The organism is Blastopirellula marina DSM 3645 (assembly GCF_000153105.1).
Lineage (GTDB): Bacteria > Planctomycetota > Planctomycetia > Pirellulales > Pirellulaceae > Blastopirellula > Blastopirellula marina.
In genome coordinates, this window is record NZ_CH672377.1 from 1,387,747 (window position 1) to 1,503,089 (window position 115,343).

The 115,343-nt window shown below is 56.9% G+C and carries 94 protein-coding genes and 1 pseudogene (2 of these 95 only partly in view); 58 read left to right on the plus strand and 37 right to left on the minus strand.

Annotated elements, in window-relative coordinates:
• Positions 1 to 1,167: the 5' portion of a hypothetical protein gene (locus DSM3645_RS31045; RefSeq protein ID WP_002655354.1), read on the minus strand. The gene continues 378 nt to the left of window position 1, outside the view; the window shows 1,167 of its 1,545 coding nt (coding positions 1-1,167); its start codon is at positions 1,165 to 1,167; its stop codon lies beyond the left edge, outside the window.
• 3 nt (positions 1,168 to 1,170) lie between these two features.
• A complete protein-coding gene (locus tag DSM3645_RS24680; protein WP_002655355.1) occupies positions 1,171 to 3,471 on the minus strand; it encodes a fimbrial assembly protein PilM in 2,301 nt (766 codons plus the stop codon).
• A gap of 483 nt (positions 3,472 to 3,954) precedes the next feature.
• On the opposite strand from DSM3645_RS24680, the gene DSM3645_RS24685 reads away from it, so the two are divergent.
• From DSM3645_RS24685 to DSM3645_RS28980, 3 genes are read left to right on the plus strand one after another with little or no spacing between them, the layout of a single operon-like run.
• Positions 3,955 to 6,765: a glycoside hydrolase family 38 N-terminal domain-containing protein gene (locus DSM3645_RS24685; protein WP_002655356.1), complete on the plus strand. Its 2,811-nt coding sequence runs from the start codon at positions 3,955 to 3,957 to the stop codon at positions 6,763 to 6,765.
• A 5-nt stretch (positions 6,766 to 6,770) separates the two neighbouring features.
• Positions 6,771 to 7,427 (plus strand): (d)CMP kinase, encoded by a 657-nt coding sequence (gene cmk, locus DSM3645_RS24690; protein WP_002655357.1) that lies wholly within the window; start codon positions 6,771 to 6,773, stop codon positions 7,425 to 7,427.
• 1 nt (position 7,428) lies between these two features.
• Positions 7,429 to 8,088 (plus strand): lysophospholipid acyltransferase family protein, encoded by a 660-nt coding sequence (locus tag DSM3645_RS28980; protein ID WP_002655358.1) that lies wholly within the window; start codon positions 7,429 to 7,431, stop codon positions 8,086 to 8,088.
• 32 nt (positions 8,089 to 8,120) lie between these two features.
• Here DSM3645_RS28980 and DSM3645_RS24700 read toward each other — a convergent pair whose 3' ends face one another.
• The 4 genes from DSM3645_RS24700 to DSM3645_RS24715 all read right to left on the minus strand — a co-directional run bounded on the left by DSM3645_RS24700 (position 8,121) and on the right by DSM3645_RS24715 (position 12,870).
• Entirely contained in the window at positions 8,121 to 9,182 is a 1,062-nt protein-coding gene (locus tag DSM3645_RS24700) for a suppressor of fused domain protein (RefSeq protein WP_002655359.1), read from the minus strand.
• A gap of 22 nt (positions 9,183 to 9,204) precedes the next feature.
• Positions 9,205 to 9,726 (minus strand): adenine phosphoribosyltransferase, encoded by a 522-nt coding sequence (locus tag DSM3645_RS24705; RefSeq protein WP_002655360.1) that lies wholly within the window; start codon positions 9,724 to 9,726, stop codon positions 9,205 to 9,207.
• A gap of 110 nt (positions 9,727 to 9,836) precedes the next feature.
• Positions 9,837 to 10,727 (minus strand): sigma-70 family RNA polymerase sigma factor, encoded by an 891-nt coding sequence (locus DSM3645_RS24710; RefSeq protein ID WP_002655361.1) that lies wholly within the window; start codon positions 10,725 to 10,727, stop codon positions 9,837 to 9,839.
• 232 nt (positions 10,728 to 10,959) lie between these two features.
• On the minus strand, positions 10,960 to 12,870 hold the full coding sequence (locus DSM3645_RS24715; protein WP_002655362.1) for a 30S ribosomal protein S1: 1,911 nt from the start codon (positions 12,868 to 12,870) through the stop codon (positions 10,960 to 10,962).
• Between the two features lie 360 nt (positions 12,871 to 13,230).
• Between DSM3645_RS24715 and DSM3645_RS24720 the strand changes: the two genes are divergently transcribed.
• The gene (locus DSM3645_RS24720; protein WP_002655363.1) at positions 13,231 to 14,346 is read left to right on the plus strand and encodes a hypothetical protein; all 1,116 of its coding nucleotides are present in this window, start codon (positions 13,231 to 13,233) and stop codon (positions 14,344 to 14,346) included.
• Between the two features lie 106 nt (positions 14,347 to 14,452).
• Here DSM3645_RS24720 and DSM3645_RS24725 read toward each other — a convergent pair whose 3' ends face one another.
• The 5 genes from DSM3645_RS24725 to DSM3645_RS24745 form a co-directional block, all read right to left on the minus strand.
• Positions 14,453 to 14,866, minus strand: coding sequence for a carboxypeptidase regulatory-like domain-containing protein (locus tag DSM3645_RS24725; protein WP_040352990.1), 414 nt, complete (start codon positions 14,864 to 14,866; stop codon positions 14,453 to 14,455).
• Positions 14,867 to 14,878: 12 nt separating this feature from the next.
• Positions 14,879 to 15,889, minus strand: coding sequence for a DUF1559 domain-containing protein (locus DSM3645_RS24730; RefSeq protein ID WP_040352991.1), 1,011 nt, complete (start codon positions 15,887 to 15,889; stop codon positions 14,879 to 14,881).
• Positions 15,890 to 16,473: 584 nt separating this feature from the next.
• A complete protein-coding gene (locus DSM3645_RS28985; RefSeq protein ID WP_237564929.1) occupies positions 16,474 to 16,875 on the minus strand; it encodes an Ig-like domain-containing protein in 402 nt (133 codons plus the stop codon).
• A gap of 46 nt (positions 16,876 to 16,921) precedes the next feature.
• The gene (locus tag DSM3645_RS24740; RefSeq protein WP_002655367.1) at positions 16,922 to 17,926 is read right to left on the minus strand and encodes a DUF1559 family PulG-like putative transporter; all 1,005 of its coding nucleotides are present in this window, start codon (positions 17,924 to 17,926) and stop codon (positions 16,922 to 16,924) included.
• Between the two features lie 352 nt (positions 17,927 to 18,278).
• A complete protein-coding gene (locus DSM3645_RS24745; RefSeq protein WP_040352992.1) occupies positions 18,279 to 19,019 on the minus strand; it encodes a DUF2071 domain-containing protein in 741 nt (246 codons plus the stop codon).
• Between the two features lie 464 nt (positions 19,020 to 19,483).
• On the opposite strand from DSM3645_RS24745, the gene DSM3645_RS24750 reads away from it, so the two are divergent.
• A complete protein-coding gene (locus DSM3645_RS24750; RefSeq protein ID WP_002655369.1) occupies positions 19,484 to 20,440 on the plus strand; it encodes a DUF1559 family PulG-like putative transporter in 957 nt (318 codons plus the stop codon).
• A gap of 59 nt (positions 20,441 to 20,499) precedes the next feature.
• Positions 20,500 to 20,964, plus strand: coding sequence for a hypothetical protein (locus DSM3645_RS24755; protein ID WP_002655370.1), 465 nt, complete (start codon positions 20,500 to 20,502; stop codon positions 20,962 to 20,964).
• A gap of 11 nt (positions 20,965 to 20,975) precedes the next feature.
• Here DSM3645_RS24755 and DSM3645_RS24760 read toward each other — a convergent pair whose 3' ends face one another.
• The 4 genes from DSM3645_RS24760 to DSM3645_RS24775 form a co-directional block, all read right to left on the minus strand.
• Entirely contained in the window at positions 20,976 to 21,746 is a 771-nt protein-coding gene (locus DSM3645_RS24760) for an alpha/beta fold hydrolase (protein WP_002655371.1), read from the minus strand.
• A 17-nt stretch (positions 21,747 to 21,763) separates the two neighbouring features.
• Positions 21,764 to 22,906, minus strand: a complete 1,143-nt coding sequence (locus DSM3645_RS24765; protein WP_002655372.1) for an LLM class flavin-dependent oxidoreductase — start codon at positions 22,904 to 22,906, stop codon at positions 21,764 to 21,766.
• 190 nt (positions 22,907 to 23,096) lie between these two features.
• Positions 23,097 to 23,531, minus strand: coding sequence for a carboxypeptidase-like regulatory domain-containing protein (locus DSM3645_RS24770; protein ID WP_002655373.1), 435 nt, complete (start codon positions 23,529 to 23,531; stop codon positions 23,097 to 23,099).
• Positions 23,532 to 23,643: 112 nt separating this feature from the next.
• Positions 23,644 to 24,579 (minus strand): DUF1559 domain-containing protein, encoded by a 936-nt coding sequence (locus DSM3645_RS24775; RefSeq protein ID WP_002655374.1) that lies wholly within the window; start codon positions 24,577 to 24,579, stop codon positions 23,644 to 23,646.
• A 289-nt stretch (positions 24,580 to 24,868) separates the two neighbouring features.
• Here DSM3645_RS24775 and DSM3645_RS24780 point away from each other — a divergent pair, with 289 nt between their 5' ends.
• Complete coding sequence (locus DSM3645_RS24780) at positions 24,869 to 25,675, plus strand: hypothetical protein (RefSeq protein WP_002655375.1); 807 nt, start codon at positions 24,869 to 24,871, stop codon at positions 25,673 to 25,675.
• Positions 25,676 to 25,681: 6 nt separating this feature from the next.
• On the opposite strand, the gene DSM3645_RS24785 is transcribed toward DSM3645_RS24780, so the two are convergent.
• Both DSM3645_RS24785 and DSM3645_RS24790 read right to left on the minus strand, forming a co-directional pair.
• A complete protein-coding gene (locus tag DSM3645_RS24785) occupies positions 25,682 to 26,866 on the minus strand; it encodes a glycosyltransferase family 4 protein (protein ID WP_002655376.1) in 1,185 nt (394 codons plus the stop codon).
• The gene (locus DSM3645_RS24790) at positions 26,863 to 27,396 is read right to left on the minus strand and encodes a phosphoribosyltransferase (RefSeq protein ID WP_040352993.1); all 534 of its coding nucleotides are present in this window, start codon (positions 27,394 to 27,396) and stop codon (positions 26,863 to 26,865) included. The genes DSM3645_RS24785 and DSM3645_RS24790 overlap by 4 nt, the downstream gene beginning before the upstream one ends.
• A gap of 129 nt (positions 27,397 to 27,525) precedes the next feature.
• Between DSM3645_RS24790 and DSM3645_RS24795 the strand changes: the two genes are divergently transcribed.
• The 3 genes from DSM3645_RS24795 to DSM3645_RS24805 all read left to right on the plus strand — a co-directional run bounded on the left by DSM3645_RS24795 (position 27,526) and on the right by DSM3645_RS24805 (position 30,690).
• Positions 27,526 to 28,281, plus strand: a complete 756-nt coding sequence (locus tag DSM3645_RS24795) for an alpha/beta hydrolase-fold protein (protein WP_002655378.1) — start codon at positions 27,526 to 27,528, stop codon at positions 28,279 to 28,281.
• A gap of 93 nt (positions 28,282 to 28,374) precedes the next feature.
• Entirely contained in the window at positions 28,375 to 29,478 is a 1,104-nt protein-coding gene (locus DSM3645_RS24800; RefSeq protein ID WP_002655379.1) for a glycosyltransferase, read from the plus strand.
• 258 nt (positions 29,479 to 29,736) lie between these two features.
• Positions 29,737 to 30,690 (plus strand): hypothetical protein, encoded by a 954-nt coding sequence (locus tag DSM3645_RS24805; protein WP_002655381.1) that lies wholly within the window; start codon positions 29,737 to 29,739, stop codon positions 30,688 to 30,690.
• A gap of 17 nt (positions 30,691 to 30,707) precedes the next feature.
• Here the strand turns inward: DSM3645_RS24805 and ggt are convergent, their stop codons facing one another.
• On the minus strand, positions 30,708 to 32,402 hold the full coding sequence (gene ggt / locus DSM3645_RS24810; RefSeq protein WP_002655382.1) for a gamma-glutamyltransferase: 1,695 nt from the start codon (positions 32,400 to 32,402) through the stop codon (positions 30,708 to 30,710).
• 258 nt (positions 32,403 to 32,660) lie between these two features.
• On the opposite strand from ggt, the gene DSM3645_RS24815 reads away from it, so the two are divergent.
• From DSM3645_RS24815 to DSM3645_RS24830, 4 genes are all read left to right on the plus strand, one after another.
• Positions 32,661 to 33,209, plus strand: a complete 549-nt coding sequence (locus tag DSM3645_RS24815; protein ID WP_131282825.1) for a hypothetical protein — start codon at positions 32,661 to 32,663, stop codon at positions 33,207 to 33,209.
• Between the two features lie 152 nt (positions 33,210 to 33,361).
• Complete coding sequence (gene thiS, locus DSM3645_RS24820; protein ID WP_002655384.1) at positions 33,362 to 33,562, plus strand: sulfur carrier protein ThiS; 201 nt, start codon at positions 33,362 to 33,364, stop codon at positions 33,560 to 33,562.
• On the plus strand, positions 33,562 to 34,428 hold the full coding sequence (locus DSM3645_RS24825; RefSeq protein ID WP_002655385.1) for a thiazole synthase: 867 nt from the start codon (positions 33,562 to 33,564) through the stop codon (positions 34,426 to 34,428). The genes thiS and DSM3645_RS24825 overlap by 1 nt, the downstream gene beginning before the upstream one ends.
• 127 nt (positions 34,429 to 34,555) lie before the next feature.
• Entirely contained in the window at positions 34,556 to 35,743 is a 1,188-nt protein-coding gene (locus DSM3645_RS24830) for an FIST signal transduction protein (RefSeq protein WP_002655386.1), read from the plus strand.
• On the opposite strand, the gene DSM3645_RS24835 is transcribed toward DSM3645_RS24830, so the two are convergent.
• From DSM3645_RS24835 to DSM3645_RS24845, 3 genes are all read right to left on the minus strand, one after another.
• On the minus strand, positions 35,700 to 36,533 hold the full coding sequence (locus tag DSM3645_RS24835) for a hypothetical protein (RefSeq protein WP_002655387.1): 834 nt from the start codon (positions 36,531 to 36,533) through the stop codon (positions 35,700 to 35,702). The genes DSM3645_RS24830 and DSM3645_RS24835 overlap by 44 nt on opposite strands.
• Positions 36,534 to 36,622: 89 nt before the next feature.
• Positions 36,623 to 37,183 (minus strand): hypothetical protein, encoded by a 561-nt coding sequence (locus DSM3645_RS31535; protein WP_237564931.1) that lies wholly within the window; start codon positions 37,181 to 37,183, stop codon positions 36,623 to 36,625.
• A 392-nt stretch (positions 37,184 to 37,575) separates the two neighbouring features.
• The gene (locus tag DSM3645_RS24845; protein ID WP_002655389.1) at positions 37,576 to 38,472 is read right to left on the minus strand and encodes a hypothetical protein; all 897 of its coding nucleotides are present in this window, start codon (positions 38,470 to 38,472) and stop codon (positions 37,576 to 37,578) included.
• Between the two features lie 157 nt (positions 38,473 to 38,629).
• On the opposite strand from DSM3645_RS24845, the pseudogene DSM3645_RS24850 reads away from it, so the two are divergent.
• Positions 38,630 to 41,593, plus strand: a pseudogene (locus tag DSM3645_RS24850) (vitamin B12-dependent ribonucleotide reductase); the annotation flags it as partial.
• A gap of 265 nt (positions 41,594 to 41,858) precedes the next feature.
• Here DSM3645_RS24850 and ahr read toward each other — a convergent pair.
• The 4 genes from ahr to DSM3645_RS24870 form a co-directional block, all read right to left on the minus strand.
• Positions 41,859 to 42,881, minus strand: coding sequence for an NADPH-dependent aldehyde reductase Ahr (gene ahr, locus DSM3645_RS24855; RefSeq protein WP_002655391.1), 1,023 nt, complete (start codon positions 42,879 to 42,881; stop codon positions 41,859 to 41,861).
• 138 nt (positions 42,882 to 43,019) lie between these two features.
• Positions 43,020 to 44,357: a DUF1552 domain-containing protein gene (locus DSM3645_RS24860; RefSeq protein WP_002655392.1), complete on the minus strand. Its 1,338-nt coding sequence runs from the start codon at positions 44,355 to 44,357 to the stop codon at positions 43,020 to 43,022.
• Positions 44,354 to 46,282 carry a DUF1588 domain-containing protein gene (locus DSM3645_RS24865; RefSeq protein ID WP_002655393.1) on the minus strand — a complete coding sequence of 643 codons (1,929 nt, stop codon included), beginning with the start codon at positions 46,280 to 46,282 and terminating at the stop codon, positions 44,354 to 44,356. The genes DSM3645_RS24860 and DSM3645_RS24865 overlap by 4 nt, the downstream gene beginning before the upstream one ends.
• A gap of 288 nt (positions 46,283 to 46,570) precedes the next feature.
• On the minus strand, positions 46,571 to 48,211 hold the full coding sequence (locus tag DSM3645_RS24870; RefSeq protein WP_040352996.1) for a serine/threonine-protein kinase: 1,641 nt from the start codon (positions 48,209 to 48,211) through the stop codon (positions 46,571 to 46,573).
• 415 nt (positions 48,212 to 48,626) lie between these two features.
• On the opposite strand from DSM3645_RS24870, the gene DSM3645_RS24875 reads away from it, so the two are divergent.
• The 9 genes from DSM3645_RS24875 to DSM3645_RS24915 all read left to right on the plus strand — a co-directional run bounded on the left by DSM3645_RS24875 (position 48,627) and on the right by DSM3645_RS24915 (position 61,243).
• The gene (locus DSM3645_RS24875) at positions 48,627 to 49,718 is read left to right on the plus strand and encodes a KpsF/GutQ family sugar-phosphate isomerase (RefSeq protein WP_002655395.1); all 1,092 of its coding nucleotides are present in this window, start codon (positions 48,627 to 48,629) and stop codon (positions 49,716 to 49,718) included.
• Positions 49,719 to 50,234, plus strand: coding sequence for a KdsC family phosphatase (locus DSM3645_RS24880; RefSeq protein ID WP_002655396.1), 516 nt, complete (start codon positions 49,719 to 49,721; stop codon positions 50,232 to 50,234).
• An 87-nt stretch (positions 50,235 to 50,321) separates the two neighbouring features.
• Entirely contained in the window at positions 50,322 to 53,330 is a 3,009-nt protein-coding gene (locus DSM3645_RS24885; protein WP_002655398.1) for a hypothetical protein, read from the plus strand.
• Positions 53,331 to 53,516: 186 nt separating this feature from the next.
• Positions 53,517 to 53,930, plus strand: coding sequence for a hypothetical protein (locus DSM3645_RS24890; protein ID WP_002655400.1), 414 nt, complete (start codon positions 53,517 to 53,519; stop codon positions 53,928 to 53,930).
• A gap of 263 nt (positions 53,931 to 54,193) precedes the next feature.
• Positions 54,194 to 54,931 (plus strand): GntR family transcriptional regulator, encoded by a 738-nt coding sequence (locus DSM3645_RS24895; protein WP_116344568.1) that lies wholly within the window; start codon positions 54,194 to 54,196, stop codon positions 54,929 to 54,931.
• 14 nt (positions 54,932 to 54,945) lie between these two features.
• On the plus strand, positions 54,946 to 57,822 hold the full coding sequence (locus DSM3645_RS24900; protein ID WP_002655402.1) for a DUF1553 domain-containing protein: 2,877 nt from the start codon (positions 54,946 to 54,948) through the stop codon (positions 57,820 to 57,822).
• 22 nt (positions 57,823 to 57,844) lie between these two features.
• Positions 57,845 to 59,275, plus strand: a complete 1,431-nt coding sequence (locus DSM3645_RS24905; protein ID WP_002655403.1) for a DUF1501 domain-containing protein — start codon at positions 57,845 to 57,847, stop codon at positions 59,273 to 59,275.
• A gap of 462 nt (positions 59,276 to 59,737) precedes the next feature.
• Entirely contained in the window at positions 59,738 to 60,739 is a 1,002-nt protein-coding gene (locus DSM3645_RS24910; protein ID WP_002655404.1) for a DUF1559 family PulG-like putative transporter, read from the plus strand.
• Positions 60,740 to 60,796: 57 nt separating this feature from the next.
• Positions 60,797 to 61,243 carry a hypothetical protein gene (locus tag DSM3645_RS24915; RefSeq protein ID WP_040352997.1) on the plus strand — a complete coding sequence of 149 codons (447 nt, stop codon included), beginning with the start codon at positions 60,797 to 60,799 and terminating at the stop codon, positions 61,241 to 61,243.
• Positions 61,244 to 61,359: 116 nt separating this feature from the next.
• Here the strand turns inward: DSM3645_RS24915 and DSM3645_RS24920 are convergent, their stop codons facing one another.
• Entirely contained in the window at positions 61,360 to 62,055 is a 696-nt protein-coding gene (locus DSM3645_RS24920) for a sugar phosphate isomerase/epimerase family protein (protein WP_002655406.1), read from the minus strand.
• 437 nt (positions 62,056 to 62,492) lie between these two features.
• Between DSM3645_RS24920 and sppA the strand changes: the two genes are divergently transcribed.
• The gene (gene sppA, locus DSM3645_RS24925) at positions 62,493 to 63,542 is read left to right on the plus strand and encodes a signal peptide peptidase SppA (protein WP_002655407.1); all 1,050 of its coding nucleotides are present in this window, start codon (positions 62,493 to 62,495) and stop codon (positions 63,540 to 63,542) included.
• A gap of 161 nt (positions 63,543 to 63,703) precedes the next feature.
• Here the strand turns inward: sppA and DSM3645_RS24930 are convergent, their stop codons facing one another.
• Entirely contained in the window at positions 63,704 to 65,011 is a 1,308-nt protein-coding gene (locus tag DSM3645_RS24930) for a BBP7 family outer membrane beta-barrel protein (RefSeq protein WP_161603416.1), read from the minus strand.
• Positions 65,012 to 65,512: 501 nt separating this feature from the next.
• Here DSM3645_RS24930 and DSM3645_RS24935 point away from each other — a divergent pair.
• From DSM3645_RS24935 to DSM3645_RS24975, 9 genes are all read left to right on the plus strand, one after another.
• The gene (locus DSM3645_RS24935; protein WP_002655409.1) at positions 65,513 to 67,711 is read left to right on the plus strand and encodes a hypothetical protein; all 2,199 of its coding nucleotides are present in this window, start codon (positions 65,513 to 65,515) and stop codon (positions 67,709 to 67,711) included.
• A gap of 278 nt (positions 67,712 to 67,989) precedes the next feature.
• Positions 67,990 to 68,337: a ribosome hibernation-promoting factor, HPF/YfiA family gene (gene hpf, locus DSM3645_RS30735; RefSeq protein WP_040353000.1), complete on the plus strand. Its 348-nt coding sequence runs from the start codon at positions 67,990 to 67,992 to the stop codon at positions 68,335 to 68,337.
• Positions 68,338 to 68,408: 71 nt separating this feature from the next.
• Positions 68,409 to 68,885, plus strand: a complete 477-nt coding sequence (locus DSM3645_RS24945; protein ID WP_002655411.1) for a PTS sugar transporter subunit IIA — start codon at positions 68,409 to 68,411, stop codon at positions 68,883 to 68,885.
• Positions 68,886 to 69,006: 121 nt separating this feature from the next.
• The gene (locus DSM3645_RS24950) at positions 69,007 to 69,309 is read left to right on the plus strand and encodes an HPr family phosphocarrier protein (protein ID WP_040353356.1); all 303 of its coding nucleotides are present in this window, start codon (positions 69,007 to 69,009) and stop codon (positions 69,307 to 69,309) included.
• 14 nt (positions 69,310 to 69,323) lie between these two features.
• Positions 69,324 to 71,072 (plus strand): phosphoenolpyruvate--protein phosphotransferase, encoded by a 1,749-nt coding sequence (gene ptsP / locus DSM3645_RS24955; protein WP_002655413.1) that lies wholly within the window; start codon positions 69,324 to 69,326, stop codon positions 71,070 to 71,072.
• A gap of 514 nt (positions 71,073 to 71,586) precedes the next feature.
• Positions 71,587 to 73,353, plus strand: a complete 1,767-nt coding sequence (locus tag DSM3645_RS24960; RefSeq protein WP_002655414.1) for an Rne/Rng family ribonuclease — start codon at positions 71,587 to 71,589, stop codon at positions 73,351 to 73,353.
• Between the two features lie 191 nt (positions 73,354 to 73,544).
• A complete protein-coding gene (gene rplU / locus DSM3645_RS24965) occupies positions 73,545 to 73,859 on the plus strand; it encodes a 50S ribosomal protein L21 (protein WP_002655415.1) in 315 nt (104 codons plus the stop codon).
• Positions 73,860 to 74,326: 467 nt separating this feature from the next.
• Positions 74,327 to 74,887, plus strand: a complete 561-nt coding sequence (locus tag DSM3645_RS24970) for a flavodoxin family protein (protein ID WP_002655416.1) — start codon at positions 74,327 to 74,329, stop codon at positions 74,885 to 74,887.
• A gap of 10 nt (positions 74,888 to 74,897) precedes the next feature.
• On the plus strand, positions 74,898 to 76,055 hold the full coding sequence (locus tag DSM3645_RS24975) for a YcxB family protein (RefSeq protein WP_002655417.1): 1,158 nt from the start codon (positions 74,898 to 74,900) through the stop codon (positions 76,053 to 76,055).
• Positions 76,056 to 76,354: 299 nt separating this feature from the next.
• Here the strand turns inward: DSM3645_RS24975 and DSM3645_RS24980 are convergent, their stop codons facing one another.
• On the minus strand, positions 76,355 to 78,469 hold the full coding sequence (locus tag DSM3645_RS24980; RefSeq protein WP_390073115.1) for a glutamine synthetase III family protein: 2,115 nt from the start codon (positions 78,467 to 78,469) through the stop codon (positions 76,355 to 76,357).
• Between the two features lie 391 nt (positions 78,470 to 78,860).
• Complete coding sequence (locus DSM3645_RS24985; protein WP_040353001.1) at positions 78,861 to 79,715, minus strand: porin family protein; 855 nt, start codon at positions 79,713 to 79,715, stop codon at positions 78,861 to 78,863.
• 257 nt (positions 79,716 to 79,972) lie between these two features.
• Between DSM3645_RS24985 and DSM3645_RS24990 the strand changes: the two genes are divergently transcribed.
• The 8 genes from DSM3645_RS24990 to DSM3645_RS25025 all read left to right on the plus strand — a co-directional run bounded on the left by DSM3645_RS24990 (position 79,973) and on the right by DSM3645_RS25025 (position 87,500).
• Positions 79,973 to 80,608, plus strand: a complete 636-nt coding sequence (locus DSM3645_RS24990; protein ID WP_040353002.1) for a ClpP family protease — start codon at positions 79,973 to 79,975, stop codon at positions 80,606 to 80,608.
• Between the two features lie 51 nt (positions 80,609 to 80,659).
• Entirely contained in the window at positions 80,660 to 81,250 is a 591-nt protein-coding gene (gene clpP / locus DSM3645_RS24995; RefSeq protein ID WP_002655422.1) for an ATP-dependent Clp endopeptidase proteolytic subunit ClpP, read from the plus strand.
• Between the two features lie 50 nt (positions 81,251 to 81,300).
• Positions 81,301 to 82,467, plus strand: a complete 1,167-nt coding sequence (locus DSM3645_RS25000; protein WP_002655423.1) for a tetratricopeptide repeat protein — start codon at positions 81,301 to 81,303, stop codon at positions 82,465 to 82,467.
• Between the two features lie 135 nt (positions 82,468 to 82,602).
• The gene (locus DSM3645_RS25005; RefSeq protein WP_002655424.1) at positions 82,603 to 83,481 is read left to right on the plus strand and encodes a serine/threonine-protein kinase; all 879 of its coding nucleotides are present in this window, start codon (positions 82,603 to 82,605) and stop codon (positions 83,479 to 83,481) included.
• A 132-nt stretch (positions 83,482 to 83,613) separates the two neighbouring features.
• On the plus strand, positions 83,614 to 83,811 hold the full coding sequence (locus DSM3645_RS25010; RefSeq protein WP_002655425.1) for a small basic protein: 198 nt from the start codon (positions 83,614 to 83,616) through the stop codon (positions 83,809 to 83,811).
• 133 nt (positions 83,812 to 83,944) lie between these two features.
• Positions 83,945 to 85,216 carry a nickel-dependent lactate racemase gene (larA, locus tag DSM3645_RS25015; RefSeq protein ID WP_002655426.1) on the plus strand — a complete coding sequence of 424 codons (1,272 nt, stop codon included), beginning with the start codon at positions 83,945 to 83,947 and terminating at the stop codon, positions 85,214 to 85,216.
• Positions 85,217 to 85,402: 186 nt separating this feature from the next.
• Positions 85,403 to 86,398 carry an EF-P lysine aminoacylase EpmA gene (gene epmA, locus DSM3645_RS25020; RefSeq protein ID WP_002655427.1) on the plus strand — a complete coding sequence of 332 codons (996 nt, stop codon included), beginning with the start codon at positions 85,403 to 85,405 and terminating at the stop codon, positions 86,396 to 86,398.
• 250 nt (positions 86,399 to 86,648) lie between these two features.
• A complete protein-coding gene (locus tag DSM3645_RS25025; RefSeq protein ID WP_002655428.1) occupies positions 86,649 to 87,500 on the plus strand; it encodes a hypothetical protein in 852 nt (283 codons plus the stop codon).
• Here DSM3645_RS25025 and DSM3645_RS31540 read toward each other — a convergent pair.
• A complete protein-coding gene (locus DSM3645_RS31540; protein WP_154657819.1) occupies positions 87,479 to 87,655 on the minus strand; it encodes a hypothetical protein in 177 nt (58 codons plus the stop codon). The genes DSM3645_RS25025 and DSM3645_RS31540 overlap by 22 nt on opposite strands.
• Between DSM3645_RS31540 and DSM3645_RS25030 the strand changes: the two genes are divergently transcribed.
• Complete coding sequence (locus DSM3645_RS25030) at positions 87,639 to 89,063, plus strand: class II fumarate hydratase (RefSeq protein ID WP_002655430.1); 1,425 nt, start codon at positions 87,639 to 87,641, stop codon at positions 89,061 to 89,063. The two genes, DSM3645_RS31540 and DSM3645_RS25030, sit on opposite strands and share 17 nt — an antisense overlap.
• 85 nt (positions 89,064 to 89,148) lie before the next feature.
• Positions 89,149 to 89,895 (plus strand): hypothetical protein, encoded by a 747-nt coding sequence (locus DSM3645_RS25035; protein WP_002655431.1) that lies wholly within the window; start codon positions 89,149 to 89,151, stop codon positions 89,893 to 89,895.
• Here the strand turns inward: DSM3645_RS25035 and DSM3645_RS25040 are convergent.
• From DSM3645_RS25040 to DSM3645_RS28990, 3 genes are all read right to left on the minus strand, one after another.
• Positions 89,892 to 90,341, minus strand: a complete 450-nt coding sequence (locus DSM3645_RS25040) for a hypothetical protein (protein WP_237564932.1) — start codon at positions 90,339 to 90,341, stop codon at positions 89,892 to 89,894. The two genes, DSM3645_RS25035 and DSM3645_RS25040, sit on opposite strands and share 4 nt — an antisense overlap.
• 10 nt (positions 90,342 to 90,351) lie before the next feature.
• Positions 90,352 to 90,771: a DUF423 domain-containing protein gene (locus DSM3645_RS25045; protein ID WP_040353003.1), complete on the minus strand. Its 420-nt coding sequence runs from the start codon at positions 90,769 to 90,771 to the stop codon at positions 90,352 to 90,354.
• Between the two features lie 140 nt (positions 90,772 to 90,911).
• Positions 90,912 to 94,919 carry a type II secretion system protein GspD gene (locus tag DSM3645_RS28990; RefSeq protein ID WP_161603417.1) on the minus strand — a complete coding sequence of 1,336 codons (4,008 nt, stop codon included), beginning with the start codon at positions 94,917 to 94,919 and terminating at the stop codon, positions 90,912 to 90,914.
• Positions 94,920 to 95,447: 528 nt separating this feature from the next.
• Here DSM3645_RS28990 and DSM3645_RS25055 point away from each other — a divergent pair.
• The 10 genes from DSM3645_RS25055 (at position 95,448) to cysN (ending at position 108,594) form a co-directional block, all read left to right on the plus strand.
• Entirely contained in the window at positions 95,448 to 96,608 is a 1,161-nt protein-coding gene (locus tag DSM3645_RS25055; protein WP_116344611.1) for a transglutaminase-like domain-containing protein, read from the plus strand.
• A gap of 81 nt (positions 96,609 to 96,689) precedes the next feature.
• Entirely contained in the window at positions 96,690 to 98,453 is a 1,764-nt protein-coding gene (locus DSM3645_RS25060) for an arylsulfatase (protein ID WP_002655437.1), read from the plus strand.
• A gap of 210 nt (positions 98,454 to 98,663) precedes the next feature.
• Positions 98,664 to 99,602 (plus strand): response regulator, encoded by a 939-nt coding sequence (locus DSM3645_RS28995; RefSeq protein WP_002655438.1) that lies wholly within the window; start codon positions 98,664 to 98,666, stop codon positions 99,600 to 99,602.
• 28 nt (positions 99,603 to 99,630) lie between these two features.
• Entirely contained in the window at positions 99,631 to 102,315 is a 2,685-nt protein-coding gene (locus tag DSM3645_RS25070) for a hybrid sensor histidine kinase/response regulator (protein ID WP_050769505.1), read from the plus strand.
• Positions 102,316 to 102,317: 2 nt separating this feature from the next.
• Positions 102,318 to 102,794, plus strand: a complete 477-nt coding sequence (locus DSM3645_RS25075; RefSeq protein WP_237564933.1) for a chemotaxis protein CheW — start codon at positions 102,318 to 102,320, stop codon at positions 102,792 to 102,794.
• 78 nt (positions 102,795 to 102,872) lie between these two features.
• Positions 102,873 to 104,003: a protein-glutamate methylesterase/protein-glutamine glutaminase gene (locus DSM3645_RS25080; protein ID WP_002655441.1), complete on the plus strand. Its 1,131-nt coding sequence runs from the start codon at positions 102,873 to 102,875 to the stop codon at positions 104,001 to 104,003.
• Positions 104,004 to 104,007: 4 nt separating this feature from the next.
• Positions 104,008 to 104,898: a CheR family methyltransferase gene (locus tag DSM3645_RS25085; protein ID WP_002655442.1), complete on the plus strand. Its 891-nt coding sequence runs from the start codon at positions 104,008 to 104,010 to the stop codon at positions 104,896 to 104,898.
• Positions 104,899 to 105,034: 136 nt separating this feature from the next.
• Positions 105,035 to 105,511 carry a hypothetical protein gene (locus tag DSM3645_RS25090; protein ID WP_002655443.1) on the plus strand — a complete coding sequence of 159 codons (477 nt, stop codon included), beginning with the start codon at positions 105,035 to 105,037 and terminating at the stop codon, positions 105,509 to 105,511.
• Positions 105,512 to 105,657: 146 nt separating this feature from the next.
• Positions 105,658 to 106,566: a sulfate adenylyltransferase subunit CysD gene (cysD, locus tag DSM3645_RS25095; RefSeq protein ID WP_002655444.1), complete on the plus strand. Its 909-nt coding sequence runs from the start codon at positions 105,658 to 105,660 to the stop codon at positions 106,564 to 106,566.
• Between the two features lie 99 nt (positions 106,567 to 106,665).
• Complete coding sequence (gene cysN, locus DSM3645_RS25100) at positions 106,666 to 108,594, plus strand: sulfate adenylyltransferase subunit CysN (protein ID WP_002655445.1); 1,929 nt, start codon at positions 106,666 to 106,668, stop codon at positions 108,592 to 108,594.
• Between the two features lie 961 nt (positions 108,595 to 109,555).
• Here the strand turns inward: cysN and DSM3645_RS29765 are convergent.
• Positions 109,556 to 110,020, minus strand: a complete 465-nt coding sequence (locus tag DSM3645_RS29765) for a YbaN family protein (protein WP_161603418.1) — start codon at positions 110,018 to 110,020, stop codon at positions 109,556 to 109,558.
• A 246-nt stretch (positions 110,021 to 110,266) separates the two neighbouring features.
• Between DSM3645_RS29765 and DSM3645_RS25110 the strand changes: the two genes are divergently transcribed.
• The 4 genes from DSM3645_RS25110 (at position 110,267) to DSM3645_RS25125 (ending at position 113,066) form a co-directional block, all read left to right on the plus strand.
• Positions 110,267 to 110,470 (plus strand): hypothetical protein, encoded by a 204-nt coding sequence (locus DSM3645_RS25110; RefSeq protein WP_002655448.1) that lies wholly within the window; start codon positions 110,267 to 110,269, stop codon positions 110,468 to 110,470.
• 132 nt (positions 110,471 to 110,602) lie between these two features.
• Positions 110,603 to 110,830 carry a hypothetical protein gene (locus tag DSM3645_RS25115; protein WP_002655449.1) on the plus strand — a complete coding sequence of 76 codons (228 nt, stop codon included), beginning with the start codon at positions 110,603 to 110,605 and terminating at the stop codon, positions 110,828 to 110,830.
• Between the two features lie 218 nt (positions 110,831 to 111,048).
• Complete coding sequence (locus tag DSM3645_RS25120; RefSeq protein WP_002655450.1) at positions 111,049 to 112,245, plus strand: DUF3419 family protein; 1,197 nt, start codon at positions 111,049 to 111,051, stop codon at positions 112,243 to 112,245.
• An 83-nt stretch (positions 112,246 to 112,328) separates the two neighbouring features.
• Positions 112,329 to 113,066 (plus strand): class I SAM-dependent methyltransferase, encoded by a 738-nt coding sequence (locus tag DSM3645_RS25125; RefSeq protein WP_002655451.1) that lies wholly within the window; start codon positions 112,329 to 112,331, stop codon positions 113,064 to 113,066.
• Positions 113,067 to 113,111: 45 nt separating this feature from the next.
• On the opposite strand, the gene map is transcribed toward DSM3645_RS25125, so the two are convergent.
• The 3 genes from map to secY all read right to left on the minus strand — a co-directional run.
• Positions 113,112 to 113,891 (minus strand): type I methionyl aminopeptidase, encoded by a 780-nt coding sequence (gene map / locus DSM3645_RS25130; protein ID WP_040353007.1) that lies wholly within the window; start codon positions 113,889 to 113,891, stop codon positions 113,112 to 113,114.
• A 12-nt stretch (positions 113,892 to 113,903) separates the two neighbouring features.
• On the minus strand, positions 113,904 to 114,491 hold the full coding sequence (locus tag DSM3645_RS25135; protein ID WP_202595008.1) for an adenylate kinase: 588 nt from the start codon (positions 114,489 to 114,491) through the stop codon (positions 113,904 to 113,906).
• Positions 114,492 to 114,593: 102 nt separating this feature from the next.
• Positions 114,594 to 115,343, minus strand: the 3' portion of a protein-coding gene (gene secY / locus DSM3645_RS25140) for a preprotein translocase subunit SecY (RefSeq protein WP_002655454.1). 621 nt of this gene lie beyond the right edge of the window; the window shows 750 of its 1,371 coding nt (coding positions 622-1,371); the start codon falls outside the window, past its right edge; its stop codon occupies positions 114,594 to 114,596.

Consider the following 115,343-nt stretch of genomic DNA (forward strand, 5'->3'; position numbering starts at 1 on the left):
CGGCAGACGTTTGGCCACCGCCAAATAATAGTCTTCGGAGGTGGGTGCGGTCATCGCGGTTTTCAGCGTTTCGGCATCGATCTTTTTGTAGTCTTTATCCACATAGCGAAATTGGGCTGGATCGATCGGGGCCATCGCGCCTCCCATCATTCCTCCTTCGCCATAGGGGCTATCCATTCCATCCATCCCCTCTTCCATCATCATGTCGGGATCCATGCCGTCCATGCCGCCCATCATGCCGTCCATTCCCATCATGCCGTCTTCACCAGCGGCGGCGATCATGGGAGGCTTTTCGAGCTGGATCCGGAGCGTAGCCACTCCTTTACCGAGCTCGATCGCTTCGATTCTTTTAATCGCTGCGAGATGGTGCTCGGTCGTATCGCCGTTGACCGCTTTAATGATTCGCATCAGGTTTTCGAGCACCCAGAGGTCTTCCTGGGCGTACAAAACTTCGCGCGGCGTAGGACGATTATTCGGACGTTTCGACCAGTCGAAATTTTCGGACTGAATCTTCTGTTGGTTCGCCGAATCCCATTCGACCACTGGACGCTTCACTAACCCAACTCCGCCGATGCCGCCGGCGCCCATGGGACCTCCGCCTTCAAAGGCGTAATCCGTGGCGCTATAGGTTTCCATGCCGCGGCCCCCGCCTTCTTGGGCAGTCCACTTGGCGTCAATGATTTCGGCCAACTTGGGCAACTCTTCCTTGATATAGTCGCGATAAAGTTCGCATAACGAGGTCGTCAGGCCGGTCCGCCCCTTGACCAGTTCTTCGTCCAGCGCCGCTTCGATGGGACGATTTTGCAACACGGAATTAACGGTCGCGGCAAAATCGATTCGTCCGGCGTTCAGTTCTTTCGGCCAGACCAATTCTTTTTGCTGCGACTCCCATTGGTACTGCCAGCTTTTGGCGATGTCTTGGCGATAGCGCTGCAGCCATTCTTCCATCCCGGCAGCGAACTTCTCGTTCGGATGCTCGGCAGTTGTCGCGATCATTTGCGCCGAACTTTTCTTCGCTTCGATCGCCGATTTTTGCTTCGCCAGATCGGCGTCGATTGACATCGACGCGTACATCCAGACGCCCAATGACACGCAAAGCACCGTTCCGGTCAGGACCCAGAATCCGTACTTCTTCATCATCATGAGAAAGACGCGAACTTTATCCATGGCTTAATAGCCCTCCTCGGCTAACGCGGCGGCCGCAGCTTCGGCCTCGGCTTCGGCTTGTATTTTTCTGTTTTCAATCCGTTTGCTCATCGGCGTCTCTTGCCAACAAAACTGGACGGTGAACTCGTAAACCTTGGCCGGAATTTTCGCCGGCACAATTTCGACTGTGCTTCCCATCGGCCCCATTGGCCCGCCTGGCGGCATTCCAGTCGCCATTAAGTCGCCGTTTTGGCTCATCGTCGCCGGATCGTAATCAGGGTTGTCGAGCATGACCGGTTTCGGCACGCTATCCAACACAATCACCGGATGCGAAATCCCCAATTCTTTCATGGTGATTTCGACCATTTGACCACTGCCGTCGTCCAGCATGATCGTGCCGGTATCCAACTGATGAATCAGCGTATTGCGAACATACTGGGGCCCCGAGTTTTGCCGCGCATTGGTGCTATTGTGATAGTGCTTCCCCTTGAGCTGGATCACCCAACCGCTTTCGGTCGGCCCCGCTAATTCGTCGACGACCTCTCCATTTTCATCCACTTCGGCCATCGCCTCTTCGCCTTCGGCCTCACTGATTTCGGCGTTAGCCTCCGGCATTGCGGCATTGGCCGGCGCCGCTGCTCCGCTGGCGGCAGGTTGGCCTTCCTCGCCCATTGGCGCGGCCCCTTGCTCGTCAAGATCTTCCGGGGTCAAGCCTTCTTCGGCCGCAACTTCCAAACGCTTGCTATTTTCGACCGTTTGCCGGTATCTTTCGCGGACCCCTTCGGAGTACCAAAAACTGACGTCGGGGTAATACTTCGATTCGACGCTATCGATGTACAGAAACGGTCGCTCCTCGATCGGCGTTTTCCAGATGTCTTCCGGCTTTCCTTCAAACACCGGCAGCGACGCGGTCACGGCTCGCAACAGTTCAGGCCAGAGCCGGCGGTTTTCTTCGTTGCCGACAACGTAGTTGCCGATCGTCCTCAGATTCTCGGCATCGGTCATAAACTGATCGTCAGCTGACTTGTGCCCGTTGCTTTTCCGTTCGACCTGCTCGACGGCGCTGATCGCGCTGGCGAATTTCTCTGGATCGGCCGTGTACCAAGCCTTCCAGTGGAAGAAGAAGTTGACCGTACAGGCCAACAGCAGTGCGGCGACCGCGGCGACCGCCCACGGCTTCTTCTCGCGAATCAAACGATCGACCAGAATCTCTTGCGGCAGCAGATTTGTTTGCAGACACGACTTGCGCAGCCCCTGCAAACACATGCCGTAGCAAGCGGCGAACGACATAATATTGTCGCGGAACGCCGCCGAAGAGGTGACTTCGGAACCTGACAGCTTTTGGAAACCGTCAATCTCCACCGCTTCGTATCCCAAGTTTTTGGCGAGATACGAGACCAGCCCCGGCAGCTTCATCGCATTGCCAACCGGCACGATTCGCGAGATTTTCGCTTTGCGGTCAAGCGTCTGGAAAAAGCCGATCGAACGCTGAATGTCGGTGACCAGCTCGTTGAACTTCGGCCGCATCGATTGGAAGATCAGCTTGGCGTCATCCGCTTCGCGAGCATGACGCTTCAGATGCTCCGCTTTGGCGAAGGTGAGCTTGAGGTCTTTGGTCAGCTGTTTCGTAAAGTGGTTACCGCCGATCGGCAAACTTCGTTGCCAAACGCGAAAGCCGTTGGTGATCACCAGGTCGGTCGTTTCGGTTCCCATCGAGAGGATCACGTACGACTCTGGTTGATTGGCCGGATCGTACTCTTCCTTCGTCGGATTGGCCGTCAGCAAGTCGTGCGAGACGAAGTTATAGAGGGCCACCGGTGAGAGCTGGACATAATCGACATCGATACCGGCGTCCAAGAACGGCTGCAGCGAACGGAAGACTTGGTCCCGTTTCATCGCGAAAATGCCGATCTCGGTCTCCAGCGAAATTCCTTCGTCGACATGCGCGCCGGGCATTGCCTGAAAATCCCAGACGACCTCGTCCAGCGGGAACGGGATCTGCTGCTTCGCTTCGTATTTGACGATGTCGGGAATACGTTTCGCTTCGACCGGCGGCGCTTTGAAGAACCGCGCAAGTCCCGCTTGTCCCGGAACCGAAATCGCGACCTTGTCGTTTTTCAGCTCATTGCGTGACAAAAATTCCTTCAGCGCATCCCGAATCATCTGCTCCGGATTCGCGTCAGGCAGTGTCAACAGCTTCGGGTATTCGATGTAATCGAAGGCGTCGGCAACTAGCCAGAAACCATCATCATGCACCGTGCAGCGGAGCGCCTTGATCGCGGCGTGTCCGATGTCGATGCTCCAAACGCCTTTCCCAGCAGCCATGTTGGGTCCTCAATTAACTCTAAATTTGCGCAGAGACTTAGCGGTAATATAGCGAAGTTGTACGGAGATTGCCCCCGTGCCAGAAATGCCAGCCGCCACGTGCCGTTCGCGAAAAGGAATAATTAGATCGAAAGATGAGAACTGTCACCGCAGCAATACTGGGCGGCAGCGTAATTCATTCTAATGTGGCCGCTCGGGAAGTGTCAATGAATTTGCGAGCGGCTAAAAACTCCGTAAGATATTACTACATCTAGGGATACGAAGCCATTTCGTCGACCCGCATCGCGAATTTTAAAGATTTCGAGTGGGGGGGACCCCATCCAAAAGGGAGGTCCCGTTCGTGATGTAACATGTTTAACGACAATAACTTCCGACCGAGATCCCCGAAGCGGCGGATGTCAACGACCACCCATCGTCGGCTATAATGCCCACTTCGTCCGCCCCCGCGAATTGCCACGTTATCTCTCAAGAGCCGCCTCGCTGATGTACCAAGAAGTATTCATCCTGGTTCCCTGCCACAGTTTCGAGGACTTTCCTACGCATCACCGCGGAGACGAAGCAGCGAGCCTGCTCGCTTGCTGGTCGGCGATGTGGCGGCCAGAATTGATCGCTGCGACCGGCAAAATGCCTGCTTGGGCGCGGATTGACTCGCCGCCAGACGAATTAGAAGGTCGTTTGCTGCTGATTCCGCTGGTCAGCGAGCAAGAGATGCAGGCCGGCTTCGCCCGCCGCGCGAAAGAATCAGGCGCCAAAGTCATTCGAAAAATGGTCGATCGCGACGAAACGATCGCCGCCGCGCTCGAAGGGCTTGAGAAGCCTGCCAATCTAGACGAAGAACTGGCCGCTGACTTTGTGGCGCTCGGTTACTGTTATTTGCAGACCGAGTTGTTAACGCGGCAGATGCGTTATTCTAGCAACCTTGACGAAGTCTATTTTGGTGAAAAACTAGTCGCCGCGGCGCAATCGGCCGTGATCGGCGAAGCCGAAGCAAGCCGCGTACTGCTGCAAACCTGCTTTGATGTGCTCGCCGAAGAACGCAATAGTTTCTATCCGGTCGATTCGTACTTTCTCGATCTGACGCTGTGCGCCTCAACCACGCTCGGCGCATTGGCGAGTGAACTGCAAAACGCGCAGCCATGCAATTTGGTCGCCAGCGGCGAAGTCATTTCGCTATTGGCCCAGTCGCACCCCGAGACGGCGTCGCAACTGCGAGACTTGCTGAAAGCGAAGAAATGCGGACTGGTCGGCGGAGAATTCCGCGAAGGCCCGCTGCCGCTGTACGACCCCGAAACGCTGCTGGCGAACTTTCACGACGGACTCGCGGCCTACGAAAAACATTTGGGACATCGCCCGATCGTGTATGGCCGGCGACGATTCGGACTCTCCTCATTTTTGCCGCAGGTACTGAAGAGCCTTGGCTTTCACGGGGCGATCCACGCGACGATGGATGACGGCAAGTTCACGCATTCCAGCCAGACAAAGGTCTCATGGCAGGGAAATGATGGTTGCAAGATTGACGCGATCGCGCGTCCGCCGCTCGACGCCAGCACGGCCGATAGCTTTATCGCACTCTTCCAACGCTTGAGCGAAGCGATGGACTCGGACCATGTCGCGACGGTCTGCTTCGCCCATTGGCCTGGTCGCGTGTCGCCGTGGTACGAAGATCTACGACGCATTGCGCGGTATTCGAAAGGGCTCGGCAGCTTCCTGACGATCGAACGCTACTTTTCGGAAACCGAGCTTCCTCCGTATCACGACGCCTTCAAAGACGCTCGATACAACTCTCCCTATCACAAACAAGCGATTATCCGCCGCCAAAATGGGCCGATCTCGACGCATCGCGATCGTGCAGTCGAGAACGCCAAATATGACGCAGCGAGCAACGTGGAAGCGTTGACCGCGCTGATCACCGGTCACGCCGGGCCCAAACATGATCCGCATCGCAGTTGGACCGAACCAGCCGAAGGGAAGAGCGAAGCGAACAGCGCGGATGCGATCGTCGCAGGAGCAATGAACGACTTCGCCGCGAAGTTGCCGCGCCGCAGCGATCCGCCCACTCCCAGCCTGCTAGTCGCGAACCCGTTCAGCTATACGACGACCACGGGAGACGATACCGCTCAACTTTCGTCGCTGCCTGGCGGTAAAGCCGTTTTAATCGCGGCCGAAGACAAGAGTGGTCGTCATGCCGTCTGGGAAACGCCTTCCTGCGGATACGCTTGGCTTCCGGACGGCGGTTCGGCGCCCAGCGGCAAAACGCAGACGATGATCAAGGATGGCGTCCTGCGGAACGAGTATATGGAGGTCCATTTCGATCCGATCACCGGGGCGCTGCAGTCGATTTACGACTACAAAAGCCGCGGCAATCGCTTGTCGCAACAGCTCGCGCTGCGATTGCCAGGCGAACGCCCGCCCACCGGAGGCCAGTATGTCGATCCCGACGAAACGGCGATCTATTCGATGATGGCCGCCGATTCGATCGACGTCATCTCGAACACCGCCGCCAAAGGACAAATCAAAATTGTCGGACGACTGCTGAACACGGCCGGACACACGCTCGCCCAATATGAGCAAGTTTATACGCTCTGGCGATCAAGCCGCGTCTTGCAAGTCGATATCGACCTGACGCCGCACGAAGAGCCGAAGGCCGAACCGTGGAACTCGTATTTTTGCGCCCGCTTCGCTTGGAGCGACGGCTCGGCTTTCCTTTATCGCGATCAACATTGGCAGCGCCGCCGGGTCGACTCGAAGCGGATTGAAGCTCCCAACTATGTCGAAATTGAAAACGGCAAGACGCACACGCAAGTCCTGACCGGCGGCGTTCCGTTCCATCAGCATGTTCGCGGCCGAATGCTCGATACGATCTTGATCCCGCGCGGCGAGACGGCTCGGACGTTCCGATTGGGGATCGGCATCGACTTGCCGTATCCGCTGCAAGAGGCGCGCCGCCTGACCTACAATCCGCCGCCCAGAGTCGAAAACGCTCCGTCGCCAACCCCCGGCGACACGTCCTGGGCGCTGCATATCGACGCCAAGAACGTCGTCATCACCGCGCTAATACCGTTGACCAAAGGCGAACAGGTTGTTGGTTTCTCGGTACGCCTATTAGAAACGGAAGGACGCGCCGCGAAGGGCAACCTGCGCTGCTTCCGCAATGTTGGCCGCGCGATCTTAACGGAGTTCAACGGAGAATCGACCGGCGCCGCCAAGACGAGCGAGGACCGCGTGCAATTTGATCTGCACCCGGAAGAATGGCGTCAAATCGACGTCTATTGGGAAGAAGAGGCGAAAGGCTAGCAGCGATGATCGTCACCATTGATGGGCCCGCCGGAGCCGGAAAAAGCTCGATCTCGCGTCAAGTCGCCGAGCAACTTGGATTCGAGTTTCTCGATACCGGCGCGATGTATCGCGCCGTCGCATGGGCTGTCATCCGGCAAGGTCGCGACCTGACCGACGACTCGTCCGTCGCCGATGTCGCCCAAAATATCTGCATCGATCTGGCCGGCGGACGCGTGCTGGTCGATGGCTCGGACGCAACAGACGACATTCGTTCGCCCGAAGTCACCCAAGCGACGCGCTACGCCGCGGCGAACACCGCCGTCCGGATGCATCTGGTCCAGCTACAACAGCAGTTCGGCCGCGAGAAAGACCTGGTCACCGAAGGCCGGGACCAAGGAACCGTCGTTTTTCCGCATGCCGAGTGCAAGGTCTACCTGACCGCATCGCCGGAAGAACGTGCACGGCGCCGCGTCGCTGATCTGGCGTCGCGCGGAGTCACGGCCGATTTTGACGACATTCTAACGCAACAAAATCGCCGCGACAAAGAAGACTCCAGTCGAACTGTCGGCCCGCTGCGCAAAGCGAGCGATGCCATTGAATTGTCTACCGACGGGATGACGCCGGAAGAAGTGATCCAGCGTTTGATCGGCATCATCGAGCAACGGCGAGCTTCACGCTAACATGAGCAAAGAAGCATCGAAGGCCGGGCGCTCGCTCGCGAAACGACTCTGGTATGACGCACTACGCGTGTTTGCGCGGATGAGCGGCATCTGCCTGTTCCGCATCCGTGTCTATGGCCGCGAGAACTGGCCCACCGACGGCGGCGGCTTGGTCTGCCCGAACCATCAAAGCTATCTCGATCCGCTCTTGATCGGGCTCACCTGCGATCGACGACTCAATTTTCTGGCGCGACAGTCCCTCTTCAAGTTTCCCTTGAGTTGGATCATCCAATCCCTCGATTCGATCCCCGTCGATCGTGACGGGTCGGGACTTGCTGGCTTGAAAGAAACGTTGAAGCGACTGAAGCGTGGCGAGCTAGTCCTGATCTTTCCCGAAGGAACACGCACTCCCGACGGAAAAATCGGCCCGCTGAAGTCGGGCTTTATTCCGCTTGCGCGACGCGGCGGCGTGCCGATCATCCCGATTGCCGTCGACGGCGCGTTTGACGCTTGGCCCAAACAGGCCAAGCTCCCGCAACGCAGCGTCATCCATATCCGGATCGCGCCGCCGATTTCGCATGAGACGCTGCAAACCATGTCGGATGAAGAGCTGTTGGCAGAATTGAATCGCCGCTTGGACGAGGCGTTTACGGCGATTCAAGCGTCGCGTGAGCGAGCCTAACTGCGGCTCGAAAAATAATGACAGGGCAATAACTACGCCACCGCGTCGCGCTGCAAAGAGAGCGGGGCAGGGGAGGCCTCTAGCAATTCCAACAGGCGCGTGGTCCCTCGATTCTCGGCCATTTTCTGTTCGGCGGCGGTGATCGGGATCAGATAGAGGAACCGAGGTTGCTCGTCGGCCAGTTGCGGCAACTCGATCGACGGCAGGAAGCTCGCCTTCTCGGCGATCGCCATGTGCGTGAAGCGGGGCGCGATTTGCTGGAAAACTTCGGTCGAGATGGTATGCCCATGATCGAAATGCGTTGCATATCGCCATGGATAGCGGGCCCAGCTCGACAGCTGTCCGCAGACCGTTTGGTCGGCTTCGGTCGTCTCGATAAGAAGCCCCAGTTCGATGCGCCGCGAGGGCGACTCTTCACTGGCGTTCTCAGGGCCAGGCATCGGTAAGATCGCCATCCCCGCAGTCGCGATAAAACTGCGTCCGGCGCTGCTGGAGAGGGTGATCGCCAGAGGGGGCCACTTTCCTTGATCGGCGGCGAAGTAACGAATTTCGCTGACGTGCTGCGACGTGTAACTGTGGAGCGTCGCTTGCTGGATCGATTTCCAAGAGGATGCGTTCCAGTTGCGCAAGAACGTGTCTTCCGCCGCGAATTGCGTGAGCAGCATGTTCTCGTCGGTCAACGGCCACGCAACCGCCGTTTCGGCCGTACAGCCGCGAGCAAAACCGGCGAAGCGATTGCCGGGGCCCCAAGATGGCATGATCGCGACGATTTTATCTAAGTGCCATACTGCGACGCTTTGCTGATCAAGACTCCAGCGGACGTCCCAGTTATCGGGCTCTAGATCGGTGATCACCGCAGCCGCATTGATTTGCGCATGCGGCAGTCGCGGGGGAAGCGCGGCGCTCATCTGCTCTTCGACCTGCGCCGCGTCACGGTTAGTGCTGTTGGCGACCCACAACGCATGAATTTCGCGCGGCGTTTGCGGCGGAAAGACGTACAGATAAATGCTGTCGTTGTCCCCATCCACTTCGAGGATCGCGACTTTCGTCTCGAACAAGTTTGGCTGCTCGCGGAGGATCACAGACTCTTTCATCCGTCGCTCTCCAATTGGCAGACTAATATTCGATTAAGCTGAAGCATTCGTGCGGAGCCACTTTGGCCGCACCGTCCAGAAACTTCAGTTCGATCAAAAAGCAGCAACCGGCCACGGTCGCGCCGATTCGCTCGACCAGGTTCGCACAGGCTTTGATCGTGCCGCCGGTCGCCAACAGATCGTCCACCAACAGAACGTTCTGACCTTCGGAAACGCCGTCGATATGAATCTCAAGCGTGTCAGTGCCGTACTCTAGCTCGTACTGAAACGAATGCGTGCTAAACGGCAGCTTGCCAGGCTTGCGAACCGGGACGAAGCCGACGCCCAGCTTGAGGGGCAACGGCGCGGCGAAGATAAAGCCGCGGGCTTCGGCCGCGACGATTACATCGATCTTCTTCCCTTGGTAGTGAGCCGCCATCTTGTCGATCGCCGCTTCAAACGCCGTCGGGTCGGCCAACAGCGGCGTGATATCTTTAAACAGGATGCCCGGCTTGGGAAAGTCGGTGATATCACGGATGTAATCTTCGAGCTGGATTGGTTTCATCGATACTCACTGCGCGCAAAAAAAGACCACCTGAATGACGAGCGCTCAGGTGGTGAATATACGCGGTTTGGCCAGAGGGCGAAAGTCAGGGCCCCTGGCCGCCGTAGGGACTAGCGGCGAGCCAGGCGGCGACGAAACGGGCCTTCCAGCTCTCGTTCGCGCGGATCTTGCAAGCCTTCGGCCAATTTGCCGAGCGCCTCGGTCTCGATTTGGCGAACGCGTTCACGCGTCAGACCGAGCTTCTCGCCGATCTCTTTTAGCGTGTGCGGGTCCATTCCTTCCAGACCAAAACGCATCCGCAGCACGGTCGCCTCGCGGCCGTCCATCGTTTTCAGCATCTGCATAACGTTCTTCAGGTCGTCATGCTCGACCATCTCGTCTTCGGGGTTCTTCAGACGATCGTCCATCACCATCTCGCCCAGCGACCAGCCGCTATCGGCTTGATCGGTCTGGGGAGTCGAGTTGTAGATCTTGATCGCTTTTTTGATGATCGGCAGCTTCTTCTTCGGCAGCCCTAACACGCGGGCAATCTCTTCCGGAGTCGGCGTGCGCCCGAGTTCTTCGGTCAAGCGATTGGTCGCACGACGCCATTTGGACAGCAGTTCGACCATGTAGGCCGGAATGCGAATCGTTTTGGCGCAGTTGATCAAAGCTCGTTTGATCGACTGCTTGATCCAGTAGCTAGCGTACGTGCTAAAACGCGTACCCATCGCCGGGTCAAAGCCTTCGACCGCTCGCAGTAGTCCAAGATTGCCTTCTTCGATCAAGTCTTGCAGACCCAGTCCTTTGCCGGTGTATCCACGAGCGATGTTCACCACCAATCGCAAATTCGCCCGAACCATACGGTCCCGCGCATTGACGTCGCCTTCACCAATCAACTTCGCGAGGTCTTTCTCGTCTTTGGCGGACAAGAGGGCCGTTTCGTTGATTTCGCGCAGGTACGTCTCCAGCGGGCTCTGAACTGATTCTTCCTTGATCTCTTTTTTCTGTTGAGTCGCCATATCGTCCGATAGCTCACGGTGCGGGGGAGGGCGTTGCTGGCACTTAGGATGCTATCGTCGAATTTGTCTCCAAATCTCAACCCTCCGGCAAAACGGCGCAGGTGAACCGGATGTGCGGGAGGTTCGGAGAGGCGCAAAAAAAACGACCCCAACGATTGACTCGTTGGGGTCGTGATAGTTTTACCGATTGCCGCCCCAAATCGGGGCGATAAGCGAGCCGGAAGGTTCGGTTTTAGCCTTCTTCGTTCTTGGTTTCCGCTTCCGCTTCAGCGGGCTTCGCTTCCGCATCGGCTTCTTCGGTCGTTGCTTCGGCTTCGGCGGGTTCTGCTTCCGCTTCGGCCGCTTCGGGCTTCGCTTCGGCTTCTTCTGTCGGAGCGCTGGCGCTGAACAGCGGCCCCGAGGAACCAAGGCCCCCCTTCAGCTCTTGCTGATCCTTCTCGGCAGTCGCTTCGGCAGCCGCAGCGGCCGCTTCGTCTTCGGCAGCCCATTGAACGCGTTTGCGCGATAGTCCGATCTTGCGTTCGTCGGTGTCGACTCGCAGGATCTTCACTTCGATGTCGTCGCCAACCTTGACCACGTCTTCGGGATTCTCGACCTTTTCGTCGGCCAATTCCGAAATGTGGAGCAAGCCTTCCAAGCCATCTTCCAGTCCGACGAAAACGCCGAAGTTGGTGATCTTGGTGACTTTGCCTTTGACCAACTGGTTGGGTTGGTATTTATCCGGAATGCTGCTGGCCCACGGATCAAGATCCATTTGCTTCAGCCCAAGCGCGATGCGACGACGGTCTTCTTCGATGTTGAGGACTTTGCATTCCACTTCTTGGCCCTTTTCCAGCATTTCGCTGGGGTGACCGATCTTGCGGGTCCACGACATGTCCGAAACGTGCAACAGGCCGTCGATCCCCTCTTCCAGCTCGACGAAGGCGCCGTAATTGGTAAGGTTGCGAACTTTGCCTTTGACGATCGATTCGACCGGATAACGCTCTTTGATGTTTTCCCAGGGATTCGACTGGGTCTGCTTCATGCCGAGCGAGATCTCTTGCTTCTCTTTGTTAATGCCCAACACGACGACGTCGATTTCGTCGCCGATGTTGACCACTTCGCTCGGGTGACTGATCCGCTTGGTCCACGACATTTCGCTGATGTGAACCAGGCCTTCGATCCCCTCTTCCAGCTTCACAAAGGCGCCGTAGCTCATCACGTTGACGACCTGACCGCGAACCTTCGATCCAACCGGGTACTTCCCTTCGACGCCGTCCCATGGGCTCGGCTGCATCTGCTTCATGCCGAGGGCGATTTTCTGACGTTCGTGATCGATGTTCAAAATCTGAACTTCGACTTCGTCGTCGATCTTCACCACTTCGGTCGGGTGACCAATCCGGCCCCAGCTCATGTCGGTGATGTGCAACAGACCGTCGATGCCGCCCAGGTCGACGAACGCACCGAAGTCGGCGATGTTCTTGACCACGCCTTTGCGGCGCTGACCAATTTCCAACTCTTGCAACAGCGAATCGCGGTCTTTCTGACGCTTCTTCTCAATCAGCGAACGACGGCTCACCACAATATTGCGGCGTTCTTCGTCGATCTTGAGGACTTCGCACTCGACCTTCTTGCCGATGTAGTCGGCGATGTCGGACGGACGGCGGATATCGACCTGGCTGGCGGGCAGGAAGACGTTCACGCCGATATCGACCAACAAACCGCCCTTGATTTTGCGGACGACGGTACCTTCGACAACATTGCCTTCTTCGATCGAAGACATGGTCGTGTCCCACTCGATGATCTTCTGAGCTTTGCGCTTGCTCAGCGTGATCATGCCGTGAGGATCGTCGGTGCGGCCAAACTCGTCTTCGATATCTTCAACGAGGACCTTGATTTTGTCGCCGATTTTCGGCGGATCTTCGTCTTCTTCGTCCCACTCGTCGCGGGGAATGCTGCCTTCGCTCTTGCCGCCGACATCGATCAGCACGAATTCGTCGTCGACCCGTAGAATGGTCCCATCGACGATTTTATTCAGCTCTACAGACTCTTCGTGCTCAAACTCATCGAAAACGTTCGCTTCCGCGTCTTGAACCCAGTTATCGATCAGCGACGTCAGAGTATCGTCGCTTTCCAAGTTACGAATGAGATTACGATTTACCATACGAAAAAGGGAAACACCTAGCCTAAAACTTGCGGGCAACCCGGCCTGCCGCTCGTTCGGCTCCAAAAGTTAATGAACTACGTACCCGATCGGGGCGGCGCCACACGGCGCCTTATCAACCGTCAACAATCGGGCGAGAACAGGAAAAAATAGCAAATTTGTCAAGTCCAATCAACCGCGCTACCCCCACGCAGGCTGCGAAATCGCTGCAATGAGCAATAAACTGGGACAACTACGACGGACTTGGCGTACGACCGAACTTCCAACGTCGCTGCAGCTCCCCCATTTCCTCGCAATTCCGAGGGGCGAACTTTAAAATAAGCCGGAAATCGATCGCCGCCGTCACCCGGAAAACCAGCCATGAACGCGATCCGCCGATTCTCAAGACTTGTCGAAGTCGCCCGGCAGCTGCCAGAGATCGAACCGCCGATCGACGATCCGACCGACGAAGAAGTCGACAACTACCTTGCCGCCCAGCGAACTTCGATGATCACGATTCGCGAACTTCTGCTGCAGCCATGCCGAAATCGGACGCCCGAAAATGGCCCAAGCTGGCGAGCCGCTTTCGAAAATCTCCAAGTAATTCGCAATCTGGCCCGCGTCCTCCTACGCTCTTCAGAAGCACACGAACGCCGCGACGACCTGGCTGGCGCCGTCGACGAGGCCAAATATTGCTTTCGCCTTGGGTTGGCTGTGCGAAACGGCGGACTGATGACTGACTATCTCGTCTCGGTTGCGGTCGAAGGCTGCGGCATGCACCGCTTGCGACGCCTGCGCCATATAATCCCCCGCGAATTACGGCGAGAGATCATTCGATATGTGGAAATGCACGAAGCCGCGCGAGAACCCTACGGTGCGATTGCGGACCGCGACGCGGTGTGGGATGCGAACTTCGGCGCCAAAATCCCGAAAACCACCGAAGAATCAAAGGACATTCTCTACGCCACCGAATTAGATGCGGAAGAGCGGCGCATCGCCGAGCACGCATTTCGCGAATTTCACAGCGGCACGCCTGGAGAAGCCCTGTCCCGCCGCAAGCAGCAATTCGAAGAGCCGGACCTGCGAATTTTATCGCTGCAGCGACTGTTGCGAATTGAGCTGGCGCTCATGATCCGATGGCGCGAAAGCGGCGGATACTATCCACCACTGCTCGAGGATTTGGCGCCTGAATACTTGTCGGCAGTTCCGCTGGATCCCCATAGCCGAGAGCCGTATCGTTATCGCCTAACAGGCGAAGACCGAATTCTCTACGGACTCAACGCTCAGCAGATTGATCACGGCGGACTGCCCGGCGACGTGATCAGCGTAAGCTGCGGCGCAGCCGACCTGTTTCTCGACATGGACGACTACGACGATCAGGAACTGAATGAACCATGGCGGCCGGGCTTCGTCGTTCGAATGGCCGAGCTATTCTCGCTGCAATGGCTAACGCGGACTTGGATCTTGAATTCGATCAAAAGGATATTCCGCGTGTAGCGCCGCTCTTACTGTGCGGAGGAATGGGGCAAGAAACCAAACAAGTCGTCAGCACGATTGCAGACGACTTGCTTTGCTGCGGTTCTGAATGCTGAAAGCCGCGCGGTTATTTTCCCTTCAGATCAAACGTAAACTCGTTTGGACCTTCCTGGGTAACTTCGGCATTCATGCTGGAAGTTTGATCAGCGTATTTGCGCGGCAGTACGTCCGCTGGCCCATCAGCGTCGCCGTAGATAAATGTCACTTTATGCGGCCCCAACTCGGCGCCGTGGGTACTGCCGGTGTATTTCAAACGAAATTTCCCAGCGGCGTCGGTCAAGCCATGTGAAGCATGCCCCCCAGATTCTGGATCGAACATTATCGACACATTCTCAACCGGCTTGCCGTTGACGGTGACCGCGCCGGTTACCTCGGCAAGTTCTGGATAATTGGAGTTCCGTCCAGCACATCCGGCGCCAAGCCCGACAATGACCGCCGCGCACAGCAGCAAACGAGAAAGCTTTGAAATTGATGTCTGCATGAGTGCGATTCCTTAGTATTCCCCTAAGACGTTGCCATCGGAGATGCTTGTGAGATTGTTGAGGGTAGTCGCATTCGTCGTGTCGCTTAAAAAATGAACCGAAGCATCCGTGAAGAGCATATTTAACCCACCGGGATGATTGCTGCCCGGAGTCCATGCGTACGGCTTTTTCGTGTCGACCCCTGACTCAATCCGAGTTGTATTGACGCCCATCGACAAATAGAGCCAGTACGTGTTCGTCCAGGTTCCCCAAAAGGGTCCGAAGTAATCTCCCGACTTGAGCATGCGACTTTCACACAACAGGAATGAATTGCTCGTACCATCCGTGATGTCGCGAATTTTGCTGGAGCCGTTCACGCCGAAAGCAGGTCGTTCTGACGAAGTATTGAGCGAAGCGCCCCAGACCATGTTTTTGATTTGGCTATTGTCCTGCCATCGGCGAGTCAGAGTCCCGTAGCTCGTACGGCGATAGTCCTTTTGTTGATAGTGGCTATTTGTGTTCTTGCCCGGTACATCGCCCGGGTCCGAGGGACAAACGAAGGCGTCGATTTGCACATTTTTGATCGCGTTCATGTTGCTGGTCACCTGCGCGGTCTCAACCGGAGCTGCTACACCAGTCGTGTCGGTGGACGCAGAGAGCCCGACCGCGTACCGGAAGTCGATCTTGTCGTAGAGATTTCCTTGTTCAAGGAACGGCAAGATCATCAACTGAAACGTCGTGTTACGAACGTTACCGTCCCAATTTCCGGTCGGGATTTCATCAATGTTGCAATGATTACAACCTGGATTGATGACCGCCGGAGGAAACGCCCCGTGCGTGTCATGGTAGTTGTGCAGCGCCAAACCAATCTGCTTCAGATTGCTGGTGCACTGCATTCGGCGAGCCGCTTCGCGGGCCTGTTGCACGGCAGGCAACAACAGCGCGATCAAGACGCCGATAATCGCAATCACCACCAGCAACTCGACCAGCGTAAAACCGATTGAGTTTGTACGAACATTGCGAAGCCGATTCGCGTTTTTCATTTTCGCTCCTTGTCCGCCTCGAAGGACCAAACGGACGTCAAGACTATAAAAAAATAAGAATAGAATGCCTTGGATTACACCCAGGACTACGGCTTCGTACAGTAGCCATATTGGGATTGTGGAGCTACGAGCCCCCAGAAAAGAGTTAATGCGGCCTGAACAGGCCCTATAAATGAAAAAAAACTCAATTCTTTTGTGCAGCAAAATCAACCCTATAGGGGGATTTTACCCACCGACAGACCTAGGTCAACAAATACCCAGAAAAAAACACAGGACAACCAGTTTATTTTTTGGGGCCTCGCCAGGATGATCAACGCCGCGCGCCTCTAATTATTAATTCGCTGCGATTAAGGGGGACAGATTCCGACACTCTTTGAAGCACTGGTCGCTCTTGCCATTGTTGGAGCGAGATATTTCGCGTCAGCGTGTCATGCCCCAGTTCGATCGAACCTCACGATAAAATCGCTGGATTGCCAACGAAGTTTGGCTCAAAAGACGAGCACCTCTCGACACAAAAAAAGTCGTCAGAGGATTTCCCTGACGACTTCGCGGTCATGCTATAGATGGTTCTTGCAACGGCGAATCTACCTCCCCTTCAAGTCAAACGTAAACTCGTTGGGGCCTTCTTGAGTGACTTCGGCATTCATACTGGCCGTTTGATCAGCGTACTTGCGAGGCAGCACATTCGCTGGGCCGTCGGCGTCGTTGTAAATGAACAGGACGTCATGTCGTCCCAAGGTTGCCCCAGCTGCGCTGCCGGAATATTTCAGTTGAAACTTCCCTTCAGCGTCGGTTGTTCCACGAGACGCATGGCCTCCGGCCTCGGGGTTGAACACAACGGCAACATTTTGAACCGGCTTGCCGTTAACGGTGACAACACCGGTCACTTCGGCAAGATCGGGGTGCGACGCGTCGCGGCCCAAACAGCCTGCTCCAAGTGATATCGTGAGTATTGCGAACAGCATCACGCGAGTGAGCATGGGCATTGTCTTCTGGATCGAGGTTTCCTTCATCGGACGACAATTTCCTTTCTTAGTATTCGCCCAAGACGTTGCCGTCGGCGATTTTGGCAAGGTTGTACAACGTATTTGAATCTGCGGTTTCACTTAAAAAGTGAACCGACGCGTCGGCAAATAACGAATTGCAGCCGCCTGGATGATGGCTTCCCGGGGTCCATGCATAGGGCTTTTTCGAGTCAATTCCCGTGGTGGTGTCGACATAGGTTGAATTGATTCCGCTGGTCATTTTAAGCCAGTAGGTATTCGTCCAAGTTCCCCAGTAGGGACCGTAATTCGTCGACGATTTCGTCATTCGCGTTTCACAAAGCAGCAATGAGTTGCTCGTGCCGTCGATGATGTCGCGAATTTTACTTGAACCATTGGTCCCGAATGCAGGACGGAGATTCGACGTGTTCGCGCTCGATCCCCAGAGCAAGTTTGGGTTGTGGGAATTGTCATCCCAACCTTGAGTAATCACGCCGTAACTTGTGCGGGAATACTTGGTGGTGTAGTAGTGATCGGAAGAAGACGTATTCGTTCCGGGCAGATCTCCGGGATCAGAAGGACATGCAAAAACATCCAGATGGACATCTTTGATCGCATTCATATTGTTCGTCGCATCAGCAGCGACTGGATCGGTCATGTCTGCATGCGCCGAAAGACCAACCGGGTATCGGAAGTCAATTTTGTCGTACAGATTCCCTTGTTCCAGAAACGGCAAGATCATCAGCTGAAACGTCGTGTTGCGAACATTTCCGTCCCAGTTTCCGGTTGTGATATCGTCGCAATCTCGACACCCCGGATTGATCGTTGCCGGTGGAAACGCTTTGTGAGTGTCATGGTAGTTGTGTAGGGCCAAACCGTGTTGCTTCAGATTGTTGGTGCACTGCATCCGGCGAGCCGCTTCGCGGGCCTGCTGCACGGCAGGCAACAACAGCGCGATCAAGACGCCGATAATCGCAATCACCACCAGCAACTCGACCAGCGTAAAGCCGAATGAGTTTGTACGAACATTGCGAAGCCGATTCGCGTTTTTCATTTTCGCTCCTTGTCCAGCTCGCAGGATCAAGCGGACGCCTTGGGGGAAGAACAGACTGATAATTCAAAAACCTCGCCGACCGGCGGAATCACAACTTCAAACAGAAGCTTGGTAGACATTGTGACATATCAAACCCCAGATGCGGCCTAATGTGTTCCGATCGGGCGATATAAATGAGAAAAAAACTCAAAGATTTTGCGAGATGACCATACCGGCGCCGTACAGGATTCTAACAACCGGCGAACCTAGGTCAACGAACGTCCTGAAAACATCGATTGAACACCCACAATTTGTGCCGGCTATTTCCCCTAGCGACCTTTCGTGCACGCCATTAATCGCCAGATGATCCTATTTAAGCGCATGATTCCGACAATCCTTGAATCGCCGCTCGCCCCTGCCATTGGTGCGGAATATTTCGCATCAACAAGGCATGATCCAAAGTGATTGAGTCAGTGGGGAAAATCGCCGCGTCGTCAAAGAAGCTCGATTCCATCCGTTCGAGCGATAGCGGCGCCACGTTCCAAGCGAACGTGCGTAGTTCGAGCCCGTCATATTGGTCCGGCGTTGATGTGGGCGAATAGCCGAGCGATCCGGCCTGAAAGAACGCCGACGCAGCTTGCAGCGATCCAAAGATCGAATTCGACGGCAAACCGTCGGTCAAACGCCCCGCCACGGCGACATGAGCGGCGCCATCATCGCTGGTCATGGCGACTCGATAGTCGTTCCCCTGCTCTTCTACTTCAAACCGCGCATGGTGATGTTCACCCGGAAATAGTCGCCCACCAACCCAAGCGTTCAAGCGCGAGGAAGTGTCGCGACGCGGGATATAAACTCCTTGCCTTGTTCGTCCCGACTCACCCCACTCGACCGCGATTCGATGCGCTCCGTTTTCCGAGGCAAGGCCCAAGAATTTCGACATCCCCAGCGGGCGAATCTGCTTCAATCGGATCAGACAAATTCCGGCGACCCCCATTTCCCCGACCCGTTGGGGACGAAAAGGGCTGGGCAATTGCCGAGCAAGGACATCGGCATCGACTCGAAAGTTGACAAGGATTCGACGATCGATGACGCCTTGCATGGTGGGAATTTTCATCACGGCAGCTCCTTTCGAGAGCAACCGCGATTCCCGGGCGACAATAACTGCATCACGCTTTTCCGGCACGTCTCTCACGGATCATGGGGAGACAATTATGGACCAAAAGCTACGCGTCTACCATTCCTTACTGCCACTATCCTCAGCAACAAATTATAAGATTTCCCCATGCGGAGTATGTGAAATATCGAAGGCCTGCAGCGCAATTGTTCATGGACTTCACTGCTTTTGCGCTGATAGTCTAAAGAAATAGCTTGGCGCACGAAGCGACGAAAGCTGCCTTCACCAAACCTGGCGACCATTAAGCACGACTTAACGGACGACAAACCGGCCGCTGACAGGAGCCTCGATTTCGACCCCTTTCGCTCTTTTCCGAATTACGACTCAATCTCTCTCATGAAATCATTTGTCGATTTCTAGGAGGATGTTGCGCGGTTCATTCTCTTCTTTTATATCGGTGACTTATGCAACCTAATACGACTCTCCCAATTTTACGATCAGTTCGACGCGGTTTTACGCTCGTCGAACTTCTGGTGGTCATCGCAATCATCGGCGTCTTGATCGCACTGCTGCTTCCCGCGGTTCAGCAGGCGCGGGAAGCGGCTCGCCGCATGCAGTGCACTAATCAGATGCGGCAGATCGCTCTGGCTCAGCACAACTTTCATGATACGTTCCGCGAGCTTCCCCCCGGCAGTCAGGGGAATGACCCGTGGGGACGCGATTCATGGTCGTACTACGGTTTCATCCTGCCGTTCATCGAACAGACGGCCATGTATGAACAACTCGACTTCACGAACAAAATCAACGGCAATATCGGCTGGGGTGGAGATGCTCGCATCAATCTGCTGGAGACGATGATCTGTCCGTCGGACGACACGAACATTCAGGAAGAAGCGGTTCCCGAGTGGAGAAACGCGCTGCACAACTATGTCGTTTGCTATGGCGACTCGAATTACAACTCCGGTACTCCTTGGAATGTGGTCGACGGCTACACCGGCACCGCCGGCATGTTTGTGCCGGAGAAACGAGCCAAGTTGCGTGACGCCACCGACGGCCTGTCCAACACGCTGCTCGTCTCTGAGATCATCACCCCGACGCAGCAAGACGTTTGGAGTTCGATGGGACGCACGCAGGTAGCGATGGGCGCCGGCTTCACGACTTACTTGACGCCCAATGCGGACGCCAACGATCGGACCAATCGCTGCCATACCAATTTGGGCGGCGCGATGGGGGCAAAGTGCACGCAGCACGCCGATTGGGATTGGGGCGCCAATGTGGTCGCCGCGCGCAGTTGGCACACCGGCGGCGTGAACGCGGCGCTGGCGGATGGCTCGGTGCGGTTTGTTTCCGAAACGATCAACGTCACCACTTGGCGAAACCTGGGGGGGCGCAGCGACGGCCAGGTCGTCGGCGACTACTAAGCCCTGCTCTTTTCTCACGAAACGTACTCCGCTTATTCTCTTCTTCGAGGAGCCACCCGATGGCGATCCCCTCTGCGCGGTTTACCACTTGCGTCTCGATCCTATTGCTCGCTGCATCGCTTGGATGCAGCGGCGACGGAAAGAACCAAGTAGAAGGAGTCGCCACTTGGAATGGTCAACCCATTGAAAACGGCTATGTCGAACTAGCGCCGGTCGGCGGCGTTGGACAGTTCGCCAGCGCCGAGATCAAACAGGGAAAGTTCACTCTGCGAACTCTTCCCGGCCTGCGCCAAGTAAAAGTCACCGCCCACAAAAAGATTGGTGAAACGGCGCCAACCGACCGGATTCCGAACCCGGAGCCGATCCTCTTTCAGTTCATCCCTGCGGAGTACAACAGCCAATCCGAACTTCAGATCGACGTGAAAGGCAACACGCTCAAGCTCGAACTGCACGGGGACGAACTGACGCCCCACAAACTTTCTGCGGCCGATCAGCAACGGAAAAAAGTGCAAGGCGGCCAGTAGCGTCCACCACGCTACACAAGCAATGCCGCCGCTTCCTCGCACTTTTCCCACGGCACGCCGTGGCCGCATGCTTCTAAGATCTGCAGCGTTGCGCAGGGCAAATGTTCGGCGTAGTACTCGCCGTGGGCTAGAGGGATCATTTTATCGTGCCGGCCCCAAACAAGCGTCGTCGGCTGCGTAACGCGGTGCAGATGTCGCGGAAGTTTGGGATCGTGCAAATACGGATTCCAACCGACGCGGGCCGTCGCTTCCCGCGCTCGCAGCCACATCAACATCCGCGAATCGTCAGGCGAACTGGGGGTCGTCTCCAGCGCCGCGGCACTATTCGGATCGAAGAAGATCAACTCGCGAAGTTTGTCAAAGTCGTCAATAAACAGCTCTCCCATCGGCGCTCCTTCGACATGCAACCCGGCCGCGGAGATTAGTCCTAGTCGGCTGACCAATTGCGGTCTTAGAATCGCCAACTCCACCGCTAGCCAAGCGCCCAGCGAATAACCGACCACCGGAACGTTCTCTAGCTCCAATGCCGCAAACAAATCTACGCAGTGCCAAGCCAGATCGTGAATGTCGAGGATGTCATTCAGCCCTTCGCTGAGAGCGAAACCAGGGTGCGCCGGCGCGTAAACGGTGTAGTGCTCAGCTAACTTGTGGTGAAAGGGGATCGCTTCGGTTTCGCCGCCGGCCGAGTGCAAATAGACCAGCGGAGGACCTGCTCCCAAGGTCATCAATTGCGTTTTCTTTCCGCCGACGTGAAGAAAGCGATGCTGGACGTTGGGCGTCATAATAAATCTCTCGATCGTTAGCGCTGGCTTTCAGCGCGAAGTTTTGGCATTACCTGCTCGGCAAACAGCGTCATATTCTTACAAGCCAACTCGTGCGGCAAGGTTCCTATTTGGAACAATCCCAACAAGTTGCCAACGCCGAGACGCTGCGAGTAAGTTTTCAGTTTTTCGCGCACAGTGTCCGGGCTGCCAACAATCGCGTAGCCGCCGCGCTCGATATCGTCGCGGGTTTGACAAGAAGTCATAAACTGTTGCAGTCCACGCTGAATGCCGGCGATCGAACGAACGCTGGTGTAGCCCGGCGGAAAGATGACAAGTCCCTTCAACAGGTTCCTCACAAAGTACCAGAGGTGCTCTTCGTATTCGGCCCAGGCCTGCTCGTCGCTTTCGGCGACGTAGATCGGCAGCAGCCAGCCCAGTTGCTCGGGATCGGCCGTGTAGCCGTTCTTCTCGCACGCGTCGCGAAACAGATCAAAGTTGCGCTGAAAGAAGTCGAGATGAAAGTAAGGAATCCCCATGTAGGCGAACCGCCGCTGGGCGACAAACTGGATCGTCTCTTTGCTGCCGGCCCCGGGAATCCAAATCGGCGGATGAGGCTGCTGAATCGGCCGCGGCCAAGGATTCACATAGCGGAGCTTCCAATGTTGGCCGTAATGCTCAAACGGGCCTGTCTCGGTCCAGCAGCGGAGCACCAGATCAAACGCTTCGCGATACATGCTGCGCGCATGCGTCGGATTGAGCGAGAAGCTGTAATACTCAGGACCGCCGCCAACCACGAGCCCCGCGATCAGCCGGCCGCCGCTGATGCAGTCGATCATCGCAAACTCTTCGGCTACGCGGGTCGGCGGGTTGTAGAGCGGCAACGCATTGCCGACCACCGCGATCTTGACGTTATTGGTCTGACGAGCCAGGATCGAGGCCATCAGATTCGGGCTGGGCATCGTGCCGTAGGCGTTCTGATGATGCTCGTTAACGCAGACTCCGTCAAAGCCCAACTTGTCAGCCAAGACCAGTTGATCCAGATAGTCGTTGTATAACTGACCGCCGTGCTGCGAATCATACAGAGAATTGGGAACGGTGGTCCAAGCACTGTCGTATCGCTCCGCAAAATCGGCAGGCAACCGATCCCACGGCATGAGATGAAACGCAAAGAACTTCATAGCGGCGGTCCTGCGACTCGACAATTTCGGCCTGCGACAACGCCGTTTACCTTCGCCCAATCGGGGCGAAGTTGCAAGAGATGCTAATTAAGATCGCGTTCTCACTTCGATACGCGTTGGCATAGGCAGCCGCCGACCCGATGGAGATAGGTCTAGCGGCCGGTTGTTCATTCAGCGGCGCCGCCTGAACCTACTTCGATTTCAAATCGAAATCGAACGTGTTGGCGCCTGACTTGACTTCGGCGGTGAGCGTCGTCTTGGCGTGATAAATGGCCGGCAGTTTCTCCGGTCTGCCGCTGCCTGGCTTTGAGTCGTCGGCTGGCCGCGCGGTTGTGATATAGACGTCGTTTTGACCAAGCGGAGCGCCCGAGATGTCGTTCAACAGGTACAGTTGGTAGCGCCCTTCACTGTCAGTCTTTCCTGACGCCATACGGCCTACTTCGGTCGATTGAAACGAGACGGTCGCTTCGGGAAGCGGCTTGCCGTCCAGCGTGACGGTTCCGGTCACTTCGCCAAGATCGGGCAAATCACTGGCGCGATATTGCCCGCAACCCACTATGGTGACCAGGATCAACAACGCGAGCAGACGTCCGCGAACAGCAACGATTGGAAATTGTGAAGCCATCGGAATGTGATCTCTTAGGAGATTTTTTAGGTTCAAGACAGGAACGACTCGGCAAGCCGAATTGGAACCGCGGATTCGCGGCGTCCAATTCGCACCGACTAAAGGAACGCGGCTAGTTTTCCGCGATGACTTGGCCGTCATTGATGGCGATCAAATATTCATACGGACTGTCGAGCGCGCTTCCATTGTTGTCTGGCGCAGCCGTTCGCAAAAACTGGACGTTCTCGGAGAGGAAGTGGACGCTGCCGTCAAATCGCAACGTTTGTGCGCCGCCGGGATGCAGACTGCTAAGCGCTTCGGCCGTTTGATTTGAAGTGCCTGTCGAATCGTTGATTGGCCAACGTCCTGAAAGCCCGATGTCGTCCATGCAATCACCATCGCGGCCAAGCTGGCAACCGGCCCAACTCTTCAAGCACATGGTTTGGCCCTTTAACCGACTGGCGGCTTCCCCCACCGCCAACGTATTGCTCAGGCCGTCGGTCACATCACGTAGTTTTCGTCCAACGTTGGCGTAGAATCCGCCGTCGGCGCCGCTAAGATAACGTGCCGAACGCGAGTGATTGAAGGCAGCATAGTTAGACCCCGCGCCTTTCAAAAATCTTTGGGCTGGGTCTGCGACAGAAATGCCAACATCGGACGGGCAGCGATAAGCAGAAATGACGACCTTCGCCGCATCGTTCAATTGAGTGTCCAGGCGAGCTCCGTTGCCGATGCCGGCGCTGTCATACAGACTGTTCTGCTCAATAAACGGCAAGATCAGCGCCGACCATGACCAACTCTCGACAAGGTCCCGCGTGTCCGAGCCGCTATCGTCCGGATCGTCGCCCGGAATAATACACAAGGGGGGCAGGGAGTTGAAAGTGTCATGATAGTTATGCAGTGCAAGTCCTATTTGCTTCAAATTGTTGCTGCATTGCATCCGGCGGGCTGCCTCGCGCGCTTGCTGCACGGCGGGCAATAACAGTGCAATGAGAACTCCAATAATGGCGATGACAACCAGGAGCTCCACCAAGGTAAAACCGCGTTTTGAAAAACGAAGAGAGGACATATCCAACCACCCGGTCACAAAAAAACAACGGATAATAGAGAATCTTTCCCCTATATTACGGATCACTGATCCTTCATGTCAAGCATCCAGATCGCATTACGCATGAATCCTGCATACACTTCACGGATAACAATGGAGTTCCAGCCTCTCTGAGAAAATATCGCCGCTGTCCCTGCTCATATAATCCACAATTTCCCCAAGATTGGCTTTTCCAACCGGTCCGCGTTATCTTGAAGGGGCTTTGGCTTCTCCCTTCCGATCTTCCTTTCCCGCCGCAGGTAGCATGCATATGCTTCGTATCGCCCACTTCCTGACTACCGTAATTTTGTTGTGCGCTTCAAGCGTCGCCCTGGCCCAACCGAAGCCGGAACGTCAAAACTTCACCATCAAAGGGCAAATCGTCGGCATGCAGGGAGCGATCATGCAAGTCAAAGCCGACGACGGCACCCCCTGGCTCTTGAAGGTGGAAGTCAAGCCGGAAGATATGCAACTATCCGGCGCCGCAGAACCAGGGTGGATCGCCCCCGGCATGTTTGTCAGCTTTACTGGCAAGTTTGATGGCCGGGGGAACTCGCAAGAGCCGGTATCAGAAGTGACCGTTTTCACTCCGCGTGAAGGAACTCCGCTGGGCGTGACCGAAGAAGAATCGCTCGACGGCATCAGCAGTCTGTTTGGGGGTGACGATGGATCTAGCAAGCCGAAGCGAAAAGCGGCGGACGAAATCACGACCTACCTGGTCAATGGACGCGTCGCCGGAGTTGCCCGCGACGGCAAGTTGAATGTTGTCGCCGGCGGAACTCGGGTTAGCGTCGAACTGGCCGAAGACGCCGCCGTAAAAGTTTCAGTCTCGGACCCGCGATTGATTCGTCCCGGCGATAAGCTGGAAGCCGGCGGCTGGTACTACCAAAAAGGGCAGGGGATCATCTCCGGCAAACTTCTGATCGAAGCCCAACCGTTCGCGGCGCCAGAAGATCCCAAGAAGGCCCGCATCCGCGCTCGTGAAGAAGCGGAACGCGCCCGCAAGGGAGAAATGCCGAAAGCAGAGCCGGCCGCGGCTGCCGAAGACGAGGGAGTCAAACCGGCCGCTGAGGAGTAAGCGCCGTTAGCTCTCCGGACGCTTCCTTTCGCGAAGTTCTGCGAACAAATTCAAATGCCTGGTCGCTGCGGCGGTCAGGCTATATTTTTGGGTTACGTCAGCGCGAGCCGCTTCGCCCAACCGCTTGGCCGCCCGCGGCTGATGAATGACATTGATGATCTCGGCTTGCAGCGCGGTCGCGTCGTCGACCGGAAAGAGCAGTCCATTGCGACCCGATTCGACCAACTGACGATTGCCGGGAATATCGGTCGCGATCACCGGCAGGCCGGCCGCCATCGCTTCTAACAGCGAGAGAGACATCCCCTCTTCGTGCGAAGGAAGCAAGAAAAGGTCGGCCGCGTCTAGCAAATCCGAGACGTCATCAAAGACGCCAGGCAAGAAGACGCGTTCCTGCAAGCCAAACGCGTTGATCCGCTCACGCAACTGCGATTCTTGCGGACCTTCGCCGACCAGGACCAGCTTGGCGTTGGGAAATCGCTGCAAAACATGCGGCCAGGCTTCAATCGCCGTGAGCAACCCTTTTTTGGGATGGAGCCGACCGGTATAGACGGCCAGCGGCGTGTCGTTGCGAAAGGAGAACAACGGCTGTGCGCTTTGCAGCGCCATTCGCGCGTCAAAACGTCGCTGTTGATTGCCAGCGGACGGAATTGCGACGCCGTTGGGAATAAAGTGGAGCTTCGCCGGATCGTACCCCGCGGCCAACAACTCTTCGCGGATCGCGGCGCTCGGCGCGACGATCGCGTCGGCTTGCTGACAGACGGCGCGAATGCGGAGCCCGAAGTTCGCTTCGGCTTGCCAGCGACAATCGCCGGTCTCCCCTCCCCCTTCGGCTCTCAATACGATCGGAGTCGACGTGTTTTTCAGCCGTTCGACCGCCATGTAGGCGCTATGCTTGAGCATCGAAACATAGACGGCGTCTAGCTCGGCTTGATGTTTCTGCAGGTACTTTCCCAACGACATCATGTATCTCAGCGTCCCCCAGCCGCGCAGCTGAGGGTTGGGAAGTCGCAAAATCGGAATCTCGCGGTGGACGATCCGCTCTGGCCAGGCTTTGTGCCAACGCGCGGTCACGATCCGCACATCGGCCGCCTGGCGGCGCATCTGCTGGGCAAGATTGGCCATCACCATCTCGGCGCCGCCGACCAGCGGCCAAAAACGCCGCGTCACCATCGCGATGCGCATCTCGCTCATTGCGTTCCAGCCGCGATCTCTTCTGGATCGAGCGCCGCTACAAAGGGAAGATTACGATAGTGATCTTGATAGTCGAGCCCGTAGCCGACGACAAACTCGTTCGGAATCTCAAACGCCGAATAGTCAGGGCGGTACTCGACCTCGCAGCGTCCCACTTTGGTCAACAAGACCATCGAGCTGACCGACGTCGCGCCGCACGCTTCGAGGCGGCGAGCTAATTCGTCGAGCGTTCGCCCTGTGTCAAAAATGTCGTCCAGCAGCAACACGTCGCATCCCGCGACGGCCGGCATCAATTCGAGATTGACGACCAACTCGCCAGGCTCGGTCGCGACCCCGCGATAGCTGCGAGCCTGCAGCACGCCGACGCGTAGCGGCATTTCCAATTGACGGATCAAGTCGGCCAGCAAGACGACGCTGCCGGTCAACACGCCGAGGACTGTCAGCGGTCGGTCGGCGTATTGACGATTCAATTCGGTCGCCAATTTGCGGACGCCAGCTTCCAATTGCGACTGGGAGATGAGAGTACGCACGATCGATTACAATATGCCGAAGTAAAGGTCAGTTTGGGTCGCAACCGACGCGACCGGTCGCTATTGTAAGCGAGCCGAAACAAAACAGTAACGCCCTTGCCGCGCTCCCTTGCGAAAGCCTCGCCAACCATGACAGCCGATATCGGAAATTGGAGCGAAACGACGATCGCCGGACATCCCTGCTATCTGTTTGAGCCCGAAAACCGGAATCCGCATGGGTATGTTGGGATCTATCTGCATGGAGTCCATCTGGGCCGGCTGCAAGACAAGTCCGAGTTCGTCGCACAGTTCGAAAAGTACGGCCTGCCGGTCGTCGCCCCGGTCACGCAGCGAAGTTGGTGGACCGATCGTATTTGCCCCGAGTTTGACCCCCAAATCTCGGCGCAGCAACATCTGCTAGAGAACGTCTTGCCGTTTATTGCCGAAAAATTTGATGCTCAGCCGCCGCAGATCGGTCTCTTTGGGACCAGCATGGGAGGGCAGGGGGCGCTCCGTTTGGCTTACAAATTTCCTGACAAGTTTCCGGTTGTCGCGGCGATCAGCCCGGCGATTGACTATCAAGAGCGGATGCGCCGCGACAGCGACGACCCGCTGTGGGAGCAATACGATCGCCCCGAGGAGGCGCGGCAAGACTCGGCGACGCTCCATATTCACCCGCTGAATTGGCCCCGAAATCAGTTCTTCTGCTGCTGCGGCGACGACGCCGATTGGTGGGAAAGCTCGGAGCGCCTGCGAATGAAGCTCTACTCCTTAGGCGTGCCGCATACCTGCGAACTGGAGCTTTGCGGCGGCGGACATGGCTTTACCTACTACGGGATGATGGCGCCGCGCGTGATGCAGTTTATCTACGAAAGTCTCGATAAAGAACGCCGCCGCGTCGTTTGAGTTGACGCGGGACGCCGGTTACGCGCTGCCCGGCGATTGTGATATCGTAAGACCTGCTGCGATATCGCGAAGAAGTACTGGAAAGCCTGCTGCATGAAGCGACTGCTGCTGATCATTCCCACGCTCGATCGAGGGGGCGCCGAGAAACAACTGACGATGTTGGCGGCCGGCTTGCCTCGTGATCAATTTGACGTGCACGTCTGCCTGCTGACGCGTTCTGGCCCGCTGGCGGAAACGCTGCGTGCGCACGACGTTCCGATCATCGAGATCCACAAACGTCGCAAACTCGATCCGGTGGCCTATCTCCGCCTAAAAAAAGAGATCAAGCGCCTTCGTCCCGAGATTGTGCATACCTGGATCTTCGCCGCGAATTCCTACGGTCGCTCTGCAGCTCAAACGGTCAAAGTTCCCCACATCATTTGCGGCGAACGGTGTGTTGATCCCTGGAAGCAGGGATACGAATTAGCGATCGATCGCTATCTTGATCGCAAGACCGACAAGATCGCAGTCAACAGCACCGGCGTCGAGCAGTTCTATGTCGAGAAAGGTCGCAACGCCAAGAAGTTTGTGGTGATTCCTAACGGAATCGACGCGACGCCGCCTGAGCCGCTTCAGACTCGTGAGCAACTTTTGCGGCAGTTGCAGCTTCCGTATGACGCGCGACTGCTGATCGCGGTGGGACGACTCTGGCCGCAAAAACGGCTTAAAGATCTGATCTGGTCGATCGATATTTTGGGACGCATTCGCAAAGACGTCCATTTGCTGATCGTGGGGGATGGCCCGCAGCGCGATCGCCTGATGAAATTCTCACGGCAGAACCACACGCAGAATAACGTCCACTTTCTCGGCGCTCGCGACGATGTGCCGCAGTTGATCGCGCATGCCGATTGTTTCTTATTGGCGAGCGGCTACGAGGGGCAATCGAACGCATTGATGGAAGCGATGGTCGCCGGCGTTCCTGCCATTGTCAGCGATATCCCTGGCAACCGAGATCTCGTGATTCCAGAGAAAACCGGTTTTTTGATCCCGCTGGGACAAAGAGCTGAGTACGCTCGCTATGTCAATCGCGTTTTGGACGATAACGACTTGCACCAGCGCCTAGGTCAGGCCGCCCAAGAGCGAATCGCCGCCGAATTTTCGATCCCGCAGATGATTGAGCGACATGTCGCCCTTTATAACGACGTGACGTCGGCTTAACCCCCCGATAACGGCAGATTTGTCCCAATTGCGGCGCCGGCGGTTATTTCGAGTTACACTATTCAATCGGTTGAAAAATGCCCTCCAGGTATTTTTCCGCCTCGTCCGGTTCAGAGCTTAGCTCTTCGCGGTTTGCAAGATATCGACTTCCATCGTTTGTTTCGACGTCTTTTCCTTGAGACGCCGCCGCCGATCGAGCAAATCCACCGACTGCTGCTGAAATTGTTTCCCCACCCGAGAAGGACTTGGGAGAGCTGCATGCTCATCGCCAATTGCCCGTACTGTTCTGACCCGATCCGCATTCCCGGCGCCGCTGACGCCTCGTCGCGCGTTCGTTGTCCCTGGTGCGAAGAGACCTACTTGCTGGCCGATGTCTACGAACATTTGCCGCCGTTGGTTGAAGTACTGGAAGGTCCCGGCAGTCAGGCCGAAATCATCGCTACCGACAGCGAAGATGAATACCAATTGGCTGGCGCGGCCGCACCGGACTTCAATTTCAAAGCGTCGGAAGGGACCGGTTCGAGTTCGCCGGCGCCGTTGGCCAAGCTCGAAGGACGCTCTACCACGGCGGGGCGACGCCCCTCCAAATCGACTTCGAATCCCGCTTGGGAAGCGTTCAAGGTGGTCGGCGGCGGCGTCTTCGGCATTTTAATCGCCATGTTCGCCGTGATGTGGATCTCGGGGGACGACAAGTTCCACATGATTCCGTACCTGCCGTCGTTCGCCTATTTCGCCGTCCCTGAAGAGTTATGGACGGACGACATGCAAACTGTCGCCGGCAAAAAGCCCGACGAAGAATCCGGAACTCAAGAATCGGAAGCAACCGAGCCCGCCGGTATTGAGACGCCCCAGCCCAGCGCGAAAACATTGCGCGTCAACAAAGAAGAGCAACCCGCCGAACCAATCGGAGAAGACGAAGTGAAAGCTGCCGTCGACGGCGGCATGATCAGTTTGGCTGACGCGTTCGATGAAGCGAAAAGTCGCGGCGACGCTCCTCCACCCAAACTCGGCACGTCGGATTTCGTTCCCCCCCCCGAATCGCCGGTTGTGGTGAAACCAAGCCCGAAAGTTGACGCCGCGATCGCTAGAGAACTCGCCCAAGTGACCGCCGAGATCGGCCCGATCGGCGCCGAGCTTCCCGCCAAAGAAGAAGAACAGGCCCCGCCGAAGCGCCGCGAGCCGAACGTCTCGCTGGATCCCGCTGGGCAGTAAAGTCGAATCGGACTTACTCAATACCCAACCGCGCCGCCATCGGGGCGCCGGCGGTCTACGCCGCCTTCTAACTGCCCAGTCTTTGCGTTGACGATGATGACTTCGGCCGCGCCTTGTTTGCTGATGGGATACAGCGCGTGCCCCATTTTGCGCAAGATCGCCAACGTGTCTGGGGAGAATTCTTGACCCTCATACTGAATCCGCGACGGCAACCATTGATGATGAATGCGGCCGGCATCGACCGCCTCCTGGGCGTTCATTTGATGGTCCACCACGTTCAACACTGTCTGCAATACGGTGTTGATGATCGTTCGCCCGCCGGGGCTGCCGGTCACCATAAACAGTTCGCCATCTTTGGCGAGGATGGTCGGCGACATGCTGGAGAGCATTCGCTTTTGCGGCAGCGCCAAGTTCGGTTTGGTGCCGATCAACCCGCCTGCGGTCGTCATGCCTGGCGCCGCGTTAAAGTCTCCCATCTCGTTGTTTAGAAGGAATCCGCCGCCAGGGACGACAATCGCCGAGCCATAGGCGTACTCCAGCGTGTAGGTCAGCGAAACCGCATTGCGATCGGCGTCAACCACCGAGAAATGCGTCGTCTCGACGCTCTCATACGGCCAGACGAAACTCTCTGGCGTCGAGATCGACGCTTGCGTCGCGTCGATCGTCTTGCGCAGTTCGGCCGCATGCTCTTTCGAAATCAAGGAGGCGACCGGCATCTCGGGATTGAAGTCGGGGTCTCCTAAATAGTGAGCGCGATCGGCGAAACTACGACGCATCGCTTCTGACATTCGATGCAGATTTGCGGCCGATCCAAAGCCAGCTGCCCGCAGATCAAACCCTTCTAAAATATTCAGCATCTCGATCACGCCGACGCCGCCAGAACTCGGCGGAGGCATGCCGATCACTTCGTACCCGCGATACGAACCAATCAGCGGCGTCCGCCGTTTGGCCTGATACGCTTTCATATCGGCGAGCGTAATGAGACCGCCGTTGGCCTCCATCGCGTGGACCAACAAACGGGCCGTTTCTCCTTCATAGAAACCGGCCGGCCCTTGATCTCGAATCCGTTCCAGCGTTTTCGCGAGTTCCGGCTGTTTGAGAATCTCGCCGGCCAGGTAAGGCTCGCCTGCTTTGGTGAACTGCGCCAGCGACGCCGGATATTGTTCGAATCGCGGTATCTGCTCCTTCAGCGAGCGTTCTAGTCCATCTCCGACTACAAAGCCGTCGGCCGCGAGTCGTACCGCTGGCTCAACCAGACTTTTCCAGGGAAGCGTGCCGGCGGTTTTCCAGGCCATATGCAAACCGGCGACCGTGCCAGGCACGCCGACCGCCTGATGACTTTCATGATGCCGCTCGTAGTCGTACTCCCCTTTTTCGTTCAGCCACATCAGTGGATGTGCAGCGGCCGGGGCCTGCTCGCGAAAATCGAATGCGGTCGGCTCTCCGTCGGCAGGGCGAAAGACCAAAAATCCGCCGCCGCCGATATTTCCCGCGGACGGATGGGTCACCGCCATCGCGAACGCAGTCGCGACTGCGGCGTCGATCGCGTTTCCCCCCGCCTGCATCACATCAGCGCCCACCTGCGACGCGATCTCGCTCTGCGAGACCACCATCGCCGTTCTGACGCGCGTCGGAGCGTTTCCGCCCCAAGCAACACAAGCGGCGTTGAAAAGCATGAAAAGCGAAAGCGGCAGCGCGGTGAGTCGCAACATCGGCGAGTTCTTCCCTAGGATTATGGGATTAGGTGGATTGGAGGGGGCGTGGGAAGCAAAATTAAGGGACAGGTGGGCCCCCTTCATCATACTCGTCCCAGCCGATTTTCTCTGCTAGAACTGGAATTTCGCGATTCTGGCATTCTCTCTGGCGTCGTTTGGTGAAAGATTTTACGATTGAAAGCGAGTTGAGTCGCATCGCGCCAGCCCGAGCGACCTCCGCTGCCCCCCTGAATTCCTCAACAGGACCTCCTCGTTATGCGTAAATCACGTCTCTCCGGCCTTTGGATTGGTTTCGCCATGGGCGGTTTGTGCGGCGTCGCCGCGATCGCCGGCGTTTTGCTATCCCATCCCAGCAACACCGTCCTTGAAATCCCGGTTCAAGCGAGCGCCACTCGTACCGAAACCATGGCCGCCGCGACCGGTGAAGTCGATACGAACGCCGAAGGGCTCTTCACGCTCGACTTTCTGACCGGCGACCTCCAATGCTACGTCGTCAATACCCGCAATCAAAACGGCCCGCCGAGCCTGTTTCGCTCGAATGTAATGGGGGATCTCCAGATTGATCCCACCAGCAAGCCGCAGTTCATGCTGCTGGTCGGCCGCGCGATATTCCAAGGGGGCCGCACGGTCAATGCTCGCCCGGCCAACTCGGTCGTCTACGTGATCGACTCGGTCAGCGGCAATTTTGTCGCCTATGGCATCCCCTGGCAGGAAAACGTCGCGTCACGCGGCGGCGCCCAAACCGGCGCTTTGATCCCGATCTCGAAAGGTTCGGCTCGTAATGTGATGATTCGCGAACCGTAATCGGATCGCCGCGACCGCCTAAACATGCAACCCCGCGTCCTGACGCGGGGTTTTTTGTTGCGCCAAAGTCACGGCGGCGGTGGTTGTCGATCTTTTCCCCTCCCCCGTACAATAAACCCAATTCCCCCGTTTCTCCGCTTCGCAAGTAAGATATGAAGATCCGCGTGAACGCCGCCGACCACGAAGCGCCGCAAGATGCGACCGTGGCCGACCTGATCGCCCAACTGGGGATGAATCCCAAGTTCGTTGCGGTCGAACTGAATCAGCAACTCGCTCCCCGCAAGCGCCACGCCGAAATCCGGCTGTCCGAAGGGGACGAGATCGAGATCGTTACGCTGGTAGGAGGGGGCTAATGAGCATTGCAGAGACGACGCAATTTGACGGGCCACTAAAGATCGGCACACACGTCCTCAAGTCGCGGTTGATTGTCGGCACCGGCAAGTACGAAACATTTGAAGTGATGCAGCAGGCGCTCGAACTCTCTGGCGCTGATTGTCTGACCGTCGCCATTCGTCGCGAACGCTTGTACGATCCGCACGGACGCAACATCCTCGACTACATCGATCTCGATCGTTATACGCTGCTTCCCAACACGGCCGGCTGCTACAACGCGCGTGACGCGGTCCGCACCGCTCGCTTGGGTCGCGAGATTCTCGAAGGTCTTGAGAACCCCGGCGCCGACTGGGTGAAGCTTGAATGTCTGGCCGACACCAAGACGCTGTTGCCGCATCCGGTCGAAACGCTCGACGCCTGCGAGCAATTGGTGAAGGACGGATTTCAGGTCCTCTGCTACACGACCGATGATCCCGTCATCGCACGCCGTCTAAAAGACCTGGGCGCCGCGGCGGTGATGCCGGCCGGCAGTCCGATCGGGTCAGGGCAGGGGATCTTGAATCCCAACAATATCCGCATCTGTCTCGAGTACCTGAAAGATGGCGATCCCGACTATCCAGTGATTGTCGACGCCGGCGTCGGCGCCGCCAGCGATGTGGCGGTCGCGATGGAACTGGGCGTCGACGGCGTGCTGCTTAACACGGCGATCGCACATGCCGAAGATCCGCTTCGCATGGCCGTCGCAATGAAGTGCGGCATCGAAGCAGGCCGCTTATCCTATTTGGCCGGACGAATTCCGAAGCGACTTTACGCTTCGGCTAGCAGTCCCGAAGAAGGCGTCATCGGCCAAAAACCATCGCCTCGCTGGGAAGCGGCGCACGACTAACCGCCGGCGCGCCACGGCTCTACGAGCCGTGTGTGCCAGAGTAACGTCTCTATTCACCTCAGCACGGTTCACAGAGCCGTGGCGCCCGATTCAAGACCCTCCTAGTGCTGCGGCGCGAAAGTAACTCATGACCTCTTCTACTCTAAAATTCGCCGCAGCTCTCTCGACGCACGAAGCGACCGAAGATGCGATCGCTCAAGTGGTTCGTGAAGCGCTCGAGCAACTCTCGGCGCCGGTCGACCTGGCGTTTGTCTTCGTTTCGCCGCAGCATGCCGACAAGTTGGAAACGATCGCCACCCAACTGTGCGGGCTACTCGGAACCGAAAACCTGTTTGGCGGCACCGGCGAAGCGATTGTCGGCGTCGGTCGCGAGATTGAACAAGCCCCCGCGATTTCGCTTTGGCTGGCGCATCTGCCGGGGGTCGAAGTAACGCCGATGCACTTGGAGTTTCAGCGCACTCCCGATGGGGGATCGTTCATCGGTTGGAGCGGAAAGTTGCCGCTCCAATGGCCGAAAGAGGCGACGCTGCTGCTGATGGGCGAACCGTTCAGCTTTCCAGCCGACGCGTTGTTGGCCCGCATGAACGAAGACCAGCCCGGCATTCCGATCATCGGCGGCATGGCGAGCGGCGGACATGCGCCCGGCGAAAATTTGTTGGTGCATGGCCGCGAAGTGAAAAAGACCGGCGCCAGCGCGATCTATCTCCATGGCGCCGTCCGCGTACGGAGCGTCGTCTCCCAAGGTTGTCGCCCGATCGGTGAGCCGATGGTGATCACCAAAAGCGAGCGGAACGAAATTCACTTGCTCGGCGGACGACCTCCGCTAGAGATCATCCGCGAGATCTTCGCCCAGTTGCCGACCAGCGATCAACAACTGGTCAATCGCGGACTCCACATCGGCCAAGTGGTGGATGAGTATCGCGAGAAATTTGAGCCCGGCGATTTCATCATCCGCAACGTGATCGGCGTCAACCAAGAGACCGGCGGCATCGCCGTGGGAGACTACGTCCGCCCAGGCCAAACGATCCAGTTCCACGTCCGCGACGAAAACTCCGCCGACGCCGACTTGAAACAACTGCTGGCGACCGAGTCGAGCGGACAACCGCTCGGCGCGCTAGTCTTCACCTGCAACGGTCGCGGAACGCGTCTCTTCTCAGCGCCCCATCATGACGCCGAGTGCCTGCAAGCCGCCTGCGGCGATATCCCGGCGGCTGGGATCTTTGCGATGGGCGAACTGGGGCCGATCGCTGGACAGAACTTTATGCATGGGTTTACGGCGAGTTTGGCGTTGTTTGAAGAGATTGAGCAGGACTAGCGGATGATCGGCGCCAAGGGAGCCAGACTAACGGCAAGACAGCAAACGCAAGTCCTGCCGAAAGCATCGCGGAGTATAGTAGGGTCGATCCCAGAGACGTCGGACTCATATAGCTTTCGACCAGCGGGTAGGTAACTGTTTCTCCAATCAAGGCGATCGCCACAGACGCCCACCAGAAGATCCAGCCGATGCGAGTCCCGGCAAACGCCGTCGCTCCAACGATCCCGCATGAAATGGAGACCTGCCTTGCCGCGTGACAGGCGAGCCCTACCAGTTGCCCTTCGGAAAACAATTGGCTCACCCACACCGGTGAGATTCCGAGAAAGCGAACGATCCCTAGCACGATGGCCGCCGCCGTAATCACGAGAAATAGCGTCCTGACCGAAAACTGCGAGCCACCATAGTAGAGTCGAGCGAATCCTCGCATGGCCCACGTCAAAAGCACAATACAAATGACGCCGAGAAGGATTTGCAGACCCGCTGCGACGGGATTAAATAAATTGGCGTAGGTAGAATTTATCCGACTGTGGACCAACGCCGCCAAGACCCCGGCCATCGCTACGATACAAAGCGGCACTCGCACCACGGCTGGACCGATCGGAAGTGCGATGATGATTGCCAGCCACGCAAAATAAAATTCGCGTGGCCAAACGCTTACGAAAAACATCGCCGCCAGAGGCCACGAAAGAGCTGGGTCGCCGGGGATCGCTTTCCCCACGTATGCTTGCAGGATCGCTCCCAATTCCCAATAGACCGGGGAAACAATCAGTAAAAAAATCAGTGAGATCATGCATCGTGAGATCGGTAAAGCAAGTCGATCACGCCATCGAAACGCACTTGGACCATCTCGCAGAGAACGGTCCGCGACATCCGTGACCGTCATACCTCTAACTCCTCGCAGTGTCGGTCACCGGCACGAACTATTCCTTTGCCCGATTGGGGCGGCGTAAAGATAATCGGCAGAAAACTTACTGCCAAAATCACCGTCTGGGCAGTGGCATAGTTCAAACCGCTAGTAAGCGAAAAGACGACGCCGTCAAACAACTCGCAAATCCCATAGAGAAACATGGAGCCAATCAGCGGCATCAAGAGGATTGCAATCCAAATAGCAACACGCTTCGCCACGCGTCCCGGCAGCATCCACGCGGTGATGGGCCTTATGGCGCACAGCAAACTGGCGCCGCATTGCATTAGTATGATCACAGAGACAACCTTTCCCATCTCCCCAAACTGCTTCCATTCAATCCACGGGGCCAGCGTCTTGGCGATCACCACAAAGATTGCGGCAAACAGGACGAACGACAATAGTTCCCATAAAGAGAAGCGAGGCGCCCCGACCTGACTCGTTCTGTTAAGCAAACTTGCGCACCATCTTCCGCTGAGCGCGGCGACGGCGATCACCATAAACTTCGCCCAGACAAGCGTTGCTTCTACCAGCATTGCGTCTGGACCATCCGGAATCGGCCAAGGATCAGTTCGGTGGAGGACAAACCCAGTCCCGGCCGTCAACAGCAGACAAAACGGGACTCGCAGATAAAAGCTGCCGATCGGCAGCGCAATGACAATTGCCGCCCAACAGATGGGAACCTGCCGGCTGGCCGACGCTGCGGAGATGGCAATTCTCTGCCACCAGGGGCGCTGATACATCGGCGCCCCATTTTGGCTTCCCCAGGCAACGATCAACAATTCCGCAACGCACCAGACCAGCGAAATTCCAACCACCATGAAGAACAGCGATTGAACGCAGCGCCCGACAGGCGACGAGAACCAGGAGACTTCGCTCCCATTTGGTTCACCATGACTCATGTCTTCGGCCGCTATGTTTGTGCTGGTCATGCGTCTTGTTCTAACACGCTGGCCCGCGGCGGTTCCACTTTTGCGTTCGCCGGTTGTTTTTTCGGCGCAAGTACGATCGGCAATAGGCTGAGCGAAATCGTGAGCGTTTGCACGCCGATAAAGATTGTCGCCTCTCCGGCGTTCATCACTTGTTCATCAGGCATCGCCCAGTCATGCAGCCAGAGAATGGCCAGTGATAAGAGCAACGCTTGCGGCAGGCCGATGATCAGCAGCAGCACGCGGAACAGATTCCTGTGCATCGTCAGCGCCATCAACGGCCCTGTCACGCAGGTTGCGTTGATCAGCGCAACCGTCAGAAAACTGGAGACTCGACTCGCAGCGAACTCGGCAACCCCGATCTCTAGGGCAGCGGCAATCGCGCGTATCGCTCCCAATCCGACACAGACGATGGTTACCGTCAAAATCAATGTCAACAACGAAAAATGCCGTGAGCTTCGGGGGCGAAACCCGCTGACGCGTCCCACGACCAGACTGGCGATCGTGACCAGCATGAACTGAGCTGCGATCAAAAAAGACCAAAGGTGCAGTTCGTCGGACTGATAGACCTCGTACACCACAACAAAACCGAATGTCACGATCAGCAACAGCGCTAGTCCTACCGGCAGGCGGATTACCGGAGAAATCAGGGGCAACGAGATCAGCATCGCCAACTGACTCACCGTGGAGAAAAATCCCGCGTAGATCAACAAGATCGCGATGATAAACCCGGGACGTCCGAACCAGGCGACTAGCAGCAAGAGCCCCCAACTCGCCGCGATCGCTGCGATCGACGCAAAGAACCGCCAAGGCGCCAGACGCTGCGTCGGAGCGTTAGACTCTCCCACCAACCGATCGATCTCCGTTGATTCGTCTGCGATCGACTGGTTTGACACGCTTCCCTCAACTACCTAGATATTCGAAAAAACTGGCCATCCGACGGCACCTGCACCATATATTGTGTTGCCCAGCCAGCGACAGCACCATATATTGACACTGGAGCTATATATGATCCGTCAGCCTCATCCACCGGAAACGTCGATCCCCACGCCGCTGCAGGTCTCTCCGTCGTTCTGCCCGGCCGACGTCGATACGCCTTACAGCGCTTTTACGTGGAGCCGTCGCGACGCGGTGATTCAAACGGCCCATGGCGAAGTCTTGTTCGAGCAGCAGGACGTCGAGTTTCCCGAACACTGGAGCCAGACGGCCGTTAACATTGTCGCTAGTAAGTACTTCTTTGGCGAGCAAGGAACGGCCGCGCGGGAAAATAGTTTGCGGCAGCTGGTCGATCGCGTCGTCCGCACGATCGCTGATTGGGGAGTCGCCGACGGATATTTGACCCCGGAAGGGGGCGAAGTCTTCTATCGCGATCTGGTCTGGCTCTGCTTGGATCAAGCCGCGGCGTTCAACTCGCCGGTTTGGTTCAACGTTGGTCTGAATCAAGCTTATGGAGTGACCGGCGATCGAGCCGTCTGGCGATGGAATCCGGCTGCGATGCAGGCAACTTGCGACGCTGACGCCTACGCCTATCCGCAAGCGTCGGCCTGTTTTATCCAAGGAGTGCAGGACGACATGCAATCGATCATGTCGTTAGCCGCCGCCGAAGCGATGCTCTTCAAGTATGGCAGCGGCAGCGGCACCGATCTGTCGACGTTGCGTTCGCGTCACGAGGTTCTCTCGGGCGGCGGCAAGCCATCGGGGCCGCTGTCGTTCATGCGGGTCTATGATCAAGTCGCAGGCGTCGTGAAGTCGGGCGGCAAGACGCGCCGCGCGGCGAAGATGCAATCGCTCAAGATCGAGCATCCCGACATCCTCGACTTTATTCAGTGCAAAGCGAAAGAAGAAGCGAAGGCCCGCATCCTGATCGAACATGGGGGCTATGACGCCGACTTCAATGGCGAAGCGTATAACTCAATCCTGTTTCAAAACGCCAACCTATCGGTCCGCGTCAGTGATCCGTTTATGGAGGCCGTCGAACAAGATCAACCGTGGAAGACGCATTGGATCACAAAGCCCGACAACGAAGGCCCCCAATATCCTGCGCGCGAGTTGTTGCAACAGATGGCCGAGTCGGCCTGGCAGTGCGGCGACCCCGGAGTGCAGTACGATACGACGATCAACGCCTGGCATACTTGTCCGCAGGCTGGGCGAATCAACGCGAGCAATCCTTGCTCGGAATATATGTTTCTGGATGACTCGGCATGTAATTTGGCGAGTCTGAATCTGATGCGATTTCGCGCCGCCGACGGAACGTTTGACGCGTCTCGTTTCGCCGCCGCTTGCCGCTTGTTGTTTTTGGCGCAGGAGATCTTGGTGGATCATGCTGGTTATCCGACCGCGACGATCGCCGAGAATAGCCACCGCTTTCGCCCGCTTGGTTTGGGCTATACGAATCTCGGTTCGCTGCTGATGGCGAGCGGCTTGCCGTATGACAGCGACTCGGCTCGCGGAACCTGCGCCGTAATCACCGCAATCTTGCATGGCGCCGCGCTGCGTACGAGCAGCGAAATCGCCGCGTCGCGCGGCGCGTTCGCAGGTTTCGCGGAAAACCGCGAAGACATGCTGACGGTAATCGACAAGCATGCGGCGGCGCTGGGAGAAGTGAAAAATGCTCCGGCCAATTTATCGCAATTTGCCCGAGAATTGTGGGGACAAGTGCAGATCGCCGGGCAGCGTGACGGTTTCCGCAACGCCCAAGCGACGGTCCTGGCGCCAACCGGGACGATCAGCTTTTTCATGGACTGCGATACGACCGGAATTGAGCCCGAGTTGGCCCTGAGCAAGACCAAGCGTCTGGCAGGCGGAGGGTCGCTGCAGATCGTCAATCAGACGGTGAAACTGGGGCTCGCGGCGCTCGGCTATTCGCCGACGCAGATCGACGCGATTGCCGACTACTTGGGACGCACAGGCTCGCTTACCGGTGCTCCTGATTTGCGTGAGAGCGATCTGCCGACCTTTGATTGCGCGTTTCCCGCTGAACCGGGCGGGCGCGCGATTTCGTGGCAAGCACATGTGCAGATGATGGCCGCAGCGCAGCCGTTTTTGTCAGGCGCCATTTCTAAGACGGTCAACATGCCGCAAGAAGCGACGCCTGACGATATTGCCGAAGCGTATCGCTGGGGTTGGAAGTTGGGACTGAAGTCGCTGTCGATTTATCGCGACAACTCAAAACAGAGTCAACCGCTGAGCGCCGGTGACGACAAACCATCGTCCGCTGCGCATGCGTCGCAACCCAATCGCGCGCGTTTGCCAGAGACGCGACGTTCGATCACGCACAAGTTTAACGTCGCCGGACATGAAGGATATTTGACCGTTGGACTTTATCCAGACGGTCGCCCCGGCGAACTGTTTATTACGATGGCGAAAGAAGGCAGCACGATCGGCGGCTTGATCGATTGTTTTGGAATCGCATGTTCGATTGCGCTGCAATACGGGGTTCCGCTCGAAGTGCTCTCGAACAAATTTTCGCACGTTCGATTCGAACCGATGGGGATCACTTCCAGTCGAGAAACGCCAATTGCCGCAAGCGTCGTTGATTACATATTTCAATGGCTAGCCAAAAGATTTCGAAGCGGGTATGGTAACGACTTCGTGCAAACGAAGAGCGAAGACGCATCAACAAAAACGATTGAAGCGTCCGAGCAAAACCATGATTTGCAGCAGTGGTCCGACGTGGGGAAAGACGTCGGTCAACATGGTCAGGGACAGGCCGATAGGAGCGATATCGCGTCGGACACGGAGATGCCGGCGTTGTACCCGAGGGCAAGGAAAGCGGATGTCGACCCAGTGGATGGGATAATCACGGCGCCGCAAGTTGACCAGGAAACAGCCAAGACAATGGGGGGCGAACCGTGGCTCGTCAATCGTTCGGAGATCGCTAGTCGATCCTCGATCGGCAGGCCCAGCGCGCAGTCGCCTTCAGACGCTCCTATTTGTGATCGTTGCGGTGGTCTGACTGTTCCTAGCGGAACATGTTATGTCTGCCGTAACTGCGGGAATAGCTTGGGATGCTCGTAATGGAATTGTGGGCGGACGTCCCGATCCAACAAGTTCGTCAAGCGTGAATGAGAACGTACGCGTTTTTCGGTCCGATACGGTTTAGGGAAACGACGCCTCGAGTATTCCACGCGAAAAATTAGCGGATGTCGCCGGAATGCAGTCCCGACGACATCCGTTTTTTTATGCGCTACGCGTTAGCGGCAAGTGAAGCGAGCGTGTGCTTTCTCGGCATTTTCTCGCTCGCTTGGGGATAACTTGTTGATCGTCTGTGGATGGATTCCGGCTACTTCGCGATGTCGTTTTCCAGCACGATACGGTAACGCGCTTTGCCGGCCTTCAGATGCTCCAGGGCGTCGTTGACCTTCGACATCGGGAAGGTCTCGATCTGCGGGGCAATCTTGTGACGCGCGCTAAAATCGAGCATCTTGGCGATCGTCGTGGGACTGCCAATCGGTGAACCGCAAACCGATCGCTGGGCCATAATAATCGACATCGCCGGAATCGGAATCGGCTCGAGCACGGCGCCGACAACCATCAGTTTTCCCTTGGGCGCGAGAGCGTTCAAGATCACCGGCCAGTCGAGCGGCACGTTGACGGTCGAGAGAATATAGTCGAGGGAACCGGCTAACTTGGCCATCGCGTCAGAATCGCGTGAATTCACCACGTGATGAGCGCCCAACTGCAGCGCTTCTTCGCGCTTTGAATCGCTGGAAGTAAACGCCGTTACTTCACACCCCCATTTGTTGGCGAATTGCAGCGCCATGTGGCCAAGGCCGCCGATGCCGATCACCCCGATCCGATGCATCGGCAGCAAACCGTATTGCAACATCGGATTGAAGACCGTCACGCCGCCGCAAAACAGCGGGCCCGCATCCGCCGCTGCCAACGAATCGGGAAGCGGGATCGCAAACTGCCAATCGCAGCGCACGCGATCCGCAAAGCCGCCGTGACGCCCAACGATTGTCGCCGCTGACTGGGCGCATAAGTTGTGGTCGCCGCCCAAGCATTGCGGGCACGACATACAACTGCCTGCTTGCCAACCAACGCCGACGCGTTGACCGATCTTCAAGCCTTTGACTTGCGAGCCGATCGCGGCGACAACGCCAGACGCTTCGTGCCCAGGAACCAGGGGAAACGCGGTCATTCCCCACTCGTTCTCCACCATCGACAAATCAGAGTGGCAAATGCCGCAGTGGGTGACGGCGACCTCAACCTGATTGTCGAGCAGCGGGCCGGGATCGTATTCGAATGGCTCTAGCGCGGCGCCAGATGACAATGCAGCGTAGGCATGGATCACGTCAGACATCGGGAATTCCTCCTGGTCAACTGTGGGCGAATCCAAAACAAGCGGCGGCGGCGCGCCTTTCGATTCAGACGCGATGCGCCGCTATTGGATATTCACCTAAGCGCTGACGCAGGACAATCCCCCAATAATTGACCAGGGCTAAGCTAACATCTGCTCGATCGGCCCTGACGAGTCGGCAAAGTGCTTCACCGGCGAACCGACGGCCTGCAGCAATGTCAGCAACAAGTTGGCCATCGGATTATCGCGTGTGGATGCGATATGCTGTCCTTGCTTCAACCGCCCTCCCGCGTTTCCTCCGACCAACAACGGCAGATCGTGCGGGCTGTGCGAGTTTCCGTCGCGCAGGGCCGAACCAAACAGGATGGCGCTGTTGTCGAGGACGTTGCCCTCCCCCTCCGGAATCGAACGGAGCTTCTCTAGCAGATAAACATACTGGGCGACGTGCCACTTCGCGATCAACTCGTACTGCGCCAGCTTCTCTTCTTTCCCTTGGTGGTGCGACAACTCGTGATGCGCGCCTTCGACTCCATCGAGAAACGAGAAATTGATCGAGCTGACCGAGTTGCCAAACATAAAAGTGCAGACGCGCGTGATGTCGGCTTCAAGAGCGAGCGCAATCATATCCAGCATCAGCCGCGTCCGTTCGACATGATCTTTCGGATCTCCGGCAGGAGCGGCTCGACTAGAAAAGTCGACCTTGGATTGCCAAGCGTTTTGCGACGTCGACTCAATCATCTCTAGTCGCTTCTCCAGCGAACGGACCGACTCGAGATATTGCTCCAAACGATGACGATCATTGCCGCCCAATTTGTTGCGCAGCGAATGGGCCTCTTCGCTGACGCGATCCAACAGCGGGCGGTTCGAGCGCCCCTCCGCTTTGCCGCTGGCGATCAACGTCATGCGGTCAAAAGCAAGACGAGGATTGATCTCTTTCGCCAATGGTTGCGTCGGCGTTCGCCAGGCGATGTGAGCGCCATAGACGCGGGTATAGCCGACCGTGCCGTCCACGCCGGAACTGACTGGTTCGGTCCCCAGTTCCATGGACGGCAGCGGCGTGTATTTGCCTAGCAGTTCGGCTGCGATTTGGTCGGCAGATCGGCCGCCGCTGTTGAGATTGACGCCGGTCGTCTTGGTAATCGTCGTTCCTGTCAGCCATGCGGCGTCTTTCACATAGTGACCGTCGCCGGTGTTGCCACTGGCTTCGTTCCACAAGCCGGACACGACCGAGACCTCCTCTTTTACGCTCGCCAAAGGCTCTAACTGCCGCGGCAACGAGTAGCCGACGCCGGTCTCTGTCGGAGTCCAAACTTCTTGGCGCACGCCGTTCGGAAAGAAGAGCGCAGCAAAACGCTGGGGAGCGACGCCTGTGGGATCGCCGCCGGCATGCGCCGAACCCATCGCTTCGAGCCAAGGCAACGCCAACGCGGCGCCGGCGCCGCGCAAGACAGTTCTGCGAGTTATTCTTCGCGTCTTCATTGCGTTATTCTCTTCTGACGAAAGGGTTCGCTCGTCACAATGGCGAGCACCAATTCTTGGGATCGATATTCATTTGTTTGCAGCCGCTCGACGATCGATTCGACCGTCGCAACGTCGCTCGACTGCAGTCCGCGCGCCAAAGCGTAGCCCAGCATTTTTTGGGTCAGATGCCGGATGAATGGTTCTTTGTTCTCCAGCAAATATTGCTTGAGTCCCGTTTGGCCATCGATCTGCTCGCCATTCGCCAAGACCGCCAGCGGATCAATCTTGCCGCCATCGTCTTTGTCGCGCCAACGGCCGATTTCGTTGAAGTTCTCTAACGCGAACCCGATCGGATCAATCCGATCGTGACACGTCGCGCAAGAGGGATTCGCACGATGCTGCTCTAGCCGAGTTCGCAACGTGAGCGCCTGGGCGACATCTTTTGATTCTTCGAGCGCCGGCACGTTGGCCGGCGGAGGGGGAAGCTCGACTCCCAGCAGCTTGTCCAATACCCAGACGCCGCGAAGCACCGGACTGCTGCGACGAGGATACGAAGCGACCGCCATGACGCCTCCTGCGCCAAGGATCCCGCCGCGATACCGATAGTCATCGGGCAGCGGATAGCGCTGCAGTCGCGAGTTGAGCTCTCCTTTCAACTTGCTTCGGTCGATCTTATAGATCTCACAAAGCTCGTTATTTAGAAAGGTCCAATCGGCGTCGATCAGGCTCAACAAACTCTCATTCTCTTTCAGCATGGACTTAAAGACTTCGACCGGCTGATCACGCAACGCCGCGACATGATGGTCCTTCAGCGAGGGATGCAACTCGTGATCGATTTGCTTGGAATGTCCCAAGTCGGCGGTCCCTAACCATTGCCCCACAAAATGGGTGAGCGAATCGTTGAGGTGAGTCCCGTTTTCCTGAATCATCCGGATCGCTTGGCGACGCAGTTCTTCTGGATCTTGCAACTTGCCGGCGGAAGCCGCTTCGCGCAGTTTTTGATCAGGAGTCGTCGCCCAAAGAAAGTAGCTGAGCCGTGACGCCAATTCATGATTGGAAAGCGGAACCGACTTGTTGGGCTCGCTTGGCGCGTCCTCGATAAGGAACAGAAAATTGGGAGAGATCAACACGCCGCGCAGCGCGTAAAAACAGGCCGAATCGAAATCGAGTCCCGACTCACGAGCCTTGTCATACGTCTGAACGATCGCGGCGACTTCCTCGTCGGTCGCCGGCCGCCGAAAGGCGCGATCAGCGAACTCACGCAGGTTTTGCCGAGCCGCTTCCTGCTCGGATCGTTTGTCACTGGGCCGATGGCGCAACAAGCGATTTCGCGCTCGGGAATCGTGGGCGGCGTAGTCGAGCGCGGTCGTCGCCGCTTCGACATATTTCTCGGCATGGATCGGCGAGATAATCAACGTCTCGCTGGCGTTGTTAAAACCTTCACCTCCGGCCGGATCTTGCGGCAGACCATTGCCGGCGTCGAAATGAATCCCCAGCAAGTCACGAACGGTATTGGAATACTCATGCGCGGCCATCCGGCGAAAGAGCGGCGGACCGGCGAGTTCTCCCTGTTGGCGAATCGCGTCTCGCGTCGCTTGCTTAATCCAATTCACCAACTGCAACCGAGCGGCGCTATCCATCGGCTCCGCATCATGGGGCGGCATCGAGTGATCCGCCAATCGCTGCCTTAATTTCATCCACTCGTCATAGTGCGATCCGAGCGCCCCCGAATCGGCGATTTTGCTGAGGGAGAAGCCCCCTTCCCCTTCCGCACCGCCATGACAGTCGGCGCACGAAGTTGCAAGCAGCTTTTGGGCGGCGGCGAAATCAATGCTGGACGCTTCTTCCGCCGGCGCACGGCCGGCGCCGATCATCATGATCAGCCCGCCAAACAACGCGGCGCGAACAACGCCAGACGCGATCGAGGAAGAAAAATAATGCATATGGATAGACTTTGGTCACGAGCACCGCAATAACTTGCAGTTCCAGCAACCTACAGGTGGTGGGTAAACAGATGGAATCTGGATAATTCCAGTGGAAGGAGGGCGCCTCCATTGTCTTTGTGTGCGCATTTTCGTCAATAGTTGCGGCGACGCTGACGGGGGGGAGCAATCAGCGATAAGAGAGCGTCATTGCCGGGTTACAACGACTACGAAAAGCTAGCAATCCTGGGGAAGCGAATCGACTTTTGGCCGGATTGGCAGTCTGGACGGAAAGGGAAGAGATAGCGACTACGAAGAGCCCAGCATTTGCAGCCCTTGCTTGGCCGATTGAACTTCGTCGTACAATTTTGGATGCTGATCGTAAAGGGAGATGATCCGGCGATAAATCAGCCGGGCCTGTTCGCGATCTCCTTTGCTGATCGCCTTCTCGGCAATATCGAGGTACTCGTCGACCGACAGCACTTCGATGTCCGCTTCCACCTTGCGATTTCGGAGCTTTTCCAGCTCTTGCTGGGCGATCAGAAAGTAAGGTCGTTCTTCCCGCGAGCCGGGGTGGAGTTGAGCGATCATCGCATCGTAGCGTTCCCAGGCGCCTAACTGACTGCCGATCGCTTCTCGGTTGCGCGCCGACCCTAACATCGCTTCGCCGGTGTTGCTGTACTCGCGGCCGTTGCCTCGTTCTTTGTTGCGCAAGCGTGCTTCTGCATTTCGAATCCAGATTTGATCGAGATAGACTTGGGCTTCGGCGGCAAGTTCGGTGTCTGGGTATTGCTCTACTAGCGGTAACAGATAGGTTTCTTCGGCTCGCTTCCAGTCGGTCTCATTGTCCGTCTTCATCAGCGCCGCGCCGCGATCGAACATCTGCTGTTCCGACATCGGCAAAAAAGCGAAGCCGATGGTCGCAAATACCAACAACAGACAGGCGAGCAGAAACCAGGGGCGTTCGTAAAACGGTCCCAAGGGCCCCTTCGATTTCTTTTGTTTGAGCAATCGCCGGGCGTCTTCTTTGGCGACGCCGGTCGCGATGTTGCTGTTGCGGCCGGCATTGCCAACCACGGCATGTTCGAGCGAACTGGTCCCGGCGGCTACCGCCGAGCGAGTTTCTCGCAGCGCCGATGCGACCGCTTCCATCGAAGCGATCCGTTTCTCCGGATCGATTTCAATCATCTGCATGATGACGCGATCGAGCCAAATCGGACAATCCAGCGCCAAACTCGCAACACGCGGCGCTTCGATCGCAAATCGAGCGACCGATCCTGGAGCGTCATCATCTTGAAGTGGAAACGGCACACGCCCGGAAAGTGCGCGATACAGGATACACCCCAACGAGAAAATGTCGGTGCGCGCGTCCAGGTTCTCTTGCGGATCGAACTGCTCTGGCGCGAGATATTGCTGATTCTCCCGCGTCGGCTCGGCCATCGGTTCTTTACTCCAAGCGACGCCGGCCCAAAAATTGGTCAGTTTCACTTCGAGCGGAAGATCGGGGTGCTTCAATCCTTCGCCGGCCAACAACACGCAACAAGGATTGAGTCGCAAATGACAGATGCCGCGCGAGTGGGCAAATTCCATTCCCGCACAAATCTGCTGAGCGATGTCGAGAACGACGCCCCACAGCATCGTCATCCGGTCATCCATAAACTGAGCGAACGATTCCCCCTCGACCAGCTCCATCGCCAGAAATGCGGTCGACTCGTCGATTCCGGCGCCGTAGCAGCGGACAATATTCGGATGATTCAGTTTGCGGAGCAGCTCGCTGCGCGCCTGCAATTGCTTGCGGCCCACCGGATCTGCCGCATAGCGGGCCGGCAAGATTTGAATCGCCGCCTGGCGATGTTGTTTTAGATGAATCGCGCGAAATATCTCGGTGTCGTGTCGACGGTCGAGACGGTTCTCCAGCGCAAATGGGCCGAGTCTTGAGAGTGTTACCATCGTTTTCTTCAACCTCTCCCCTCCGATCGTCGAAGGGGTTCATTGCGCTTTTGAGGCAACGTTCAGGCGCCCTGGGACTTTCCCCGTCGCGATCCATCGCAAACCGGCGCCGGTTTTACATTATCAAGCTGGGTGTTTGGGTCACAGGCGCCCTGCCGCTATAGTTAGGACGCCGCAAACAGTTCTATCGTTGCGAAATTCGGGCCAATTCTTCCAAATCCGCCGAATTTATCGCTAACTCCTGTAATTACGTCCAGCTATTCGCCGGAAAGCGCCTCGAATTGAGAAGCATGTCTCTTCTTGAGACACGCTTCGACGTTGCTCTGTTCGCAGAACCTCCCTAGAATCAACCCGCTACACGCCGCGCAAGTTGCGGTAGAATATAAAAATCCCCTTAACTCGTTGGGAAATTGCCATGGATGGCGCCGCCCTACGACTGACGGCAGAAACTCCGCAGGAAGAAGTTCTGCGGTTTGGTCGCACGATTATCCAGCAAGAAGCAGCTGCTCTCTCGGCAATCGCCGAGCGACTCGACGCCCGATTTGGTCAGGCGCTTGATCTAGTCATGCAATGTCCCGGCGATATCATCGTCACCGGCATGGGTAAAGCAGGTCTAATCGGTCAAAAAATAGCGGCCACCTTTGCATCGACCGGAACTCCCAGTCATTTTCTTCATCCTGCGGAGGCGATTCACGGCGATCTAGGACGCGTCGACGAGAAAGACGTCGTCCTCGCATTTTCGCAAAGCGGCGAGACCGACGAGATCGTTCGTCTGATCCCTTGCTTGAAGTCGCTGGGCGCCCAAATCGTGGCAGTCACTGCCAACGAAAACAACACGCTAGCTCGCGCAGCCAAGATCGTATTGCCCTTAGGCCCAATCGTCGAAGCCGGCGCCAATCGCTTGGCGCCCAGCACGAGCACGGCGGCGATGTTGGCCCTCGGCGACGCGTTGGCGCTCACCTGCAGTTGGCGACGCGGATTCCGTCCTGAAGATTTCGCCCGCTATCATCCCGGCGGCAGCTTGGGACGCAAGTTGGCGCTGGTCGAAGATGTGATGCGTCCGCTCACCGAATGTCGCATCTCCCGCTACGATCAACTCGTGCGCGATGTCTTTGTAAGCGCCTGTCGACCAGGTCGTCGCACCGGCGCCATCATGCTGGTCGACGAGCAGGGAAAGCTGGCGGGAATTTTCACCGACAGCGATCTGGCTCGTATTTTTGAAACCGGCCGCACCGAACTGCTCGATCAACCAATCTCGATCGTGATGACCCAATCTCCAAAAACAGTCACCAGCGGCGTCCGCGTTCTAGAAGCGCTCTCTGCGATCGCCAAATCGAAGATCAGCGAACTGCCGGTGATCAATGATACCGGCGAACCAATCGGCATGTTAGACATCACCGATCTGGTCGACTTGGCGGCGTCTTCGCCTAGCGGCGAAACGGCGATCGCTGAGCCGGAAACGCCGTGGACCGTCCCTTTTCCGAACCAGAACGGAAGCGATGCGTAGATGAAATTGGAAGAACGCTGCAAATCGATTGAACTGATCGTCTCCGACGTAGACGGCGTCCTTACCGACGGCGGCGTCTTGTTGGATAACGAAGGAATCGAAGCGAAGCAGTACCATATTCGCGACGGACTCGGCGTCAAAGTATGGCGCAAAGCAGGCTTTCGCTTTGGGATCATTACCGGGCGAAACTCGCAAACGGTTCGCCTGCGCTCGTCGGAGTTAGGAATCGACGTCGTGCGACAAGGGATCGAAGACAAACTGTCGGTCGCCAATGACCTACTCGAGCAGTTTGGCCTGACGAGTCAGCAGTTGGCCTATATCGGCGACGATTTGCCCGATTTGCCGGTGGTTCGCATGGCTGGACTCGGCGTCGCCGTCCAAGACGCGGCGGCCGAACTGCGTGATGCGGCCGACTATGTAACTCAATCACCAGGCGGACGCGGCGCCGTCCGCGAACTGGTCGAGCTGATTCTGAAAGCGCAAGGACGCTGGGCCGATATTGTCCGCAGTTTTTAACGCTCACCGCTGTTGATCCACGGATCAACGCTTTTCGTTTTTTTCATTTCCAACTCAACCATTTCGACGTAAGACGACGACAGCGCGATGTGGAACAAAACAAAGCGAATCGCGATCAGCATCGCCGTCGTCGTCGGCACGTACTTTCTCTACACCGTGCTAGTCGTACCCTGGATTGAGCCCAATCTTCGACGGCGTCCCGGTGACGATCAAACCTATCTCACGCCGGATATCGTCGGTCAGCAAAAAGAGTTTCTCGCGAAACTGTTTCCCCCCGGTTCTTGGCAGCTAGGTCGAACCAAAGTCCTAGAAAGCAATCGCATCATGCTATTGATGCGTGACTTTAAAGAGCTGGAATCGAATCGGTTGAGACTAGAGCCGGTGACGATCCTGGTCTTTTCGACCGATGATCGCCAACAGCGTCTGAATGAACCTCCACTGATCCTGGAAGGAAAAGAAGCGGTTTTGCACTTTAGCGAGTTGAACTTGTCGTTCGGCAAGATCGGCCAGCTCGATGGAGGTCGCCTGGACGGCGAAGTCACGATCCGCCGCGAGCCCTCTTCTCCCAAAGCGATGAACGGAGTCGCGATCAAAACGCGTGACGTCGACTTGCATCCCGGCTGGATCGAAACCAAAGCGCCGATTCAGTTTCGCTACGGCGGCAGTTCCGGCAGCGGTCGACACTTGATCGCCAAGTTGGACGAGTCGGAAAAGAAGCCTGGGCAAAGCACTTCGGCCATCGGCGGCTTGCAGTCGCTGCAGCTCAATCATGTGGATCGCATCCAGATCGCGCTGCAAAACGGCTTGAGCGACTCGATCGGCGCCGGCCCCAATGCCGGCAACGAAAGTTCGGCGCCGCTTGAGATCACCTGCAACGGCCCCTTTTTGTTTGACGCGGCGCTCAAAATCGCCAGCTTTCGGGAGCGCGTCGTCGTTACCCGACCGACGGCGGCGACCACGCCCGATCAGCTGCGCGGCGATTTGATCGAGATCTACTTTACCGAAGAAGACCAGGTCGCCGCCGCCAAACCGGCGACGGACGATTCTGAATCAGCAAGCAAGCTCAAAGTTCAACGACTGGTCGCCGTCGGTGCGCCGGCCACCTTACAGGCCCCCAGCGCCGGCGCCAGAGCGTCGGCGAAGCAGTTTATCTATGACGTCGTGCGACGACGCATCGAAGCGAGCGGCGATCAGAACACCGAACTCGCCAAAGACCAGTGGGTCGTGCGGTCTCCCAACGTTCAGTACGAAATGGCCGAAAACAGTCGTGAACTAGGGCGACTCTGGGCCGCCGGTCCCGGCACGTTTCACGGCAACCTGGGCAAAGACAACAAGTCGGGTGACGCGATCACGGTCGGTTGGCGCGACCAGTTACGCGTCGAGCCGAATGATTCTGGCGAGCACGTCATGACCTTGGCCGGCGACGTATCGGCCGGAGTCGAAGGTCGCGGGGAACTTCAAGCGGACAACCTTTATATTTGGATTCGGTCGCTCGGAATTCCTGGTAAACGTGACAAACAGCTACTCGCCGATCGCATGCACGCGAGCGGCCGGGTCAATATTCGTTCGCCGCAACTCAACGGCAAAACGAAAGAACTAAAAGCTTGGTTCCAGTATCCCGAACTCAACGCGGCGCTCACGCTGGATCAGCCAGATGCACAAACGATGTCGATCGTACGTGGAGAGCCCAACACCGCGATCCCGACCCAGACTGGCTCCCCAGTAACTCTCCGGCGCAACTCACAACCGTCACCTTTAAAGCCGATGGCGATCGGTGGGCAAGTCGAGCCGACCCAACCGCCGACGACCAAATTTGACATGACCGGCGATTTGATTCAGTTGGTCTTCATGCGCATGGCCGAAGAAATGCTGGTCGAAAACGCGACCATCTCTGGACATGTCGAAGTGAAAGAGACGCTCTCGACCGAACCCAATAAACCGCCGCTAGTCGTGACTGGTGATGTTATTCAGATCGAGCATGCTTCGTCTCCCAACGCTTATGCGCATGTCGTTGGCGCGCCCGGCATGATTTCTGGTCGCGGCATTCAGCTCTTTAGCAATCACCTGCAAATGGATCAGGCCCGCAATCGCGTCTTCTCGCAAGGTCCCGGCGAGTTACTATTGCCAATGGATCGTGATTTTGAAGGGCGAAAGCTGGCGCTGCCCGAGATTTATACCGTCACCTGGCAAGGAAGTTTGGAGGTGATTGGGGACCGAATCATCTTTGATCGTAACGTGGCCGTGCGCGGGCGCCCGATGCAATTCCAAAAGGGACGGCTGGGCATGGTGACCGAACAGCGTCAGCTGAACACGGGTCGATTGGAAGTTGTGCTGGATCAATCCATCGACTTCCGCCAGTTAGGACAAAGCCGCAATCCCAGCGTCCGCCGCATTGAATGCAAGCAAGGGTTCAACGCCTACAATCCGACGGTGCAGCAAGGGAAGTTGCTGAGCTTGGATGAAATGAAAGCCGACAACCTAAGCATCGACCACCAAACCGGCGATATTCTGGTCAGCGGCGCCGGCTCGGCGCGCAGCACGCGGTTTGGGTTTGTCGGCTTGGAGACAAAGCTGCAACCGACCGGCGCCCCGGCCCCGTCGAGCGAACAGTTGACCTTTGTCGAAGTCAATTTCCGCCAAGGGGTGATGGGCAACATCTATCGACGCCAAATCGCTTTCCGCGATGTGCACCCCGCGATTTATGGCCCCGTAAGCAATTGGGGCGATTCGATCGCCGCCAACGCACTCCAAGGAATGCGCGAAACCGATGTCGAACTGACTTGCGAAGAGCTGACCATCGCGCAGATCAAGTCTCCCGGCGGCGCCGCAGAGTCGATCGAAATGATGGCCGTTGGCAACGCCAACGTGCGGGGGCGGCTCTTTTCGGCGACCGGCGAGCGATTTACCTATTCCAACTCGAAAGAGATGATCGTCCTCCATGGAAGCGGGCGATCGGCGGCGCAGCTATCTTATCAACAGCAATTGGGCGCACCGCGTCAAACAGCTTCGGCCGGGACGATTCATTTCTGGCCGAAAGAACATCGCTTTGAGGCCAGCAACGGGCGATCGATCGAAGTCTCTAACCTGCCTAACTAAGGCAGATTGAATTTCGCATCCGCGATTTCGGCCCCCCATCGACGCTCTTGCCGTTGCGTTTGTGAAATTTCGACGATTCCGCGGCGAGCGTGTGCCAATTCACTATCGCAGCGGTCGCCGCGCGCCAATAACAGGAATCATCACTTTACCTTTCCTTCTGCCCAAATCCCCAGGGAGCCGAAGCCGATGACTCAAACGGAAGCAAGTCCCGAGCACGCCGATGATTCTCGTGTAGCCGATGCGCCTCAAGGTCGCAACTGGTTTGGATTCACTTGTAAACTCGTTCTCTACTCCTTCTTTACACTTTGTGCGGGTACGCTGTTCGCCGCGCAATATGTTCCCGAAGTCGCCAACGCACTGTCGTTTCTATTGCCAGAAGAAGCGGCGCACAGTTGCACGTTCGTGCAAAACTCAAGCTGCCAACATAGCGCCAGCACCGGCTTGGTTGAAACTTCTGCATGCTGCAGCGAAGCTGCGGTCTGCCCCAGCATGGGCGCGTGCCCCAGCGAGTCTCCGCTCGCCGGAGTCGGTCCTGCCCCTACATTCGACGGCCAACTGTCGGCGATGGAAGCTCCGCCGATCCCTCCCGTTGTGGACTAGTTGCTGTCGGCGACGATTGATCGATTCACTCGCGAACGCAAAAGAGACGCTCCTCAGGCGGGAGCGTCTCTTTTTTTATTGCTACAACAACACGTGCAGATGCTTTGCGATTTGCGGGGAGATGATTCACTTCCGAATGAATAGGGTAAATCACCAACTTTTCCAGAAAACGATTGAAGCATCGCCCCCGATTGTATAAAATTCAGTCTGTCGATATCGTCAAACCTTTGACGGTTCAACCTCATTTTAGTTCGAGATCTCTCGTGGCAAGTGGAAACGATATCCAACATGGGGCCCGACGACAAAAGCTCGTGGCCGATATCTTGCTGGTCCTGTTTGAAGGTAAGTTTGCTCCTGGGCAACGTCTGCGACTGGAGCATTTGGCCGAACAGTTTGAAGTTAGCGTCACGCCGGTTCGTGAGGCGTTGGTCGAACTAGCGGGGATCGGCGTTGTCGAACTTCAGCCCAATCGAGGCGCCGTCCTGCGCTCCTTTGGCCCGCGACAGGTCGAAGAGATTTGCCAGGTTCGCCGCATCTTGGAATGCGAAGCGGTTCGTTCGGTATGCGGCCGCATCGCGCCGTTTGAACTGGAATTGCTGGAGTCGCAATTCGCCGAGCTCGATACCGCCAAACGCAACAAACGCTGGTCGCAAAAAACGCGCGAGCAAGATTCGCAGCTGCATGAGCTGATCGCCGAGCGCTGCGGCAGCGAGCGTCTGGCTTACGAAATCGGGCGTTACAAAATCTTGTTCCGTACGCTGCGCGACGCGCGCCATATGCGGCGTTCGTCTCGCGACAACTATGCCGAAATGAACGAGAACGCCGAACATTTGGCGATCGTTCGCGCCATGTCGGCCGGTGATCCTGAAAAAGCTGCCGCCGCCATGGCCTATCACATCGAAACCTCGGTCCAGGCGCTGATCGCCGACTTGTTTGATCCCCAAGAAATCGCGGCCGACCGTCGCGAATCCTTCCTCACCCGCCAAGCCGTTTCCTCTTAAAGAGCGAATCGCCCGTGAAATCCCGCCCCCTTTGCTTCACGACGCTTGCTGCAATTGCCCTCAGTTTCTCCCTCCTCAACGCGGCCGAAAAAAAAGCTCCGGTCGACTTTGAACAAGAGGTAGCGCCGTTGCTCTCGCAGCGGTGCGTCTCGTGTCATTCTCCGAATATCAAAAAGGGAGAACTCTCGCTGGCTGGTCCCGAGGATCTGCTGGCCAACGGTTATGTCGTTCCGGGAGATCCTGCCGGCAGCTATCTGCTGGAGGTCGTCTCCCCCGCAGGCGATGATCCCGCCGCCATGCCTAAACTGGGCGACGCGTTGGCGGAGCCCGAAGTGGCGCTGCTGCGACGCTGGATCGAACAAGGCGCCGTCTGGCCTGACGGATTTGTCATTCGGGAAGCTTCCAAAGCAGATCGCTCCTGGTGGTCGCTGCAACCATTGGCCGATATCCATCCGCCGGAAGTCGCCGCAGCCCCCGCAGCTTGGCGACAAAATCCGATCGACCGCTTCGTCTGGGCCAAGCTGTCGGAAGCAAATCTAAAACCCAACTCCCCCGCCGATCGCCGCACGTTAATTCGCCGCGCGACCTTTGACCTGACCGGGTTGCCTCCTACGGCGGAAGAAATTGATACGTTTGTCGCCAGCGATTCTCCCGACGCCTATCCGCAATTGATCGATCGCCTGCTCGCTTCGCCCCGTTATGGAGAGCGCTGGGGCCGGCACTGGCTGGATGTCATTCGCTTTGGTGAAAGCCGCGGTTTCGAGCGAAATCAGATCATCACCAATCTCTGGCCATTTCGTGACTATGTGATTCGCTCGATCAACGAAGACAAACCGTTTGATCAGTTCATTCGCGAGCATTTGGCCGGCGACGTGATCGCGCCTAACACGCCGCAGGTCGAAGTCGGTTCGGCCTTTCTGGTGGCGGGCCCCTACGACGACGTCGGTAACCAAGATCCGGCGCAAGCGGCCCAGATTCGGGCAAATACGATCGATGAGATCATTCGCGCTTCGAGCGAAGCTTTTCTGGGTTTGACGATTGGCTGCGCTCGCTGTCACGATCACAAGTTCGATGTGATCTCACAGCGCGACTACTACGCAATGTACGCGACGTTCGCTGGCGTCAAACATGGCGAACGCGCCGTCGCCACCTCAGAACAACGACAAGAAAGGGATCGCCAACTAGGCGACCTGAAAAAGCAACAGGCCGAGCTCACACGCCAGCGCGACGACGTCAAGAAGCTCGCTATCGCGCGCGGCGAATCTCAAAAAGAGCATTACGCCCAGCTCTGGTCTCGCCCAGCGATCTCGCGTCAATCGACCGAAGAGAAATTCGCCCCGGTGTTGGCCAAGATGATACGGCTGGAAGTCGAGGGACAAGAGCGCGATCCGAATTCCAAAAGTGGTTACGGAATTGACGAATTTGAAATCTGGACCACCGGCGAAAACTCGCAAAACATCGCGTTATCGTCTGCCGGTTCGACGGCGGTCGGCAGCTCACGCAGCGCCGGTGACTTTGACGGCGCTTATAGCGCCGCGCTGACCATCGATGGCAAATTTGGGGCGCGTTGGCTCGCGTCAGGCCCGCAATTGACCATCACCTTGGCGGAACCGCAAACGGTCGATCGAATCCTCTTTTCGAGCGATCGTCCTGACGCCGCTCCCAGCCATGGAGTCGCCAACTTTGTCAGCGAGTACCGGATTCTCGTCTCGGTCGATGGTGAAAACTGGACCGAAGTCGCCAACTCTTACAATCGCCAACCGGTCAACGACGCGCATCGTCGCAAGCGATTACTAGCAGCCGAACTGACCGACGAAGATCGCGCTCGCAGTCAAGAACTTGAAACAGAACTAGCCGCGGTGAACAAAGCGATCAATCAGGTTCCGGCGTTGCCGGTTTGGTGGGTCGGCAATCGCAGCGCGGCGCCTGGGCCGTTCCATCTCTTCATCGGCGGCAGTCCCCAACGTCCCGCTGACGAAGTGACCGCAGGCAGTCTCTCGGGACTGGCCGACTCGGCGCCTAAGTACGAACTTCCCCAGGACGCCGCCGAATCTGAGCGCCGGCTGCAGTTGGCCAACTGGATCGTCGATCCGCAAAATCCCTTGCCGCAGCGCGTGTTGGCCAATCGTATTTGGCAGCATCATTTTGGGACCGGCATCGTCAATACGCCCAATGATTTTGGCTATATGGGAGGACGACCTTCGCACCCAGAACTGCTGGAATGGCTCGCCGCTGAATTGGTCAAAAATGATTGGCGTCTAAAACCGCTCCATCGCCAGATCATGCTCTCGCAAACCTATCAGCAATCGAGCGAGCATCGCACCGCAGCGAGCCAGGTGGATGGAGACGCGCGTCTGCTCTGGAGGTTTTCCCCCCGAAGACTTTCGGCCGAAGAAGTTCGTGACGTGATCCTGCAGATCGCCGGAAAGCTCAATCTCGAAATGGGGGGCCCCGGCTTCCGGCTTTACCAATACTTGCAAGACAACGTAGCGACCTACGTGCCGCTAGACGAGCATGACGCATCGACCTATCGCCGCGCGGTTTATCATCACAACGCCAGAGCGGCGCGCATCGACCTGATGACCGAGTTCGACAGTCCTGACTGCGCCTTCTCGGCGCCGCGCCGTGACGAGACGACGACGCCGCTCCAAGCGCTCACGATGTTGAACCATGACTTTACGCTCGATATGGCGCAGTTTCTGGCCGAGCGCCTGCAGACCGAAGCCGGCGACGATCCGCAACAGCAGGTCCATCGCGCCTACGAACTTTGCTACGGTCGCAGCCCCACCGAAGCCGAGACCAAGGCCTGCATCTCTTTGGCAGGCGAACATGGCCTGCCGGCCCTGTGCCGCGTGCTGCTGAACACCAGCGAGCTGATCTACCTTCACTAAATTTGCGGAAGCCGAGAGAGCGATGATGAACGCATTTTCTGAACTTTCGCGACGCGGATTTTTGGGCGACATCCTGACCGGATTGTCCGGCGTCGGCCTGATCGATCTGCTCTCGCAAGGCGCTTTTGGCGACGAAGCGAAGCCTGCGCAGCAAACGCCCCATTTCGCCCCCAAAGCGAAACGCGTGCTGCAGGTCTTTTGCCCCGGCGCCGCGTCTCACATGGACCTGTGGGACTACAAGCCGTCGCTCGAAAAGATGGCCGGCAAACCGCTTCCCGGCGAAGAAAACTTTCTTTCATTTCAGGGGAAGAACGGCAACTTGATGCCCAGCCCTTGGGCGTTCGCCCCGGCCGGCGAGTGCGGCAAGCCGATCACGACGATGCTTCCTCATATGGCCCAACATGCGGACGACATCGCGTTCATTCATTCAATGCACAGCAAGACCAACACGCATGGTCCCGGCTGCGTCTTCATGAACACTGGACACTCGACCGAAGGTTTCCCCAGCGCCGGCGCCTGGCTCAGCTACGCGCTGGGGAGCGCGAATGATAACTTGCCGACCTATGTCGCGATTCCCGATGTTCGCGGCGAGCCGCCGAACGGCAAAGCGAACTGGTCCAACGGATTTTTGCCGGCGCGACATCAAGCGATCGTCATGAGCGATCAGTTGCCGATACGCAACCTCGCGCGGCCCGATCGAATTGCGGAAGCGGAAGACGCCGCCGCCCGAGCGCTGGTCGCCAAACTCAACCGCGAGTTCGCCGAGCAATACTCGGCCGAGTCCGAACTGCAAGCGCGCGTCGCCGCCTACGAGTTAGCGGCTCGGATGCAACTTTCGGCGCCGGAGGTTTCTAATCTAGCGAGCGAGACCGACGCAACGCATCAGCGCTACGGCACGACCGACGCCAATCCATTGAAAGCGGCCTATGCCCGTAATTGTTTGCTGACGCGGCGACTGCTGGAACGAGGAGTCCGCTACGTCAACTTGTATTGTTCGTCTCGGGCCTCCGGCGTAGACGGCCTCTTGAATTGGGACGCGCACAAAACGCTGAAGCCCGACTACGAGCGGCATTGCCCCATCTTCGATCAACCGACCGCGGCGCTCTTGGCCGACCTGAAGCAGTCGGGCCTCTTGGAGGATACGCTAGTCCTATGGACGACCGAGTTCGGTCGGATGCCGACCCACCAGGTCGGCACAACGGGGCGCGATCACAATCCGGACGGGTTCACGTGCTGGATGATGGGCGCCGGCGTTCAAGGAGGGGTCACCTACGGCGCGACCGACGAGTTCGGCCGACGCGCCGAAGTGAACCCAACCACCGTCTGGGACTTCTACGCGACAGTGCTCCACCTTCTCGGTTTTGATCACGAGAAGCTTACGATCTACCACAACGGTCTCGACCGCCGGCTGACCGACGTGCATGGCCACGTGATCCAAGACATTTTGACTTGATCGCGCGGGCCGATCCTCAAAAAGACTAAGTGGACCGCCTATTGCGCCGGTTCTGATGGCGACTTTGTCTATCCCATATCCTTCAATTGATTTCCCTTTTTCGTCAGCTCCAGCAGGTTCGCTTCCGACCTCGGCGAAGGTCGAGAAGCATCGGGGGGATGAAAGGTCTCTTCCGACACTCATGGCAATTACGTTCTAAATCATTGCTATGCAAACGGTTGTACCGTAGGCCGGCCACGCAACAGCCGCCCTAAAGGCGTGAACAAAGCCACTGTGTTGAAACAGTAATGGCGAAATCGCTTCTCTGATGGAGTCGCATCGGTCGGCTCGTTTCGTTGCGAGATCGGAAATACGTGCCTATACTTCCGTCGTCAGTGTTCTAGTCGAAATCACATCATTTCCGAATTTCTTCACTTACTTGTCTCGGCTGACTTCGGAACAGATTTTTTGGAATCGAACCTCATGAAACGAACCGGATTTACTCTTGTCGAATTGTTGGTGGTAATCGCGATCATCGGAGTCCTAATTGCGCTCTTGTTGCCGGCAGTTCAACAGGCGCGCGAAGCGGCGCGGCGAATGTCATGCAGCAACAATTTGAAACAGATGGGATTGTCGCTTCACAATTACCACGACACCTTTAACTCCTTTCCGTACGGCGCCCGTAACATGGCGAATGGAAGCTGGGGCCCTTCGTTTTACGCCGGGTTGCTCCCGTTTTTGGAGCAAGGCAACTTGCTCGCGAGCTTGGATTTAACGGTCAACAACGCTGGATTGGATGGGAACGCCAGCGTGCTAAAAGGAATTCCTCCATCCGCGTTTGTCTGTCCTTCTTTTCCCGGCAGTACTTCTGGCTGGAATGGCGGCTGGGATTCGGCCTCGACGTATGTTGGAATCGCCGGCGCCGACCTATCGACGGCCAACTTCGTCGAATCGCGTAAGAACACCGGCTTCAGTTGCTGCAGCGCCGCAGGCGGAACCGATGACGGCGTGATCGCCGCCGGCGGGATGCTGATCCCCAATCGAACGCTCGGTTTTCGTGATGCGACCGATGGCAGTTCCAACACGGCGATCATCGGCGAGCTTGGAGGACGGATGTTTCTCGCCGATCCCGCGGCCTATTCCGATATCTCCGGAACCACGGTTTTGCTCGCCGGCACCGGCAGTCCCGAAGGTGGGCATGGTTGGTTGATGGGAACCAACGAAGGCGGAACGCCGCCGAACTTTGGCGGCCAGCGTGCTTGGAATATGACGACAATCCGCTACGCGCCCAATACGCGCAATTATGATTTGAACGGCGTTAGCTACAACCTAGGCCCCAACAACCCACTCCTCTCAGAGCACCCCGGCGGCGTTCAGGTGGTGTTTGCGGATGGTCACGTCACGTTCATCTCCGACACGATCAATCTCGATATTTTGAAATACCTGGCGACTCGCGATGATGGCCAAGTCGCTACGCTTCCATAACAACGCCGGCGCCCCTTGCTGCGAACATCCCCAATCAAAAATGAAAGAGGAAGTATTGTGAAACTTATCTCCGTCATAAAGCTCGCCCTATTCGCCGTTCCGTTATCACTCGCACTCCTCAACGCTGGGTGCAGTTCGGGGGGGCCACCGCCGGGCTTGAAAGGAATTCAAGGTCAAGTGACCATCCAGGGTGAACCAGCGCCCGCCGGCGTCCGGCTTGAATTCCAACTAGCGAACGAGAGCTTTTCGTTTACGGTTCGCACCAAAGAGGACGGCTCTTACAAATACCTGCCGTTGGCGGAAGCGCCATTAAAAACAGGAGTCTACCGGGTCGCGATCCTGCCGCCAGCCGCCAAGACAGTCGTTAACGAGACTGGAGTCGCCATGAGCGAGAAACCGTCCGGCCCCAAGAATTATGGCAAGTACTCGAATAGCCAGACAAGCGGGATCCAAGCGGCCCTGAATGACGAAGTCGTCACGCTTGATATCGAGATAGAATCCTAAGATCGCAATTTCAGAACTTGCCACGAGACAGCCGTGCGTCTCGTGGCGAGCAGAGATCTCAAGCGGTAATCGATTCAGCATTATCGCTGAACCGGTTCCCACGACGAGCAATTGCATTACAGCAAGCTCTCCATCAACAGTCGCATTTTCCGCATTTCGGCCATTTGGTCGACATCCGGCAGCGGCGGCATGTGGATGGTTAACGCTCGCTTGTAGTGGACCGATTCCAACTGCGAGATCACTTTGCCGTACTCGACTTCGCCTTGGCCGACGCGAACCTGCATCTCGGCCTTCGTCGTATCACGCAAATAGACATGGCGGACGTAGCTGAGGATCTTTTCGTAGTTGGCCGGGCTATCTTCGCGGCAGATAAAGTGGCTCGGGTCGAGCGTGACGCCGAGTCCTTTGACATTGTCGCACAGCACTTTGATCGTGTCGGCGTCTTCCGACAAGCAGCCGACCTGCGTGTGCATGCTGACCACGATCCCTTCAACCGCGGCGATCGCGACCAGCTCACGCAGGTGCTCGACCTCTTCATTGAATGGAGTGCCCAACTCGCCTGAGGGGACGGTCAGCGACGAAACTTTGACTGCTTTCGCCAATTTGCAGATCGCTTCAAACTGGCGATAGTGCTCGTCTTTGACGGCGTCGATCTGGATTCGAAAATTGGACAGATTCAGTCGTTGCGTATCACGACAAACTTCGAGAGCGCCATCCGGGTCGTTCACCACGAATGACGGCTTGAGATGTTTACTTTTCTCGCTGATCGTGAGATCGACGTTGCTGAATTCAAGATCAACGAGCTTTTCCATGCACTCGCGCATGGGAAGATCTGGAAAACACTCGCTTGAAGCCGAGACGAACACGAGAAGCTCCTTCCGGTCGAAAACAGGCGCCACGCACTCGTGGCATCGCCAATACGCCTAATACTCATTCGCCGCCGTTGCTAACTAGCGGCGCAAGCGGGAAGCTTACCGAGCAGGGCGACCGAGGACAACAGCAACGTTTTTTTTGGGCGCCGCTAGCACATCAAGCGTAATCGTGGTCACGCGAAGGCGAATTGCTTCCAGCCGTCAAAATCCTAAAATATGGCGTAGCCGTCGTCCATGGGGAGCCCTCCACCGTCCCAAGACGCCCACTTTTCCCCCCAGGCGAAACTCACGTCTTATCCTTCAAGCACCACCGCTTGAACCTCCAGCTTCGCGGACTGAACCCGCATTTAGCGATATTCCACGCAAAAGGTAACTCGATGACCAACGGACAGAATCCACCCCAACAGCAGCCCATCATCATCAAGCACGGCAGCAGTTGGTTCTTGCGAATCATCGCCTTTGTCGGTTGGCTGGGCTTGATGTTCGCTGGCCTGATCATCATTGTCCAGCTCGCCGCTACGGCACAATATTTTAACGAAGAAGACGGCGTCAGCGAAAAGTATTATTCCGGCGATAAAATGGCCACCGACAAGATCGCCCTGATTCGCGTCGAGGGCTTGATCATGGAAGGGGAAGGTTACATCCGCAATCAGATCGACCTGGCCCGCAAAGATAAGAACGTCAAAGCGATCGTCTTGCGGGTCGATTCGCCCGGCGGATCGGTCAGCGCCTCGGACTACATCTATCACCATCTGAACGAGCTGCGTGAAGATCGCGAGATTCCGCTTGTCGTCAGCATGGGCTCATCCGCGACCAGCGGCGGCTACTACGTTGCGATGGCGGTCGGCGACGAGAAAGACGTGATCTTCGCCGAACCGACGACGATCACCGGTTCGATCGGCGTGATCATTCCGCACTACGACGTTAGCGGATTGTTGGCCGAGTACCACATCAAAGATGACTCAATCGCCAGCCACGAACGCAAACAAATGCTAAGCATGACCCGGACGATGCCCGAAGATCAGCGTGAGCTGGTTCAAGGCCTGGTCAATGACATGTTCGAGCGTTTCTTAGACGTCGTGAAGACAGGGCGTCCCGCCTACGTCGAAGATCCCGACAAACTGAAAGAACTGGCGACTGGCGAAGTTTACTTGACCGACCAAGCAATCGAGCTGGGACTGGTCGACAAGGTCGGCTTCGTCGAAGCAGCGATCGAACGTGCGGCCGAATTAGCCAAACTAGACGCCAAGAAGACGCGAGTCGTCGCTTATAAGAAACCGGTTTCGTTGTTCGGCATCGGATCGGCCTCGGCGGCCAATCCGACCGAATCGCTGATGAATGCGGTGCTCAATGTGACAAGCCCCAAAGCGTATTACCTGAACTCCAGTCTGCCGTCGCTGTCGGCCGGCCTTTCGTCCGCCCAGTAGTCGCGATCGAAAAGCAAACCCAAGATAAAGCCGCCGGCGAGATCGTCAGGCGGCTTTTTCCTTTCTTGCCCTGTCGCCAAACTCTGCGACCAGAAAGCGAAAAAGCCGTCTCACAAGTGCGAGACGGCTTTTTCAAGTTTGACATGCTTCACAGCAAAGGCTTACCAGATGAACTGGCCGCCGAGGTACCCGCCGTGCAACAGCAGGTCGCCGTTGGAAGGCGTGCTGGCGACGATCCCCAGGTCTTCAAAGTTTTGGGGAATTTGCTCCGTCGCCAAAGCGATGCCCGACGCGGCGACGACGCGGTAACCGCCGTTGATCGAGAACCGCTTCGTCAACTGATAGCCGGCGCCGAGGTCCAATTCGCCCAGGAAGCTGACGCGTCCCTTGTTGGCCGAAACATCGTACTGGCGGCCGTTATTCGGGCTCAACGCGTTGTCGATATAGGCGTTGCCCAAGTTGCCATACATCCGCGATTGCTGATTGATCGCATTTCCGTAGATGCCAAACTTCGTCTTGGCGTACAAGTTCAAACGATCGAAGTTGTAGTTCATGATCATGCCGAGCTGGGCGCCGATCAAGTTGTTGTCTACATCGATATCGTAGTGCAGTTCGTCATCCGCTCCGTTGAAAGAATAGTCAGTCGGATCGGTCGAGAACGCAAAGCCTTCACGAACCTTGAAGTAACGCAGACCAGCGAGGGCGCCAAAAGTAACGTTGCCGCCGCAGCAGTTAGCGTTGTAAAAGTTGGGGTCTTGGAAAAAGTTCAGCTCAACATTGTAAAAGTCGTAGCTGCGTTGCAGACGGTGAGCCTGCGCGTTGTTGTAGTAATCGTCGACATTGCTGCCGTTATAGGTCAAACCCTGGAAGTTGGCGTCGAGCGGAGTGTCCAGCTGACCAATGAGCCCTTGATTGGTGACCGTGTGCGACGCCGTTCCGCGGACCGCCCAGTAGTCAACTTCCCAAGCCCAATTGCTGCAACCGAAGTGACGTCCGAAACGAAGTTCGTAACCGGCCTTCCAACCCATACCGGCGGCGTTGGATCCCATCGTGCGAGCCGCATAGTCGCCGCTGTCATTCGACAGCCAGACTTCATTGCTGTTGTCGCGGGTCATCGCCAAAGCGCCGGCGTAGGCGAACCAGGTCGGGCAAAAGCAATCCTGGAAGCATTCGTCATAGCAGCCGCCGTCCGAAGCGCAACCGCTGCCGTAGGATTCGCCGTAGGCAGCCGACGGCATCATTCCTGGCTCCAGCGACTCGGCGTAAATCTTGTCGGCCGGAGCTGGGGCGTCTTCCGTAAGGGAGACAGGCTGAGTGTTTTGTCGCCACAGTTGAGCGGGGCTTTTTTCGGGGGCAAAATAGCTGGGCCGATCAAGCGAACTGGGCTGATCTAGATTAACGGGCGCCGCAAACAGTCCCGACGCCGATAGCGTCAGCGCAAGTGCAGCGGGAAAACGAGAAACCAACATCTCCGGAACTCCTTCAAAGTTTGGCCGACACGCTGCCTCCATATTGCAGACGTGTTTTTCCATTGGCCGTGTGTCAGGTGGAGTCGGACATCCGTTCCGAACTTGCTGACGAGGGCAAAATCCGTCAGCCACAATGCTATCGGTCGCTCCATGCAACCTTCGCTATATGCAAGCATCGACACCGCTAGCAGTGAATCATCGCCGAATTTAGAGGAGCGAAGATAAAATCTGGCGGCGCTCGACGGCTTAGCTGGAATAGCCGGCAAATCCTGATTAAGAGTCAGGCCAAGATCGCCCCTCGAAGTCGCAAAACCAGCCTATTCAGCGTAAAAAGAACCGAAAGAGCGGCGCTGAGCCGCAAATCGCAAGATAGGACGCAAATCGGGCCATGGCAATTATTTGCCCAAATATTTCGCCCAGTTGTACGAATCGCCGCAGGGGGCGGCACTATTACCTACAACCCTTAAATATTTCCCCTTCGGACTTCACCACGAGCCAACAATGGCGATGCGACTTACCTTACGCGTGCTGCTGGCCTACATGCATGGAATCCTCAGCGAAGCGGACGCTGCGGAGATGGATAAAAAAGTGGCCGAGAGTGAGTTTGCGCAAAAGCTGATCACTCATATTCGCACGCGAGTAATGCGCAAAGAATTGTCCGCATTGGCCGTCGAAGGTGACGGCATCGGTCGCGACGCCAACACGGTGGCCGAATACCTCGACCATAAGCTCGATCCCCAGCAAGTCGCTCAGCTGGAGCTGCTCTGCTTCGAGTCCGATCGCCACTTGGCGGAAGTCGCGTCGTCGCACCAAATCTTGACAATGGTGCTGGGAACGCCGGCCCATGTTTCGTCATCGCTCCGCAAACGGGTGTATGGACAACTCGGCAACTCGATGTTGTTGAAGACTGACTCTTCTACCGACCTCAACGCTGTGTTGACGCCAGACGATCAACGCTGGAGCACTTCGGACGACGTTCCCCCCGACGTGGAAGAAGACGATCGCCATTTGGCGACGGCTGAATTGCCCATCGCACAGGTGATTCCGGATGAAGAAGAGGAAGACGAGGATTTCGAAGATGCCGAATTGGCGACCTCCAGCAGCGGGGCTTTCGGCCGCAAAGGTTGGAGCATGGCCCTCGTCGTCGTACTAGCGCTGGCCACCGGTTGGTTGATCGCGGCGAGCGGCTGGATCGCGCCCCCTCAATGGCTCACCGGTCGAACTGACTCCGATGTCGCTCTAGCTAACGACAAAATTGGCGATTCCACCGCCGAAGTTCCTGCCGAGCAAACCACTCCGAACCAACTCAGCGCCTCGGGGATTTCGCGCGACAAGGTGAATACGCTCGACGATATCCCGTTTCAGCCCGGCGCTGGGACTGGTCCCAATACGACCAATCCCGATGCTTCGACGCCAACTTCGCAACAGATTGCCGCTAATCCCGGCAGTCCCCCGGCAATGAGCCAACCAGCGCTGGCGAATCCCCGCGACGCCAACCCGGACCCAACACGAACGGCGGAAGCCGACATGCCGTTTAGCAATGTGCCCACTTCCCCGCCTGAGGGAGAAAACCAGGAACCGGCCAATCCAGAGAGCATCGATCCATCGCTGCTCGAGCCTGGGCGTCGCGGCGTCTTCCTGATTCATGACATCACCAGCGGACAATTTATCGCGCCGCCGCAAGGCGCGGTGCTCCGGCCATTTCAACGTTTGATTGTCGGTCCCGGCGGATATTTTGCGACGACGGCGGAAGATGCCGGCGAATTGATCGTCGTCGGACCGGCCGATATGTTGCTCACCGCGGATGGTCGCGTGATGTTGAACTATGGGCAGATATCGATTCCGGCCTCCGAGAGGGCGATCACCATTGAAGTGGTCGGCGGCTTGAGCGCCACGTTCAAAAACATCGCCGAAGGGGGCGAAGCGAATATCGAAGTCGATCGGTACATGACCGCCGATATGCCGCCGATATCCCAAGGTTGGATGAAAATCTACAGCGCGGGTCAATGCGAAGTTGTCGTCGGCGACGTTTCGTTGCCGCTGCTTCCGGCCGACGAACTGATCATGCGTACCGACAATCCCCCGATCCTGAATCACCGGAAGCAAGCTCCCTCGTGGAGCGTTCTCTATCCTTCTCCCGCGGCCGACTTTGTTCGTCTGAAATTGACGGAAGGCGCGACGCAGGGGATCGAGCCGCTCGCCATGTTGCAGCGGGTCGCCGAGTCGAACGCTTCGCCCGGCGTTCGAAGCGAAGCGATGCGAATAGCGGCGGCCGCTGGAAAATTCGGTCCGCTCGTCGCGTCGTTCCATGATCCGACCCTCAGCCAGTTCTGGTCGGCCCATTTTCAAGATCTGGCCGAATCCTGGGCCCGCGTGGAACCCAATGAAAAACCAGAATTGGAAGCTGCCGTCCGCAGCTTGAGCCCGCAGTTTGGGGACGCGTTGATCGGCATGCTCGACAAGTACTGGCGAGAAGAACTGACAAAACCAGAAGCAGTTGAGCTGATCTTAAACCTCGGGCATCACGAAACGGCGGTCCGATTATTTGCATTTGAGAGCCTGGAACGAATGGCCGGATATACGCTTTTATATCGTCCCGATATGAGCGAGGCCGAACGAGAAGGACCGATCACGCGCTGGTGGGGAAGATTCAACGCGGGGCAGTTAAGCGGACTGACCGCGACGAGAACGCCGAAATAATGGTCTAATTCCCCCTACGGCAGTCCACATTACCCAAACCGGCTCCAAGCAGCCGATCCCTCCCCCTAGTAGTCATTTGGAGCGATCTGTGTCGCTACTACCGGCCCCAATCTTACCTCGCTTCACTCTTTCCTGTGCCTAGCCCGGTTGAATGGGCTTTGTCACGACGCATAATTGTCGATAGAATATCCCGTTTCCATCTAGCTTTCGCCTCTCCCCTGGCGAGTTGGTTCAATGGAGCCGGACTCGCAGGTACCCGTTTCGAAGGAGTTTTCGTCGTGCAAGTCAATATTTCTACGCGACATGGCCACTTGAGCGCGGACTCGCAAGAGACGATTTCCGAAAAAGTGCAAAAGTTGACCCGCTTGTTTGAGCGGATCACTTCGGTCGATGTGACCGTCGATTTAGAGCACAACGACAAGCCGGGCGTGGAATTGCGTGTTACGGCCGAGCGCACCGACGATTTTGTCGCTGCTGACAGCTGCTCCAGCTTGCTCGGAGCGTTGGACAACTCGATCCACAAGATGGAACAACAACTCCGCAAGCATAAAGAGCGGCTGAAAGATCATCGCGGTCCAGGCTTAAAAGACCAAGCCGCCGTTAACAGCCCTGATTCCGAAGCCTAAATACACGCACCGTCGGAGACCGACTGCCAGAATTTGCAGTCGCAGCACCGATCCGAGGAAAGGACCGAAACGTGAAGTTTGCTGACTTCATTTGCGTCAACGGGATCAAACCCGAGTTGAACGCTCTAGACAAAGAAGGCGTCATTCGCGAGCTCGCGGAAAGCCTTGTCGCGGCGGGAGCGATTCAAGCCGAAAACGTCGACGGCATCATCAAAGCGATCATGAAGCGAGAGGAGCTCGGCAGCACAGGCATCGGCCGTGGTATCGCCGTTCCTCATACCAAGCATCCGAGCGTAGAAACGCTGGTTGGCACCGTTGGGGTAAGCACCGACGGTGTCGAGTTCAGCAGCCTAGATGGTGAAAAGGTTCATCTCTTCTTCTTGCTGGTTTCGCCTCCGGATCGCCCCGGCGATCACCTGCGAGCGCTGGAGAATATCTCTCGCCAGTTGCGGGACGATATGTTCTGCAAATTCCTGAAGCAGTCGAAGACCGTCGCCGACATCCAGCAACTGCTGGAAGAAGCCGACAACAACCAATTCGGCTCGTAAGTCTCGCTGCGCGTCTCCTCACGGAGACGCGGCGGTATTCATGGGCGGCGGACGGCGGCGCACCTATCGCAGGATCGACTCCGCCCCCCGCCGGCTCAATCGAAATCTTTCTGTTGGCGAAATGACCCACCAGCACGCGACTCGTCGAATCGTTATCAAAAATCAGCAGGGACTGCACGCGCGTCCTGCCGACGCTTTTGTCAAACTGGCGAATCAGTTTCAAGCGAATGTTGAAATTGAGCGCGATACGCTCCGCGTCAGCGGCAAGAGTATTCTCGACCTACTGACTCTCGTCGCCGAACAAGGCGTGCAATTAACGATCATTGCTGACGGCCCCGACGCGGAAGCGGCGGCGGACGCTCTCGCCGCGTTGGTCGATACCTTCGTCGAAGAAGACGAACAGCCTGACACTCAACCTGACTGAACCCGCTCGGTCCTATGCGTATCCTTCAAGGCATCGCCGTTTCGCCAGGAGTCGCCATCGGCGAGGCCGTCGTCATTGATGACAAAGGATATCGCATTCCTCGGCGTTTTATCGCTCGCGGCGCGGTCGAAAGCGAAATGCAGCGACTCGAAGGCGCCTTCGCCGCCGTCGGGAAGCAAATCGAGCAAAGCCGCGACGAGATCGCCGGCGAATTAGGCCAGCAATACGGCGCGATCTTTTCCGCCCACCTACAGATGCTGCAAGACGCCAAGTTGCGTACCGAGATCGACCATCTCGTCAAGCAACGTCATTATTCGGCCGAATACGCGATCACCCGGGCACTCGGCAAATACAGCAAATTCTTCGAGAATCTGCCCACCGCCTATCTGCGGGAACGCGCCAATGATGTCCATGACATCGAACGCCGCTTGATGGGCGAACTGATCGGCAATCGCCGCGAAGCGCTGGAAGAAATTAAATCGCCGGTTGTCGTCCTCGCCAACAATTTGACCCCCAGCGAAACGGCCAATTTAAACCGTGAGATGGTGCTGGGGTTTGTGACCGAAGTCGGCGGCCCCGGCGGACATACGGCGATCGTGGCCGAAGCGCTCGAAATTCCAGCGGTGGTAGGTGTCGGCGACTTTTTAAACGAAGTCTCTGGCGGCGACCTGGTGATTGTCGACGGCGATCAGGGCCGGGTCATCTTCCAGCCGGACGACGAAACGATCGCTCGCTACGAACAAGAAGTCGAAGAACACCGCAGTTTGGCCGCGCGGCTCGATTTGCTGCGTGATTTGCCGTCTGAGCTGCTCAGCGGCGAGCAAATTCATCTCTATGCGAACATCGAGTTTCCGCATGAGGTGGATGCGTGCCTGCAGCGCGGCGCCGAGGGAATCGGGCTCTACCGAACCGAATTCCTCTATCTGGGGCAAGAACAAGAGCCAACCGAAGAAGACCACTACCAGGTCTACGCCAAAGTGGTGCAAGACATGGGGGGTGCGCCGGTCGTGATCCGCACGCTCGATTTGGGCGCCGACAAGATCGCTCGGGCCCCCAACGAGTCCCGCGTCGCCGAAGCGAATCCTTTTCTGGGATTACGCAGCATTCGGCTGTCTCTTCGCAATATCTCCTTATTCCGTACGCAGTTACGGGCGGTATTGCGGGCCAGCATGATCGGCGAAATCCATGTAATGTTCCCCTTGGTCAGCACTCTGCACGAATTGCGGCAGGCAAAGATGCTGCTGACTGATATCATGGAGGATCTTGACGAAGAAGGGATTCCCTACGATCGGAACCTGAAAATCGGCATGATGGTCGAAGTCCCATCTTCGGTGATCATGCTCGATCATTTCGCCAAAGAAGTCGATTTTATCAGCATTGGCACGAACGATCTGGTCCAATACACGTTGGCGGTCGATCGTAGCAACAAAGAAGTAGCGGCGCTGTACAACAATTGCGACCCTGCCGTCCTCCGTTTGATCGAAATGACGGTTCGTCTGGCGAAAGAAGCCGATATCAAGACGACCCTGTGCGGCCAAATGGGGGGAAATCCAATCTATGCCATGTTGCTGATTGGGCTTGGTTTGCGTAGCCTTAGTATCACGCCGAGCGCAATTCCCGAGATCAAGAAGGTGTGCCGGAGCGTTTCTCTCGCCCAATGCGAAGAAGTCGCCCGCCGCGTACGGGAAATGGAAAACGCTCGAGAAATCAAACGCTACCTGCGTGAGGAAGTCCGCAGGGCGGTACCCGAATTAATGATGTAATGCGGAACAAAACTTCCGCGATAACCGAATACCACACTTAGTTTCACGACCATTCGACGCAGATACAGAGTAACGACGCAGCGGGAAATAACGCACCGCCAGGCAGACCGACGCGACCCTTCGCGACTCTGGGCCCGTTCCACAAAATGGGCCCATCGATCATGACGCCAAACAGCCGATTCTGAGATCCATGCGACGCGCCAGCCCGGTTTCTGTAGATGAAACGCCGCTCAGCGCCGCGACCCGGCCTTTTGACGCCGCTTTGCAGTTGCTTACCGACAGAGAGTCCCGCATAGAATTCGTCACAGTGCGACAGACACGGCCGCCCCATGCATGCAGATGCTAGCCGCCAGACCTGCCCGCCTAATAACGTTTCTTTTCCGCTAACGTCGCTACTGTTGCTGACTTGCTCGTCGCAGCCGGTTGCCGATTCTTTTCGGCAGAGTTCTGTGCGAGCTGTTCTCCCTGCGCGGAAGGTCGGTCGTGAAACGCAACTCACGAAAGACCGAGCAAGATGAAGAAGGAAATGCTGATCAACGTATCGCAGCCGGAAGAATGCCGGATTGCGATCGTCGAGGACGGAATCCTCGAAGAGTTCTATCTCGAACGAACTAGCCAAGACAATTACGTCGGCAACATCTACAAAGGCGTTGTCGTCAATCTCGAACCGAGCATTCAAGCGGCCTTCGTCGATTTTGGCGTCGGCAAGAACGGCTTTCTCCACATCAGCGATGTCGAGCCGCAGTACTTCCGCCAAGGGGGCTATGACCCGGCGGAGCAGCTGGATGACGACTTTGGCGGCAGCTACGGCGGCGCCACCGCGGCCGACTTTAGCGATGACGACGAAGAAGAAATCAGCGACTCGTCCGGCGATGACGAAGAAGACAAACCTGACGCCAATGACGATGGCGACGGCGATAGTGATGACGATGCCCCCCCCAAGCCGCCGCAAAGTCGTGGTCGCGGCCAACGACGTCCGCAGCAGCGCCGCCAACGCCCCGGCATGCGTCCCCGCGTCAAACCGCCGATCCAAGAGATCTTCAAACGCGGCGACGAAGTTCTGGTGCAGGTCATCAAAGAAGGCATCGGCAGCAAAGGGCCGACCCTCTCGACCTACATCAGCATTCCCGGCCGTTACCTGGTGCTGATGCCGGCTCTGGGACGCGTCGGCGTTTCTCGCAAGATCGAAGACGATCAGGTCCGCCGCCGCTTGCGTTCGACCTTGCTCGAGCTGAGCCCGCCAAAAGGCCTGGGCTTTATCGTCCGCACCGCCGGCCAAGAACGGAACAAAAAAGAACTGTCGCGCGATATGGCCTATCTGCTGCGACTGTGGAAGGTGATCGTCCGCCGGCTGAAAAACACGACCGGACCGTGCGACATCTACGAAGAAAGTGACATGATCATTCGGACGATTCGAGATATCTTCTCGTCCGATGTCGACTCGATTTACGTCGATAGCGAACCAGCCTACGAGCGAGCCAAAGAGTTCCTTCAGCTGGTCATGCCGCGGCACGTCAACCGCTTGAAGAAGTACGAGAGCAAAGACCCCCTCTTCCACAAGTATCACTTGGACGAAGAGATCGCCCGCATCAACCAGCGCGAAGTTCCGCTGCGTCGCGGCGGTTCGATCGTGATCGATCAGACCGAAGCCTTGGTCGCGATCGACGTCAACAGCGGCAATTTCCGCTATGACGGCACCGCCGAAGAAGCTGCCTACCAGCTCAACATGATGGCCGCCAAAGAAATCGCTCGCCAATTGCGGTTGCGAGATCTCGGCGGCGTGGTGGTCAACGACTTTATCGACATGCGTCGTGAAAAGCATCGTCGCAACGTCGAGCGGGCCCTCCGCGACTCGGTCAAACGCGACCGTGCTCGCACCAAAATCCTGAAAACCAGCCCGTTTGGCCTGATCGAGATGACCCGGCAACGGATTCGCCCCAGTCTGAAGCGGAGCGTTTTCAAGGATTGTCCCTGCTGCAAAGGGCGCGGCGTGGTCAAATCGGCCGAAAGCATGGCGATCGAAGTCGTCCGCATGCTGCTGGCGGCCGCTCATCACGACGGCGCGTCGCATGTGACGATTCGGGTCAACGACGAAGTCGCGACCTATCTGAACAACAAGAAACGCCGCGAATTGGCCCGGATCGAAGAAGACACGAATATCGTGGTTCAGATCTACGGCAGCGAATCGTTCTACCCAGAACACCTGGAAGTCGAATGTGTCGACGCCGACGGCCGCCGGCTCCATTTTGACGATCGCCCGACCGGAAACGCCCGCCACTAGACGGAGGGGTTTTGGCGACTTGCCCCGCTCGTCACAGAATTTGACGCAGCGGGGCCGCTTAGGGTCTCGACAAGCGGCTCTGGTTTTCATATCTTTGAAGGTTTCCCCAAACGTGTCTGGCGTCTCTTGGTAGTCGCCGGCCCCGTAATCACCAGCAAATCACTGATTTGGCAAGTTCTCAGGTTCCGGCCATGTACGCGATCATCAAAGAAGACGGCAAGCAGATCAAAGTTGAAGAAGGCCAGGAACTGCGCCTCGACTACCGCGCCGACGCCGCAGCCGGTGACGAATTGACCTTTGGGTCGGTTCTGTGCATCTCTGGCGAAGACGGCGTAAAGCTGGGCAAGCCGGTCCTCGACGGCGCCTCGGTCACGGCCGAAGTGGTCGGCGTTGTCCAAGGCCCGAAGCTGGTCATCCAAAAGTTCCGCCGCCGCAAGAACTCGCGTCGCAAAACGGGCCATCGCCAGATGTACACGAAAGTGAAAATCGGCAAGATCACCGCCTAGCGGACGCTGTTCGCCAAAACTCAGGCGAGCAAAAATCTAAAACAATCTCAAAACGCCAAAGTCGCCTATGACTTTGGCGTTTTGCTTGCGCTAACTGCAGGTCAGGCCCTGACCTGACGAAGCACGACCGGCAAGGACCGGACCGCACCATCTTTTTTATTAAATTGCCTAGTCCTCTCCAGTGTCAGCTTAGGGGGCTTTTGCGCTGCGTCACTACGCCTAAACCGATTGGACCGGACCGCCTTGCTGGTCTTTTCGGCCAACGCGCGATTGTGATTTGATGGTTGATGCTCCGTCTGTAATCGAGCGGAAAACCGTGCGGATTGTCAACGGACAAATCTCGCGATTGGGCCAGGCTCCTCCACTTGCGCGATAGTGGCGAAAACTGCTTCCATCACTGAGTTGACTCCGGCTGCTGGCTCCTTGAAGATAGCCGCTGACTTTTCTGGCGAATCAGGAGACGGCGCATGAGTAAGATTCTTGTTCTCTACCACAGCAACAGCGGCAACACGGCCAAGATGGCGACCGAGGTCGCCGCTGGCGCACAGGAAGTGCTCGATGCCGAGGTCCGTCTATTGTCGATCGATCAAGCGACCACCGCCGATCTCGACTGGTGCGAAGGGATCGCCGTGGGCAGTCCCACCAATTACGGCACCGTCAGTTGGCAAATGAAGCAGTGGTGGGACAACCAGCCGCTCGAGAACTGGGGCCAGCGCGATGGACGAATCGGCTGCGCGTTCAGTTCGGCGGCTTCGTGGGGCGGCGGCCAAGAACTGACCTGCATGACGCTGAACGCCATCCTGATGAACTACGGCTATCTTGTCTTCGGCGTGACCGATCTGACCGGCCCGCAGCACACGCTGCACTATGGAGCGATCCAGGCCGGTTCGCCGCGTCAAGAGAAAGAGATCGCCGGCTGCCGACGACTGGGGCGACGTCTGGCCGAATGGGTCGCCGTTTATTTTCACGGCCGCCAAGAGCAACACCCGCTGCGGCAAGACTATGCTCGCTTTGAACACTTGAAGTAGAGCTACGCCGATGAATCACCCTGCCAGTGACAATCCGTTTCAATCGCCGCCGGCGCCGCCAAGCGACATGCTTCCGACCGATGAGGTGATCACGGTCGAAGGAGTCTTGTCCCCAAAGGATCTGGCCGCCGCCTACAAGTTGTATTGCATTAATGGACGGACCATCGGTTGGATGGTCGCAGTGACGATCGCTGGATTTTTCCTCTATCGAGCGGCAAAGCTTGAAGTGTGGGGAATGCTGCTCCTTTTGATTCTGGCCAGCAGCATCACGATCTTCTGGTTGGGCATGTACTGGCTGTCCTATTTTCTAAATCCATTTTGGCGAGCCAAACGTCTGCTTCTCCAGGAAGTGCCCCAGCGCAGCCAAATCGTCTTCTCGGAATCCGGCGTCCAGTTCGATTCGTCTGCGAAGACGGTTCTTTACGTCTGGTCGCAATTTTCACAACTGCTTGCCGGGCGAAAAATGCTTGTGCTGATACTCAAGACAGGCGAGCTTCTCATGATTCCCTCCCACTTCTCCACCAGCGAGGCCGACTTTCGCCAAATGCGAAAAAAGATCGCCGCTCGCCTAAGCTTGTCAGAAGACTTTGACGCGAAAATATCTCCGGATGACCAGAAAGAGATCTCTTTCGCGACGAGTGATTCAGGAGAGATCGCTGGCGAAGGATACTTGCAACCCAACGAATATTTCATCGCTCAAAGGCAGGTTTTTCAAAACCAATTTTTGTTGACCGTGAGCTTTGGCGTAGCAGCGTGCGGCGCTGGCGCCTACTTTCTTTGGGTCGCTTTTTTTGTCCTGCCATACCAAGGGGTTGGGATCTTCAACCCGCAGCCTGAGACATCCGTGGTCGGCGCAGGGGTCAGCTTTCTGCTGGCCATCGCCTCGTTTTTTTTACTGCGACATCGGATCGGTCAAAGTCGCCGAGTCTATCAAGATGAATTTTGCGGTCGCTTGATCCGCTGGTTATTCAACGAGCAAAGCTTGACTTGCAGAACTAATCATTCTCGCCAAACTTATGACTGGAAGAATATCACCGGGGCCATTGAGAAGGGGAATCAACTTATCTTGATCCACTTGAACCATCACCCGCTTTCGCTTCCACGACGTTTCTTCGCCTCGGACGAAGATTGGCGGCAAGTGGTTGAATGGGCTCAGCGAAGTGAATGATCTTTCGCCGCATAGAAAACGCCACATTAACCAGAGACGCGAGCCGATGGAATGCAGCTGGCCACTTCAATCCAAGCTGGGATCGCCGACCACATTCCATCGGCTTGCGCCTCTGGCTGGCGTTCATTTGGCAAATGTACCGCCGCTTAAAAATGCGTGTCGCTGGCTCGTGCGCAGTCAGACGGCGAATCTGGCTGGGCGGCATGCGGAATGACTGATCGCCGCGCGTAAAAAAAGCTGGCCGCAAGATTTCTCTCGCGGCCAGCTTTGGATTCATCTGCAAGGAAGCGAAGCTTCGCTTATTTGACGAACAACATTTCCTGGTAGGTCGGCAGCGGCCAGATATCGTCGGCCACGATGCCTTCCAGTTCGTCCGCGGCGGTGCGAACGGCCAGCATCGCCGGCAATACGCTGTCGCAGAGGTAGCGCGATTCCTCTTTGAGGTCTGCAAAACCGTGCTTCGCCATTTTGGTTTCCAGGTCGGCGGTGCCGTCTTGCAAGTCTTTGACCAAGCTCGTGACCTTGTCCAACGTGTTGGTGTCGAAGTCGTAACCCAACATCTTCAAGTTGGCGCAAGTCGAAGCGAGTTCGCCTTGATAACGGACGGCCGCGGGGAAGATCAGCGTCCGAGCGATCTCGACCATCAGCGCGGCTTCGACGGCGATCGTCTTGCAGTACTGCTCTAGATAGGTCTCCATCCGGCTTTCCAGCTCACGTTCGCTCAGAACGTTGTACTTGGAAAACAGGGCTTTGACTTCCGGAGCTTCCAGGCCCGGCAAAGCGTCGGCCGAGGTCTTGCGATTGATGAGACCGCGTTTCTCGGCTTCGGCGTGCCATTCTTCCGAGTAACCGTCGCCGTTGAAGACGACCGCGCCATGCTCGGTGATGATGTCTGTCAGCAGCTTCTGCAAAGCGGCGTTCAGTTTCGCCGGATCGCCGCCGGTCGCTTCTTCCAACTGCGTAGCACAGTAGTCGAGCGAATCGGCCACGATCGTGTTCATCGCGACCAACGGGCCGGCAATCGATTGCCCCGATCCGACCGCACGGAATTCAAACCGGTTGCCGGTAAAGGCGAACGGGCTAGTGCGGTTGCGGTCGCCAGCGTCTTTCGGCAACGGCGGCAAAGTATCGACGCCGACGGTCAACGTCCCCTTCGGAATCGAACTGCTGGCGCCACCCTGTTTGATCTGATCAAAGACATCCATCAGCTGATCGCCGAGGAAGATCGAGATGATCGCCGGAGGAGCTTCGTTGGCGCCCAAGCGGTGATCATTTCCGGCAGTCGCGACGACCGCACGCAGCAGACCCTGATACTTGTGTACGCCGCGGATCACGGCCGCACAGAACAACAGGAACTTGGCGTTCTCGTGCGGGGTATCGCCCGGGTCGAGCAGATTGCCTTGCGTTTTGCTGCCCATCGACCAGTTGACGTGCTTGCCAGAACCGTTGACGCCGGCGAACGGCTTCTCGTGCATCAAGCAGGTCATGCCGTACTTCTCAGCAACGCGACGCATCATCGTCATCGTCAATTGCTGATGGTCGGTCGCGACGTTGGCGAACTCAAACATCGGCGCGATTTCGTACTGCGACGGCGCGACTTCGTTATGACGAGTTTTGACCGGCACGCCGAGCTTGAACAGTTCGCGTTCGACTTCCAACATGAAGGCGAGCACGCGATCCGGAATGGCGCCAAAGTAATGATCGTCAAACTCTTGGCCCTTCGGCGGCTTGGCGCCAAAGAGAGTGCGACCAGCGTTGAGCAGGTCAGGACGAGCAAAGAAGAAGTTGCGATCGATCAGGAAGTATTCCTGCTCGGGACCGGCCGTCGACGAGACCAGAGCTCCATCTTCGTAACCGAACAGCTTCAGAACGCGCTGAGCTTGGACGTTCAGGGCCTGCATCGAACGCAGAACCGGCGTCTTCTTGTCGAGCGCTTCGCCGGTCCAAGAGACAAACGCGGTCGGAATGCAGAGCGTCGTACCGTTGTCATTCTCCAGAATGTAAGCCGGGCTGGTGACGTCCCAGATGGTGTAACCGCGGGCTTCAAACGTGGCGCGAATACCGCCGGTCGGGAAGCTCGAACCGTCTGGTTCGCCCTGGATCAGCTGAGCGCCGCTGAATTCGGCGACGGCGCTCCCTTCGCCGTCCGGCGTCAGAAAACTATCGTGCTTTTCGGCCGTAGCGCCGGTCAACGGATAAAAGACGTGGGCGTAGTGAGTCGCGCCCTTCTCGATCGCCCAATCCTTCATCGCCGAAGCGACGATGTCCGCGGCTGTCGGATCCAGCTTTTGACCCGCTTCCATCGTTTTCATCACCGATTTGAAAACCGGCTTCGGCAACCGGGCTTTCATTTCCGATTTGCCAAAAACGTTCGCGCCGTAGAGATCTTGGGTAGTCGTCTCGATGAAGTTCATCGGGGGATTGGCGGGCTTGTAATTGGTGACCGCCGAGATCGCCGCCATACGGGGCGAACCACCGATCGTCACCGAGCTGCCCGAGACGGCGTAACTGCCGCTCGCTTTTTCTTTTGACGTGCTGCTCACTACAAATAGCCTTAAATTAGAGAGAGAGGGTTGGGGCTAGGCGAAAACGAAAGAGGGCGCCCCACAGTCGATTTTGCCAAAACTTTAATCCGACACAAACCTGCTCGTCGAGCAGGGACCCGCCGGAATCTTTAAGTCGCCAAGAAACAGCAAATTTTGCGCCAGAGCTAGCAGGTCGTTTTTTTCCGAGATTCGGGCAAAGCGGCCCAATACAACGCCGAATTCGCGCGCAACGAGTGCCTAGAAAAACCGCATTTGTCGCCTACCGCGTATAGCTCCAGCGGCTACCGCCAAATCGATATTCGATCCCGGTAGTAAACGAGAAATTGTGCGTCGTCGAGACGTCGGCCGAACCAAACGCAATGTTGTCCATCAATTCGCAGCGAAAAGCGAGCCAAGGACGAAAATAATGCTTCAAACCAATCCCGATAGGTAAAGAAAAGTTGGTTTGATCACGATTAACGCCGTTCACATCGTCATAGCCATAGTAGGTAGCGCCCAGTCCCAACGCCGCGTAAGGGCGCCAAGTCGAGTCTCCCCATGGGTAATACAGCAGATTCGTGTCAAACATCATCAGCTGGGCGCTGCCGTCGAGCAGCGGATCGGACGCATAGCTGAGCTTGGCGTCACCAAAGGCGAAGCGAATTTCGGTTCCCCAGTAGTGATCAAAATCGTAGCCCAGGCGAATCCCTTGAATCATCGTGCTGCGGAGCAAGATCTCATTCCGCTCAAGATCGTTGGTCTCGACCACCCCAAAAAAATAGTCGAAGTGATAGGGGCGATTTCGCCAACTTGTCCCATAGAGCGGCTGTCCCACGCCTTGATGCCGCGCGGGATCGTCGGGATTTGCGTGATAAAATCCAAATCTCTCGTAGATCGCTTGACGGGGAACTTCGCCGTCATGAATCCAAGCTGGCGCGGCGACTTCGGCTTCGCCGGATGGGGCCTGAAAACTGCCGAATTGGGAGAAATCGTGTCCCGCAGGCTCTAATTTCGGCGCACTTGTGGGAACCGGCGCAGCGGCGGAAACCGCTTCCTGTGCGCATGAAATGGCCGTGATCACGAAAAAAGTCGCAATCGCTAGCGTCAGAACGACAAACTGGGAGCTTCGGCGCATAGAGTTCGTTTCTTCACCAAAAGGGCGGCGGATTGTGATAATTTCGCCGGCCTGCGTCAAGATGAAGTAGGTAGCGCGGCTACGAAAAGAGTGCCGGTTACGCCGACCATCGCTGTGAAAATGCGCAAGCTGACGGCGTGCTTGGGGAGATCCCACGGTTGTCTTACGACGCGACTTCGAGAAAATAGAAAACAGCCCCGCGACGCTCGTGTCGATCGGCGGGGAGCGACCCGTCTCTAGAGAAGGATCTTTGTGCAATGAACACGCCGTTTTCGGATTTTCGCTCCCCATCGGCAATGGCTTACGCCGAGTACCAACGTCAGCGTCAAATGACGCTAGGCGACATGTTGCTAGAAAATCGGATCGTCTTTCTGCAAGGCGAAATCTACGACGGCAACGCCAACGAACTGGTGATGAAGCTTTTGTATCTGCAAAGCGAGAATCGCCGGAAGCCGATTAACTTTTACATCAACTCGCCAGGCGGCAGCGTCACTGCGACGATGGCCATCTACGACACGATGAAAGTGATCTCTTGCCCGGTCTCGACCTACTGCGTAGGTTTGGCCGCATCGGGCGGAGCGGTGCTGTTGGCCGGCGGCGAAGCAGGCAAACGCTTCATTCTGCCGCACGCCAAAGTGATGATTCACCAGCCGCATGGCGGTGTCGGCGGTCAGGTTTCGGATATCGAAATCCAGGCCGACGAAATTCTCAAGACCCGTGATGTACTGAATCAGGTCTTGGCCGATCACTGCAATCAGCCGGTCGAAAAAATTGCGAAAGACACCGACCGTGACTTTTACCTAGACGCCAACGCCGCCAAGGCATACGGCATCGTCGACGAAATTTTGACCAAGCCGCTAGGCGAACCAGGCGACGAAGACGACGACAAGTAATCGCAATCGCCGCGGCTTTTATCCAGTCATCCCGAACGGAGTTTCCCTACGATGCCTTTGATTCCTTACGTCGTTGAAAAGAGCGGACGCGAAGAACGCGTCTACGACATTTATAGCCGGCTGCTGAAAGACCGAATCATCTTCCTGGGCACCCAGGTCAACGATGAAATGGCCAACTGCATTGTCGCCCAGATGTTGTTCCTGCAGTCCGAAGATCCGGCGGCAGACATCCATTTGTACGTCAACTCGCCAGGCGGCAGCGTCAGCGCCGGCATGGCGATTTACGACACAATGCAGTTTATCACCTGCGATGTGGCGACCTACTGCATCGGTCAGGCCGCGTCGATGGGCGCCGTGCTTTTGACAGCTGGCGCAGCCGGCAAGCGTCACGCATTGCCCAATGCTCGCGTCATGATTCACCAACCGTTGGCCGGCATGCAGGGGACCGCGGAAGAAATCTTGATCCATGCGACCGAGTTCAAGCGGATCAAACATCGCCTGAATGAAATCTTGATCAAGCATACCGGTCACACGATCGACCGCATTGAGAAAGATACCGATCGCGATCGTTTCATGTCGGCTGAAGAGTCGTGTGAATATGGTCTGATCGATCATGTCATCGAAAAGATGCCGGGCAAATAGGCCTGGCGTTTGCCTTGGAAAATGGCCGTGACGGCCGACTTAGTCAAGCTATGACGCAATTGCACGACACCGCGGCGACGTTTTCTGGTCGCCGCGTGGCGTTTCTTGGCAAGTTGGCCGGAATGTCACGCAAAGACGCTTCCGCCTTGCTGGCCGCCGCCGGCGCCAAAGCGGTGGAGCGTCCGACTGTCGATATTGACTTGCTGGTGATCGGCGAAAACGACTTGCCGATCTTCGGCGAAATTGATTTTCCCTCCGCCGCGATCCAACAGGCCGCGGCGGATGGACGGATCGAGATCATCCAAGAGACGACCCTCTGGGAGCGGCTGGGCCTACTCGAAACGCAGCAGCGCATCCAACGTCTTTATACGCCGGCGATGTTGGCAGATCTGCTCGGCGTCTCCAAAGCGATCATCCGCCGTTGGCAACGTCGCGGACTGATCCAGCCGGTCCGCGAAGTTCGCAAACTCCCCTATTTCGACATCCGCGAAGTCGCCACAGCGCAGCGGCTCGCCCAACTGCTCGCCGCAGGCACTTCGGCCGATCATATCGAACGACAACTCGCGTCGCTGCAAAGCTTGTCGAGTTGCGTCGATCGTCCGCTGGAGCAACTTTCGATCATCGTCGAAGGGCGCAGCGTTCTGCTTCGCCAAGGAGAAGGACTGATCGAGCCGGGGGGACAAATGCGGATCGATTTTGAAAAGCTAGAGCCCGATTGGCTTCCGGAATTGACCGAAAACGCCGTCTCGGCGCCCCGGCGGACGCCTGCGGCTCTTGTGGATCTGGCGGCCGAGTATGAAGACGCTGGTCGCTTTGACGCGGCCGTCGAAGCTTTGGAAGCCGCAGCCGCGGACATGGAAGAATCGTCCGAACTCTACTTTCAACTGGCCGAACTCTACTACCGGAGCGGCAAGGCCGAACTTGCGGTCGAACGATACGCGGCCGCGATCGACTTGGAGCCGGACTTCGTCGAAGCGCGCAGCAATCTGGCCTGCACGTTGGTCGAATTGGGCAAACTCGATGAAGCGACGACCCAATTTCAGGCCGCAATTGCGATTTATCCCGATTATTTCGACGCGCAGTATCATCTGGCCCGCTTGCTGGACCAGAGCGGACGCGGGGACGAAGCGACCGCCCATTGGGAAGCTTGCCGCTTTTTGGCGCCCGACGACGCGCTGCAGGACGAAGCGGCCGAGCGACTTGCCGCGCGGCGGTAGCGTCTCAATCTTGCCCCCGGGTCGTTCCCCACTTAAAGTGGTAAATGGAACAGACAACAGGCGCACGGCGACCAAGCCAGCGGTCGCAAATCCCGGGCGCTGCTATACCTTTCGCCGCTCTTAGGCATTGCCCTCATGAAGCTACTCGACAAGTTGGCTGCGTTCTTCAAGTCGAACCGACTCGATATTCCTGCTCGTTTTGAGCGAATTCGCGAGTCGATAACCGGCACGATGAGCGAGTTTATGGTGGTGCGCGAACACTCGACTGGTCGCGTCTACGGCCTGAAAATTCTCGACAAAGAGAAGCAGGAATTCTTCGACTCCCGTTTTGCAGGGCTCAAACGCCCTTGTGAAGGGGAAATTGCCTGTAGCATGAAACATCCCAACGTCGCCGAGGCCTACGAACATGGCCTGCTGGTCAACGGCCAGCAGTACGTGCTGATGGAAATGGTCGAGGGCCGTGGGCTGCAGGCGATGTGCAACGATCATGATCCGCACTTGGAAGGGGAACAGCTGAATCTGCTGCGGCAAATGGCGGAATCGTTGGCCTACGTTCACGATCAGGGATATATTCACCGCGATATTTGTTCCCGCAATTTCATCGTTTCTCGCGACGGAAAAACGGTGAAACTGATTGATTTTGGCCTCAGCTTGCCGGCCAAGCCCGAGTTCATGACCGCAGGCAACCGTACCGGCACCCCCAACTACATGTCGCCCGAGATCGTCCGCCGCCGACCGACCGATCAAAGATCCGATATTTTTGCTTTTGGCGTAACCGCTTACCGTCTATGCGGTTACGAGCTTCCGTGGATCGCCCAAACCGGCACCGGAAAAGATGCGCTGCAGCACGATACGATAGCGCCGCGCGATATTAAGGCGTTTCGCCCTTACATTGACCCTCGGTTGGCGAAAGCGATTCATAGCTGCATTCAGGTCAATCCGAAGGATCGCCCCCAGACGATGCGTGACTTTTTGACGTTGATCATGGGGATCAAAGAGATCGATACCCGGTAGTTTCCGTAGAGGAACTGCCGCGATTGGCCCTTGTCGCGGTCGTGGAAATCGATAAACTGGGAAGTTTCCATGCGACCAATTGACGGCTCTAGAAGATGATTCGGGCCGTTTCCCAATACCGGAGATAGAACCGTGACCATCGACAAAAGCTTGAAAGTGAAGCGCGGCGGCATTTCGTCTCGCAGCGTTTTGACCCGTGTTGAACGCCTTGAACAGATGCGTAAAGCCGGCAAATTCAATCCCGAGACTGACTCGCCGATCGGTATTCCGAAGACGCGCGTCATCAAGATCTCGATGAAAAAGAAGAAGAAGAAGGAAGAAGCGACCTAGTCGTTATCCTTCTGCAATCGCACATTCAAAAAAGCCTGGGCCGCCGCGTCCAGGCTTTTTTGTGCGCCCAGCGAATAGTGGTAGAATTCAACTTCTCCCTATTTCTCGATCCCGCCCCAGGATAGTGCCCCGCATGAAGGTCAAGTTGGAGTATGGTCGCAACGGCCTGGTCGCAGAGATCCCCGATAACGGCAATGTTCGCACGCTCGCTTACAAAGACGCTCCGCCGCTGGCCGATCCCAACGCGTCGCTACGAAAAGTCCTGACGCAACCTCATGGGACTGCGCCTCTGGCCGAACTGGCCCAAGGAAAACAGGACGCCTGCATCGTGATCTGCGACATCACGCGTCCCGTTCCCAACGAAATCATCTTGCGGCCGACGCTGGAGATCTTAGAAGCGGCCGGCATCCCTCGCGACAAGATTGTCATCCTCAACGCGACCGGGCTTCATCGTCCCAATCACGGCGAAGAACTGGTCGAGATGGTCGGGCAACACATCGTCGACAACTACCGGATCGAAAACCATTACGGCGAGAATCGGGACGAACATGCCTATCTCGGCGAAAGCCCCCACGGCGTGCCGATCTGGATCGACCGGCGCTATGTCGAAGCCGATCTAAAGATCACCGTTGGATTGATCGAGCCCCACTTCATGGCCGGTTTCTCCGGCGGGCGCAAATTGATCTGCCCCGGCATCGCCCATATCGACACGATCCGCGCCTGGCACTCGCCCCGCTTTCTGGAACATGAAAACGCGACGATGGGTTGCCTGATCGACAATCCGGTTCACATTGAGAATACCTCGATCGCCCAAACCGCTGGCTGCGACTTTATCATCAACGTGGTGATTGACGCGCATCGTCGCCCCCTAAAATTTGTCGCCGGCGACATGATCGCCGCGTTTGAAGAAGGGGTCGAGTTCGTTCGCGACGTCGTCGTCGATACGCTCGACCAAGCGGCCGACATCGTCGTCACCAGCAGCGCCGGCTATCCGTTGGATACGACCTTCTATCAGTCGGTCAAAGCGATGGTCGCCGCCGCCAAAGTGGTGAAGAAAGGGGGCACGATCATCGTCGCCGCGAGCCTTACCGAAGGGATCGGAAGTCCGCCGTTTACCTCCCTCTTCAGCCAGTACGACAGTCTCGACGCATTCATGACGGCGATCCTCGATCCTGATTGCTTTGTGATGGATCAATGGCAACTCGAAGAGTTGGCCAAAGCGGCTCGTCAGGCGAAGATTGTGATGGTTTCCGACGGCATCCCAGCCGAGCGGCTGAGTCAACTGTTTGTTGAGCCGGCGACCAGTGTCGAATCGGCGCTAGAAAGTGCACTGGCCCAACACGGCGACGACGCGTCGATTGCGGTGATTCCGAAAGGGCCTTATGTGCTGGCGCAATTGACTTAACAAGTTGCGTAGTGGGGGTGCAGCAAAAACCGCGTTTGATTTCACCATCGCCAATCGACGTAACCGGTTTGCGCAACCCACCGGAATCTGCTTGAGCGCCCGGTATTGGTGGGTTGCGCAAGCGGTGATGTTGTTCAAAATTGGTTGCTGAAAATCGCCTCTTCACCCACCCTACACGCCATTAGAATGCCTGACGATTTCTCAACTCCTGAAACTTGGCGCCCCACCTGCTCGCTTGAGAAGCTCCATGCGCGAAGCGAGCTGTTGCAGCAGGTTCGCGCGTTTTTTCTGTCGCGTGAATTTCTAGAAGTCGAAACGCCGTTGCTTTCGCACGATAGCGTGATCGATCGTCACTTGGATCCGCTCAGCGTGACGCTATTCCCCGATCCCCGTCGTCCTGAGGAAGGGAAAAAACTGTGGCTGCAAACGTCGCCCGAGTTTGGGATGAAGCGGCTGTTGGCGGCTGGCGCGACTTCGATCTTTCAAATCGGCAAAGCGTTTCGCGGCGCGGAAATGGGTGAGCGGCACAATGTCGAATTCACGATGCTCGAATGGTATCGCGTCGGCGATGGCTACGCGGCCGGACGCAAACTGCTGGCCGACTTGGCCGGCGAAGTCTTGGGCGACAAAGTCGAGATGCTGACCTATGCCGAAGCGTTCCAACAGCAGTTGGGAGTCGACCCGCATCGCGCCAGCGGCAACGAGTTACTATCGGTCGCACTGCAGAACCAAGTGCCAACGCCGGACTCGTACGACGGCTCGGATTGCGACCTGTTGCGCGAACTGTTGCTAACCGAACTGATTGAGCCCCATTTGGGCGCGACGGCCCCGACGATCTTGTACGACTATCCCGCGTCACAAGCCGCTTTGGCGCAAGTCAGCACCGACGATCCACCGATCGCCGAAAGATTTGAGCTGTATGTGCAAGGCGTAGAGCTTGCCAATGGCTATCATGAATTGCTTGACGCCGAACTTTTGCGACAGCGCAATCAGACCAACAACCAAGCTCGCGGTGAGGATGGAAAATATCGATTGCCAGAAGCAAGTCGCTTGCTGGAAGCGATGGAGTTTGGCCTGCCTGCGTGTAGCGGCACGGCGCTGGGCATGGATCGCTTATTGATGGTCAAGACCGGCGCACGGTCGCTCGCGGAAGTGTTGTCCTTTCCGATCGATCGTGCGTAAACGTCTGGCTGCGCGCCATTTGAATTTGCGATTTTTCGAACTAATGGAACACTAGCCCGCAGCGCGAGCGAGGGAAAAGGGCTGGCGATCCTAACACGGATGGAAGCGGCCAGCCGCATTCCCTCGCCGGCGGACTAGTGTCGTGATTTTTGAATTGATTTCGACGGTGTTTTTCCGTCTCAAATCCGTGGCTTCGCCGTGCTCCATTCTTGTTGTTGATCAATAAACCAAGCGTCAATGGGTCGCTCCGATGAAAAAGATTCCGATCGTCTCTCGCGAATACAAAGTGATGCTCGAACCAAAAAAGTTCGCGGATCTTGATGAGGCCGTGACTCAGTTCTGGGTGGACCTTTGCTTTTTCGCGCACGGCAACTCGCGCGACGCCGTGCAAACGTCGGCGCTGCAATTGACGAAAGAACGGGAGATCATCTTTCTCGATTCGCCGGACCATGAACTGCGGTTGCTGCATGGACATGTGCTTCGCCGACGGCAAACGTGCGGCGGCAAGATCGCCGAGTACACGCTCAAGATGCGCGGCGTCGATCGGTATGTCGCCGCTGGCGCCGATGTTGCGGCGGCGAAGAAAGTGAAGCACGAGCAAAAGTTAGAAGAAGATCTCCTGTTGCTCTCAAACGACCACGGCAGGTCGCTGATCCAACATAGTCGCTTTTCGCACAGCGGCGTCGCGATTGTCAAAAGCAGTCGCAATACGCCGACCGACGTCTCTGCGGCGGCACGGTTGTTCCCCGGGCTCAAGCAGCTTCCATGGAGCGAAAAAAAGCGGAAGCAGATTCCCCTCTGCGTGGTGAATGACTTTCGTCCTCATGAACGCGTCTATCGCGGCGCCGAGTTTGTCTTTGGCGAAAATAAGGGGGAACGCGTCATCGCGGAAGTCGCCGTGATCGTGTGGACCGCCGGCAGAGCAGGGGAGGTCATCGCCGCCGAATTTTCGTTCCGCTACGGCAATTCTCGCGAACGCTATCCGGCCGCAGCCGCGGAAATGGCGAAAGATTTTTTTGAAGCGACGGCCCAACTTTCAGCTTGGGTCCGCCCTGCCGCTCCCACCAAAACGGCGATCGCCTATGGGGCCGGCGAGAAGTAGCCCGCCACACGCGGCAGGGGAGATTTGCGTCGCCGCCGGTTTTCGGTTCCCGTCGCCAAAGGTAAGATGACGGCTATCAGGCCGAGTTTTTCTGTCGCCTGGCGATTCAGCATCCCCATCTCTTGGAAATCCGCCATCATGTCCGAATATCGCATCGAAAAAGACTCGATGGGAGACGTCAAGGTCCCCGCGAAGGCATACTACGGCGCCCAAACGCAACGGGCCGTCGAGAATTTTCCGATCTCGGGCTGGACGTTGCCGCCGGCGTTGATTCACGCGATGGGCTGGGTCAAACATGCCTGCGCCGTCGCCAATCGCGACTTGGGAAAATTGACCGGCACCGGCAAAAACCCGCTCTCCGATCCGCAGGTCAAAGCGCTGTTGGACGCCGCGATTGAAGTCCGCGAAGGAAAGCTCGACTGCGAGTTTCCGATCGACGTCTTCCAGACCGGTTCCGGCACTTCCAGCAACATGAACGTCAACGAGGTGATCTCAAATCGCGCGATCGAGATCCTCGGCGGAGACCGCTTTGTGCAGCAGAAGCCGGTTCATCCCAATGACCATGTAAACATGGGCCAAAGCACCAACGATACGTTCCCCACCGCGATCCATGTCGCCGTCGCGATGCAGATCGAAAATCATCTGCTGCCGGCGCTCGAAAATCTGCATGAATCGCTCTCTAAAAAAGCGATGGAGTGGGACAAGATCATCAAGATCGGCCGCACCCACTTGATGGACGCGACGCCGCTGCGACTGGGGCAAGAGTTCGGCGGATTCGCTCGACAGATCGAGTTGTCGATCGAACGCGCCCGCGTAGCGCAAGACGCCGTCTTGGAGCTTCCCGTCGGCGGTACGGCGGTCGGCACCGGCATCAATACGCATCCTGAATTCTCGAAACGCGTCGCCGCCGAACTAGCGACCGGCACGGGCATTCCCTTTGTCGAAGCGGTCAATCACTTTGAAGCCAACGCACAGCGTGACGGCCTGGTGCAATGCCACGGCATCTTGAAGACGATCGCCAACACGCTGTTCAACGTCTCCAACAATATCCGTTGGCTCGGCAGCGGCCCGCGCTGCGGATTTTTTGAAGTCGTGCTCCCCGATCGTCAGCCCGGCAGTTCGATCATGCCCGGCAAGGTGAACCCTGTGATGTGCGAAAGCATGATGCAGGTTTGTGCTCGGGTGATCGGCAATGACGGCACGATCACCATGAGCGGCGCCACCGGCGGTAATTTCCAATTGAACATCATGATGCCGGTCATGGGGCAGACAACGCTGGAAAGCATTCGCTTGTTGGCCTCCTCGTGCGACGCCTTTGTGGAGTTCTGCAGCGACGGACTCGAAGCGAACGAAGAAGCGTGCAACGCATCGGTCGAGCAAAGCCTGTCGATGTGCACCAGCTTGAACCCGTTGATCGGCTACGACAAAGCGGCCGCCATGGCGAAAGAAGCGTTTAAATCAGGCAAGACGATTCGCGAACTCGCGCAGGAGCAGGGCGAAATCGCCGAAACCGATCTGACCAAGGCGCTCGACCCCTGGCGCATGACCTTCCCACACGAATAATCGTTAGCCAGCTGGTTTTACCGAACCAAACGTCCCGACATACGGTAAAGAGTCATGTAACTCGACCGATTCGGGACGTTTTTTTATGCCGCTGCTGCGACAACTTGCCGTCATCTTGACGCTATTGCTAGCGGCGGCGCCGGTCTACGCAGAGCCTAGTCCGTTTTTGTCCGGCGTCGCGAAGTGGATCGCCCTGGAAAATATTCCCCCGAGCTACAGCGACGAGCGAAAATGGGGCGGTCAAAAGGATTTCACCCAAGGGGTGAAGTTCCGCGGCAGCTTTAAAGACTTTCGGGTCGAGCGCCGCAAGAAGCCGGAGAATCACGGCACTTGGAAACGGTATCACGTCCAGATCATCCATCCATCGGACGATATCCAAGTCGAAGTCGATTCGCTCGACGTCCAAGGGGACAAGATCATCACGCGACTTCGCGTCATCGTGAAAGTGACCGCCGAAGCCGAACTGCAAGAGTGGAACCGCGGCGTGCGCCTGATGGGGGTCTCGGCCGTCGCCGACGCGACGATCCGCATGACGCTCGACTGCGAAACCAAGGTCCACTGGAACACGCTCGGGCTGCTGATCTCAGGCGAGTTACAGCCGCAAGTCACCGCCGCCGATCTGACCATGCTGCAATTTGAACTCCAGCGCGTCGGTTTGGCCAATGGCCAATTGATCGAAAAGCTCGGACACGAACTCAAGGACGAAGTCGCCGCGAAGATCAAAGGCTACGAGCCCAAACTGGTCGAAAAAGCGAACCAGGCGCTCAACAAGGAGATCGCCAAAGGGCGTTTGAAGTTCGATCTAGAACAATGGGTCCGCGCGCAGTTTTAAGCCGACTCAGTCGCCTCTACCGTCTTCGCGTCTGGTTGCTTAACCAGGCTGGCTCCCAGCGCCGCGAGCGGCAGATACAGCAGCAAATCGAGATAGCCAAACCAAGCGGGATGCGGGATGTCTTGCAGATTCATATACCCGGCCGCCAGAGTCAGTAACCCAACCAGCAAAGCGGCCGAATAGCGAAAGGGGCGAGCAATTGCAGCGGCGATCCAACCCGCGACCAAACTGTGAGCGCCATGGGCCGCCAAGGCGAACAGAAACGCTCCCAGCGGCAATCCGCCGATGAACTGGGCGACGGCGGCCTGATCATTCCAGTCCAGCCCGTCCGGCGGAACATAGAACAGCAGCGACGCCAGCACGATCATCATGTTGACCAAAGAGCCGATCAAAAATCCGGCGAAGACGCCGATAATGATCCAGAAAATCGTCTTTCCATTGAGCATCGCAAACTCACTATTCTGCGTCGGAGCCATGCGGGCGAGCTTGCAGCCCTGCGACGATCAAAGCTCCCCAGCCGATCAAATAGGCCATGCCGCCAAACGGTACGATCATCGCCAGCGATTCGTTTTGGGTGAACGCCAACGCGTATAGCGTACCGGAAAAGGCCAGAATACCGGCGACAAAACACAGCGCAGAGAAGAGTGCGGCGAACCGGCCGCGATCGCTGGCCAACAGCAGCACGCCGACGCCGATCAGCGCCGTCGCATGAAACATCTGATAACGCACGCCGATTTGCAATCGTTCGCGTGGTTTCTCGACGTCGGTGATTTTCTTTGATTCGAGATGCGTCTGCAGCGAGTGATCGCCGAGTGCGCCGGCCGCGACGCCGGTCAGACCGCAGAGCGCCGCTAATACGAGAACAAACTTCGCCATCATTCCGCCCTTTAAAGAGGTAAACTGCCTGGGCTCTAGTTTACACGAAATGGGAGGGGCGCAAAAAGACGCCGCCGTAGTCGGACTACAAGAGTACGACTACGGCGGCCGGAGGTCACGCTTCTTACAATTTCTGTCGGCTAGCCGCCAATGTCGCCTAAGCCGAGTTTTTCTTCTTCTTCTTCCTGAATGATGATTCGCGGAGTCACCATCATCATCAAGCTTTGCGTCGAGCGACCGATACCAACGTTGCGGAACAAGCGGTTGATGTAAGGCAGCTTGCTCACAATCGGCACGCCCGCTTCGCGACGTTCTTCGCTCAAGCGTTTGATACCGCCCAACAGCACCGTACCGCCGTCAGGAACGCTGACCGTGGTGGTCACCGTGATAATCGAGAACTCCGGTTGTTGAACCGTCGTACCGGTCATCTGTTCTTCTTCGTTGTCGGTGGTCGTGCCGCCGTCAGCCGCATCCGGGTCTTCCACCGTCGAATCGGCTCGCGAGGAGCTCGTTCCCTCAAAGGTGAACGTGTCCACTTCGCCGATCTGACTGAACATCGGAACCAGCGTCAAGCGTACAAAGCGACGATCGGCGGAAACAACCGCTTGGACCGTTAGCGAAGTACCTTCGTTGAGCACCACGATCACCGGCTGTTGAGCCGCCGCAAAGTCGCCCACCACCGGTGTAACGCTGGTGACGAACGGACGCTGCGTCGAGTCGGTGACGAACGCCGTTTGACCGTTGAACAACGTGACCTTCGGAGCTTGCATCACGTTCGACCGCAAGTCGCTTTGTGCGGCCTGCATGACGAAGAACGCTTCAATGTCGCTCAACATGGCGAAGCCGAAGCTGCCGCCGATCGAACCTGCCGCAGCACCGAGACCGCCGATGGCAGGCACCGTATTGCCGAAGCTGTTCTGTGCGAATGACAAGTCAAGGTCGGAGGTCGGGTTACCCGTTTGATCCAAACCGATCGTAATACTCGGGCTACCGTCGCTACCACGGTTGGTGCCGATGCCGGAGGTGTTGTCTTTGATGTCGAGATCGAAGTCGATGCCGATACGTTCAAAGAAGTTGTCGTTCAACGTGATGAAGCGAACTTCGATCGTCACCTGCAAGTCTTGCAGACGTCGCAGTTGCTCCAGCAAGTCGGCGATCTTGTCATGAACCTCCTGCGTCTGGCTAACCACCAGGCTCAAGTTGGTCGCGAAAGGTGAGACGGCGCCGGGGCCGCCCAATTCTTCCCACGATTCCGGTTCGATCGTCGTGGTGATCAGCTGAATCAGCGAGTCAAAGTCGGGCTGAACGCCGCCGCCCAGACCGCCAGGACCGCCCATGCCGGGAAGCCCAAAGCTGCCCCCTTGCGGCGTGCCTGACTGAACCTGACCGCTGCCCATACCAACGCCAGGGATAAGTCCCGGCGGCAAGTTTTGCCCCAGAACTCCGCCGTTGGTATTACCGCCGCCGGCGAAGGTTCCCATGCCGTTGGCCGCCGGCAGCGATTGAACGCCGCCGTAGCCGATCGTTTCGTAGGCCGATTTCAAGGCGCCAGCCAAACCAAGGTTGTAGCTAGGCATGAAGTTCGGAATCGGAATCACAAGGTCCGCAACCTGATAAGTCTGTTGAATCATCTTGCGGCTGCGGAACGACTCGCCGGTGATTTTCAGGGCTTCCCCTTCGATCACATAAGCCAGGCGAAGCGGTTGCAGGATATGCAACAAGGCGCTTTCCAGGCGAACCGGCGTGTTCATGTTAATCGTGATTTCATGGCTCGGGGTCACCCCTTCGCTGCGCAGACCGGCTTCATCAATGATGATGTTGATCCCGACGACGCTGGCCAGCGTGTCAACGACCGTTTGCAGCGGCTGCTTGTTGAACTTCAGGTCGACCGGAGCTTTGAGAGCTTTGCGAATGCGAATCTCATCGTCGGTCATCTGAGCCGTACGAGCGTCATACTTCTTACGCGACGCGGTCAGTTCTTTCCATTGCTGAGCATCGGAGAAGGTGATCGGATTTCGGTCATCGTAAGGAATGGCCGATTCTTCAACACTCATCATCGTGTTGATAAAGCCCGATTCCTTCTTGTCCGCCAAAATCATGTTGTTGTGCATCCGACGAGCCGTCTTCGCTTTCCACAACATGTTTTGCACGATCGGTTCGTTCGGAGCAATTTCGCGAGCCTGACGCGCCAGAACTTCCGCTTCTTCCCAACGCAACTGATCCATCAGTTCGTTAAACTGATCCGTAATCTTGACCAAGCGTCCTTCAATTTCGACCTTGATTTGGCGGTTCTCGCTAATCGATTCGTCGATCGCGCGATTTTGCTCATCCAGTTCGATTTGAGCTCGGTTGATCTCGATATAGTTCTTCAGCCCTTCCGAGCTGCGATCGATGCGAGCCAGCAACTGGTCTTTCACCTTGGAATCGACCGCCGAATCGGCGACCCGTTGACGCACTTGCACCAACAACTCCAATGCGCCCTTCGGATTGCTTTCACGCATGCGGTCGGCGTTCGACTGTTCGCGAGTCACCTCTGCGAACAACTGACGCTGCAGAACTTGCTGTTCGGCGTCGACAGCTTCCAGCGGCGAAGGAGCGCTGCTGGTCTGCTGAACTTCTCGGCCAAGCGGCTGCGTGCTGTAGCGTAAGTAGTCTTGCAAACGCTGACGGCTTTGCGGATCGAGCGAATCTTTATGCTTCCAGGCCGCCTCAAACATTTGGCGAGCACGAACCTTGTCTCCCATCTTCAGAGCGAGTTCGCCGTCTCCCATCAATTGGAAGCCCGGGTTTTCGCCGCCTGCGTTCCATTCGGCGTTCATGTTGGCGCCGGCGGGAACGTTGCGAGATTCGTCAAATTCAGGTTGATAGATGCTTTGCGAACCGGCGAATCCGGCGGTCGCTTCGCCCGAAGCCTGGCGAACGCCGCCGCGGGCGCGATCCAGCTCCATCATCATAATTTCAGGACGCAGATCGCCTGCGACATATTCGCGAGGATTAACCCGAATGCCTTTGGACTGTTCAAAGTACATTTCGGCGGCGGCCAGGTTGCCCCCGTCCATCGCAGCTTTGGCCTGCGCCAAAACGGCTTGCTGTTGATCGTGAGCCGAAGCACCGGCCGGCACATTGGCGGGCGGAAGGTTTCGCATTGGAGCGGCGCCGACGTTCTGCGAACGACGCGCAATTTCGCTCTTCAACTGATCCGGCGTAAAGCGAGCTTCGCTGTAGTCGCCTCCCAACTGTTCGGCCTGGCGAATCAATCGCTCGGCGTCACCCATTTGATCGTAAGCGATCAGACCGGCCGCTTGCTCCAGCATGACGGCCGAGAACATCTTGCCTGCCTGCGGTCCCGGAGGATTTCGGAAAACCGTTTCGGTGCGATGAATCAGCTCGTCAATCTTCTCCGGAGAATCTTGACCAGCCGGGAAGATCACTCCCAGGCTGCGAGCCTGATCAACCAGGCGGCGTGCGACCGCCATGTTGCTGCGAGCGAGTTCGAGTCGTGCATCCAACATCAACTTTTTCGCGGCGTCTGGGCCGGACGATTGAAAGCTGCTGGGGCCAAACTGATTGGCGTAAGGATTGTCAACCGAAGAGGGCGCGGCGACCGGCGGAGTTCGCGTTGGTGCGCTTTGCGGCATGAGCATGCTCGGCTGAATGCCGGCGGTGATCAGGTCTTCGCGAAGACGCTCGGTGTCGTAGGCGCCGGGAGCGAACTTGAAGTCCAGCTTGGCGGCCTTGTGGTACAGTTCGACCGCGGCCAGCGATTGGCCATTGGCCAAAGCGGTGCGAGCCTGACCGATCAAGGTCTCCGCTTCCAATTGAGGATTGCCTCGCATGGCGGCGGTTAGCTCGTTTTGCCCCGGCAGTTTTGCGAAGCGTAACTCCTCCAGCGCGGCTTTCGCCTTCGCAGGAGTGTCGCGAAACTTGTCATACAGAGGATCGTTCGGCGTCTGGAACTGCGAAGCGCCGTTAATTAACGACTCCGCTTGATCCAAGTCGCCGTGCCGCATCGCCTGACGAGCATCGCGAAGCATTTCTTGCTGTTTTCGCAGGTCGACTTGATTGCCGAAATCCTGCGCCATGGCGTTGGACCACATTAAAGCGGTCACGACCAGGCAATACGTCAACGATTTCACGGCGGAATTCAACGCGACTCTCCTTGTCTGATTGAAATGATTGTGGCGTTCAACCGCCCGCCAAATCATCTGAGGAATTCCATTTTCCATCTGTTTATCTCACGCCCCCAAGTGCGACTTGCTTTCCGTCCCGCAACATCCGGCAAATCGGCCCATTTCCCACCGTCGCAGATCCACGCGGATCTCGACGACCGACGGAACGTTTCCGTACGGGTCCTGGTAGCGGTGGGGTTAAATACGGATTATCTCCAACCACGTCAAGCTCAACTTCTGCGCAATCGGTACAAATTCCCGCGCAGTTGACGACGAGGTTGCTAGCAAATATCTGGGCCCATTTCCGGCGCCCAGCATTCGCCGCAGGTAAATACCGGCGATCCGCAATACAGCACAAGGGCAGTTTCCTCGATTTTTGCGTTGGCTGATCGCGGCGATGATTTCCAGGCATGCGGAAGGTTCGCTCCGTTTGAAGCGAATTGCGGCGATGACTACAATGATCGTTTGAATGTTTCTTTGTCACGCGACCGCCTAGAGTCTCTCCTTATGCGGAATTTCATCTTTCTATTCACGCTGGTCTTCTCTCTGGTTTCCGCCGCCGCGGCGGCGGAGCCAACTCCATCTCGCGTCGCTCTCGATCCCGCCCAGCCGTATCAAGCCGATCGTCGTGAACCGGTGGAGTACGATGTCGATTTTTCGATCGTCGTGACTCCGCCGTATCACACGCACAAGTTGAAGGTCTGGGTTCCGATTCCACCGACAAACAACGGTCAAAAAGTTGGAACAAGCGACTGGTCCACCTTTCCGTTAGAAGTCGCTCCGACGATCCACGTCGAACCGAAATATGGCAACAAGTTCGCCTACTTTGAATTCGATGATCCTCACGGCGCCCAAATCATTCGCCATCGCTTCCACGCCCAGGTTTGGCAATTGGACTGGAAGATCAATCCGCAACAGATACGCTCGATCGACACTTGGCCGGATGCTTTCACGCGTTATCGCAGCGGTGAAACTCAGGCGGTTGTCGTTGATCCGCGATTCAATCAGCTCGTTACGCAAATTCTTCCGACTCCCGGCAATCCGTTGGAGAACATGGGAACGGTGATGGACTACGTGATTCGTGACTTTCAGTACGACCACGTTAACGCTTCCCTCCAGGCAAGTTCGCTACACGCACTGGCCCATCACCACGGTCACTGCAGCGACTATCACGGCTTCTGCGCCTCGCTGGGCAGGGCGCTTGGCTATCCGACGCGCGTCACCTATGGGATTTCGCTCTTCCCGAAGAATTCGCCGTCGCATTGCAAGCTCGAAACTTATCTGCCTCCGTATGGCTGGGTTAGTTTCGATGTTTCGGAAACGCAGAAGTTGCTCGCTGCGATCAAGCAAGACGAAACGTTAAGCGTGGAGGGACGAGATCAATTGCTCGCTGCGGCCAAATCACGACTGATGAGCGGGTTTCGTGAGAATACGTGGCTAATGCAAACCCAAGGAACGGACTACGAATTGGCGCCAAAGGGAATTGGCCGCGTCCCAGTCGTTCGCACCGCCTATGTCGAAGCGGACGGCGTTGCGCTGCCGGAGCCGGATCCGGCGAATCGCGAAAAGCGGGAGTTTGCTTGGATGACGGCTCACAAGTATCGCGCGGACCGCTCGATCACCAATGCGTTCAAAGATCGGGAAACGCTGAACGCCTACATCAAGTAGCGAAGCGGCGGTGCGTGCAATGGCGTTTCTTTCTGGGTAAACTAGACATAAATTCCCCGCCTCCATTTCGATCGACGCCTTATGAACGCCCGCCTCATTTTCGCGACGCTGTCTCTCTTACTCACCCTTACTTCGTGGAGCCAGGCGGAGCGGCGTCCGAACGTCGTCGTCTTTCTGGCCGACGATCAAGGCTGGGGAGACCTGAGCTATCAGGGCAATCAGAATCTGGCGACCCCCAACATCGACGCGATCGCCCAGCAAGGCGCCTCGTTCGATTGGTTCTACGTTTGCAGCTTATGCGCACCGACGCGCGCCGAGTTTTTGACGGCGCGATTTCATGCCCGCGGCGGCGTTCGCGGCGTTTCGACCGGTCAAGAACGTCTGAACGTGGATGAACAAACGTTTGTCGAAGCGTTTCGAGATGCTGGTTACGCGACCGCTGCATTTGGCAAATGGCACAATGGAACGCAGTTTCCCTATCATCCGAACGCGCGAGGATTTGATGAGTTCTGCGGGTTTTGCTCTGGACATTGGGGCAACTACTTTGATCCGTTGCTCGAGCACAATAACCAACTGATCCGCGGCGAGGGGTTTATCGTCGATGATCTGACCAATCGCGCCATCCAGTTCATCGAGCGCCATCAAGACGAACCGTTCTTGTGTTACGTGCCGTTTAATACGCCTCACTCGCCGATGCAGGTTCCCGACAAGTTTTACGACAAATTCGCCGACGTCGACTTCGAGATGAAAAATCGTGATCCCCAGAAAGAAGACCTGGCGATGACCCGCGCCGCTCTGGCGATGTGCGAAAACATCGATTGGAATGTCGGCCGCGTCTTGCAGAAGCTCGATGACCTAAAACTGACCGACGACACCATCGTGGTCTATTTCTCGGACAATGGTCCCAACAGCTGGCGCTGGAACGGCGGGATGAAGGGGCGCAAGGGTTCGACCGATGAAGGAGGCGTTCGCTCTCCTCTCTTCATTCGCTGGCCCAAGCACATCTCCGCCGGACTCAAGATTGAGCAAGTCGCCGGAGCCATCGATCTGGGACCAACCCTGGCCGACCTGGCAGGCGTCAAGTTTCAGCCCCAGAAGCGGCTCGATGGTCGTAGTCTCTCGCCGCTGCTGTTGGATCAGCAGCAAGAATTGCCCGAACGTCTCCTGTTTTCGATCCCCATTAAGAAATGGAAAAACGTCAGCGTCCGCTCTCAGCGATTTCGGCTTGATGCGGCAGGCCGTCTCTACGAGATCGCCAATGATATCGGCCAACGGACGGATGTCGCCGCGCAATACCCAGACGCGGTTCGCGAATTAACGAAGGCCGCTGCGCAGTTCCGCAGCGAAATCGCGGCGCAGATGGACGCCGAAACGCGACCGTTTACTGTCGGTTTTGCGCAGCTTACGCAGTTGCCAGCCAGAGACGGCAAACCGCACGGAAATATTCGTCGCAGCGCACCAGCGCCCAATTGTTCGTACTTTACCGGTTGGAAGAATGCGGACGATAAAATGACTTGGGATATTGAGATCGGTCAAGCCGGCAAATACGAGCCGATTGTCTACTACGCCGCCCCCAAGAGCGTCGTAGGCACGACGCTGCAATTAAGCTTCGTAGGACAAACTTCGACCGGCGAGATCCGTGCGCCGCATGATCCGCCTGCCTATGGCCCCGAACTGGATCGCGCATCGCGCGGCAGTGAATCTCCAGTAAAAGACTTCACTCCGCTCTCGTTAGGGATCCTAGAACTGCCGGCAGGGACCGGCGAGCTGACCCTTTCGGCGCCGGAACTGACCTCCAGCCAAGGGCCCGAAATCCGAATGCTGTTGCTGCGCCGAATTCCCTGATCTTCGCAAAGTCCCGCGAACTTCAGCTTTCTCCTGATCGCATGCGCGATCCCCACGGTCGGACGAATCACTACGACCGAATGCCCTTGCGCGAATTCCCTGACCAGCTCGTGCGTTGCAAGTTGAAAACCAAGTTCTATATTTCCCGAGCCTCGATAACCGAGCTGACGGCGGGACTTCGCACCAGGGGCAAAATCGCGGTGAAATGGCATGAACGCAAACGACCAACGCATCCTACATATCGACGATGATCCGGCGATCACGCGGGTGATGCAGGCGCGTCTAGCGCAGCATGGCTACGCCGTCGATGAATTGCATGACCCGACCTGCTGGCGCGGCGCGCTGGTGAACGGCGGATATCGCGTTGTCATTCTCGACATCGAAATGCCGCAACTCAGCGGTCTCGAAGTCCTGCAACAAATCAAACAATTCGATATCGGCGTCGCTGTCATCATTTTGACCGGCCAGGTGAAGATGAACCTGGTGTTTGAGGCGCTGGGCTACGGCGCAGAATTCTGCTTGTTCAAACCGGCGAACGAATTGCGCCAGATTCTTGAGGCGCTCGAAGCCTCCTTCTCTCGAATCGATCATTGGCGATCGGCTGCGGCTCACGCCGCTCGCCAGATACGAATCCAGAAGAAGACTTCAGAAATCAAATCCAAATTGAAAGCGAACGTCACCGTTTCGCCGTCCCTCGTCGGACAGTTGCCAGGCAGTTTTGAGTGGAGCAAGTTCGAGGACTATCTCGTTTCGCGCGGCGCTATAACGCTGGAGAAGCTGAAGATCGCACGCACCGCTTACGCTCGATCGGTCAAGCCAATCGGCCAGATCGCTTTGCAAAACCGCTATCTCGGAGTCGCCGGACTGATGCAAGTTCTCGAACGACAAGCCGATACGCAGGCAATGTTCGGAGAAACGGCGATTGAACTCAAATTGCTGACGCACGAACAGGTCGAAGACTTGTTGGAAAAGCAGAAGCATCTTTCTACGACCCCGCAAGATGCGATTTTTACGGTCGGCGCGATGACGCCGGTCAACTTGAATCGCTATCTCGCGGAATACCTACGAGAAATGGAAGCGTCTTCTTCCTGGGCGGTTCCATCGCCGGAGACGACCGACCATCCCCACCAAGTCACGGCGACTCTGTAGTCCCCCACGGTTCAGGAGCACAGGTTTGATGATGTACGAAGACAATGAGCTAGTCGCAGAGTTCGTAATCGAATCGAACGAGCATCTCGCGAACGTCGAGTCGCAGCTGCTCGCGATCGAAGCCGGCGGAGCCAGCGTCGACGTCGATCTAGTGAACACGGTCTTTCGTGCGATCCATTCGATCAAAGGCGCCGCCGGTTTTTTGGGGCTGCGCAACATCAATGACTTGTCGCACAGTCTGGAAAACGTGCTCAACAAGCTCCGCAATCTAGAGCTCGTTCCCAACTCGGCGATGACCGATGTCATGCTTCGCGCATCGGATCAGCTGCGATCGATGATCAACGACATCGACAACTCGAACAACATGCCGATCGCCGATTTCGTCGAACAGCTTGACCAGATCGCAGTCGGCGGTGCGCCGACCGCCGCAGCAACGGTCACAGAAACCGTAGCCACGACAGCGGCTGTCGACGAAGCTGCGCCCATCGAAATCGCACCGCCCACGCCGGTCGCCGAGACGCCCCCGGTTGTCGCCGAACCGGCCCCGATCGCGAAAGCGGCGAGCGAAGAACATCGCCCGGAAGTTTCGGCCAATGTGGAAGCGAACATTCGTGTTCCGGTTAGCGTGCTTGATCGGCTGATGAATCTGACCGGCGAACTCGTTCTTTGCCGCAACCAGGTGATTCAAGCGATCTCCTGCCGGAACGACTCTGGCCTCGAAGCCGTCGCATCGGGTCTCGATCAGGTCACCAGCGAACTGCAAGACGCCGTGATGCAAACGCGGATGCAGCCGATTGGTTCGGTCTTCAATCGCTTTATCCGAGTCGTTCGCGATCTGGGCGCCAAACTTGGCAAAGAATGCAATCTGCAGATCGACGGCAAAGAAGTTGAAGTCGACAAGTCGATTATCGAAGCGATCGGCGATCCGATGACCCACTTGATCCGTAACTCGATGGATCATGGGCTGGAAACCCCGCAAAAACGAGTCGCAGCCGACAAAAGCCCGAGCGGGCAAATCAACCTTCGCGCCTACCATCAAGCAGGCAAGGTCCGCATCGAGATCGAAGATGACGGCCAAGGCATCAACCCAGCGATCCTGAAAGAAAAAGCGGTCAGTAAAGGCGTAATCACGCAAGACCAGGCCGATCAGATGAGCGATCGCGATGCGGTTCGCTTGATCTTCCACGCCGGCTTTTCGACCGCAGAAAAGTTGACCGATGTCAGCGGACGCGGCGTCGGCATGGATGTCGTTCGCAGCAACATCGAGAAACTCGGCGGCACGGTAGACGTCGAATCGACGATCGGCCGCGGAACCAACATCTTGATCACGTTGCCGCTGACGCTGGCGATCATCCCGTCGCTGATTGTGGAGTCTTGCGGCAATCGATTCGCGATTCCGCAAGCCAATATTTCGGAACTGGTTCGCATTCGATCCGACGACGAGCATCGCTTGACTCGCGTCAAAGGGGTCGAAATGCTCCGACTTCGCGGTTCGTTGCTGCCGATCGTCCGCATGAAGCAGATTTTGAACTTAGCGAACGAAGAAGCGGTGACCACTTCGAGCAGCATCATCGTCGTTGAGACAGGACGCGCCCGCTACGGCTTAGCGGTCGATGGTCTGCACGATTCGGAAGAAATCGTCGTCAAACCGCTGGGTCGTCACTTGCGTAGTTGCAAATGTCTTTCCGGCGCTACGATCCTGGGCGATGGGCACATCGCGTTGATCCTGGACGTTTCCGGCATCGGCGCCGAGGCGAAACTCGATCTGACCGATCAAAGTGATCTCGAAGCGAAACGGATCCAGGAAGACCTGCACGCCGGCGAAGAATCGCAAACGTTGTTGATGTTCACGAATCATCCGCAAGAACACTTCGCCATCCCGATGGGCGTCGTTCTTCGCGTCGAACGGATTCGAGCCGATCAGATCGATACGGTCGGCGGCCTAGAAGTGTTGCAATATCGCGGCGCATCGCTGCCGGTCATGCGATTGGAAGACAATATCAACGCCCAACCGGCGCCTACCGATCTGAAAAGCGTGTTCGTCGTGATCTTCGATATCAATGGTTACGAGGTCGGCTTGATCGCGCCGCAACTGAAGGACATTCAAAACGTCTCGATGCACATCGATGCGACGACCTTCCGCGAAACGGGCGTCTGCGGCTCGTTCGTGCTCGAAGACCAGGCGATTCGGTTGCTCGACGTCTTCAAGATTGTCGAGAAGCATCGCCCTGAATGGTTCGAGCATCATAAGGTCGCGGCCGAAACTCGCTCGCACGATCCGCTGGTCCTGCTGGCCGAAGACTCCGACTTCTTCCGACGTCAAGTGAAGAGCTCCCTGGAAGACGCCGGCTTCCAAGTAGTCGACGCCGAAGATGGTCAAGCCGCTTGGGACACGTTGCAACGAGGCGAATTCGCCTTTGACTTGATCGTCACCGACATCGAAATGCCGCGCATGAACGGCTTTGAGTTTTCTCGCAAGGTCCGCAACTCGGAAAAGTGGAAGGACATGCCGATCATCGCTCTGACTTCGCTCGCCTCTGACGAACATCGGCGCGAAGGTGAAGCAGCCGGCATCAACGATTATCAAATCAAGATGGATCGCGAACGCCTGTTGTCATCGGTCTCTCGACTGACGCAGACCGACGTGGAGACGCTTCGCCGTCAAGCGATGCGTGAGGGTACTACTCGAGAACTGTCAACCGCGGGAGTCTAATGATGACCAACAACGAAAAAAAGAGCATTATCGACGGGGAGCAACAGTTCGTCACGTTCTACCTGGGCGACGTGCTGCTGGCGATCCCAATCGGCTGCGTCCAAGAGATCAACCGCCAATTGGAATGCACGCCGGTGCCGCAAGCTCCGCCGTACGTCTGCGGCTGCGTCAACCTGCGCGGCGAAGTCGTCACGGTGGTCAATCCGCGGCAGATCCTGAAACTCGAACCGGCGGACGAGACGCGTGAGAGTCGCAACCTGATCATCAACTCGCAAGGCGAAGCGGTCGGACTGATCGTCGATAAAGTATCAGACATCCTGACGCTCAAAGCAGACGACGTCTCCCCGCCGCCAGCGAACCTGAAAGGGGTCGAAGGCCGCTTTTTCGTCGGCGTCCATCAACGTGAAGAGGACGTCGTCGTGTTGCTCAATATTGATGAGATGTTGAACGACACGAACGAGTACGCATCGCTAGCCTAGTCGGCCTCGCCGATCCGTTCGGGCCACGGATTGCGGCCTGAATCCAGTTGGCGACCAGGAGGAGCGGAGTAGGAATTCATGAGCGATGAAGATCGGATTCGCGTCCTCGTTGTCGACGACTCGGCTCTGTACCGTAAGTTAGTCCGAGATGTTCTCGCCCAAATCCCGCAGCTCGAGGTCGTCGGCGTCGCGGCCGATGGACGCATCGCCCTCGACAAAATTGAATACCTGCGTCCCGACCTGATCACGTTGGATGTCGAAATGCCGACGATCGACGGACTTGGCGTTCTCAAAGAACTAAAACGCTTTCCGCACCCGCCCGGCGTGATCATGCTGAGCGCGCTGACCGGCGCCGGCGCCGAAGCGACCATGGCGGCGCTGCAGTTGGGCGCTTTCGACTTCGTGCTAAAACCAAACGGCGCTAACGTCGAAGCGAGTACCGCCGCGTTGTCAGAGACCTTGAAACAGCGGGTCGACGCTTACTTGCGGCGCGTCGTGCGGACGCCCAAATTGGTCGCCGCTGGAACAACGCATCATCCAACCGAAGCCCCGCCCAAAGCGCGCGAAGAGCCGAAGCCGCCGCATCCCGCAGCGCTGAAATCGGCGCTCGATCTCTCCTTTCGATTTCCGATCGAAGCCGTTGCGCTGGGGATTTCGACCGGGGGACCGCCGGCGCTCACCGCTCAGTTGCCATCGATCCCCAAGGACTTTCCGGTTCCCATTTTCGTCGTCCAACATATGCCGCCGATTTTCACCAAGTCGCTTGCCGATGATCTCAATCGCCGCTGCCAGGCCGAAGTGGTCGAAGCCGCCGATGGCGATGAGGTTCGCCCCGGAACGATCTATATCGCCCCCGGCGGTCACCAGATGAAAGTCGAACGGGACGGCGTGCGAACGCGCATTCGCGTTAATAACGATCCTCACGAACGAAATTGCCGCCCTTCGGTCGATTACCTGTTCCGCTCCATCTCCCACGTCTACGGAGGTTCCGCCCTCGGCGTGATCATGACCGGAATGGGAGACGACGGCACGGTCGGCTGCAAATTGCTCAAGCGTCAGGGGGCGAACATCCTCGCCCAAAATGAAGCAAGCTCTGTTGTCTACGGGATGCCGCGGAGCATCGTCGAGGCCGATTTGGCCGATTTGATTTGTCCACTACACGACGTCGGACGGGAAATCGTCAATTGCGTCAAACGGAGCCGAGTTTAGAAACATGACGCCTCAAGATATTGACGCGATTTGCGGTCTGGTCTACGACCTCTGCGGAATCGCACTCGATAGCTCGAAAGACTATTTGATCGAGAGTCGTCTCGCCGAACTCGTCAAACGAGAAGGTTGCGCCAACTACGTCGACTTCGCAGTTCGCGCTCGCAACTCAAGCGACAATTTGAAACGCGACGTGGTCAATGCGATCACGACGCGCGAAACCCTGTTCTTTCGTGACAAGTCTCCCTTCGAAGCGCTGATGTTCAAAGCGATTCCGGAGCTTGTCGACGAGAAATCGAAATCGGCGTACGACAAGCGAATCCGCATCTGGTCCGCGGCCTGCAGCACCGGACAAGAGCCGTACAGCATTGCGATGACGCTGATGGAAACGCTGCCCGATTTTCGCAACTGGAATATCTCGATTCTCGCGACCGATATCTCCGACGATGCGATCGACCGCGCCAGCCGTGGGCTTTATCCGCCGCTAGAAACGTCACGCGGGCTCGAATCGCGTTACCTCAACAAATACTTCACGCCGCAAGACGGCGGACATCGCATCAAAGACGAAGTTCGTGCGATGGTCTCGTTTGAGAAGGTCAACCTGCTGCAAAGCTTCGTTCACCTGGGACGGTTTGACATCGTCTTTTGCCGCAACGCGATCATCTATTTCAATGCCGAAGACCGCCGCCGGACCTATCTGAACCTGGCGAACCAAGTGACCGACAATGGATATCTGTTTGTCGGCTCGTCAGAATCGTTGATCGATCTGGGACCGAAGTTCCAGCCGCAACATCACTGCAAGTCGGTCTTCTATCAACCCAATCGCCAATTGCCTGATTTTATTTTGGCGAACAAAGTGGGCCCCGCTGTGACTCCTGCGACCCCAGTCGTCCGGTAGTGTTTTCATCAAGCTGAACGAAACCAATAGTCCCCTTTGGCAAGACCGCTCTCGACCGCATTCGATCTTTTGTCATTGGGCTGCTGCGCGTAAAATTTGGGGAAATGGAATTTCCCCAGCTACGGAAGGATCCGTCATGCGCATCGCATCAATTGCTAGCACCCTGCTTTTTCTCGCTTTGCTGCTGACCGCATCGACGGCCGAAGAGCCGGTTTCCACTCCGCAGCCAACCGAAGCAGAGTTGGCGGAGATATCGAAGATTCGCACCGCTTTGGGGCCCGAGTTTCAAGTCGCGTCGCAAATGTTTGGCGCCGATCTTCCCTCGTCGGCGCCCATCTCCGACAAATCGGCGCTCGAAACCGATGTGATCGACGCCAATTCGCCTGCCGGCAATTTCTATCTGCAGACGACGAAGCCCTCGCTCGAACGTGCGATCCGCTTCCTCTCCATCGCAGAATCTGACCTGAAAGCCCTTTCCACGCCGAGCCGCAACGACAAAACGGCCCATGAGGCCCAGCAACTGCGAGAAGCCGCCCAAAAGTGCAAGCAGCTAGCCGACCAGCTGGAAGAGATGGCGAAGTTACGGGCGCCGAAAGCGACGCAACTGCGTTAATTCCCCGGGTTTAGGCCACATCCGGGCGATCCCGGCCGCCGAGCGGCATTGTTCGTATAGCCGACTGGCGCTATAATCCGGAATTCGTAACTATTTACGATCGTTCTCTTTGTGACGATTCTAGCGTCTTACGAGCAATCGAGGGTATGTCGGGCTACAACATAACTCACTTACGACAGTTGGAAGCGGAAAGTATTCACGTCTTGCGTGAGGTCGCCGCTGAGTTCGAAAACCCGGTCATGCTCTATTCGGTCGGCAAAGATTCGTCGGTCATGGTGCAGCTCGCCTTGAAGGCGTTCTATCCGGCGAAGCCGCCGTTTCCGCTGATGCATGTCGACACGACCTGGAAATTCCGCGAAATGATCCAATTTCGCGAAGATTACGCCCGCAAAGAACTCGGGCTCGACCTGATCGTGCACATCAACGAGGAAGGCCGCGCCGCCGGGATCGATCCGTTTGAAGACAGCGTTCGTCACACCGACCTGATGAAGACCGATGGTCTAAAGCAGGCGCTCAACAAGCACAAGTTTGACGCGGCCTTCGGCGGCGCTCGCCGCGACGAAGAGAAGTCACGCGCCAAAGAGCGGATCTTCTCGTTCCGCGACAAAAACCATCGCTGGGACCCGAAAAACCAGCGGCCAGAGCTCTGGAATCTGTTCAATACCCGGGTCAATAAAGGGGAAAGCATTCGTGTTTTCCCGCTGTCGAACTGGACCGAACTCGACGTTTGGCAATACATCCATCTCGAACAAATCCCGATCGTTCCCCTCTATTACTCGGCCCTGCGGCCGGTTGTCTGGCGGAATGACATGTGGATCTTGGTCGACGATGATCGCTTTGTGCTGGCTCCCGGCGAAAAGGTCGAAGAGAAGATGGTCCGCTTCCGGACGCTCGGCTGTTATCCGCTGACCGGCGCCGTCGAATCGAGTGCGACCACGCTTCCCGACATCATTCAAGAAATGTTGTTAACCACGACCTCCGAACGTCAGGGGCGCGCGATCGACAAAGATCAGGGCGCTTCGATGGAAAAGAAGAAGATCGAAGGTTACTTCTAACGCGGCTCGGCGCCAAAACGCTCTGCTGCGATTCTTACCGCCACACGCCGGAACGCCATTGGCGGCTCCGGTTTTGTCGACTAGCCCAACGCAACATCCATGTCGCACCAATCCGACCTGATCGCCACCGACATCAACGCTTATCTCGCTCAACACGAGCGAAAAGAGCTGCTCCGCTTTATCACCTGCGGCAGCGTCGATGACGGAAAAAGTACGCTCATCGGCAAGTTGCTGATCGAAGCCAAAGCGACCTTCGAAGATCAGCTCGCCGCGATCGAACGCGATTCGGCCACGCACGGCACCGTCGGCGGAGAGCTCGACCCGGCCCTGCTGATGGACGGGCTCAAAGACGAACGTGAACAAGGGATCACGATCGACGTCGCGTATCGCTATTTCTCGACGGCGAAGCGCAAATTCATCATCGCCGACACGCCGGGGCACGAGCAATATACCCGCAACATGGCGACCGGAGCGTCGACCGCCGACCTGGCGATCATTTTGATCGACGCGCGGCATGGAGTGATGACGCAAACCAAGCGGCACAGCTTCATCACCTCGCTGTTGGGGATCAAGCATATCGTCGTCGCGATCAACAAGATGGATCTGGTTGATTTCAGCCAAGAGCGGTTCGAGCAAATCAAAGCGGACTACGTCGAATTCGCCGCGAAAATGGCGGCCGACGACGTGCACTTTATTCCGCTCTCGGCCCTTAAGGGAGACAACCTGGTCACGGCGAGCCCGAACATGCCGTGGTACGACGGCAGCACGCTGATGCACTTGCTCGAAAACGTCTACATCGCGTCGGACCGTAACCTGCAAGACTTCCGCTTTCCGGTGCAACTGGTCAATCGTCCGCACCTCAATTTCCGCGGATTTTGCGGAACGATCGCTTCGGGGACGATTCGTCCCGGCGAAGAAATCATGGCGCTGCCGTCGAAGAAAACGAGCCGCGTCAAAGCGATCGTCACGATGGACGGCGATCAGGAAGAAGCCTGTCCGCCGTTGGCCGTGACAATTACGCTGGAAGACGAAATTGACGTCAGCCGTGGCGATATGCTGGTTCGTCCCGGCAATCAACCGCTGGTCGACGATCGTTTCGATGCGATGGTCGTCTGGATGGACGAAGACCCGATGGTTCCCGGCAAATCCTATTTGGTGAAGCATACGACGACCCTCACGCCGGGTACGATCTCGACGCTGCGCTACCAAATCGATGTGAATACGCTCCATCGCAAAGATGCGCCAACGCTGGCGCTCAATGAAATCGGCCGCTGCGAGGTTCGCCTGAATCGCCCGATCGCGTTTGATCCCTATCCCAAAAATCGCACGACCGGCGCGTTTATCGTGATCGACCGGATGACCAATCGTACGGTCGCCGCCGGCATGATCATCGACCGTAAAGAGAAGAAGGTCGCCCACTGGGATGACGAGCCGACCTCGGGTCCCGCGAGCGAAGGAGTGACCAGCGTCACCGCCGAGCAGCGCGAAGCCCGGTTTGGCCAACAACCGACCACGCTGCTGCTGACCGGCTTGACCGGCGCCGGCAAAACAACCATCGCCTACGCCCTAGAACGCCGTCTGTTTGACGAAGGCCGCGCCTGCGTGGTTCTCGATGGACAAAATCTACGCAGCGGCGTCAGCAAGGATCTTGGCTTCACCGCCGACGAACGGTCCGAGAATCTCCGCCGCGGCAGCGAGATCGCCGCGCTGATGAACGGCGCCGGCATGATCTGCATCTGTGCTTTCACCGCACCGAACGAAGATGTACGGCAAAAAGCGGCCGAAGTGGTTGGCAAAGACCGCTTTATCGTCGTTCATCTCTCGGCGCCGATCGAAGTCTGTCGCGATCGCGATGATAGCGGCTTGTACGAGAAAGCGGACTCCGGCGAGATCGCCAACTTCCCCGGCGTCAGCTATGAGTTTGAACCGCCGACCAATCCTGATCTGGTGCTGCCGACCCACGAGTTGGAAGTCAGCGAATCGGTCGACAAGATTGTGGCGCTGCTGAAAGAGCGAAAAGTGATTTAGTCACCAAAACGGTCAATGCAATTCAGCAAGAGACGCCTTGAGGGCGTCTCTTTTTTTTGCGCATTTCTCGGCGCACCAAGTCGGGAACAGGGCGATGATCCACGCTTGCAATCCGCCAAGAATTGTCTGTTGACAAAGAGAACGGAGTTGGGGTCGATTGCAGATTAAGTCTCAAAAATCGAATCACGTTCATCCGTCGGCCGAACAGGCGGACGCGGGGGGGGGAGATTCTCTGCACTTTGGCGATTCGACTGTTTGACACCGTGAAGTTCCCTCTTTGGCGACAGATCCTGTCTGCCGAGCCTGGCGGGGATACGCGCAGTTGCGAGACCACTGAACTCGCCTACGTATGCTGGTCCAGTCCAACCTGCCGGACAAAAAACAATGCGGTCCGGTCCAGTCCAACCTGCCGGACAAAAAACAATGCGATCCGGTCCAGTCCAACCTGCCGGACAAAAAAACCCTGCCGGACAAAAAACAATGCGATCCGGTCCAGTCCAACCTGCCGGACAAAAAACTATGCGGTCCGGTCCAGTCCAACCTGCCGGACAAAAAACAATGCGGTCCGGTCCAGTCCAACCTGCCGGACAAAAAACTATGCGGTCCGGTCCAGTCCAACCTGCCGGACAAAAAACAATGCGGTCCGGTCCAGTCCAACCTGCCGGACAAAAAACAATGCGATCCGGTCCAGTCCAACCTGCCGGACAAAAAACAATGCGGTCCGGTCCAGTCCAACCTGCCGGACAAAAAACCATGCGGTCCGGTCCAGTCCAACCTGCCGGACAAAAAACAATGCGATCCGGTCCAGTCCAACCTGCCGGACAAAAAAACAATGCGATCCGGTCCAGTCCAACCTGCCGGACAAAAAAACAATGCGGTCCGGTCCAGTCCAACCTGCCGGACAAAAAAACAATGCGGTCCGGTCCGGTCCAACCTGCTGGGCAAAAAAAACGCAAGCTTCCTATTTCGCTTTGACTTCCGGCAGTTTCGCGACCACCACAATTCCAATTGTCGAAAGACTCGCGATCGCCGCCATCACCACCGGCGACGGTTGCATCAGCATCATCGTCAACGTCACGCAGATACCGACCAGCAGCATCGCTTTGATCTTCACATTGCGCCGGACGCCGCGATGCTCGTTCCAGTCGCGGAGGATTGGGCCGATCAGGCGATTGCGGAGGATCGCCGCGTTCAGTCGCGGCGAACTACGAGCCGCAAAGTAGCTGGCCAACAGCAGAAACGGCGTGCAGGGGAGGACCGGCAAAATGGCCCCCAAAACGCCGATCGCCAAAAAGAAGAAGGCGCCCGCGATAAACAACAAGCGGCGTAGCCCAACCGCAGCAACGACCGGCGACTCTTTCACCACCGCGGGTGAGGAGCCGTGAACTCTTAAGCGACGTTTGGTTGTTGTCTTGATCGTATCCATGCCCAAACCCCGTAAGGTCGACGCTGCTCGAATCGAGCGCCGCCTATTGCCAATGTACGTCAGCAATTCAGAAAGCGGCATTATCTGGCTATCGTCCATTCCCTGGGAAACCTGCACCGGTTAGCGAAAACAAATCGGCTGCTAGCATTATTCCAAATAGTCACCCCCAAAAAGCACCTCCTCTCCAGCAGGGGGAACGATATTCTAGGTCGTGCAGATTTCTTCCAATCGAAAAGGAGCTTGTCGATGCTTGGAATCATCCTCGGAATTGTCTCGATCGGGCTCGGCTTAAAAGGATTCACCCCGAGTGGGCTGCCTTTGACTCGCAAAAAAAACATCACCGGCGTGACTGCGATTGTCATTGGGGTTTTCTGCTGCTTGCTCGGAGCGTTCCTGATTCTTGAAGGCGCTTTCGGGATTTTTGTAGTGGCAAATTCCTTCAACCGCTAGTTATCGATCCAACCGATGAAATGATTTCGTTACCAACCGGTAATCTGGGCGAATTGCAATTTGTGAAGCATTTGTCTGAACAGAGGAATTACGGATATTCTGCAAAACTGCAATCACCAATTGGGCCGGCGCATGTTTGTCATCTTGCTCGGCGTTCTCTGCCTCTTTCTGGGACTCCGGGGATTCTCGAAAGCAGGACTGCCCATCACTCACAACAGAAGCGTCAGCGGTATTCCTGACAAGCTGATCGCTGTTTTTTGTTGCCTGTTGGGCGGCGTGCTAATTGCCTTCGTGTTCTATGCAAACCTGTCGGCGGCTCGCGAAGCGACATGGATGATCGAGGAAATCGAACATCGGTAGAATGCCCTCCCCCCAGTTCCCCGCAAACTTCAGGTAAATGTTACGTAACAAGCGGGAATTCTGGGCGGTTTGCGGCGTCTCGTGGCTTGTGACCGTTGTCTGCTCTCCGCTAGAATAAGGCGTCATTTTGAAGCGCCATTCCCCTCTTTAGGGAACTTCTGCCGCACCAGCGGTAGCTGCAATCGGCGGATTGGGCGGCATCTCGCACGGAAAAAATCATGGCGCTCTTGAATTGGGTCCGGGGACGCGTTTTCAACCTGGTCCATCAAAATAACCTTGTTTACAACACCTGCTGGGAAGATCCGCGACTTGATCGCGTCGCTCTCGAGCTCGAGCCGCACCACAACGTGATGGTGATCACGTCCGCTGGTTGCAACGCGCTCGACTATGCGTTGGCAGGCGCCAATCACGTGTACGCGGTCGACATGAACCCGCGTCAAAACGCGCTGCTCGACCTGAAAAAGGCGGCGATTCGCGAACTGGAATATGAAGACTTCTTCCAAATGTTCGGCACCGGCCGCTTGCCGAACTTCCAGCAGGTTTACGAACAAAAGCTTCGCCATGCTTTGCCGGAATGGTCGCAGTCGTACTGGAATCGCAAGATCCGCTATTTCCGCCCCCGCAAAAAGCGGAGTTTCTACTTCCGCGGCACTTCGGGCTCGTTCGCCCGCATGATGAATATTTACGTCGATCGGGTGCTTCGCCTAAGGCCGCTGGTGCTGGAATTGCTGGATGCGGCCAACATCGAAGAGCAGAAAGAAATCTACGAAAAGGTGCACAAACGCCTGTGGACCAAGTCGCTGAAGTTCGCGATGAGCCGCGACACGACTTGGTCGCTGGTCGGCGTCCCCCGCGCCCAACGCGAATATCTAGAACAACACTACGAAAACGGCATCGTCGACTTCGTCCAAGAGAACATGCGGGCCGTTTTCGCCGAACTGCCGATTCAAGACAACTATTTCTGGCGGGTCTACATCACCGGCGAATATACGCCGAAATGCTGTCCCGAGTATCTGAAGCCGGAGAATTTCCAGCGGCTGAAGGACGATGTCATCCATCGCGTCAGCACGCACACCGATTCGGTCGAGCACTTCCTGCGAAAGCATGACGGCACGGCGATTCACCGCTTGGTGCTGTTGGATCACATGGACTGGCTGACCGGTTCGCTCCATCCGTATCTCGTCTCCGAATGGCAGGCGATCATGGATACGACCCGCGAACATGGCGCTCGGATCCTGTGGCGCAGCGGTGGGATGGATACGCAATTTGTAAATGAGGTCCCGGTGACTGTCGACGGTCAAAAGCGGGAAGTGGGCGATATGCTGCAGTACCACGACGAAACCGCCGACAGCCTTCATCCGAAGGATCGAGTTCACACATACGGCGCCTTCCGCATTGCCGAGTTGGCCGCCTAGAACCTGTTCCCTTCGATTTTCCCGTACGCACGATCGCTACTTTTATTGAGAGCGGTCGCACAGCCATTTTCGACGCAGAGCCAATGGGCATCGCCTCCGATCTGAAAGTTCTTTATCACCTAGCGGTCAAACCGGTCCGCGGCGAAAACCACGCCGAGCGGCTGGAAAGCTTCTACGGCGGCCAGGCCGAAGCGTACGACGACTTTCGCAAGCGCCTGCTGCAAGGTCGCCAAGAGATGTACGCGTCGCTAGATCTGCCTGAGGGGGGCGTCTGGGTCGATATGGGCGGAGGCACAGGGTCGAACCTCGAATATCGCGGCGATGACATCCCCAAGATGAAAAGCGTCTACGTCGTCGATCTCGCTTCGTCGCTCCTCAAAGTCTGCGACGAGCGGATCCAGGCCCGCGGCTGGGAAACCTCGGCCAAGACGGTCGAAGCCGACGCGACCAAGTTCACCCCCGAGGAAGGACTGGCCGACGTCGTCACGTTTTCTTACTCGCTGACGATGATCCCCGACTGGTTCGCCGCGATGGATAACGCACTGCGAATCCTTAAGCCCGGAGGCTTGATCGGCGTCGTTGACTTCTATGTTTCGCGAAAGTATCCGCACGAAGGCCGCACGCAACACGGCTGGTTCAATCGCAACTTTTGGCCGGTCTGGTTCTCGTCGGACAACGTCCATCCGTCCGCCGACCATTTGCCTTACCTGCAGCGGCAGTTTGAGACGGTCACGCTCGAAGAACGTCGAGCCAAGGTCCCTTATCTGCCGCTGGTCCGCACGCCGTACTACTACTTCGTCGGCCGCAAACCGGCGGCGTAGTCGCCTGGTTGTTGGACCGCATTGCGGACCCTACCAGAACCCGCGTTAGCTGGGTGGGCCGGTTAGAATCTCGACGCCATCAGAAGTTAGCGCCAATGTGTGCTCAAAGTGGGCGCTCAGAGAGCCGTCGCAGGTGACGACCGTCCAGTGATCTTTGGTCACCTTCGCTTCTCGTTTGCCGACGTTGACCATCGGTTCGACCGCCAACACCAGACCGGTTCGAAGCGGGAAGTCCCCTTCTTTCAGGAACCGCTTGGAGAAGTAGTTGGGCACCTGCGGGGACTCGTGCATTTCGCGGCCGATGCCATGACCGACGAATTCGGTCACCACCGAAAAATCGGCCGCTTCAACATACTCTTGCATCTCGCGAGCAACTTCGCTCCAGCGACTTTTCCGCGACATCTGATCGATGGCGATCTGCAACGAGCCTTGCGTGATCTCCAGCAGTTTGGCGGCGATCGGCGAAACGGTCCCTACCGCATGCGTCACTGCTGCGTCGCCACACCAACCGTTCACTTTGCAGCCGGTATCGAGACTGACGATGTCCCCTTCAACCAACTGCCGTGAGCCCGGCATCCCATGGACCACTTCTTCATTGATCGAGACGCAAGTCGCGGCGGGAAAAGGAGTCACGCCGGGCACGCCTTTGAAGAGCGGGATCGCGTCGTGCTGAATAAAGACGTTCTCAATCGCCGCGTCGATTTCGGCGGTCGTCGCGCCCGGGCGAACCAATTGAGCAGCGGCCTGATGAGCTTCCCAGACCACAAGTCCCGCACTTCGCATCAAAGCGATCTCGCGGGAAGATTTCAACGTTATAGAAGGCATGTCCGAGTCGTGTTAGTCGCCGCGCAGGTCTTTACCAACGCCGTCGACGATGGCCTTGATTCGTGTGAAGACTTCGGCTGGGGTTCCCATGCCGTCGACGTTTCGCAAGATCCCTTTTTCCTGGTAATAGTCGAGCAGCGGAGATGTTCGCTCTTGATAGATCCGCATTCGCTTGCGAATCGTCTCAGGCGTATCGTCAACGCGACCTTCTTTCACGGAGCGATCCAGCAGTCGACGAAACAGTTCTTCCTGATTGACATCCAACGTCAGCACGAGGTCGAGATCTTTGTTTTGCTGATGCAGATAATCATCGAGCGCTTTGGCCTGGCCGATGGTGCGAGGAAAGCCGTCGAGTAAGCAGCCGCGCTGGCAGTCGGATCGGTCGAGTCGCTCACCCACGATTTGCACCACAATCGGATCAGGCACCAATTGGCCGTGATCCATGTGTAAAGAGGCGAGCTTCCCCAGTTCGGTCCCACGCTTCTTGGCGTCTCGCAGCATATCCCCCGTAGCGACGTGGGGGATATTCAAGTATTCGACCAGGTTCTGAGACTGGGTGCCTTTGCCAACGCCAGGAGGTCCAATAAAGATTAACCGCATTATTGCATCATTGACGTGATCGACTCGATGGCGGGCCGGGCAAGGCGCGGCGTAATAGGAAGGCGATTTGTTGGGCCCGGCCAAAGCCGATTTGGCCCAACGTTACGCTTCCAACAAGCCCTTATAGTTCCTCATGACGAGGTGGCTGTCAATCTTTTGCACAAGATCAAACGCGACGCTCACCGCAATAAGGAGCCCGGTGCCGCCGTAGAAACTCGCAACCATTGGACTGACGCCCATCCCCGAGGAGATAAGCGTGGGAATAATCGCAATCACAACCAGGAAGCTGGCGCCGACATAAGTGATGCGAACCATCACCTTTTCCAGGTATTCCGCAGTTCGACGTCCTGGACGATAGCCCGGGATAAACGAACCGAAGTTACGCAGATTATCGGAAACGTCTTTCGGATTGAAAGTAATCGCAGTCCAAAAGTAGCAGAAGAAGTAAATCATCACGATGTAGCAGAGATTGTAGAGGAACGACGACCCCTGGCCAAAACTACGGGCTAGTTCGTCAAACATCGAATTCCCCGTCCAGCTGGCAAGTCCCTGGAAAATGATCTGCGGGAACATCAACAAGCTGCTCGCGAAAATGATCGGCATCACGCCCGCCTGATTGATCCGGAGCGGGAGGAACTGCTTCGTGCCGCCGTAAACCTTGCGACCGCGAACGTGTTTCGCGCTTTGGGTCGGAATTTTGCGCTGGGCCTGGGTGATAAAGACCACCCCGGCGACGACGGCGACAAACAGCACGACCAGCGTAATGATCGTCTCTAAACCGTATTTCTCGGGCGAGAAGTTGTTCAGCTCAAAAGTCGAGTTTTGCAACAGGTCGAGCCCGGCCATCGGCAT

Bases quoted from the DNA above. Each gene is read 5' to 3' on its own strand.
- DSM3645_RS24725 (WP_040352990.1), bottom strand. From the start codon at position 14,866: ATGCAGACATCAATTTCAAAGCTTTCTCGTTTGCTGCTGTGCGCGGCG.
- DSM3645_RS25060 (WP_002655437.1), top strand. From the start codon at position 96,690: ATGAACGCCCGCCTCATTTTCGCGACGCTGTCTCTCTTACTCACCCTT.
- DSM3645_RS25055 (WP_116344611.1), top strand. From the start codon at position 95,448: ATGCGGAATTTCATCTTTCTATTCACGCTGGTCTTCTCTCTGGTTTCC.
- DSM3645_RS31535 (WP_237564931.1), bottom strand. From the start codon at position 37,183: ATGCTGGTAGAAGCAACGCTTGTCTGGGCGAAGTTTATGGTGATCGCC.
- DSM3645_RS24975 (WP_002655417.1), top strand. From the start codon at position 74,898: ATGAATCACCCTGCCAGTGACAATCCGTTTCAATCGCCGCCGGCGCCG.
- DSM3645_RS25045 (WP_040353003.1), bottom strand. From the start codon at position 90,771: ATGGCGAAGTTTGTTCTCGTATTAGCGGCGCTCTGCGGTCTGACCGGC.
- DSM3645_RS25035 (WP_002655431.1), top strand. From the start codon at position 89,149: ATGCCGCTGCTGCGACAACTTGCCGTCATCTTGACGCTATTGCTAGCG.
- ggt (WP_002655382.1), bottom strand. From the start codon at position 32,402: ATGTTGCGACTCACCGCGCTGCCGCTTTCGCTTTTCATGCTTTTCAAC.
- DSM3645_RS24785 (WP_002655376.1), bottom strand. From the start codon at position 26,866: ATGAGCGAGATGCGCATCGCGATGGTGACGCGGCGTTTTTGGCCGCTG.
- DSM3645_RS28995 (WP_002655438.1), top strand. From the start codon at position 98,664: ATGAACGCAAACGACCAACGCATCCTACATATCGACGATGATCCGGCG.
- DSM3645_RS24775 (WP_002655374.1), bottom strand. From the start codon at position 24,579: ATGTCCTCTCTTCGTTTTTCAAAACGCGGTTTTACCTTGGTGGAGCTC.
- sppA (WP_002655407.1), top strand. From the start codon at position 62,493: ATGACCAACGGACAGAATCCACCCCAACAGCAGCCCATCATCATCAAG.
- DSM3645_RS24885 (WP_002655398.1), top strand. From the start codon at position 50,322: ATGTGGAACAAAACAAAGCGAATCGCGATCAGCATCGCCGTCGTCGTC.
- DSM3645_RS24960 (WP_002655414.1), top strand. From the start codon at position 71,587: ATGAAGAAGGAAATGCTGATCAACGTATCGCAGCCGGAAGAATGCCGG.
- DSM3645_RS24680 (WP_002655355.1), bottom strand. From the start codon at position 3,471: ATGGCTGCTGGGAAAGGCGTTTGGAGCATCGACATCGGACACGCCGCG.
- DSM3645_RS24990 (WP_040353002.1), top strand. From the start codon at position 79,973: ATGAACACGCCGTTTTCGGATTTTCGCTCCCCATCGGCAATGGCTTAC.
- DSM3645_RS25115 (WP_002655449.1), top strand. From the start codon at position 110,603: ATGTTTGTCATCTTGCTCGGCGTTCTCTGCCTCTTTCTGGGACTCCGG.
- DSM3645_RS24935 (WP_002655409.1), top strand. From the start codon at position 65,513: ATGGCGATGCGACTTACCTTACGCGTGCTGCTGGCCTACATGCATGGA.
- DSM3645_RS24860 (WP_002655392.1), bottom strand. From the start codon at position 44,357: ATGAAGACGCGAAGAATAACTCGCAGAACTGTCTTGCGCGGCGCCGGC.
- DSM3645_RS24815 (WP_131282825.1), top strand. From the start codon at position 32,661: ATGCGTAAATCACGTCTCTCCGGCCTTTGGATTGGTTTCGCCATGGGC.
- cysD (WP_002655444.1), top strand. From the start codon at position 105,658: ATGTCGGGCTACAACATAACTCACTTACGACAGTTGGAAGCGGAAAGT.
- DSM3645_RS25120 (WP_002655450.1), top strand. From the start codon at position 111,049: ATGGCGCTCTTGAATTGGGTCCGGGGACGCGTTTTCAACCTGGTCCAT.
- clpP (WP_002655422.1), top strand. From the start codon at position 80,660: ATGCCTTTGATTCCTTACGTCGTTGAAAAGAGCGGACGCGAAGAACGC.
- DSM3645_RS24920 (WP_002655406.1), bottom strand. From the start codon at position 62,055: ATGGAAAAGCTCGTTGATCTTGAATTCAGCAACGTCGATCTCACGATC.
- DSM3645_RS28985 (WP_237564929.1), bottom strand. From the start codon at position 16,875: ATGCCCATGCTCACTCGCGTGATGCTGTTCGCAATACTCACGATATCA.
- DSM3645_RS24930 (WP_161603416.1), bottom strand. From the start codon at position 65,011: ATGTTGGTTTCTCGTTTTCCCGCTGCACTTGCGCTGACGCTATCGGCG.
- DSM3645_RS24905 (WP_002655403.1), top strand. From the start codon at position 57,845: ATGATGAACGCATTTTCTGAACTTTCGCGACGCGGATTTTTGGGCGAC.
- DSM3645_RS25005 (WP_002655424.1), top strand. From the start codon at position 82,603: ATGAAGCTACTCGACAAGTTGGCTGCGTTCTTCAAGTCGAACCGACTC.
- DSM3645_RS25075 (WP_237564933.1), top strand. From the start codon at position 102,318: ATGACCAACAACGAAAAAAAGAGCATTATCGACGGGGAGCAACAGTTC.
- DSM3645_RS25110 (WP_002655448.1), top strand. From the start codon at position 110,267: ATGCTTGGAATCATCCTCGGAATTGTCTCGATCGGGCTCGGCTTAAAA.
- DSM3645_RS24715 (WP_002655362.1), bottom strand. From the start codon at position 12,870: ATGGTAAATCGTAATCTCATTCGTAACTTGGAAAGCGACGATACTCTG.
- rplU (WP_002655415.1), top strand. From the start codon at position 73,545: ATGTACGCGATCATCAAAGAAGACGGCAAGCAGATCAAAGTTGAAGAA.
- DSM3645_RS24980 (WP_390073115.1), bottom strand. From the start codon at position 78,469: ATGAACTTCATCGAGACGACTACCCAAGATCTCTACGGCGCGAACGTT.
- DSM3645_RS24830 (WP_002655386.1), top strand. From the start codon at position 34,556: ATGACCTCTTCTACTCTAAAATTCGCCGCAGCTCTCTCGACGCACGAA.
- DSM3645_RS31540 (WP_154657819.1), bottom strand. From the start codon at position 87,655: ATGCGATATTCGGACATGATGGCGGATTTCCAAGAGATGGGGATGCTG.
- DSM3645_RS25025 (WP_002655428.1), top strand. From the start codon at position 86,649: ATGAAAAAGATTCCGATCGTCTCTCGCGAATACAAAGTGATGCTCGAA.
- cysN (WP_002655445.1), top strand. From the start codon at position 106,666: ATGTCGCACCAATCCGACCTGATCGCCACCGACATCAACGCTTATCTC.
- DSM3645_RS24710 (WP_002655361.1), bottom strand. From the start codon at position 10,727: ATGGCGACTCAACAGAAAAAAGAGATCAAGGAAGAATCAGTTCAGAGC.
- DSM3645_RS24870 (WP_040352996.1), bottom strand. From the start codon at position 48,211: ATGGTAACACTCTCAAGACTCGGCCCATTTGCGCTGGAGAACCGTCTC.
- DSM3645_RS24685 (WP_002655356.1), top strand. From the start codon at position 3,955: ATGTACCAAGAAGTATTCATCCTGGTTCCCTGCCACAGTTTCGAGGAC.
- DSM3645_RS25135 (WP_202595008.1), bottom strand. From the start codon at position 114,491: ATGCGGTTAATCTTTATTGGACCTCCTGGCGTTGGCAAAGGCACCCAG.
- DSM3645_RS25030 (WP_002655430.1), top strand. From the start codon at position 87,639: ATGTCCGAATATCGCATCGAAAAAGACTCGATGGGAGACGTCAAGGTC.
- thiS (WP_002655384.1), top strand. From the start codon at position 33,362: ATGAAGATCCGCGTGAACGCCGCCGACCACGAAGCGCCGCAAGATGCG.
- DSM3645_RS24770 (WP_002655373.1), bottom strand. From the start codon at position 23,531: ATGGCTTCACAATTTCCAATCGTTGCTGTTCGCGGACGTCTGCTCGCG.
- DSM3645_RS24720 (WP_002655363.1), top strand. From the start codon at position 13,231: ATGAACGCGATCCGCCGATTCTCAAGACTTGTCGAAGTCGCCCGGCAG.
- DSM3645_RS24705 (WP_002655360.1), bottom strand. From the start codon at position 9,726: ATGAAACCAATCCAGCTCGAAGATTACATCCGTGATATCACCGACTTT.
- DSM3645_RS24760 (WP_002655371.1), bottom strand. From the start codon at position 21,746: ATGACGCCCAACGTCCAGCATCGCTTTCTTCACGTCGGCGGAAAGAAA.
- DSM3645_RS24865 (WP_002655393.1), bottom strand. From the start codon at position 46,282: ATGCATTATTTTTCTTCCTCGATCGCGTCTGGCGTTGTTCGCGCCGCG.
- DSM3645_RS24800 (WP_002655379.1), top strand. From the start codon at position 28,375: ATGAAGCGACTGCTGCTGATCATTCCCACGCTCGATCGAGGGGGCGCC.
- DSM3645_RS25090 (WP_002655443.1), top strand. From the start codon at position 105,035: ATGCGCATCGCATCAATTGCTAGCACCCTGCTTTTTCTCGCTTTGCTG.
- DSM3645_RS24745 (WP_040352992.1), bottom strand. From the start codon at position 19,019: ATGAAAATTCCCACCATGCAAGGCGTCATCGATCGTCGAATCCTTGTC.
- DSM3645_RS28980 (WP_002655358.1), top strand. From the start codon at position 7,429: ATGAGCAAAGAAGCATCGAAGGCCGGGCGCTCGCTCGCGAAACGACTC.
- DSM3645_RS24805 (WP_002655381.1), top strand. From the start codon at position 29,737: ATGCTCATCGCCAATTGCCCGTACTGTTCTGACCCGATCCGCATTCCC.
- DSM3645_RS25080 (WP_002655441.1), top strand. From the start codon at position 102,873: ATGAGCGATGAAGATCGGATTCGCGTCCTCGTTGTCGACGACTCGGCT.
- DSM3645_RS24765 (WP_002655372.1), bottom strand. From the start codon at position 22,906: ATGAAGTTCTTTGCGTTTCATCTCATGCCGTGGGATCGGTTGCCTGCC.
- epmA (WP_002655427.1), top strand. From the start codon at position 85,403: ATGCCTGACGATTTCTCAACTCCTGAAACTTGGCGCCCCACCTGCTCG.
- DSM3645_RS25000 (WP_002655423.1), top strand. From the start codon at position 81,301: ATGACGCAATTGCACGACACCGCGGCGACGTTTTCTGGTCGCCGCGTG.
- DSM3645_RS24890 (WP_002655400.1), top strand. From the start codon at position 53,517: ATGACTCAAACGGAAGCAAGTCCCGAGCACGCCGATGATTCTCGTGTA.
- DSM3645_RS24880 (WP_002655396.1), top strand. From the start codon at position 49,719: ATGAAATTGGAAGAACGCTGCAAATCGATTGAACTGATCGTCTCCGAC.
- larA (WP_002655426.1), top strand. From the start codon at position 83,945: ATGAAGGTCAAGTTGGAGTATGGTCGCAACGGCCTGGTCGCAGAGATC.
- DSM3645_RS29765 (WP_161603418.1), bottom strand. From the start codon at position 110,020: ATGGATACGATCAAGACAACAACCAAACGTCGCTTAAGAGTTCACGGC.
- DSM3645_RS25125 (WP_002655451.1), top strand. From the start codon at position 112,329: ATGGGCATCGCCTCCGATCTGAAAGTTCTTTATCACCTAGCGGTCAAA.
- DSM3645_RS25040 (WP_237564932.1), bottom strand. From the start codon at position 90,341: ATGCTCAATGGAAAGACGATTTTCTGGATCATTATCGGCGTCTTCGCC.
- ptsP (WP_002655413.1), top strand. From the start codon at position 69,324: ATGCGTATCCTTCAAGGCATCGCCGTTTCGCCAGGAGTCGCCATCGGC.
- DSM3645_RS24875 (WP_002655395.1), top strand. From the start codon at position 48,627: ATGGATGGCGCCGCCCTACGACTGACGGCAGAAACTCCGCAGGAAGAA.
- ahr (WP_002655391.1), bottom strand. From the start codon at position 42,881: ATGTCTGACGTGATCCATGCCTACGCTGCATTGTCATCTGGCGCCGCG.
- DSM3645_RS24750 (WP_002655369.1), top strand. From the start codon at position 19,484: ATGCAACCTAATACGACTCTCCCAATTTTACGATCAGTTCGACGCGGT.
- cmk (WP_002655357.1), top strand. From the start codon at position 6,771: ATGATCGTCACCATTGATGGGCCCGCCGGAGCCGGAAAAAGCTCGATC.
- DSM3645_RS24755 (WP_002655370.1), top strand. From the start codon at position 20,500: ATGGCGATCCCCTCTGCGCGGTTTACCACTTGCGTCTCGATCCTATTG.
- DSM3645_RS25085 (WP_002655442.1), top strand. From the start codon at position 104,008: ATGACGCCTCAAGATATTGACGCGATTTGCGGTCTGGTCTACGACCTC.
- DSM3645_RS24780 (WP_002655375.1), top strand. From the start codon at position 24,869: ATGCTTCGTATCGCCCACTTCCTGACTACCGTAATTTTGTTGTGCGCT.
- DSM3645_RS24950 (WP_040353356.1), top strand. From the start codon at position 69,007: ATGACCCACCAGCACGCGACTCGTCGAATCGTTATCAAAAATCAGCAG.
- DSM3645_RS24825 (WP_002655385.1), top strand. From the start codon at position 33,562: ATGAGCATTGCAGAGACGACGCAATTTGACGGGCCACTAAAGATCGGC.
- DSM3645_RS24700 (WP_002655359.1), bottom strand. From the start codon at position 9,182: ATGAAAGAGTCTGTGATCCTCCGCGAGCAGCCAAACTTGTTCGAGACG.
- DSM3645_RS24970 (WP_002655416.1), top strand. From the start codon at position 74,327: ATGAGTAAGATTCTTGTTCTCTACCACAGCAACAGCGGCAACACGGCC.
- DSM3645_RS24795 (WP_002655378.1), top strand. From the start codon at position 27,526: ATGACAGCCGATATCGGAAATTGGAGCGAAACGACGATCGCCGGACAT.
- DSM3645_RS24730 (WP_040352991.1), bottom strand. From the start codon at position 15,889: ATGAAAAACGCGAATCGGCTTCGCAATGTTCGTACAAACTCAATCGGT.
- DSM3645_RS24835 (WP_002655387.1), bottom strand. From the start codon at position 36,533: ATGATCTCACTGATTTTTTTACTGATTGTTTCCCCGGTCTATTGGGAA.
- map (WP_040353007.1), bottom strand. From the start codon at position 113,891: ATGCCTTCTATAACGTTGAAATCTTCCCGCGAGATCGCTTTGATGCGA.
- DSM3645_RS24740 (WP_002655367.1), bottom strand. From the start codon at position 17,926: ATGAAAAACGCGAATCGGCTTCGCAATGTTCGTACAAACTCATTCGGC.
- DSM3645_RS24985 (WP_040353001.1), bottom strand. From the start codon at position 79,715: ATGCGCCGAAGCTCCCAGTTTGTCGTTCTGACGCTAGCGATTGCGACT.
- DSM3645_RS24910 (WP_002655404.1), top strand. From the start codon at position 59,738: ATGAAACGAACCGGATTTACTCTTGTCGAATTGTTGGTGGTAATCGCG.
- DSM3645_RS25070 (WP_050769505.1), top strand. From the start codon at position 99,631: ATGATGTACGAAGACAATGAGCTAGTCGCAGAGTTCGTAATCGAATCG.